The sequence below is a fragment of the Candidatus Paracaedimonas acanthamoebae genome (genome assembly GCA_017307065.1).
Lineage (GTDB): Bacteria > Pseudomonadota > Alphaproteobacteria > Caedimonadales > Caedimonadaceae > Paracaedimonas > Paracaedimonas acanthamoebae_A.
On record JAFKGL010000012.1, the window covers coordinates 1 to 115,343 of the forward strand.

104 protein-coding genes, 2 tRNA genes and 1 other RNA gene (1 of these 107 running past the window's edge) are annotated in these 115,343 nt (G+C 37.9%); 48 read left to right on the plus strand and 59 right to left on the minus strand.

Annotated features, from left to right (window positions below):
• The 5 genes from J0H12_01765 to J0H12_01785 form a co-directional block, all read left to right on the plus strand.
• Positions 1 to 1,041: phage major capsid protein (locus tag J0H12_01765; GenBank protein ID MBN9412640.1), on the plus strand; the 1,041-nt coding region annotated here is incomplete at its 5' end.
• Between the two features lie 110 nt (positions 1,042 to 1,151).
• Complete coding sequence (locus J0H12_01770) at positions 1,152 to 1,772, plus strand: phage head-tail connector protein (protein ID MBN9412641.1); 621 nt, start codon at positions 1,152 to 1,154, stop codon at positions 1,770 to 1,772.
• A gap of 23 nt (positions 1,773 to 1,795) precedes the next feature.
• A complete protein-coding gene (locus J0H12_01775; protein ID MBN9412642.1) occupies positions 1,796 to 2,167 on the plus strand; it encodes a hypothetical protein in 372 nt (123 codons plus the stop codon).
• Positions 2,164 to 2,538, plus strand: coding sequence for a hypothetical protein (locus J0H12_01780; protein MBN9412643.1), 375 nt, complete (start codon positions 2,164 to 2,166; stop codon positions 2,536 to 2,538). Before J0H12_01775 ends, J0H12_01780 begins: the two co-directional genes overlap by 4 nt.
• 183 nt (positions 2,539 to 2,721) lie before the next feature.
• Positions 2,722 to 3,414, plus strand: a complete 693-nt coding sequence (locus tag J0H12_01785; GenBank protein ID MBN9412644.1) for a class II aldolase/adducin family protein — start codon at positions 2,722 to 2,724, stop codon at positions 3,412 to 3,414.
• 76 nt (positions 3,415 to 3,490) lie between these two features.
• Here J0H12_01785 and J0H12_01790 read toward each other — a convergent pair whose 3' ends face one another.
• Complete coding sequence (locus tag J0H12_01790; protein MBN9412645.1) at positions 3,491 to 4,597, minus strand: PAS domain S-box protein; 1,107 nt, start codon at positions 4,595 to 4,597, stop codon at positions 3,491 to 3,493.
• A 225-nt stretch (positions 4,598 to 4,822) separates the two neighbouring features.
• The gene (locus J0H12_01795) at positions 4,823 to 5,143 is read right to left on the minus strand and encodes a BON domain-containing protein (protein MBN9412646.1); all 321 of its coding nucleotides are present in this window, start codon (positions 5,141 to 5,143) and stop codon (positions 4,823 to 4,825) included.
• A 176-nt stretch (positions 5,144 to 5,319) separates the two neighbouring features.
• Between J0H12_01795 and J0H12_01800 the strand changes: the two genes are divergently transcribed.
• A complete protein-coding gene (locus J0H12_01800; protein ID MBN9412647.1) occupies positions 5,320 to 5,817 on the plus strand; it encodes a hypothetical protein in 498 nt (165 codons plus the stop codon).
• 23 nt (positions 5,818 to 5,840) lie between these two features.
• Positions 5,841 to 6,269: a host attachment protein gene (locus tag J0H12_01805; GenBank protein MBN9412648.1), complete on the plus strand. Its 429-nt coding sequence runs from the start codon at positions 5,841 to 5,843 to the stop codon at positions 6,267 to 6,269.
• A gap of 136 nt (positions 6,270 to 6,405) precedes the next feature.
• Here the strand turns inward: J0H12_01805 and J0H12_01810 are convergent, their stop codons facing one another.
• Positions 6,406 to 6,678, minus strand: coding sequence for a hypothetical protein (locus tag J0H12_01810; GenBank protein MBN9412649.1), 273 nt, complete (start codon positions 6,676 to 6,678; stop codon positions 6,406 to 6,408).
• A 157-nt stretch (positions 6,679 to 6,835) separates the two neighbouring features.
• Between J0H12_01810 and J0H12_01815 the strand changes: the two genes are divergently transcribed.
• Positions 6,836 to 7,198: a hypothetical protein gene (locus J0H12_01815; GenBank protein MBN9412650.1), complete on the plus strand. Its 363-nt coding sequence runs from the start codon at positions 6,836 to 6,838 to the stop codon at positions 7,196 to 7,198.
• 70 nt (positions 7,199 to 7,268) lie between these two features.
• Here J0H12_01815 and J0H12_01820 read toward each other — a convergent pair whose 3' ends face one another.
• From J0H12_01820 to dusB, 6 genes are all read right to left on the minus strand, one after another.
• Positions 7,269 to 8,003: a response regulator gene (locus J0H12_01820; protein ID MBN9412651.1), complete on the minus strand. Its 735-nt coding sequence runs from the start codon at positions 8,001 to 8,003 to the stop codon at positions 7,269 to 7,271.
• Positions 8,004 to 8,185: 182 nt separating this feature from the next.
• Positions 8,186 to 9,562, minus strand: coding sequence for a Trk system potassium transporter TrkA (gene trkA, locus J0H12_01825; GenBank protein ID MBN9412652.1), 1,377 nt, complete (start codon positions 9,560 to 9,562; stop codon positions 8,186 to 8,188).
• A gap of 27 nt (positions 9,563 to 9,589) precedes the next feature.
• Positions 9,590 to 10,963, minus strand: coding sequence for a sigma-54-dependent Fis family transcriptional regulator (locus tag J0H12_01830; protein ID MBN9412653.1), 1,374 nt, complete (start codon positions 10,961 to 10,963; stop codon positions 9,590 to 9,592).
• A gap of 10 nt (positions 10,964 to 10,973) precedes the next feature.
• Positions 10,974 to 13,178, minus strand: a complete 2,205-nt coding sequence (locus J0H12_01835) for a PAS domain-containing sensor histidine kinase (GenBank protein ID MBN9412654.1) — start codon at positions 13,176 to 13,178, stop codon at positions 10,974 to 10,976.
• A 13-nt stretch (positions 13,179 to 13,191) separates the two neighbouring features.
• Positions 13,192 to 13,467 (minus strand): hypothetical protein, encoded by a 276-nt coding sequence (locus J0H12_01840; GenBank protein MBN9412655.1) that lies wholly within the window; start codon positions 13,465 to 13,467, stop codon positions 13,192 to 13,194.
• A gap of 21 nt (positions 13,468 to 13,488) precedes the next feature.
• Positions 13,489 to 14,472: a tRNA dihydrouridine synthase DusB gene (gene dusB / locus J0H12_01845; protein MBN9412656.1), complete on the minus strand. Its 984-nt coding sequence runs from the start codon at positions 14,470 to 14,472 to the stop codon at positions 13,489 to 13,491.
• 152 nt (positions 14,473 to 14,624) lie between these two features.
• Here dusB and J0H12_01850 point away from each other — a divergent pair, with 152 nt between their 5' ends.
• Together J0H12_01850 and J0H12_01855 are read left to right on the plus strand one after the other, a co-directional pair.
• A complete protein-coding gene (locus tag J0H12_01850) occupies positions 14,625 to 14,864 on the plus strand; it encodes a hypothetical protein (protein ID MBN9412657.1) in 240 nt (79 codons plus the stop codon).
• Between the two features lie 58 nt (positions 14,865 to 14,922).
• Positions 14,923 to 14,999: transfer RNA gene (locus J0H12_01855), tRNA-Arg, on the plus strand.
• Between the two features lie 105 nt (positions 15,000 to 15,104).
• On the opposite strand, the gene J0H12_01860 is transcribed toward J0H12_01855, so the two are convergent.
• The 3 genes from J0H12_01860 to J0H12_01870 form a co-directional block, all read right to left on the minus strand.
• The gene (locus J0H12_01860; protein MBN9412658.1) at positions 15,105 to 17,390 is read right to left on the minus strand and encodes a hypothetical protein; all 2,286 of its coding nucleotides are present in this window, start codon (positions 17,388 to 17,390) and stop codon (positions 15,105 to 15,107) included.
• Between the two features lie 5 nt (positions 17,391 to 17,395).
• On the minus strand, positions 17,396 to 19,699 hold the full coding sequence (locus tag J0H12_01865; protein MBN9412659.1) for a TIGR04141 family sporadically distributed protein: 2,304 nt from the start codon (positions 19,697 to 19,699) through the stop codon (positions 17,396 to 17,398).
• A 1,518-nt stretch (positions 19,700 to 21,217) separates the two neighbouring features.
• Entirely contained in the window at positions 21,218 to 21,328 is a 111-nt protein-coding gene (locus J0H12_01870) for a hypothetical protein (GenBank protein ID MBN9412660.1), read from the minus strand.
• 786 nt (positions 21,329 to 22,114) lie between these two features.
• Here J0H12_01870 and J0H12_01875 point away from each other — a divergent pair.
• Positions 22,115 to 23,380, plus strand: a complete 1,266-nt coding sequence (locus tag J0H12_01875; GenBank protein ID MBN9412661.1) for a Y-family DNA polymerase — start codon at positions 22,115 to 22,117, stop codon at positions 23,378 to 23,380.
• A 118-nt stretch (positions 23,381 to 23,498) separates the two neighbouring features.
• Here J0H12_01875 and J0H12_01880 read toward each other — a convergent pair whose 3' ends face one another.
• The 7 genes from J0H12_01880 to J0H12_01910 all read right to left on the minus strand — a co-directional run bounded on the left by J0H12_01880 (position 23,499) and on the right by J0H12_01910 (position 31,685).
• On the minus strand, positions 23,499 to 23,705 hold the full coding sequence (locus tag J0H12_01880; protein ID MBN9412662.1) for a hypothetical protein: 207 nt from the start codon (positions 23,703 to 23,705) through the stop codon (positions 23,499 to 23,501).
• A gap of 143 nt (positions 23,706 to 23,848) precedes the next feature.
• Positions 23,849 to 24,817 (minus strand): hypothetical protein, encoded by a 969-nt coding sequence (locus J0H12_01885; GenBank protein ID MBN9412663.1) that lies wholly within the window; start codon positions 24,815 to 24,817, stop codon positions 23,849 to 23,851.
• Positions 24,818 to 24,978: 161 nt separating this feature from the next.
• Positions 24,979 to 25,854 carry a LysR family transcriptional regulator gene (locus J0H12_01890; protein ID MBN9412664.1) on the minus strand — a complete coding sequence of 292 codons (876 nt, stop codon included), beginning with the start codon at positions 25,852 to 25,854 and terminating at the stop codon, positions 24,979 to 24,981.
• The gene (locus tag J0H12_01895; GenBank protein ID MBN9412665.1) at positions 25,847 to 26,764 is read right to left on the minus strand and encodes an EamA family transporter; all 918 of its coding nucleotides are present in this window, start codon (positions 26,762 to 26,764) and stop codon (positions 25,847 to 25,849) included. Before J0H12_01895 ends, J0H12_01890 begins: the two co-directional genes overlap by 8 nt.
• The gene (locus J0H12_01900; GenBank protein ID MBN9412666.1) at positions 26,761 to 27,951 is read right to left on the minus strand and encodes a thiolase family protein; all 1,191 of its coding nucleotides are present in this window, start codon (positions 27,949 to 27,951) and stop codon (positions 26,761 to 26,763) included. The genes J0H12_01895 and J0H12_01900 overlap by 4 nt, the downstream gene beginning before the upstream one ends.
• A 42-nt stretch (positions 27,952 to 27,993) precedes the next feature.
• Positions 27,994 to 29,382 carry a magnesium transporter gene (gene mgtE / locus J0H12_01905; protein ID MBN9412667.1) on the minus strand — a complete coding sequence of 463 codons (1,389 nt, stop codon included), beginning with the start codon at positions 29,380 to 29,382 and terminating at the stop codon, positions 27,994 to 27,996.
• Positions 29,383 to 29,384: 2 nt separating this feature from the next.
• Positions 29,385 to 31,685 carry an NADP-dependent malic enzyme gene (locus tag J0H12_01910; GenBank protein MBN9412668.1) on the minus strand — a complete coding sequence of 767 codons (2,301 nt, stop codon included), beginning with the start codon at positions 31,683 to 31,685 and terminating at the stop codon, positions 29,385 to 29,387.
• Positions 31,686 to 31,889: 204 nt separating this feature from the next.
• Here J0H12_01910 and J0H12_01915 point away from each other — a divergent pair, with 204 nt between their 5' ends.
• Positions 31,890 to 32,381 carry a hypothetical protein gene (locus J0H12_01915; GenBank protein MBN9412669.1) on the plus strand — a complete coding sequence of 164 codons (492 nt, stop codon included), beginning with the start codon at positions 31,890 to 31,892 and terminating at the stop codon, positions 32,379 to 32,381.
• A 13-nt stretch (positions 32,382 to 32,394) separates the two neighbouring features.
• On the opposite strand, the gene J0H12_01920 is transcribed toward J0H12_01915, so the two are convergent.
• Positions 32,395 to 33,126: a hypothetical protein gene (locus tag J0H12_01920; protein MBN9412670.1), complete on the minus strand. Its 732-nt coding sequence runs from the start codon at positions 33,124 to 33,126 to the stop codon at positions 32,395 to 32,397.
• Positions 33,127 to 33,519: 393 nt separating this feature from the next.
• Between J0H12_01920 and J0H12_01925 the strand changes: the two genes are divergently transcribed.
• Positions 33,520 to 34,020 carry a hypothetical protein gene (locus tag J0H12_01925; GenBank protein ID MBN9412671.1) on the plus strand — a complete coding sequence of 167 codons (501 nt, stop codon included), beginning with the start codon at positions 33,520 to 33,522 and terminating at the stop codon, positions 34,018 to 34,020.
• Here J0H12_01925 and J0H12_01930 read toward each other — a convergent pair.
• The 11 genes from J0H12_01930 to J0H12_01980 all read right to left on the minus strand — a co-directional run bounded on the left by J0H12_01930 (position 34,004) and on the right by J0H12_01980 (position 42,643).
• Positions 34,004 to 34,735, minus strand: coding sequence for a hypothetical protein (locus tag J0H12_01930; protein MBN9412672.1), 732 nt, complete (start codon positions 34,733 to 34,735; stop codon positions 34,004 to 34,006). The genes J0H12_01925 and J0H12_01930 overlap by 17 nt on opposite strands.
• Positions 34,736 to 34,909: 174 nt before the next feature.
• A complete protein-coding gene (locus J0H12_01935) occupies positions 34,910 to 35,194 on the minus strand; it encodes a hypothetical protein (protein MBN9412673.1) in 285 nt (94 codons plus the stop codon).
• A gap of 845 nt (positions 35,195 to 36,039) precedes the next feature.
• Positions 36,040 to 36,126: transfer RNA gene (locus tag J0H12_01940), tRNA-Leu, on the minus strand.
• Positions 36,127 to 36,278: 152 nt separating this feature from the next.
• Complete coding sequence (locus J0H12_01945) at positions 36,279 to 36,707, minus strand: rhodanese-like domain-containing protein (GenBank protein ID MBN9412674.1); 429 nt, start codon at positions 36,705 to 36,707, stop codon at positions 36,279 to 36,281.
• Between the two features lie 64 nt (positions 36,708 to 36,771).
• Complete coding sequence (hscA, locus tag J0H12_01950) at positions 36,772 to 38,541, minus strand: Fe-S protein assembly chaperone HscA (protein MBN9412675.1); 1,770 nt, start codon at positions 38,539 to 38,541, stop codon at positions 36,772 to 36,774.
• Between the two features lie 7 nt (positions 38,542 to 38,548).
• Positions 38,549 to 39,052 carry a Fe-S protein assembly co-chaperone HscB gene (hscB, locus tag J0H12_01955; GenBank protein MBN9412676.1) on the minus strand — a complete coding sequence of 168 codons (504 nt, stop codon included), beginning with the start codon at positions 39,050 to 39,052 and terminating at the stop codon, positions 38,549 to 38,551.
• Positions 39,045 to 39,395 (minus strand): iron-sulfur cluster assembly accessory protein, encoded by a 351-nt coding sequence (locus J0H12_01960; protein MBN9412677.1) that lies wholly within the window; start codon positions 39,393 to 39,395, stop codon positions 39,045 to 39,047. The genes hscB and J0H12_01960 overlap by 8 nt, the downstream gene beginning before the upstream one ends.
• Positions 39,388 to 39,786: a Fe-S cluster assembly scaffold IscU gene (gene iscU / locus J0H12_01965; GenBank protein MBN9412678.1), complete on the minus strand. Its 399-nt coding sequence runs from the start codon at positions 39,784 to 39,786 to the stop codon at positions 39,388 to 39,390. The genes J0H12_01960 and iscU overlap by 8 nt, the downstream gene beginning before the upstream one ends.
• A gap of 10 nt (positions 39,787 to 39,796) precedes the next feature.
• Positions 39,797 to 40,999, minus strand: a complete 1,203-nt coding sequence (locus J0H12_01970) for an IscS subfamily cysteine desulfurase (protein ID MBN9412679.1) — start codon at positions 40,997 to 40,999, stop codon at positions 39,797 to 39,799.
• A 16-nt stretch (positions 41,000 to 41,015) separates the two neighbouring features.
• Positions 41,016 to 42,197: a cysteine desulfurase gene (locus J0H12_01975; protein MBN9412680.1), complete on the minus strand. Its 1,182-nt coding sequence runs from the start codon at positions 42,195 to 42,197 to the stop codon at positions 41,016 to 41,018.
• Complete coding sequence (locus J0H12_01980; GenBank protein ID MBN9412681.1) at positions 42,194 to 42,643, minus strand: Rrf2 family transcriptional regulator; 450 nt, start codon at positions 42,641 to 42,643, stop codon at positions 42,194 to 42,196. Before J0H12_01980 ends, J0H12_01975 begins: the two co-directional genes overlap by 4 nt.
• A 334-nt stretch (positions 42,644 to 42,977) precedes the next feature.
• Between J0H12_01980 and J0H12_01985 the strand changes: the two genes are divergently transcribed.
• Both J0H12_01985 and J0H12_01990 read left to right on the plus strand, forming a co-directional pair.
• Complete coding sequence (locus tag J0H12_01985) at positions 42,978 to 44,030, plus strand: hypothetical protein (protein MBN9412682.1); 1,053 nt, start codon at positions 42,978 to 42,980, stop codon at positions 44,028 to 44,030.
• Positions 44,031 to 44,250: 220 nt separating this feature from the next.
• Entirely contained in the window at positions 44,251 to 44,907 is a 657-nt protein-coding gene (locus J0H12_01990) for an alpha/beta hydrolase (GenBank protein ID MBN9412683.1), read from the plus strand.
• A 56-nt stretch (positions 44,908 to 44,963) separates the two neighbouring features.
• Here J0H12_01990 and J0H12_01995 read toward each other — a convergent pair whose 3' ends face one another.
• The 4 genes from J0H12_01995 to J0H12_02010 form a co-directional block, all read right to left on the minus strand.
• Positions 44,964 to 46,517 (minus strand): Do family serine endopeptidase, encoded by a 1,554-nt coding sequence (locus J0H12_01995; GenBank protein ID MBN9412684.1) that lies wholly within the window; start codon positions 46,515 to 46,517, stop codon positions 44,964 to 44,966.
• Positions 46,518 to 46,527: 10 nt separating this feature from the next.
• Positions 46,528 to 47,403, minus strand: coding sequence for a protease modulator HflC (gene hflC, locus J0H12_02000; protein ID MBN9412685.1), 876 nt, complete (start codon positions 47,401 to 47,403; stop codon positions 46,528 to 46,530).
• The gene (gene hflK, locus J0H12_02005) at positions 47,403 to 48,509 is read right to left on the minus strand and encodes an FtsH protease activity modulator HflK (GenBank protein ID MBN9412686.1); all 1,107 of its coding nucleotides are present in this window, start codon (positions 48,507 to 48,509) and stop codon (positions 47,403 to 47,405) included. The genes hflC and hflK overlap by 1 nt, the downstream gene beginning before the upstream one ends.
• A gap of 143 nt (positions 48,510 to 48,652) precedes the next feature.
• Positions 48,653 to 49,120: a peroxiredoxin gene (locus J0H12_02010; GenBank protein ID MBN9412687.1), complete on the minus strand. Its 468-nt coding sequence runs from the start codon at positions 49,118 to 49,120 to the stop codon at positions 48,653 to 48,655.
• A 55-nt stretch (positions 49,121 to 49,175) separates the two neighbouring features.
• Between J0H12_02010 and J0H12_02015 the strand changes: the two genes are divergently transcribed.
• Together J0H12_02015 and J0H12_02020 are read left to right on the plus strand one after the other, a co-directional pair.
• Positions 49,176 to 52,322 (plus strand): AsmA-like C-terminal domain-containing protein, encoded by a 3,147-nt coding sequence (locus J0H12_02015; GenBank protein MBN9412688.1) that lies wholly within the window; start codon positions 49,176 to 49,178, stop codon positions 52,320 to 52,322.
• A 25-nt stretch (positions 52,323 to 52,347) separates the two neighbouring features.
• Complete coding sequence (locus J0H12_02020) at positions 52,348 to 53,019, plus strand: ribonuclease HII (protein MBN9412689.1); 672 nt, start codon at positions 52,348 to 52,350, stop codon at positions 53,017 to 53,019.
• Here J0H12_02020 and J0H12_02025 read toward each other — a convergent pair.
• From J0H12_02025 to ssrS, 4 genes are all read right to left on the minus strand, one after another.
• Positions 53,016 to 54,152, minus strand: coding sequence for a patatin-like phospholipase family protein (locus J0H12_02025; protein ID MBN9412690.1), 1,137 nt, complete (start codon positions 54,150 to 54,152; stop codon positions 53,016 to 53,018). The genes J0H12_02020 and J0H12_02025 overlap by 4 nt on opposite strands.
• Positions 54,153 to 54,245: 93 nt before the next feature.
• A complete protein-coding gene (locus J0H12_02030; protein MBN9412691.1) occupies positions 54,246 to 55,061 on the minus strand; it encodes a TIGR00282 family metallophosphoesterase in 816 nt (271 codons plus the stop codon).
• Positions 55,058 to 55,648, minus strand: coding sequence for a 5-formyltetrahydrofolate cyclo-ligase (locus J0H12_02035; protein ID MBN9412692.1), 591 nt, complete (start codon positions 55,646 to 55,648; stop codon positions 55,058 to 55,060). The genes J0H12_02030 and J0H12_02035 overlap by 4 nt, the downstream gene beginning before the upstream one ends.
• A 28-nt stretch (positions 55,649 to 55,676) precedes the next feature.
• Positions 55,677 to 55,837: non-coding RNA, 6S RNA (ssrS, locus tag J0H12_02040), on the minus strand.
• A 191-nt stretch (positions 55,838 to 56,028) separates the two neighbouring features.
• On the opposite strand from ssrS, the gene J0H12_02045 reads away from it, so the two are divergent.
• Both J0H12_02045 and J0H12_02050 read left to right on the plus strand, forming a co-directional pair.
• Positions 56,029 to 56,286 carry a hypothetical protein gene (locus J0H12_02045; GenBank protein ID MBN9412693.1) on the plus strand — a complete coding sequence of 86 codons (258 nt, stop codon included), beginning with the start codon at positions 56,029 to 56,031 and terminating at the stop codon, positions 56,284 to 56,286.
• A gap of 228 nt (positions 56,287 to 56,514) precedes the next feature.
• Positions 56,515 to 58,194, plus strand: a complete 1,680-nt coding sequence (locus J0H12_02050; protein ID MBN9412694.1) for a cation:proton antiporter — start codon at positions 56,515 to 56,517, stop codon at positions 58,192 to 58,194.
• A gap of 15 nt (positions 58,195 to 58,209) precedes the next feature.
• Here the strand turns inward: J0H12_02050 and J0H12_02055 are convergent, their stop codons facing one another.
• The 5 genes from J0H12_02055 to hemC are packed head-to-tail and all read right to left on the minus strand — an operon-like array spanning position 58,210 to position 63,752.
• Positions 58,210 to 59,478 carry an insulinase family protein gene (locus tag J0H12_02055; GenBank protein ID MBN9412695.1) on the minus strand — a complete coding sequence of 423 codons (1,269 nt, stop codon included), beginning with the start codon at positions 59,476 to 59,478 and terminating at the stop codon, positions 58,210 to 58,212.
• Between the two features lie 25 nt (positions 59,479 to 59,503).
• Complete coding sequence (locus J0H12_02060) at positions 59,504 to 60,196, minus strand: SURF1 family protein (protein MBN9412696.1); 693 nt, start codon at positions 60,194 to 60,196, stop codon at positions 59,504 to 59,506.
• The gene (locus tag J0H12_02065; GenBank protein MBN9412697.1) at positions 60,193 to 60,981 is read right to left on the minus strand and encodes a cytochrome c oxidase subunit 3; all 789 of its coding nucleotides are present in this window, start codon (positions 60,979 to 60,981) and stop codon (positions 60,193 to 60,195) included. Before J0H12_02065 ends, J0H12_02060 begins: the two co-directional genes overlap by 4 nt.
• On the minus strand, positions 60,978 to 62,804 hold the full coding sequence (locus tag J0H12_02070) for an ABC transporter substrate-binding protein (protein ID MBN9412698.1): 1,827 nt from the start codon (positions 62,802 to 62,804) through the stop codon (positions 60,978 to 60,980). Before J0H12_02070 ends, J0H12_02065 begins: the two co-directional genes overlap by 4 nt.
• A 48-nt stretch (positions 62,805 to 62,852) precedes the next feature.
• Positions 62,853 to 63,752 carry a hydroxymethylbilane synthase gene (gene hemC / locus J0H12_02075; protein ID MBN9412699.1) on the minus strand — a complete coding sequence of 300 codons (900 nt, stop codon included), beginning with the start codon at positions 63,750 to 63,752 and terminating at the stop codon, positions 62,853 to 62,855.
• 110 nt (positions 63,753 to 63,862) lie between these two features.
• Between hemC and tsaD the strand changes: the two genes are divergently transcribed.
• The 9 genes from tsaD (at position 63,863) to ychF (ending at position 72,944) form a co-directional block, all read left to right on the plus strand.
• Entirely contained in the window at positions 63,863 to 64,909 is a 1,047-nt protein-coding gene (tsaD, locus tag J0H12_02080; GenBank protein MBN9412700.1) for a tRNA (adenosine(37)-N6)-threonylcarbamoyltransferase complex transferase subunit TsaD, read from the plus strand.
• Positions 64,906 to 65,904, plus strand: coding sequence for an NAD(P)-dependent glycerol-3-phosphate dehydrogenase (locus tag J0H12_02085; GenBank protein ID MBN9412701.1), 999 nt, complete (start codon positions 64,906 to 64,908; stop codon positions 65,902 to 65,904). Before tsaD ends, J0H12_02085 begins: the two co-directional genes overlap by 4 nt.
• 8 nt (positions 65,905 to 65,912) lie before the next feature.
• Positions 65,913 to 66,323 carry an EVE domain-containing protein gene (locus J0H12_02090; protein ID MBN9412702.1) on the plus strand — a complete coding sequence of 137 codons (411 nt, stop codon included), beginning with the start codon at positions 65,913 to 65,915 and terminating at the stop codon, positions 66,321 to 66,323.
• Positions 66,324 to 66,650: 327 nt separating this feature from the next.
• Positions 66,651 to 67,604, plus strand: coding sequence for an O-antigen ligase family protein (locus J0H12_02095; GenBank protein MBN9412703.1), 954 nt, complete (start codon positions 66,651 to 66,653; stop codon positions 67,602 to 67,604).
• A complete protein-coding gene (locus J0H12_02100) occupies positions 67,597 to 68,559 on the plus strand; it encodes an NAD-dependent epimerase/dehydratase family protein (GenBank protein MBN9412704.1) in 963 nt (320 codons plus the stop codon). The genes J0H12_02095 and J0H12_02100 overlap by 8 nt, the downstream gene beginning before the upstream one ends.
• Before the next feature lie 117 nt (positions 68,560 to 68,676).
• The gene (locus J0H12_02105) at positions 68,677 to 70,548 is read left to right on the plus strand and encodes a polysaccharide biosynthesis protein (GenBank protein ID MBN9412705.1); all 1,872 of its coding nucleotides are present in this window, start codon (positions 68,677 to 68,679) and stop codon (positions 70,546 to 70,548) included.
• 99 nt (positions 70,549 to 70,647) lie between these two features.
• Complete coding sequence (locus tag J0H12_02110) at positions 70,648 to 71,244, plus strand: 50S ribosomal protein L25/general stress protein Ctc (GenBank protein MBN9412706.1); 597 nt, start codon at positions 70,648 to 70,650, stop codon at positions 71,242 to 71,244.
• A gap of 21 nt (positions 71,245 to 71,265) precedes the next feature.
• Complete coding sequence (locus J0H12_02115) at positions 71,266 to 71,826, plus strand: aminoacyl-tRNA hydrolase (protein MBN9412707.1); 561 nt, start codon at positions 71,266 to 71,268, stop codon at positions 71,824 to 71,826.
• Between the two features lie 17 nt (positions 71,827 to 71,843).
• Positions 71,844 to 72,944, plus strand: a complete 1,101-nt coding sequence (gene ychF / locus J0H12_02120; protein MBN9412708.1) for a redox-regulated ATPase YchF — start codon at positions 71,844 to 71,846, stop codon at positions 72,942 to 72,944.
• An 8-nt stretch (positions 72,945 to 72,952) separates the two neighbouring features.
• Here the strand turns inward: ychF and J0H12_02125 are convergent, their stop codons facing one another.
• The 4 genes from J0H12_02125 to J0H12_02140 all read right to left on the minus strand — a co-directional run bounded on the left by J0H12_02125 (position 72,953) and on the right by J0H12_02140 (position 79,291).
• Positions 72,953 to 73,870 (minus strand): complex I NDUFA9 subunit family protein, encoded by a 918-nt coding sequence (locus tag J0H12_02125; protein ID MBN9412709.1) that lies wholly within the window; start codon positions 73,868 to 73,870, stop codon positions 72,953 to 72,955.
• A 53-nt stretch (positions 73,871 to 73,923) separates the two neighbouring features.
• On the minus strand, positions 73,924 to 74,808 hold the full coding sequence (locus J0H12_02130; GenBank protein ID MBN9412710.1) for a methyltransferase domain-containing protein: 885 nt from the start codon (positions 74,806 to 74,808) through the stop codon (positions 73,924 to 73,926).
• A 151-nt stretch (positions 74,809 to 74,959) separates the two neighbouring features.
• The gene (locus tag J0H12_02135) at positions 74,960 to 78,070 is read right to left on the minus strand and encodes an efflux RND transporter permease subunit (GenBank protein ID MBN9412711.1); all 3,111 of its coding nucleotides are present in this window, start codon (positions 78,068 to 78,070) and stop codon (positions 74,960 to 74,962) included.
• Between the two features lie 36 nt (positions 78,071 to 78,106).
• Positions 78,107 to 79,291, minus strand: coding sequence for an efflux RND transporter periplasmic adaptor subunit (locus tag J0H12_02140; GenBank protein MBN9412712.1), 1,185 nt, complete (start codon positions 79,289 to 79,291; stop codon positions 78,107 to 78,109).
• A 154-nt stretch (positions 79,292 to 79,445) separates the two neighbouring features.
• Here J0H12_02140 and J0H12_02145 point away from each other — a divergent pair, with 154 nt between their 5' ends.
• Together J0H12_02145 and clpB are read left to right on the plus strand one after the other, a co-directional pair.
• Complete coding sequence (locus J0H12_02145) at positions 79,446 to 80,597, plus strand: glycosyltransferase family 4 protein (GenBank protein ID MBN9412713.1); 1,152 nt, start codon at positions 79,446 to 79,448, stop codon at positions 80,595 to 80,597.
• A 48-nt stretch (positions 80,598 to 80,645) separates the two neighbouring features.
• Positions 80,646 to 83,228, plus strand: coding sequence for an ATP-dependent chaperone ClpB (gene clpB / locus J0H12_02150; GenBank protein MBN9412714.1), 2,583 nt, complete (start codon positions 80,646 to 80,648; stop codon positions 83,226 to 83,228).
• Positions 83,229 to 83,270: 42 nt separating this feature from the next.
• Here the strand turns inward: clpB and J0H12_02155 are convergent, their stop codons facing one another.
• Complete coding sequence (locus tag J0H12_02155; protein ID MBN9412715.1) at positions 83,271 to 83,939, minus strand: glutathione S-transferase family protein; 669 nt, start codon at positions 83,937 to 83,939, stop codon at positions 83,271 to 83,273.
• Between the two features lie 68 nt (positions 83,940 to 84,007).
• Between J0H12_02155 and J0H12_02160 the strand changes: the two genes are divergently transcribed.
• A complete protein-coding gene (locus J0H12_02160) occupies positions 84,008 to 84,799 on the plus strand; it encodes an undecaprenyl-diphosphate phosphatase (protein ID MBN9412716.1) in 792 nt (263 codons plus the stop codon).
• Between the two features lie 26 nt (positions 84,800 to 84,825).
• On the opposite strand, the gene J0H12_02165 is transcribed toward J0H12_02160, so the two are convergent.
• The 3 genes from J0H12_02165 to J0H12_02175 form a co-directional block, all read right to left on the minus strand.
• Positions 84,826 to 85,023 (minus strand): hypothetical protein, encoded by a 198-nt coding sequence (locus J0H12_02165; protein MBN9412717.1) that lies wholly within the window; start codon positions 85,021 to 85,023, stop codon positions 84,826 to 84,828.
• A 4-nt stretch (positions 85,024 to 85,027) separates the two neighbouring features.
• Positions 85,028 to 86,323, minus strand: coding sequence for a citrate (Si)-synthase (gene gltA, locus J0H12_02170; GenBank protein ID MBN9412718.1), 1,296 nt, complete (start codon positions 86,321 to 86,323; stop codon positions 85,028 to 85,030).
• A gap of 68 nt (positions 86,324 to 86,391) precedes the next feature.
• Positions 86,392 to 87,795, minus strand: coding sequence for a glutamate--tRNA ligase (locus J0H12_02175; protein MBN9412719.1), 1,404 nt, complete (start codon positions 87,793 to 87,795; stop codon positions 86,392 to 86,394).
• 62 nt (positions 87,796 to 87,857) lie between these two features.
• Here J0H12_02175 and J0H12_02180 point away from each other — a divergent pair, with 62 nt between their 5' ends.
• Positions 87,858 to 89,984, plus strand: coding sequence for a ComEC/Rec2 family competence protein (locus tag J0H12_02180; GenBank protein MBN9412720.1), 2,127 nt, complete (start codon positions 87,858 to 87,860; stop codon positions 89,982 to 89,984).
• 2 nt (positions 89,985 to 89,986) lie between these two features.
• Here the strand turns inward: J0H12_02180 and rbfA are convergent, their stop codons facing one another.
• From rbfA to J0H12_02200, 4 genes are read right to left on the minus strand one after another with little or no spacing between them, the layout of a single operon-like run.
• Positions 89,987 to 90,385 (minus strand): 30S ribosome-binding factor RbfA, encoded by a 399-nt coding sequence (gene rbfA / locus J0H12_02185; protein ID MBN9412721.1) that lies wholly within the window; start codon positions 90,383 to 90,385, stop codon positions 89,987 to 89,989.
• 17 nt (positions 90,386 to 90,402) lie between these two features.
• Positions 90,403 to 92,901 (minus strand): translation initiation factor IF-2, encoded by a 2,499-nt coding sequence (infB, locus tag J0H12_02190; protein ID MBN9412722.1) that lies wholly within the window; start codon positions 92,899 to 92,901, stop codon positions 90,403 to 90,405.
• Between the two features lie 49 nt (positions 92,902 to 92,950).
• Positions 92,951 to 94,483: a transcription termination/antitermination protein NusA gene (nusA, locus tag J0H12_02195; protein MBN9412723.1), complete on the minus strand. Its 1,533-nt coding sequence runs from the start codon at positions 94,481 to 94,483 to the stop codon at positions 92,951 to 92,953.
• A 43-nt stretch (positions 94,484 to 94,526) separates the two neighbouring features.
• Positions 94,527 to 94,988 (minus strand): ribosome maturation factor RimP, encoded by a 462-nt coding sequence (locus J0H12_02200; GenBank protein ID MBN9412724.1) that lies wholly within the window; start codon positions 94,986 to 94,988, stop codon positions 94,527 to 94,529.
• 992 nt (positions 94,989 to 95,980) lie between these two features.
• Between J0H12_02200 and J0H12_02205 the strand changes: the two genes are divergently transcribed.
• The 3 genes from J0H12_02205 to uvrA all read left to right on the plus strand — a co-directional run bounded on the left by J0H12_02205 (position 95,981) and on the right by uvrA (position 101,527).
• Positions 95,981 to 96,643, plus strand: coding sequence for a glycine zipper 2TM domain-containing protein (locus tag J0H12_02205; protein ID MBN9412725.1), 663 nt, complete (start codon positions 95,981 to 95,983; stop codon positions 96,641 to 96,643).
• 115 nt (positions 96,644 to 96,758) lie between these two features.
• Complete coding sequence (typA, locus tag J0H12_02210; GenBank protein ID MBN9412726.1) at positions 96,759 to 98,585, plus strand: translational GTPase TypA; 1,827 nt, start codon at positions 96,759 to 96,761, stop codon at positions 98,583 to 98,585.
• Between the two features lie 119 nt (positions 98,586 to 98,704).
• Positions 98,705 to 101,527, plus strand: a complete 2,823-nt coding sequence (uvrA, locus tag J0H12_02215) for an excinuclease ABC subunit UvrA (GenBank protein ID MBN9412727.1) — start codon at positions 98,705 to 98,707, stop codon at positions 101,525 to 101,527.
• 132 nt (positions 101,528 to 101,659) lie between these two features.
• Here the strand turns inward: uvrA and J0H12_02220 are convergent, their stop codons facing one another.
• Together J0H12_02220 and fsa are read right to left on the minus strand one after the other, a co-directional pair.
• Complete coding sequence (locus tag J0H12_02220) at positions 101,660 to 101,830, minus strand: site-specific integrase (protein ID MBN9412728.1); 171 nt, start codon at positions 101,828 to 101,830, stop codon at positions 101,660 to 101,662.
• 6 nt (positions 101,831 to 101,836) lie between these two features.
• Positions 101,837 to 102,493 (minus strand): fructose-6-phosphate aldolase, encoded by a 657-nt coding sequence (gene fsa, locus J0H12_02225; protein MBN9412729.1) that lies wholly within the window; start codon positions 102,491 to 102,493, stop codon positions 101,837 to 101,839.
• 78 nt (positions 102,494 to 102,571) lie between these two features.
• Here fsa and priA point away from each other — a divergent pair, with 78 nt between their 5' ends.
• Positions 102,572 to 104,548 (plus strand): primosomal protein N', encoded by a 1,977-nt coding sequence (gene priA / locus J0H12_02230; protein MBN9412730.1) that lies wholly within the window; start codon positions 102,572 to 102,574, stop codon positions 104,546 to 104,548.
• 66 nt (positions 104,549 to 104,614) lie between these two features.
• Here the strand turns inward: priA and J0H12_02235 are convergent, their stop codons facing one another.
• Positions 104,615 to 104,815, minus strand: a complete 201-nt coding sequence (locus J0H12_02235) for a DUF378 domain-containing protein (GenBank protein MBN9412731.1) — start codon at positions 104,813 to 104,815, stop codon at positions 104,615 to 104,617.
• A 257-nt stretch (positions 104,816 to 105,072) separates the two neighbouring features.
• On the opposite strand from J0H12_02235, the gene ffh reads away from it, so the two are divergent.
• The 12 genes from ffh to mreD form a co-directional block, all read left to right on the plus strand.
• Positions 105,073 to 106,422 carry a signal recognition particle protein gene (ffh, locus tag J0H12_02240; protein ID MBN9412732.1) on the plus strand — a complete coding sequence of 450 codons (1,350 nt, stop codon included), beginning with the start codon at positions 105,073 to 105,075 and terminating at the stop codon, positions 106,420 to 106,422.
• A gap of 44 nt (positions 106,423 to 106,466) precedes the next feature.
• A complete protein-coding gene (gene rpsP, locus J0H12_02245; GenBank protein MBN9412733.1) occupies positions 106,467 to 106,916 on the plus strand; it encodes a 30S ribosomal protein S16 in 450 nt (149 codons plus the stop codon).
• A gap of 56 nt (positions 106,917 to 106,972) precedes the next feature.
• Entirely contained in the window at positions 106,973 to 107,512 is a 540-nt protein-coding gene (gene rimM / locus J0H12_02250; GenBank protein ID MBN9412734.1) for a 16S rRNA processing protein RimM, read from the plus strand.
• 6 nt (positions 107,513 to 107,518) lie between these two features.
• Positions 107,519 to 108,235 (plus strand): tRNA (guanosine(37)-N1)-methyltransferase TrmD, encoded by a 717-nt coding sequence (gene trmD, locus J0H12_02255; protein MBN9412735.1) that lies wholly within the window; start codon positions 107,519 to 107,521, stop codon positions 108,233 to 108,235.
• 3 nt (positions 108,236 to 108,238) lie between these two features.
• Positions 108,239 to 108,646 carry a 50S ribosomal protein L19 gene (rplS, locus tag J0H12_02260; GenBank protein MBN9412736.1) on the plus strand — a complete coding sequence of 136 codons (408 nt, stop codon included), beginning with the start codon at positions 108,239 to 108,241 and terminating at the stop codon, positions 108,644 to 108,646.
• Positions 108,647 to 108,831: 185 nt separating this feature from the next.
• On the plus strand, positions 108,832 to 109,758 hold the full coding sequence (pdhA, locus tag J0H12_02265; GenBank protein ID MBN9412737.1) for a pyruvate dehydrogenase (acetyl-transferring) E1 component subunit alpha: 927 nt from the start codon (positions 108,832 to 108,834) through the stop codon (positions 109,756 to 109,758).
• Between the two features lie 12 nt (positions 109,759 to 109,770).
• Positions 109,771 to 110,763, plus strand: a complete 993-nt coding sequence (locus J0H12_02270; protein ID MBN9412738.1) for a pyruvate dehydrogenase complex E1 component subunit beta — start codon at positions 109,771 to 109,773, stop codon at positions 110,761 to 110,763.
• Positions 110,764 to 110,794: 31 nt separating this feature from the next.
• Entirely contained in the window at positions 110,795 to 112,051 is a 1,257-nt protein-coding gene (locus J0H12_02275; GenBank protein ID MBN9412739.1) for a pyruvate dehydrogenase complex dihydrolipoamide acetyltransferase, read from the plus strand.
• The gene (gene miaA / locus J0H12_02280) at positions 112,052 to 112,951 is read left to right on the plus strand and encodes a tRNA (adenosine(37)-N6)-dimethylallyltransferase MiaA (protein MBN9412740.1); all 900 of its coding nucleotides are present in this window, start codon (positions 112,052 to 112,054) and stop codon (positions 112,949 to 112,951) included.
• Between the two features lie 182 nt (positions 112,952 to 113,133).
• Positions 113,134 to 114,177 (plus strand): rod shape-determining protein, encoded by a 1,044-nt coding sequence (locus tag J0H12_02285; GenBank protein ID MBN9412741.1) that lies wholly within the window; start codon positions 113,134 to 113,136, stop codon positions 114,175 to 114,177.
• 15 nt (positions 114,178 to 114,192) lie between these two features.
• A complete protein-coding gene (gene mreC / locus J0H12_02290) occupies positions 114,193 to 115,071 on the plus strand; it encodes a rod shape-determining protein MreC (protein ID MBN9412742.1) in 879 nt (292 codons plus the stop codon).
• Positions 115,068 to 115,343: the 5' portion of a rod shape-determining protein MreD gene (mreD, locus tag J0H12_02295; GenBank protein ID MBN9412743.1), read on the plus strand. It continues 219 nt past the right edge of the window; only the first 276 of its 495 coding nucleotides appear in the window; the start codon lies at positions 115,068 to 115,070; its stop codon lies off the right edge, out of view. Before mreC ends, mreD begins: the two co-directional genes overlap by 4 nt.

Genomic DNA, 115,343 nt, shown 5'->3' on the forward strand with positions numbered 1-115,343 from the left:
CATCATCTTGAGCTTGCGCATAAACGGCCGGCCTTTGAGAATAATGGAGGATTTTTACAGGCTGAAACGGCCCAAAAGAAAGCCCTCCTAAATTATGTCCGGCAAGGAGAAGCAAAACACCTGGAAAGCATGGAAATAAAAAATCTAACGACGGGAGTTGAAGCTGATGGAGGATATCTAATTCCCCAGGTGATCGCTGATCGTATTGGTCGAGATCTGGAAGATTTATCGCCGATACGAGCTATCTCATCCGTCATCACAATTTCGGCCAGTGCAATTGAACTCTTGTTGGATAAAGAAGGAGCTGAAGTTGGTTGGGTGACTGAGATCGCAGAACGTCCAGAAACAAAGACGCCTACTTTAATGAAGTTGCGGATTCCCGTACATGAGCTTTATGCCAAACCGCGTGCCACGCAAAAGTTGTTAGATGATGCGCGGGTTGATGTTGAGTCATGGCTCGCAGGGCGGATTGCCACGAAACTTTCTCAGGTCGAAAATCATGCCTTTATTCAGGGAGATGGGGATAATAAGCCCAAAGGATTCTTAACCTATGAAACGAAGGATCGTGCAACGTGGGAATGGGGTAAGCTTGAGCATATTAAAACAGGGAAAGATGGGGCTTTTTCAGATCAAAATGCAGCCGATATCTTGATCGAAACCATGAATGCCTTAAAGCCTGAATATCAAAAAGGGGCCGTATGGTTAATGTCTCGGTCTGCCCATGCCATGGTCCGCAAACTTAAAGATCAAAACCATCACTATCTCTGGCAGCCAGGATTAGCCGATGACGTGAGTCCGACTTTGCTGGGGTATCCTGTTGTCTTGGCGGAAGATATGCCGTCTTTGGTTGCAGGTACTCCCTCAAAATCTATCGTCTTTGGTAATTTTAGAGAAGGGTATCAAATTGTTGATCGAGCGGGGATGCGTATTCTAAGAGATCCATTTAGTTCAAAACCGTATGTGGAATTTTATACCACAAAACGCGTGGGAGGCGACGTGATTAATTTTGAAGCCCTCAAAGTAATTTTCTTTGCAGCTTAGAAAAGGAGGAGGGTGAGCTTCAAAAATGTTTTTTTCGGAGTCCCCTCACTCACGTAATAATTTTTTAATAGTCTTTTTGTTAAGATAAACTTCTAGGGGAAAGATAAAAAATGAGTTTAACGTTATTACACCATCCAGGAAAAGAACCTGTGACTTTGGCGGATGTAAAAGCTTTTTTAAGGATTGAGAGTTCTGAAGAAGATGAACTCTTAAAGCATCTCATCAAAACAGCGCGACTTGCTGTTGAAGCATTTACAGCCCGTTCACTTATTCATCAGACGTGGCGCTTTACGGTAAATGCGGGTTTTTGCATGACGAAAAGTGACAATGGTTTCCTAACCGGAAACCACCGTCACCATGATCAAGGCATTGAGCTTCCGCGGTCACCTTTTGTCGAACTTTTGAGCTGCCCGAAACTTATCGAGCCATATCGCCAATGTGAGTTAAAAGATTATCGTCTTGATACCGCAGGGCGCATTGCCAAACTTTATTTCGGAAAAACCTTAAGCCTTGAGGCCAGCCGGAACAGCATGATCCAAGTTGATTTTAAGGCAGGTTATGGTTTGCATCATAAGGATATTCCTGAATCCCTTCAGCATGGGATCTTAATGATGGTGGCGGAGCTTTTTGAAAAGCGTGTCTCCAGCAATGATAATCAAGCTGTTCCTCTTCCGTTGTGTAATGCGGCCATTCAATTGATTCAACCTTATCGTGTTCAGCGATTAGGGTAGACTGACGAAAAAGGAATCAAAAGATGAAAACAACCTTAAATAGTTTGCAAGAGCTTGTGCTTGTACAGCAAAATAGGCCTCTATCAGATCAAGAAGGAAGGGTGAGAGAAGAGTGGCAAGATATCGGTCGACTCTGGGTAAAACGAGAGATATTACCTCCTATAAGGCGCCATATGGGGCATGCCACGCGAGGGTATCGGCTCGGGGCAAAATATCTTGAGAATCCCATTTATATATTCTCTGCTCGTCGTCATATTCTTATTAAAGCCGGAATGCGTCTTAAAGGCGCGCGGACCTCTTACACTATTTTTGCAGATGGAGAAGATGATCTTCATGGAGGATGGCAACAGTTCTGTGGGATGGCTTTAAAAGATCATGAAGAGGAGAAGAAATGACAAAGATTTCGGTGTTTCCTTTGATCGAGAACCTCTTAAAAGAAGATATTTTGGTATATGGTTTTGTGCCCCCAGAGGCGAGAACTCCTTATGTTGTTTATGAGGAAATAAGTCAATCATGGTCTTTCCCTGATGTGACGCGAGGAACAATCACGTTTAATTTGAGAGCCGTCAGTACCTATAAAGGAGCTCAAGAAATCACTCAAATGACGGCGCTTTTGAAGCAAAAATTGGAAGGACAGGAAGTTTCCATGGAGCCTCATGGGAAAGGATTATTTCGGTTTGTTGGTCAAGAGAACGAGCTGAAAAAGGACGCGATCACGCGGGAATCTTTGCTGGAATTTCAGGTGTTGTGCGGGGATAAGCAATGAAGCGCAGGGTAAAAAGTAAGATAAAAAAAAGATAGAGAAAAATATTGCTTGAAAGAGGCGCTCAACCATGATTGGAAGTTTATAAAAAGGTAAAATGAAGTCTTGATGAGCCTCTTTTATCTCTAGCATTATTTATCACTTGTGATAATTACAAAGCAGGTGGAAAGAAAACAAAAGATCGAGATGATGAGCCTTTTACGAAAAGACTTGGCCTATGCCTATCGTATCCATGCTTATTTAGGCTTGGATGACCACACCTATACGCATTTATCCGTTCGTGCAGAAGACGGTCATTCCTATTACATCTATCCGTTTGGGCTTTGTTTTGAAGAGGTAACGCCTGAGTGCTTACTGCAAGTCTCTCTTGAGGGCGAGATTTTAGAAGGTTCTGAGTACCAATATAATGAGACAGGCTATGTGATTCATGGGGCTATTTATCGACGCCGGCCTGATATCAATGCAATTTTCCATATTCATACACCTGAGATTGTGGCGGTTTCAGCCCTCAAAAAAGGGTTGCAACCCTTGAGTCAATGGGCCCTTCATTTTTATGATCAAATCGCTTATCACACTTATAATTCTCTCACGCTTGATCAGGGACAAGGAGCAGATCTTGTTGATGATTTACAAGATAAATTTGTTATGCTGATGAGGAATCATGGCTCTTTAACGTGTGGCAAGACTCTTCACGAGGCCATGTTTTATACGCATCATCTTCAACAGGCTTGTAAGGCGCAGTGTTTAGCGTTGGCCATGAATCAAGAGCTTATGATTCCTGATGAATCGATCTGTGCAAAAACGGTGAAAGAGTTACTTTCGTTTGAAAAAGATTTGGGTGCGCGCGATTGGCAAGCTTGGGTGCGTCGACTTAAGTAAGTCATCTCTCAAGAGAGGATGCGAGGAAGAAAACTTTTCTCAACAGATATTTCTCTTTTCTTATCAACGAAAGGAGTTATTTTTTTGGCAAGGTGAACCAAAAGGTAGAGCCTTTATTGAGGCTAGATTGCACGCCTATTTCGCCCCCATGATCTTCTATGATTTTTTTACATGAAGCTAAACCAATCCCAGAACCCGGATATTGGGATTTTCGATGAAGTCGGACAAAGATATTAAAGATATTAGCATGGTATTTTTTATCAATACCTATTCCATTATCAGTAATGTTGATAAGCCAAGCGTCTTTTTTCTCTTCTGCCGTGATTGTGATTATCGGCGTTTCACTGCCGTTGAATTTTAAAGCATTACTGATAAGGTTATGCATGACTTGAGTGAGGAGAGTGACATCGGCATAAACTTTTGGTAAATCACTCCACTGAATAACAGCATTTTTTTCTTTAATTTTCTTAGCAAGGGTAATCTGGGTATTTTTGATTATTTTTTCAAAATTAAAGAAGGATTTATCCGGTTTATGAAGCCCCATTTGGGAATAATTTAAGATTCCTTGAACAAGAGCCCGCATGTAAGTGGCGCCATCATGAATGATATTAAGATAATCGTTAATATCTGCAAGGTCTTTATTTTGCAGTTTTTCTTCAACTAAATGAATGTAATTTGTAATGGTTCGAAGAGGTTCCGTCAAATCATGGGCGCACATGTGCGCAAATTGTTTTAATTCATTATTGGATTTTTTTAGCTGGGTTAGCATTTTTTCCATTTTCTTCTCAACAATCTTACGTTCTGTAATATGCTCAACAAACATAATAAGGCCTCCAATGTGGCCAGGAGATTTATACCATGGTAAGTTTTCCCATCTGAGATACTCAACACTACCATTTGAGCGTATAAAAACGTCTTCATCACATTTTATATGCTCTCCTTTTAAACATCGCTGGTGGACTTCTTTCCATCGTTCAGGAAGGTCGGGAACCACTTCATAGTGCAATTTTCCGATGATGTCGCTCTCGGGTAAATTCGTTTCCTCAAACCAGCGATCACTTGTAATGATATATTGTAATTTGTCATCAAGCATAGCAACAGCTGTTGGCATTGTTTTAATAAAGACTTTGAGAAGATCTTCATTTTCTTTTTGAATTACAAGATCTTTTAGGTGGTTTTTCAAAAAAAAATCCTTGAGTTTAAATTAATAAAAATTTTCATAAGGGTTAACTTTATTATAAAATAACTATAAGGCGGTATAATAAAAAATTTTTATTATTAAAAGTTTAAAAAAAGAAGAAATTTCTTTTGAAAGTTAAGCGGCCAATATTCCAAAAATTTAGTTTAAGGAAATAGCGGCTAAGTGAGTAAACGAGGGTTTGTAGGAATTCCTACAAACCCTCTGTTATTAGCGTTGTACTTTGATATTATTTATAATTTTCTTAATACCTTTGGTTTGGCGAGCAATTCTTTCTGCTGTGTTTGCTTGTTCCCGTGTTTTGACAAAACCACTTAATTGAACAGTATCCTTGAATGTATCAACATGGATTTCTGTGGCATTCAGGGATGGTTCCGCGATCAGTAATGACTTGATGTTTGCCGTTTTCCCAGAGTCATCAATATATTCTCCTGGCGTTTCCCGATCGTGAAAAACCGCACAGCCCGTTAAGAGGGTTCCAGTTAATACCGTTGTCAAAATAATAGTTGAAAATATCGTTTTATTTTTCATGAGTATATTCCTTTCTGCTGGTGTCTATCTACACAACAGTAATCCAAAAAAAATTATATAACCATGCGAATTATTGAGAAAATATCAACTATTATGATTCTCTACTTTTGCTCATACTACTTAGGGGAAGGTCTTGCCCTATGTCTAATTAAGGGTTTAACTCAGGAAGGTTTTATATGGTGGCGAAGCAAGCGGAAGATATAAAAAAAGGAATATCTCTGAATAAAAATGCGAATCAAGAGCAAATCATAGATCAATATAAGATCCTTAGTGATTCAATTAATACGAGTAATCAGCAGCGGGAATCAGCCAATAATTTTTGGGTTACCGTTAATTCGTTGGGGATTTCTTCAATTGTTTATATAAGAGATATCTTTAATCTCAATAATCAACAAAAACCTTTGATCATTTGGGTTCTTGTTTTGCTTGGTTTTGTTCTCTGTTGTTCATGGTTAAGTTATTTAGCAACAATCAAAAAAACCATTGAACAAAAACGCGCTTTGCTTTTAGTGATCGAGAATTATTTACCATTGCCTATATTTGGCACTTTACTTCATAAGGCTTACTTGGATGAAATCAAAAATTCGCTGACTCTTCGAGAAATGTTTGTGCCTATTTCTTTTTTAGCGGCTTATATACTTTTAGGATTGATCTTAATAATGTCCCATAATTAACTTTAAAAAAGGAAGAAATATAAATGGTTACATCGAACGTACTAGTATTAATTACAGATAGTAAAGTAGCTAAATTTTATTCTTCTAAAGGGAAGAAAGTCCAACATCTGTTGAAGGGCATAAAAGCAGAAAAATGGTGGAAAGTTTTACTCCAAAAAGGGCGCGATAATTTTTTTCGTAAAAGGGGAGTTTCAAGTCATTTTCTAGATCCTCATCATGAGGCAAAAGAAAATGAAAGAAGAAGCTTTTCGTTAGAAATTAGTCGGGTCCTTGAAAATATCCTTAAATTGTATCCTACGGAATGTATTATTGTATTTTCTGAACCCAAAATGCTTGGTGAACTTAGGAAAAATCTAGATCCTAAGTTCAAAGATTTTATTCATAAAGAGGTTAGTAAAGATCTTACACATTGTACGCTTCAAGAAATTTCAAATCATTTGAAAAATATCTGAGAATTTTTTTCTCGAGAGATATAAAAAGTTTAACTCATGCAAAAAGAAGAAGGCGTCAAAGTCCCGGAAAACCTTATAAATTCCAAAAGAGGAAACCCCTTTTCTTAAGAAGAGAAGGGGAATTTTTTTATATCCTCTATTTTTTAATATCTTTAATAGCAGCTGAGAATTTTTCTGTTAATTTTTGGAAAATATTTGATGCAAGAGGGCGAAATTTCCCCCATTCTTCTTCTTTTGAGATTCTTATTTTTTTGTAAATATCAAAAGCATCTTGAAGATAAGGATTAATGTCGTCTAATTTTTTATTAAAGAACTCATTGCCTGAAGCGTTTGTAATGTAAGAAATATTTTTATCAAAAGAGTAAAATTTTTTCTTCAGTTTTTTTATAAAATCTTGTTTGGAATTCATTTCTCTTCCCCTTGAGTTATAAATATTATTTCCAATAATCAGTTTTCATCAAAAGAGATAAATGTAAAAGTTTAAAAAATAAGTGATTTTCTTCTGTTTTTATTCTTATTTTTAATCCTATTTAACAAATGTACAAAATATAGGAGTAATATTTCCAATGGCTCAAGTTCAGAAGAAAGCAGTTAATTATAATAATGAGGAAATTACCAAACCTCAGATTGAGGTTAAAAAGACAGAAAAAGAAAGTTCAAGCAAAAGTAAATTCTTAAAATATTATGCAAAGTACATGTTATGTATGGGGATTGTGGGTCAATCTCTTTTTTATCTTCAAGCCATTAAGATTTTTCTTACAGGGAATGCTCAAGGGGTTTCTTTGAGTGGATTTACAATCGCTCTTTTTTCTTCCATAAGTTGGGTTATTTATGGTCACCTTCTTAAGGATAAAATCCTTATGAGCGTAAATATTATAGCTGTATTAGGGGCTATTTTAACCCTGGCTGCTATTCTATGGGCTACGTAAGAGAGGGGAAAAGAGAGGATAATAGTTTATCTTCGAAAAAGTTTTTTCCTCTATTTTTCTATTTTTTTGCTTAAACTTGCTCTGGAAAAACGACAGTTTCTACCCAATAATCAAGAGCCATTAATAGATTCTTTTTGAAAATTTCAAATTCAAAAGACTTAATAATGTAGCCACTTGCATAATTTTTATAGGCATTGACCATATCCATCTTGCTTAAGCTACTGGTTAGGACAAGGACGGGAATTCCTTGCAAATCACGATCTTGCTTTAACGCTCTGAGGATAGAAAGACCATTGACTTTAGGAAGGTTAAGGTCAAGAAGAATGATGTCTGGGCGTGAAAAAGAGGTCAGAGAAATCTTATGGCGTAAAAAATCAAGGACTTCATCTCCCTCATGTAAGCAGTAAATATCAAATTGATATTTTGCAGATTCAAGAACTTTCCGGACTAGAAATTCGTCGGCTGGATTATCTTCAATAAGAAGTAAATTAATATGTCCTTTTGTTTCAAGAGAAATAAGATCATCTGTTTTTATTTCTTTTTCCTGAAGAAGTTCCGGGTTAAATCCTTCAAAAAAACAGTTAGAAGTAGTTTTAAAGATCGTCGTAAGCTTGTAAAGCATACTTGCAGAAATTTTAGTAAGCCCCTGCTCATATTTATGAATTTGTTGATGCGAAACACCAACTTTTTCTGCTAAATCTGAAAGGGTCCAACCTACTTTTTCTCTAAAATCTCTTAATTTTTGTCCTACAAAAATGTCAACTGGGTTTATTTCTGTTTCGGTATTATGGGTTGATTTTCTCATGCTTAATCTATTTCGCTCCTCGTACCTTTTAAGATTATATTAATATACTTTATAAAAGATATAAAATTAAAATAGTCTAAAATAGTAAGTTTAAAATAAGCAAAAAAATAAACTCCCTAACAACAATAGGAGAAAAACGACTCTTCAAAAATCTAAGAAATTTTGAGGATTGATGTTATGAACTAGTAATAATCAATTCTTGCTGAGAACAATTTTTCAATTTTTGAGATTGCTTGGTTTGCAACCATAATAATAATGCGATCTTCTAACTGAATAATGGTCGATGGAAGAGGAATAATCACCTCACTATTACGAATAATAGCGGCAACAATAATTTCTTTATCGCTATTGAGATCTTGAACGGTTGAGCCGATGAGACTCGAAGTTTGCACGGCCTCCGCTTCAATGATTTCACCAAAATTTTCGCCTAAAGAATGAACAGATCTAATTCGACCTCTCCGGACATGCTGGAGAATTTTAGAAACGGTGATTTTACGGGGAGTGATGATTGCATCTACACCTAAAGAAGTTACAAGAGGAGCATGAGAGGTATTATTAATCAAAGCAAGAGCTCTTGTGGCCCCTAAGCGTTTTGCAAGAAGAGAGGCAAGTGTGTTGACCCGATCATCTTCAGTTAAAGCAACAACAGTTCCTGTGGTTGAAACGCTTGCTTCTTGGAGAATTTCACTCTCAAGAGCATCTCCGCAAAGTACAATCGTATTCTTCAAAACACTGGCGATAGATTCAGCTCTTGCAGGATCTTTTTCAATAATTTCTATCTGAACTTCCGGGTGTGATAACTCTATTTCTTGAGCTAAACTCAAGCCAATATTGCCTCCTCCTAGAATTAAAAGTCTATGGGCCGCTTGATATTCAAATCCAAAAGCATTCATTGCAAGGGAAATTTGTTCTTGAGAAACGGCGAAATAAACGGCGTCTCCTACTTGAAGAATATCTTGAGGTTGGGGCAAGAAGTTATGTTCTTCTCGGACAATTCCAATAACGGTGAGGTCTAAGTCTGGATAAAGGCTAGTGACATGACTAATAGGGGTGTTGATTACCGGCGTATCTTGGGTACATCTTACAGCAACAATATTAACGCGACCATTTGCTAAAGAAATGAGGTCAGAAGCACCAGAGATGCTTAAGCTTTGGCTGATAGATTTTGCGACTTCAACTTCAGGTGAAATAACGACATCAATACTGAGATGTTCTTTACAAAAAAGTCGAGACCATTTTGGATCTAGGTAAGCCTGACTACGAATACGACTGATTTTAGTTGGAATTTTAAAAAGAGCATGAGCAATCTCACAGGCAATCATATTGACTTCATCTGAATAGGTTACTGCAATGATCATGTCTGCTGAGGCTGCACCTGCACTTTCTAAAACTTCAGGATGAGAGGCAAATCCGCAAATGGCTTTCACATCTAAGCGATCATTAATTCTATTAATAAGTTCTGCTGAAGAGTCAATCACAGTAACATGATTATCGCGCTCAGAGAGATAGCGAGCTAAATTAAAACCAACTTGACCTGCACCACAAATAATGACTCGCATAAAACCTCTTTTGATAATTTTAGTTTATTAACGGTTGTTACGTTCAATCTGGAGAGTTTTTAATTTTCGATGTAAAGCAGAGCGTTCCATTCCTACAAAGTGAGCAGTTTGTGAAATATTTCCTGAGAAGCGAGCGACTTGCGCTAAAAGATAATCTTTCTCAAAATGTTCTCTTGCTTCACGTAGCGGAAGACTCATCAGTTTAGAACTTTCTTCATTTCGTAATAAAGAAGGGGTCTCGCCACAGATTTCTGCAGGAAGAAAGTCAGGGGTGATATAATGATCTTCTTTTTCCATGGCCATAATAAGGATCCATTCAATAACATTTTTAAGCTGCCTTATATTGCCGGGCCAATCATATGATTGCAAAATAAGAAGAGTTTCTTTGGTAAAAATGCGCAAAGGTAAGCCTTGAGAAGAAGCGATGCGTTGGGTGAACTCTTCGACTAATTGCGGAATATCATCACGTCTTTCTTTAAGGCACGGAACACGAAGAGGGACAACATTAAGGCGATAATATAAATCTTCGCGAAATTTTCCTTCCATAACTTCTAGTTTTATATCTTGAGAAGAAGAAGCTAAAACGCGGACATCGACTTGTACTTTTTTTGTTCCACCGACTCTTAAAAAGTTTTGCTCTTGTAAAGAACGAACGATCTTCCCTTGTGTTTCCAAGGGCATATCTGATACTTCGTCAAGAAACAATGTGCCTTGGTGAGCTTGTTCTAAAAGACCAATTTTGATTCCTTGTTCATTTTCTTGTCCAAAAAGCTCTTGTTCAAAACGTTCTGGATTTAAGGTTGCACAATTCAGGACAATAAAGGGCCCTTTTTCTCTTCGTGATTTATTATGGATAAGGCGAGCAACAACTTCTTTTCCAACGCCAGATGCACCGGAGATTAAGACGCGGCTACTTGTTGAGGCAACCCGTTCAATTTGTTGCCTTATCTGATTTGTTGAAGGAGAAGCGCCAATTAATTGAGTGAGAATAGATGTTTTAGATCTTAGTTCTTTATTTTCTCGTTTTAGTTTCGCAGCTTCAATGGCTCTTTCAATCACTAATAATAGACGATTTGCTTTAAATGGCTTTTCAATAAAATCATAGGCTCCATTTTTGATGGCAGTAACGGCAGTTTCAATTGTGCCATGGCCACTCATCATGATCACGGGGAGGTCTATATGATCCTTTCTGATGAGTTCCAAAAGTTTTATCCCATCAAAGCGGCTATCCCCCAACCAGATATCTAAAATGACTAAACTTGGGCGTCTCATGTGGATTTCTTCTAGAGCTTTTGTCCCATCTATTGCGTGGCGACATTGATATCCCTCATCTTCGAGGATTTCGGTCATAAGGCGTCCAATATCTGCCTCATCATCTACAATAAGTATGTCACGTGCCATAATCTAATTCCTAAGATATATTAAACGGGACAGAAGGCATCATAACAACCTTTTCTATAATTGTAGTTGGAAGAGTGATACGTACACAAGCCCCTCTTACGCTTCGATCCTCTAGATTAATCTCTCCTCCATGATCTTCAATAATTTTTTTTACAATTGCAAGGCCAAGTCCTGTTCCTTTTTCACGATAAGTTACATAAGGTTCTGTAAGAGAGGAACGATTTTCAGGGAAGCCTTTTCCATTATCTTCAATTAAAAGAGTCAATTTTTTATCATCAAGAATAATTTTTAATCCTATCCACCCTAAAGTAGTTTTTTCTTTTGTTTCATTCTGCCAATTTATAATTGAATCAATAGCATTTTGGATTAAATTTGTCAAAACCTGACCAATTTGAGACAAATCAGCATAGATATCTAAATGTTGATAAGTATTTGAAAAATCAAACTCAATTTCTGGATGGGCAGATTGCTGAAGAAAAATAGCTTGTTGGCATAATTCGATGAGATTTGTAAGGGTTATTTGAGGGGCTGGCATCCGTGCAAAATCGGAAAACTCCGTGACCATACGTCCGATATGATCAACTTGGCGGATAATTGTTTCAATGCATGTTTCAAAAGCTTGAGAGTCATTTTGAATGGCTGGAAGATATTTTCGACGTAAACGCTCAGCAGAAAGTTGGATAGGGGTAAGAGGATTTTTAATCTCATGAGCGATTCCACGGGCGACATCTGCCCATGCAGCTTTTCTTTGGGCAAAAACAAGAGCCGTAATATCATCAAATGTGACGATAATTCCTTGTAGAGACTCTTCTCCTTTTTCCTGAACAACTCTCACAAGCAGGACGCGCGTAAAACCTTCTCGTGTCAAATTAAGTTCAGTTTGATAAAAATTAATCTTATTCTCTTTTGCTTGCATGAGAATTTCACCCATCTCTGGAATTATTTTTGCAAGTTTTTGTCCCAGAATTTCGTGATCATTAAGACGCAGAAGCTCAAGCGCTGAACGATTAAGCAGGCGAATGATCCCTTTTGAAGAAAGTTCAATAACGCCAGCACTTACGCCCCTTAAGACATCTTCAATAAATTGACGTCTTTGATCAATTTGATGATTGGCTTCGATAAGTTCTTGTTGTTGAACTTGCAATTGGTGCGTCATATGATTGAAGGTTCGGCCAAGGATAGACAATTCATCTTCTTGGCGGCCGTCTTTAACTGTTACATTAAGATTGCCTGAAGCGACTTTTTCAGCAGCTTCAATGAGATCAATAATGGGGTACGCTAGTTGATTCGCAAAATTGAGCCCTACCCATATAGCAATTGCTAACAAAATCAGAGAAATTAAAATAAATGCGAGAAAAAATCTAATTTCTAATTGCTTCTGGATGTCATGAAGCTGGTTATATTCACTGGCAGCGTCTTTTGTATTTGCAATTCTTTTTAAAACAACAGGATCAACCAATCTTCCAACAAGAAGGTATGCATTATAATTAGGCAGCTTCATAAGTGCGCGGACACGGTCTCCACTTTGTGATGTATTAATAACAACAGATTTTTCTGCTCTTTCGAGATCGATTTCAGAAATAGGTTCAAATTCAAGAGAGAAACTTAACCGAGATCGTGCAAGAACTTCGGGGGAAGGGTTGAAAACTATGGCTTCATCCAAAGAGCGTACTTGTAGTTCTATATCAAGGGCTTGATTAAAGTGAATAGGGTCATTTAAAAGAAGTTGAAAATTATCTGATAAGGCATGTGCCATACCTTCACAATTTGCCCTAATAACTTTTTTATGTTCTTCTAGATAAGCTTCGGCAACAGCGGTAGATTCTTGAAGTGCTGTGCTGATTCTTTCGTTAAACCATGATCCAATTCCAGCATTAAAAAGGTAACCCGAGGTAATAGAAATCAATATAGTAGGGGCAACAGTTAGGGCCCCAAATATAAAAGCTAATCGGGTATGAAGTTTTGCGCCGGCACGTTTTTGTCGGCGATGCCCCCATAATTTAACAAGACGCCGTGCAATTATAATGACAAATAGCAATAAAATTGCCAAATCTATATTTAAAAGTAAAACAATGGCTTGAGAGTTTGTTCCCAACAACCCCGTATGACTGAATGTAAAATAAGTTGCTATCCCACAAGCGATCCCTGCAACTATTAAAAGCCATACCCTCCATTTTGTAAAGATATTGAAGGATAGAAGAGTAGATAGTTTCATAAAGGGGGCCGCCTTAGGTAAGATTATGTTCTTGTAATTTCTTACGTAAAGTATTGCGATTGATACCTAAAAGGTCAGCAGCCTTGCCTTTATTCCCTTTGGTATGTTCAAGAACGAGAGAAATCAGGGGGCGTTCGACCTCACGAATAACATGCTCATAGAGACTACACGTGGGCTTTATGTCACCGAGAGCGGAGAAATATTCTCTTAACTTTGCTTCGACAATGACAGATAAACCAACATTACTCATTTCTTGTTGAAGACAGGTTTTTGGATGGGGTGTTTTCATAAAAATCTATGCTGCCACTGGTTATAAAGGATTGTCAATAATAGTATCAAAAAAGCTATGAATAAAAGAAATTACCTCATGCGGTTCCTGTAGTTGATTAACTTTGACGCGGTATTCTGCTGAATTAGGAAGGCCTCGGCTATACCAAGCTAAATGTTTGCGCCCCATTTTTACGCCCAAGTCTGGGGTATGATATGCGAGAATTGCATTATAATGTTCTAAAACAATCTCTTTCATCTCAATAAGAGTAGGTCCTGCAAGTTTATGGCCAGTATTTAAGTAGTGGCTTACCTGATTTAAGAACCAAGGTCGGCCAAAAGAACCGCGTGCAATCATTACACCATCTGCTCCTGAAAGTCGTAAAAGCTCGGCGGCATCTTCTTCAGTATTAACATCACCATTACCAATTACAGGTATTTTTACAGCGTCTTTAACTTGATGAATAAAAGCCCAATCTGAATGACCATTGTAAAGTTGACATCTTGTCCTGCCATGAATTGTGACCATCTGAATGCCGCATTCTTCAGCAATCTTTGCAAGGCGAGGAGCATTTCGACTATTATCATCCCAGCCGGTTCTCATCTTTAAAGTTACAGGAACATTTACAGCTTTAACGGTTGCCTCAATAATTTTAGCAGCAAGGACTTCATCACGCATAAGAGATGAACCTGCATGACCATTAACGATTTTCTTTACCGGGCATCCCATATTGATATCAATGATATCAGCTCCGAGATCTACGTTAAGTCTTGCAGCTTCTGCCATCACAGTAGGTTCACAACCTGCTAATTGTACAGCCATAGGACGTTCTTCTGTAGTCTTTTGCACCATTTTAAGACTTTGGCGTGTTTCACGGATCATCGCTTGAGAAGCGATCATCTCAGACATGACAAGAGAGGCCCCGAATTTTTTCACAAGGTTACGAAAAGGAAGATCGGAAACCCCGGTAATAGGAGCGAGGATAACATTCCCTTGAAGTTTGATAGGACCAATTTGAAGATTCAATTTTTTAACCTTAGATTAAATCACATTCAAATTAATCTTCTTAATAATATTTATTATTTTCTGCAACAATCTTTGGTTAAAAGTTGATATTTTTAAGTTAAATGCACATTTAATTATGTGATGATATAATGAAAAAAAGAGGAATTAAATACATGGTGACGCTGAAGCAAGCTATTTTAGATCCGAAAGGTTCTTTTGAGACGCCTCAAGAAGTAATGAAAACTTCACATTTCTCTCTAGATGAAAAAATAGTTATTTTAAAACTTTGGGCTTATGATGCTGAACGGCTGGAAGTGGCACAAGAAGAAAATATGTCAGGGACGGACGAGGACATGCTTAAGAACGTTATTGATTGTCTGTTAATTCTAGAAAAACAAAAGACTATGTTATAGAAGATTCTCACGACAAAGGCTTGGAAGTTGGGTGAAAGTGTATTACAGTGCTACCCGCGCGCCCGTAGCTCAGCAGGATAGAGCACAGGATTCCTAATCCTGGGGCCGTGGGTTCGAATCCCGCCGGGCGCACCAATATCATTCCATTACTGAATGAGAAGTTTTTCTAACTGTAATAAAATAAGCTTTAGTCCAAGTTCAAATATTCTCTTTAAAAGTTATAGTGTATTTTCTGACATATCAAAAATCATTTTCTCCATCAGTTTCAGGATCACTATTTTCGGGATAATCTTCATCGTTTCCATAATCATATTCTTCTCCATATCTATCATCATCTTCTTCGTCATATTCATCATTCAAGCCTAAATTCGTATCAAAAAGAACTTGATCTGTTTCTCCTAGTTGCTCTCTAATCCAAGCGATGTCGTCTTCATCTAAATATTCCATCACAACAGGATCTATATCCGGAGCTTGATCTAAACCAATATCTGTAGGATCACCAATCATGCATTCTATATGAAGAGGGTCGTCTTGATAGAGTTTTATAAAATTCTCAATAGTTTCTCCCAATCCCAAAAATTCTTGTGCTTTTTCGGCAAGTTCTAGAAAATCTTCTCCGTTTTCTTCACAGAAATTGTTCAATAATAAAACATCTCTTAAATCAATAGTGGTTTGAAATCCGTCTAAATTTTCTTCACAATCGTTATATAAGGATAACGCTTCACTAAAAGGAACATTATACTCTTCCATTAACTCGAAAATTTCTTGATCATATAAAATATCTCTTAGAGCTTGAATGGGCGCTTCAATCAATTCATCTAAATCTAATACATCATCGGAAATTAATTTGGTGACAGATTCATCTGCGAATATTTGCATTTTTTCTTTTTCAATAGTACTTAGATCAATTCCTTTGTCTTCGAGTATTTGTATTATGGTTTCTTCATTTAGGGTTCGTTGGTTTTCTTCTATAAATTCATTAATTATTTGTTTAACATCTTCAAATGCTCGGCTTAAACTATTAAGTGTTTCTTGAGAAACATATTGTCTTAATTCTATGAAATTTTCGTGTGTTGGAGTTTTATAAAATTTATTGAGAATTCCTTTAAAATGACCAAAGTTTTTATCGGTCATTTTAAAAGCTCGATTGATATATAAATTAGTCAGCAAAACATATGAGTTAAAGTGAGATTGGCTAACATGTTTCAATCTTTCGATATCTCTTTCTGTCGGAGAAGCCCCTTTTTTGAATTCATCAGAAAATTCAATCTCTGTTTTATGAGATTTAGTTAAGCGAGCACGTTCAGGTACGGTAGTAACAAGAGGGTTATCATCTGCAAAAACGAAAAGAGTTCCAGTTCTTTTTTTTACAGATCTCAATAAAGCAACAGACTCACAGGCACCGTTTAATTTTGGATCTATGAAACTTTCGGGGAGCGTTTTATGTCCTGTGGGGACAAGGATACACAAATTAGGTTCTGGATAATAAACACCAAGAGGAAGGTGTCTAGCAACTGAGACTCTTATTTTTCTGTCAATCTCACTTGCAATATGAAAAGGATAATCTTCATCATATCCATTTCCTTGGAATATATAGCCCGTGGTCATTGCTGTAATTGCTTGAGGATTTTGTTTTATGATCCTCAAATAAGAACTGAAAATACTATTAAAATTAAGGGTATCGCTATCTAAAAGGCTTAAATAGATCCTCGAACTTGGTGATTTTCCTCTAAATTCTGTGATGAAATGTTTTGTTGATGCGTGATTCTTCACGTATTCTCTTAGACCTTGATAAGGCACAAGAGTCTTTTGCTCAGTCATTTTGCGAAATACTTTTGCTTTCTTTGGGGATTTTCTTTTGAGTTGTTTGTAAAATTTTCGCACCTGTTGGTACGGAACACAATTATCTTTTTTGTCAAACCATCGATAGTTCCAAAAAAATGCAAACCGAGAATAATAAGGTTCAAGAATAGGATCCGATAAATTTTTTGAGGCAGCCATTTCTTGAAATAATACGTTATTCAGGCGAGTGCTTAAAGAACGAGGCCTATTCAAACCAATAACGGTTCTTAGAGAACTTGAGAATTGTAGGTTATCATGACGATCAAATGCTTGAGTTTTTAATTTATGCAGGAAAGGAAAAACAACTCTACTTTTTTCTTTATCTAGAAGAATATTGGGTTCTTCACAATCCACTCTTTCGACAATGCCGAGTTCTTTTTCATCATATAATTCTTTTTTTCCTGGTTTAATCGTTCGGAACGGATATGTTGTGAGATCATTCTCATCAAAATCAAAACTCTCTGGCTCAAAAGTATGATCATCTTCTTCATCAGAAGAATCTTGATCAGGTAAGACAGATGGTGTCGGAACATAAGCAATGACATTGACGACAAATTTAGGTTTGGAATCGAAGACCTCTAAATTTTCAAGATCTTTACCTAATTCGTTGATGTCATCACTCGCATGGCAGAGAGAAATTGATAGATATAAAACGCTTGCTAATAAATGTTTTAAAGTTGTCATGGGATTTATTCCGTCGAAGTTTTTGATTGAGCAGGAAAATTTATTGTTGTCTGACTAGAATGAACAGGAATCATTTTTATAAGGACTCCTTTATATCCAAGCCCGTGCAGGTATTCAACATGCCTTTTAAGATTTATACGACTGAAAAAAGGAATAACCTTACGGATATCAGCTAAATTCTTCTTATCTGTGATGATCCCATATACAATGGTATAATTATTTGGATTAAATTTTCCTACTTCAAAAAAGTCATTAAATTTTCTTTGATATTCTTCACATTTTTTGGGAAACGTAACATCCATTGTTGGTGTAAATGCTTTTCCGAGGTTTTTCTTGCAACAATCTATTAATTTTTTTCTTATGCTTAAATCTCTCTTTTTCCCGGAGAGATCTGAATTCAAATCTTTACAAATTTCATTAAATCTATCTCTTAAAATTTCTAAAAATTTCTTTTCGAAATATTGTCTTAATATCTGATCTGGAGATAATTTCTTATTCATTTTTAAAGATTTCTCTTTTTCAATTCCCTTTGCAGCCGTAGGAATATGAAGGGTTGAATCAAAAGTGCTTTGGTATTGTTTTAACAGGAAGTTGTTTTTATCTTCTTGAGAAATATCTTCTGTAGATGATTTTAAGTAGTCTTCAAAATCGCTTTGAATTTTTTGAAAAAGTGGCTTGCATTCTTCTCTACATAATTCGAGTAATTCTGCCCTGACAAACTTATCTTTTGCTCGGATTCTGTAGGCTTTATCTCTTTTAAGAATTTCAGCTGAAATAGATCCTTGGGAAAATAAGTGACTAAGAGGAGCAGAATCTGTGCCGCATTTTACATGAATTAAATATCTTTGTGCAAGGAGATCGCACATCTCAACGTTACTGTGTCCGGCAGCCGATGCAGGTATGTCTCTTCTATCCATCAGTAATAGTTTACCATCTGAGGAAGAAGCGGCTCTTTCATTATAGTCAGCTTCTTCTTCATCTTTCTTACTAACGGGAAATTTTAAAAAAGTATTTTGTTGAGAAGCTGAATAAAGAGTCTGTAAGTACTCATCCACTTTTTGAGCATAATCTTGTTTAGGTTTATACCATTGCCCTTCATTAAGGACATACATTGCATTATTATATTCAGTTTCAAATGTTAAAGCCTCATAGGCACTCCAAGACTCATAACATTCTTGGTTATTATAGCATTTAATTCGCAGCGTTTTGAGACGGTCAATTGTCGTCTTTGGCTTGGAAATTTTATGTTTTAATTTTTGAAAGATAGTTTCGAGGTCTGAATATGCGGTGTGTGATTGACCCAGCGTATAATAACTTGGGCACGTATTTTCGTTTTCAGGGGGTGGATCTTCTGCCCATGGTCTTAATAGATTCCAGGTTGATACTTGATTTTCAGTTTTTAATGATTTTGCTAAGAGTTCATCAAGTTTCATTTGAAGGGAATAATCTTTAACAGGCACAATTTTATTAGCCCATGGATATTTTTCTTCATCAATAGGGCGAGAGTAAAGTGTCTCAAGCGTTGCACATAGGCCAGGTAAATCATCTATAGTTTGTGGAGGTTGTTCAATGCGCACATAAGCACCTTTCCCAGAGTACTTTTTGTCAGTAATACCTTTTAATTGATCTGTAGAACTCATCATGAATTTTCGCGATGGAACCGGAGACTTATAGCTCACACTTGATGAACGAGGATTGGAAGCAACAGTCTGACTCTCAATGCTTTTTATTTGATTATCATCACTTCCATTTAAGCTTACTTTCAATCCAAAATCGGGTTCGAGAAATTCTCTTTTTAATAAATATCGACCATCTCCAAACACGAATGCAAATTTCCTTCCATTATGTTTAATGATGATGATCGATGATTTTAATAAGCTAGCATTTCCTTCTATAGGATGAGGAGCTTCTTCTTCTTCAATACTCTTTACAATAAAATCAGACCATCCTGTAACGTGAACAACCTTAGATTCAACATAAACTTCTCCATCAATGTTGCTTTTAAGGTTGTAACGTTTAACTCTTTCTCCAAAATTAGGAACATCCCCTTTCAGTAAGGCAATACTCATTGTTTTTATTTGTAATATTTTAGGTTTTTTATTTGGAGAAAGTTCAAGATCAAGGACTTCATTTGGTTCTTCACGGGGGCGTTTTTTAGGATTTTCTGCCCTTTCAACTCTGATGATGTTTTCATCCCTTCTAACATTTTCATCGTCTACATCCATAGATGAACTCGCGAGGAATGAAAAGCAATGAAAACAGACTAATGCAAGTGCAAGCAGTCTTTGAAAAATTTTGTTGCTGTTCATGTTTTTAAGCTCACTTTTTTATCATTTAAATTGAATAGAAGGCTGCCAAAATTAACAGCCTCATATTTTTATCGTCTAGACGTCGTTGAATTTCTTTGATGGCCTTTTGTTGAAGAAAATTTTCCTCTATTTGGAGAAGTTAAGAAAGTTTGTTTAATTGGCTTGTTAGTTTTTCTTACTTCCTGCACTTGTCTACTATCGTAACTTGTTTGAGTATACTGAGGATAAGATGTTTGGGTTTTTCTACTTTTCTCATCTTCAATCTCTATCGTTGTAAAATAGTACTCAACTACCTCGGTAACACTTGCAAAAGTAGGTGTTCTTTCTTTTTTCATTCGTAAAGATTTGCAGAGGTGGGGCTCATGAGCTTTTGGAGATGCCAGGTAAAAACGATCTTGTTCATTAAGATCATTTTGTTCAAGTTGAATGTCGATCCCACGTTTTAGAAAATTACTATCTATATAAGAGCTCAAGGATTTAAAATCATCATACTGTGTGCTCAGAGAAAGCATCATATTTCCAATACTCGCAAATGTAGGATTAGAATAGGGAGTTTCTATAATTGAAAGTAGAAGAAGGCGTCTTAGTCCATTCCCTACATCGGTTAAAATCATATCATCTTCGAATTGTCCTCTTAACTGTTGAAGTTGAGCACGAAATGTATCTGCTAGGATATCGTAAATAGCCCCTGTAAAAAGCCGTGAAAGAGAATGTGATTCCCACGCTTCTAGGGTATTTTTAGAAGGATCTAGATCCTGAACGGTAAGTGTATTATCCGCATCTCTTAAGCTATTTCCTTGATGGAGAGCTATTCCAAATTCTTCTGCAATAAGAGGAAGGAAAGATTTGTTGTGGAGATTTCCTTTAGTTTGAATGAGAAGGTCATGGCGGAGATATGGTTGAGTCAAAATGGTAAAAATTGCGGTTAAATCACCAAATGATTCATTGAGAGCGGCAGTTTGTGGAGAGCTGTAATCAAAGTCACGCCTGAAAAAATGTAGAACAGCATGAGCAGTTTCATGAGCTACAATATCGAAAGAGCGAGATGTATATACGCGTCCTTTTGTTGGAGAATTGAAAGGGAAAAAATGCAATTCTCCGCCAGACTTTGATGTGGGAATAAAATAAGCATTATTCTCAGAACTATCATCATGAGGGAATATTGCAAGAGGAGTTCTGTTGAGCCAATTATTATATGAAAGCCTAAAACCGTTTGTAGTTACGCGTATGGTCTCTTCAAAAAAATTAAAATCACGATCGTACATTGTTACGACAGTATCGGCGACTGCAACGGCATGGACAAAATCAAATTCGTCAGATTGAGATATAGGATCATATAAAAAATCCCCATCTCCTGTTTGCATAACTTGCTTATTTCTTGGTGCAATATAGGCATTTGGACTTGTGGGGCCATCTTTCACAAGATGAGGAATCAAAATTACGGCAGTCTCTCCATTGAAAGAGATCTCATCTTGCTTATAGATCCTCATGCGTGAGCCTTGTCCGGGTTCTACATAGTCAGAAGCGTTTGATTCTCCTAATATAAAAGAAGAAATTATCAGAGTCGGAATTACTATTTTGAAGATTGTGTAACTTTTCCTCTTTAATTGATTGTAGTTGTTTTTTAATGTCATAAACTTCCCTCCTTAAACAATTAGAACTTCAGTAAATTAGAAGAGAAATAAGAATTCTATCCATGAGTAAAAACTACTTAAGTAGAAGATTTTGTCACTTATTCATGGAAAATTAGAAAAATATCATGTCGAGAATTTTTATAAAAAGCATATGGAACTACTTGTCAGATTTACAGAAATTATGAGATAAGAATGGCAATAATTAAATTAGTTATTTCATTATTTATGTCAAAAATTGAGATATTGTTTTAATTTCGCAAAATTAAATAAAAAACCAATAAAAACAATAACTTTTTCTCTTGTATTTGTGTTTTTTCCTGCTAAATTAGCCTTACCGAGTAGCTGGGGGCTACCATAGCCTTAAAGTTCCATTGGCAAGTTAGGGGAGGGACTTTAAAAAAATATAACAGGGAAGGCTAAAAGATTTCTAATCACCCCCCACAATTCTTCTACAACTCTACTATAATCTTCGTTGAAATTTAGTTTATGTTCTTAATGAAATACCTTTTTCTGTAGGGAATTTAAGTCAATATTTTTGCTCTCTGCTATTGTAAGATATAAAAAAACACTATTATCTTGAATTATTTAAATAAAATGAGTCCGTAAAAAAGAATCATATTCGTTCATTTTATTCTACTCATAGTTTTTCTCAAATTAGATTTTTTTGTAAAGAGTACATTTTTTATTGATTCTTGATCGTAAATCAATTAAGATGAAAATAAGTTGTAAATGTATTAATTTTTTAAATATGGCAGATTTCTTTTAAGAGAAAAAATCATTCATGACGTATGAAGATAAACCCAAAATTGGATTAGTTGACTGTAATAATTTTTTCGTATCGTGTGAGCGCGTATTTCGCCCAGATTTAAAAGAACGGCCGATTGTTGTTTTATCAAACAATGATGGATGTGCGATTTCTCGCTCAAATGAAGCAAAGAAATTAAATATCAAAATGGGGGAGCCTTACTTTAAATTCATTTCAATTGTGAAAAAACATAATGTCCAAGTTTTTTCGTCAAACTTTGAGCTTTATGTGGATATATCACGACGTGTAATGACAACCTTACAAACGATGGTTCCTTTGATCGAAAAATACTCTATTGATGAGGCATTTTTGGATCTTTCTAAGATTCCAGATGGGGAGATTGAAGCTTTTTGTTATGAACTTCAACAGCGCGTTCAGAAATGGACAGGAATCCCCATTTCTATCGGAGTTTCTCGGACAAAAACCTTAGCAAAAGTTGCTAATACTTATGCAAAAGAGGGGTGTGGGTTATTTAACCTTCTTGAAGAGAGAGAAATCGAGGGATTTTTAGCTTGCCTTCCTATAAGTGACGTGTGGGGAATAGGACGTAAATATGCAGCTTATCTGAGAAGTAAAAATATCGAAACAGCTCTCCAACTTAAAAGAGTTCCATTAAAATGGATACGTCAAAAAATGAATGTGATAGGGGAAAGGATAGTTTGGGAGCTTAACGGGCAGATTGCCTATCCTATAGAGAAGCAAGAATCTTCAAAAAAGACTATTTTAGTATCACGTACTTTTAAAGATCCTTTTTCTTCATTTGAAGATTTAGCTTCATTTGTTTCCGCATTAATTGAAAAAGCTGCAGAAAAATTAAGAAAAGAAAAAAGATTGGCAACATATGTCCATATTTTTATAAAGACTAATCGTTTCCATCGAGAATCTTATTATGCCAAGAGACATGTTGTAATGCTGGATGTGGCCTCGAATGATACATTAATATTGCATCGAGCTGCTCAAATAGGCTTGAGAAAGATCTTTTCTTTCGGGCCAAAATATAAAAGAATTGGTGTGTGTTTAAGCGGTTTAGTTGAGCCATCCTGTTTACAATACTCTTTATTTAATCTCTCTTCCCTACAGCAAGAAGGGCTTACGGCAACGATTGATCAGATTAATGAAAAATTTGGAAAAACAGTCATAATGTATGGAGATTTTCAGGTGAAAACGTTTAAATTAACTCAACGAGAGTATTTATCACCTTGTTACACGACGCGTTGGGAGCAGCTTGCAAAAGTATTCTAGGAAGATAGAAAAATCTGAATTTAATGAGGGGATGAAGATTAAAGATAAAAGTTTTTTGGGAATAACCTGATCACGTAGATTTCAGTTTTTCTAAAATAGAGATTTTATCCTTGAAAACTCAAATAGGAGAACCGTGAACTGCCGTTGAAAAAAGACGGGAAGAATTTTCCTTGCGTCGATTAACTACCCAAGAAGCCGCTGCAGAAAGGTGTTTTTGGGAATTTGCATTAACTTGAGTTAAGGGGGCAAGTGCTGGAGAATTCATGCGTGTAAGAGCTTGGGCAATTTCATTAGCAGTAAGAGTAACTTTATGATGATTGAACATATTTAAGTTCTCCAAATTAGATAATTTAATTTTTTCTTCTTATTACTTAAGGGATTACCATATCTTACGTTAACATGCAAAGTAAAAAATGAAAAATTCGCGACAAGAAACTTTTATCGCAAAAATTTGGATAATTTTGTTGGTTAGCTCGCTAATTTTAAACTAGAATTCAGAATATTTTGCCCTAAAGTGGTCATTTTTCCATGTTTTTGGACAGTTTCAAGTGAAGAAGTATATTTAACTTGATAGTATTCGATAAGAGTCGCACAACGTATCTGCTCGTTTTCTGGGAGTAATTTGCTTCTATAAAGAGCTCTTAGAGCATATAAAATTCGGGATCCTACGAAACTTGCATGATAAATACCAATAAGAGGACGTTTATCTTCTCTAAATGGAGCAGGATAGCGCTCTTCTGGTGAATTTAACACTAAAGGATCTTCTGCCGATAAAGAGTGTAAATATAGATGTCCAGTTTCATGGGCAAAAGCATCTACAACGTCTGCAAGAGATTCAAAGGGGGAAGATTCACTAATATAGATTAAACCAAGAAGATTGAAGCTAGAGCCGTATCTTGTTGTTCGTGAGGTATTAAAGGTTAATATTTCGCCTAGAAACACAGAAATTTCTTTATAAAGATCTTCACAACTTTGTGAAATCAGATTTAATCCTTGTTGAAAAAGAGATTTAATTCTTTGATGACCTTCCAGAGAGGAGGGGGTAAAAGTTAAGCCCCCAGGGATTTCAAAATTTGAAGCTTCTTGAAATAATTCACTAAAATAAGGAGGTAAAGTATTAACCCAAAGAAAATTAATGCCCTCAACTTGAAAATCGTTTTCAGAAATATGCTGAGCTATCTTTTTTATAGTAGGTATATCTTCATGTGTAAAAGCTTGTGAGAGGGCGGCATTTAAAGCATGCAAAAAACCCGATATTTTTTTCTCAGAATTAAGAGAATTTAAATTTCTCATAGAAAGTTGATAAACTTCGGCTGAAAGCACTTCTTCCGCGGCTTCTAAAAGGTGGATTAAACTAGAAATAAGCGCTTTATTTAAGCGTGTTCTTAGAAGTAAGGCGCGTTTCTCACAAGGTTGTGCTTCAAATAAATGAATCATAATAAAAACCCACTGTATAAGTTGGCATAAAGAAATAAGCTGAAGAAAATATTGATTTTTTCATGAACCTTCCTCATAAAAAATCATTACTTTATTTTTTCTGATGAAGATATTAGTAATGCTAAAATGGATCGTAGCACAGTAAGTTGGTTTTTCAACTCCTATAATTTTAAAAATTCATAGCATTCACGAATAAGGCGACTTTGGAAGTCAGCTGCCCGCGTTATAAATTGAACATCAAAAGTAGGGCCAACTTCATTAGGAAGAACTTCAACTAAACCAGCATCTTGAAGTAAAGGAGTTTCTTTTGGAATTGCAAGAATTCCAAGCCCTTGTCGGGCCGCTTCAAGTTGACAAACAGCCGAATTCACAGCAAGCCAACTTTCACGTAAAGTATGAAGAGGCATATTTTCTTGAAGATGCCAATCTACATTGCCTCGATAACCAGGAAGTTCTGGATAAAAACTGATTAATTTGTGATTTTTTAAATCATCAAATGTTTTAGGAATACCATATTTATCTAAATATTCTTGGCTTGCAAAAAGCTTACTATGATAGGTTAAGAGTTTTTGTTGGGTTAATCCTTCAGAATAATTAACCTTAGAGAGAATACCTATATCAGCTTTAGAATTTAAAAAGTCAACTTCTGAATTTGTTGTTGAAATTCTTATCTTTAAATTTTGTTTATACTCAAGGAATGGTTTTAGTTTTTGAATTAACCAAATACTCACGACACCATTCGTTGTAATAATAAAAAGATCATCTTTAGGTTTTTCTTCTTGAGCGTAGTGAGTGCATGCTCTTTCTAAGCTTGGGATTAAATTGTTGACGTCTTTAAAGAGGTTTTTACCGAGTTCAGTGAGTTCTAATCCAATTTTCTTGCGTCGAAGAAAAAGCTTTGTTTTAAAATAATGCTCTAAATCCATAATATGCTTCCAGACAGAAGTCGGATTCTTCTCTAGAGTTTGCGCCGCTCGTTTTACGGAGCCTTCTTTAGCTACATGATAAAAAATACGAAGTTTCTCAAAATCAATCATGAGGCATAACTCTAAGTTTAATTAAAAAAGCATCTATTTTAAAACGCTTTAAGAGAGGGTAACATCGGGTTACAAAGACCCCAGCCAAGATAATTACACCCGCTAAAAGTTGAGAGAATGTTAACATTTCTTGCATAAATATAGAAGAAAGAATGCATGTAAATATTGGTAAAAGAAGCATGAAGGGAGCTTGTTGAGCCGTCGTAATTCGATGTGCTAATTTTAACCATAAGTAACTTGCACAAATCGTTGATATAATGCCTACATATAAGGCGCATGCAATACCAATAGTGCTTAAATGAGAAAATTCAAGCAGGGTTTGTTGCGGACCTTCAGATATTGAAATAATTGCAAATAAACAAGGAACAGAAATGGTTGAAAGCCATGCATTATCAGCCATAGTAGCACCAATTTTCATTTTTTTGAGAAGTGTAAAACCAATTCCCCAACAAATAGATGAAAGTAAGATAGAGATTATACCGATCATGGTATTGTTGTGTAAAGTGTTGGAACTATCTTGAGTTAGTAAATAAATTCCATAAAAAGAAATAACCATCCCAATCACTTCAAAGAGATGAACTTTTTCTTGTAAAAAAAGATAACAAAAAAGAACACCAAAAAAGACATTTGTTTGTATCAAAAATGAAGAAATACCTGCACTAATTCCTACTTTAAATCCAAAACCAATGAAGAGGAAGTTTAAGATATTCCAGAAAAATCCAACAATTAAATAACGCCATAATTGATGAGGTGGTTTCCGATAAATTAAAAGAAGAGGAATGGCAGGTAAAAGTCGCAAAAAACCAAGAAAATAGTTTGAGATATGAGTTGCTGCAAATTTTTGGACAAGAAGACTTGTTGACCACAAAAATACAACAAAGATTGCAGTTATACTATCTCGTAAGGTCATTGCTCTTGTCTTTCAATGGCAATTGCTGTTGCTTCTCCACCCCCAATGCAAAGTGCTGCGATCCCCCGTTTTAGGTTATATCGTTCTAAGGCATGAAGAAGAGTAACAATAATACGTGTCCCACTTGCCCCAATTGGATGGCCTAACGCACAGGCTCCACCATGTATATTGACTTTATTAATATCTAATTTTAACTCTTGTATGACAGCCATAGGAACAAAGGCAAAAGCTTCATTAATCTCAAAAAGATCCACATCTTCTATTTTCCAATTAACCTTATTAAGCAATAATTTAATGGCATTAATAGGGGCTAATGTAAACAAATCGGGTTCATGAGAATAAGTAACGTGACCTCGAATAAGAGCGCGAGGAGAGAGGTTATGTTCTTTTGCCTTCAAGGTGGTCATTAAAACGACTGCAGCAGCGCCATCTGTAAGGGGGCTTGAATTTGCAGCTGTGATGGTGCCGCCTTCTTTAAAGGCAGGCTTAAGAAGAGGGATCTTATCAAACTTTACGCGTGTCGGCGGTTCATCTTCTGAGATGACCTTTACTTCCTTTCCTACATTGATGGAAAGGGGTGAAATTTCGGGTTGAAACCAACCTTCGTTAATGGCTTGTAACGCTCTTTTTGCTGAGAGGGCTGCGAATTCATCTTGTTGCTGACGTGTGAGTTGGCATTGTTCGACGGCAATCTCTCCGAGAACACCCATTGAACATCCTTTTTTATAAGCATCTTCAAGACCATCATACATCATGTGATCAAAAATTTTACCATGCCCTGCACGATAACCTTTACGCGCATTTAAAAGGAGATAAGGGGCATTACTCATACTCTCCATACCGCCGGCAATGATGGTCGCTTCTTCATCACTTTTAATTTGATCGTGAGCTAACATGATTGCTTTCATGCCAGATCCACAAACTTTGTTAATTGTGGTCGCTCCTACACTTGATGAAAGTTTGGCAGTAATTGCCGCTTGTCTTGCGGGAGCTTGTCCCAAGCCGGCAGGAAGAACACAGCCCATAATAACTTCTTTTATGGTGGGGTGAGGGGAAGGAATATCTTCAAGAACCGATCGAATCGCGTGGGCCCCCAGATCAACGGTAGTAACAGAACTTAAAGAGCCTTGAAAAGCACCCATGGGTGTTCTTTTTGCGGCAACAATACAAATTTCATTTTTAGACATATGCTTCCCCTTTTACTTTTTCTTATCATTAATTAAGCGTTATTAGAGCAAAATTAAAGTCGCAAGTCCAAGAAATATTGCATATCCAAAAACATCTGTTGTTGTGGTTAAGATGGGGCCGGCACTAACCGCGGGATCTAAGCCGAGTCGATGAATTACAATAGGAAGCATTGTGCCTGCAAAAGCAGCCCATAACATATTGCAAAAGAGCGCAACGGCTAAAATGACGCCTAACCATAGATCATTCACCCATAAGGCGGCAATTCCGCCGAGAAGACATGCAAAAAACGTTCCCGTGATCAAACTTACAAGAACTTCTCGCGAGACAGCTCGCCAAATTTCACTTTCGCGTAACTGGCGTGTGGCGATGGCTCTTACAACAATTGTAACAACCTGCATTCCAGAATTTCCTCCCATTGCGGCGTTAATCGTCATGAGAAAGGAAAGGGCGGTTATTTTTTGAATTGATACTTGAAATTGTGCAATCACAAATGAGGCAATAAGAGTATTAATGAGGGTAATGAGGAGCCATCGGATACGCCAATAAGCAGTATTGCTGACGGGTTCATTGACATTTGATTCATGAACTTTCGAAATGTGAAGGATATCTTCTTCTACTTCTTCGCCAATAACATCAACAACATCATCAAGGGTAATCATTCCAACAATGCGACCAGATTCATCAATAACGGGGGCAGAGACAAGGCCATAGTGTCGAAAAGCAAAACCAACTTCTTCTTGATCTTTTGTCACAAGAATAGGCTTCATGTCATGATGCATAATGTCTGAGACAATCGTGTCAGGTTGATGACGTAAAAGAAGGCTTAGAGAAATTTCGCCTAAGGGGTTCTGGCGTGGATCAATGATATAAATTGTATAAAAATTTTCAGGTAAATCATGAGAATTTTGAATAAATTGGAGTGTTTCACTTACCGTCCAAAAAGGCGGTACGCACACCAATTCACGTTGCATAAGTCGACCTGCACTATCTTTTGGATAGCTTAGAAATTTCTCAAGTATGGTGCGCTCTCTTGGAAGCATTGCTTGAAGGACGCGTTCCTGAAGTTCTGTTTTGAGAGAAGAAAGAACTTCAAGGGCATCATCACTCGCAAGTGATTTTAAAGCATCTGCAATGAGTTCAGGTCCGAGCATTTTAAGCACGTGAACTCTGGTGGGGATATCCAGATTTGCTAAAATCTCAGGATTAAGAGAATCTTTAATCGTGCTTACAAAATGTTCACGGAGGTCTGGTTGTAAAGATGCAATAAGATCTGCAACATCTGCCGCATGCAAGTCTTCAATGAGTTGATGAACTTTTATATCTTCTTTATTTTCAAGGGCAAGTGAAATGGCGGAGAGACGTTCTTCTGAAACACCAAAAAGATTTTCTGTGAGGGAATCTTCAGGAAGAGAAGAGGATTCTGTGACCATAACTACATTCCTATTTTCAAAAGAGTATTAGAAGAAGTTTTCATCTGCGCATCTACGACAGCGACAGCTGTCATATTGAGGAGGCCTCGAACCGTTATAGAAGGTGTGACGATATGGGCTGCTTTAGAGGCTCCTAACAAAATTGGTCCTATGTTTTGGCCATCCGCCATAATTTTAACAAGGTTAAAAGCAATATTTGCTGCATCCAAATTAGGCATCACAAGAAGATTTGCACTTCCTTGAAGTTGAGAGTGAGGAAATATTTTTTTACGTAAAATCTCTGAAAGAGCAGCATCAGCATGCATTTCTCCTTCCACTTCCAAGTCAGGGACGTGCTGCCGTAATTGCTCTAAAACGGTTCGCATTTTACAGGCAGAAGCAGAATTGCTGGTGCCGAAATTAGAGTGCGAGAGAAGGCCCACTTTTGGAATAATTCCAAATTCACGTACTTTTGCGGCGGCCAAGTTTGTGATTTCGACCAATTGATCAGCGGTGGGTTCTTCATTGACGTAAGCATCGGTGATAAAAATGACTCCTTTTTCAGTGACAACGGCATTTAAGGTTGCCCACACATTCATATCAGAAGCTTGTCCAATAATTGTTTGTATGTGATTTAGGTGATGGGGATGACGCCCATAGATACCACAAATCATCGCATCTGCATCATTTCTTTTGAGCATCATGGCAGCAATGACTGTCGAGTTCGTACGCACAATAAGTTTTGCAGAATCAGGCGTAATTCCTGAGCGTTCTAAAAGCGCATGATAGTCTTGCCAATAATCATTGTAACGAGGATCCTTTTCAGGATCTACGATATCAAAGTCTTTATCGGGAATGATCCGTAGCCCTAAGCGTTGAAGTCTTGTTTCAAGAACATTCTTACGTGCAATTAAAATGGGATATCCTAATCCTTCATCACATATAATTTGGGTTGCGCGTAAAACGCGTTCTTCTTCACCTTCGGCAAAAACAATTCGTTTTGGTGATTTTTTGGCTTGGGTAAAGAGAGGCTTCATGGTGAGGCCGGATCGATAAACATGTTCGTTTAGCTTTTGTTTATAAGCCTCGAGGCAATCTACGGGGCGCGTAGCAATGCCTGAATCCATGGCTGCTTTTGCCACAGCAGGCGCAATCTCAGTCATCAATCGGGGATCGAAAGGTTTTGGGATGATATAGTGAGGACCAAAGATTAACTCATCATCTCCATAAGCATGAGCGACGATATCAGATAACTCAGCTTTTGCGAGATTGGCAAGAGCATGGACGCAAGCTAACTTCATCTCTTCATTAATTTGGGTGGCTCCGACGTCTAAGGCACCTCGGAAAATAAAAGGAAAGCATAAGACATTGTTAACTTGATTCGGAAAATCCGAGCGTCCTGTTGCGACGATCGAATCAGGACGAATCATTTTTGCTGTCAGAGGATCAATTTCCGGAGTGGGATTTGCTAAAGCAAGAATAAGAGGAGAGGGAGCCATTTTAGCAATCATCTCAGGTTTCAAAACATTACCAGCTGAGAGGCCTAAAAAGATGTCAGCTCCCTCCATGACGTCGCTTAAATGGCGAGCCTCGGTTTTTTGAGCAAAACATTTTTTATGAGGGTCCATTCCTTTTTCACGACCTTCATAAACCACGCCTTCAAGATCTGTCACAAAGATATTTTCTTTAGGAAGACCGAGTTCTGTTAAAAGTTTTAAGCAGGCAAGCGCGGCAGCGCCGGCTCCTGAAGTGACAAGTTTTACGTGAGTGATTTTCTTATTTACAAGTTCAAGGGCATTTAAGACAGCCGCTGCCACAATAATGGCAGTGCCATGTTGATCATCGTGGAAAACGGGGATTTTGAGTCGTTTTTTGAGTTCTTCTTCAATTAAAAAACATTCAGGAGCTTTGATATCTTCAAGATTTAAAGCGCCAAAAGTGGGCTCAAGGCTTGCAATGATATCAATCAATTTGAGAGGGTCATCTTCTTTGATTTCAATATCAAAAACATCAATTCCGGCAAATTTTTTAAAGAGAACAGCTTTCCCTTCCATGACGGGTTTAGCGGCTAATGGGCCTATATTGCCAAGGCCAAGGACCGCACTCCCATTTGTAATAACGCCGACAAGATTCGCGCGTGCGGTGAGATGAGCAACTTCCTGTTCATCCCGCACAATTTCTTCGCAAGCTGCCGCCACACCGGGAGAGTATGCCAAAGAAAGGTCTCTTTGATTGGCAAGTGGTTTCGTCGCCGTCAATGAAAGCTTACCGGGTTTAGGAAAACGATGGTAATCAAGGGCACTTAAATAAAGGTCTTTTTTCATACGTGGTCAGTTCATTTTTATATTAATAAAACTATTATGCACACTAACATAATGATAACTGCAACACGATACCCCTTTTTTTTCAAAGAGAAAAAATGTAATTTTGGCCGTTCGAGGTGCTTACATTTTTCCAAAGATTGACAGATAAGAAAAAATACTTTAGGTTTTTACTTACAAAGCACGAACAAACAAAGGGTTGATAGGATGTTAATTTTCAAAAACTCTGCTCGTTTTATTTTTTCATTTATTCTTGCGATAGGATTTTCTGAGATGAGTCATGCTTCCTGTGTGGATGATTTAATTAATGAGATTAAAAGATCGCCTAATTTATCTACAGAGCAGATTATTTTACAAGCCATAGAAAAATTTCCACACGGCTCGCTTCTTGTAGCAAAAGAGTATTCAGAGGAGCAATTAAAGACGAATTGGGCTCATCTTCTTAATTTTCTAACTAGAATGGGACTAGAAAATTTTGACTATAAAGTTGAATTAGAATCCCAACAAACATCTAAAATAGATGAATTAGATAATCTCTCCTTTCACACAATGCCAAGCATCTTTCCATCTCAGCATGAGAACAGTGCCTATAAAGTTGCAATTGCCCAAGTTTTCCATCTTTCAGAAGATCGTTCTCTTTCTGAGGAGAAAATGGTTAGTATAAAATCCCTATTGAAGAAGTATGAAAATCTAAAGTAAATACTTAATTATTTCATTGAGCAGGAAAGGAAGTTTTTAATTCACCGCCTGACCAAGTAATGTCGCCAGCTTTTTTCTCAATATCGTCTACATTAATACAGACACGTGCGCTGTTAACATCTTTATTCGTTAAGTAATCATGCCCTATAGTATCTCTGCCAAAGATTTTTTGAGATTCCGAAGAGGAAAAATCTTTTATAATTGATAAGCTACAATCAAAATTATTAGCGCGAAATTCATACTTGGTTGGGTTATCTATAATTTCTTTTGTGATTTGTTCGAGTAATTGGTCTGCCGTCGAATTATCTTTAACATAATAATAGCTTTTATCTTGTTTAGCTTTAATTTTTTCAGACTCAATATGATTCGCTTTAATATGTCCTATAAACCCTTTAAAGTTTCTTTTTCCTTGTTCTATTTTATTGTAGACGGTTTTTTTATAAGTACGTTGTCCAATTGAGAAAGCTATTTTTTTTCCAATTTCCCCACCAGCTGTTAGAAGATCATGAATTTCATTTGGATTGATAGAGGTGTTTTTCAACTTTAAAAAAGCAATAGTTACGGTTGTTTTCTCAAATGTTGATTTTATATCAATTGCTTGAATTTTAGCCGTTTTAGGTTTTTTTTCAGCATTGGGATTTATGTCATCGTCATTTGCTTCTTGGATTTCAGTTCGTGCTCTTTTTTTCTTATTTTCTATTTTTGAAAATCTCTCATTTAGACTTCCCCAAGAATCTATGGGCATTAAGAGAGAGGTTGTAAAAATGGAAAAAAGAATGAACGTAAAAAATCGAAATTTTGGAGAAATCATAAATTTTTATTCCTTAAATATTTATTATTAGAATAATGATTTTTTCTTAATAAAATACTAATGTTTGGGAGGGTATATTTTAGAATAAGACTTATATTTAAATTTTTATTTATAATTAATTTTCATACTTGGTTAGGTTCATTTCTCATTAAAACTTTATATATACTACCATAATGATAAGGCTGACACGATACCCCTTTTTTTTCAGAAGAAAAAAATATCATTTAGGTGATGTGAGAGCTTTATAATCCTTCAAAGATTGACAGATAAGAAAAAATATTCTACATTTTTCATTTAAAGAGTGCGAATAAACAAAGGGTCGATAGGATGTTATCTCTCAAAAACTCTGCCCATTTTATTTTTTCATTTATAGTTGCTGTGGGATTTTCTGAAAAGTCTCTAGCTTCAGATTCATATATTGAACAATCACAAGGTCTTCAATCACACCCGAAAAGGACTTTGTCCTCTAAAGAGGATATTTTAAACCTTGGAGAAGAATTTCCTCACGATCCATTATTGGTCAATACATATTCTGAAGAAACGTTAATTAATAATTGGTGTTCTTTCCAAAATATTTTGAGACAACCGAACCACTTAAAAAATGAGTGTTTAGAAGAATTAGACTTCCAACAAAAAAGAAAAATTCGGAAATTAGAAAATCTGTATTCTTATACTCTTTCTTCTGCTCTTGCGACTGACTTGTACGAAAAAGCCGAATATGTTGTATTTGCTCAAGTTTGTGATTTTCATAGAGATTCTCCTAAAGAGATTGCTCAAAAATATGGTATTTCTGACTCTGTTTATGCGAGGTTTACGAGTGTTCTTTAGGATAAGCTGTATTTAAAGACGTCAATCCTGACCAAAAAGGTTTTCCAAATTCTTTCTTTACTTCATTAATTCCAAAACAAACAACGGCATGATTAACATAGGAATTATTGGAGTTATCATATCCTAAATTTTTATGACCAATTAAGCTCTGGACTTCGTCCACTGAGAATTTTCTAATAACCGAAAATTCACATTTTTTTCCATCTGAGCGATAGGAATAATCCCCCGGTGTTTCAATCGTTATTTTTACAATTTTATCGATATCTTCTTTTTTCTTCGTACGAAAGTAAGAGTCACCAGGATCGGCTTTTTTATGTTCAGAGTGATCATTTAAAATCTCTTCAATTTTAGCATTAAGCTTTCCAAGTGTTTCAGTTTTCGAATAGATACTTTTTGCGATAGAGAAAGCAATTCTTCTTCCAATTTCATCTTTTTTAGCTAAAAGTTCTTTAATTATTGATGTCTTAATATCTTCATTTTTTAAAATGTCTAAAACATCTTCTTTTTCGTTTTGGCTAAGTAACTCTCTGACAGCATCAGCGTTTAATTCTACTTTTATTCTCTTATTCTTACTCTCCGTTAACTCGCTTGTTGGCCCTCTCTTCTTAGGATTAGATTTACCGTCTGAACCCAAGGATATAGATGGTGTTAATAAGTTTAACATCAAAATAGAAATTAAGCTTAATTTAGTAAATTGAGACCATTTTAGTGCCATGAAATTATTTCCTTTAAAATAATAATTAGAATGCCAATATTTTCTTAAAAAAATATTAATGATGAGAAAGTATTTAATATGAATTTCTACAGTAAATAACTTATTAATCATTTAGTTCCAATTTTTCTTATTATGATTTTATATTCTTCTTTCATCCAATGTTTCCAATCGTTGTCATTCTCGGGGAGCGAGAATCTCAAGCGACCGATAGGACTCGCCAATCAGCAGTCGATCTGTGTCTCCTTCATCTCCGAAGGTGAGGTCCCACCACCGGTTAAAGGGGTGATGATCAGGCCTTTGATTGTGCTCTCTCAGAGAAGGAAAACAAATCTTCTTCTCTTTCCACTCTCTTTTCAACTCTTTCTGAAGAAGTTCTTTTTCTAAGGTTGAGGAATCTTCCCCTAGGTGGAATCCTCGATTATTCTTAACGTTTACTATGTGGTCATATATCATCATCATTTTATTATTACTCCCTGTTTTATATTGTTTATGGTTTGTTCTTCTCTTCGAAAAGAAGATGGGTCTTGGAGATAAGATACGGAATGAATGTTCCTTTCTGCATCACATCCTGTTTCTTCTCTTGGGTCCTAGACCCTTTTATTCTTCCTCAGATCGAGTGCACGCATTCACATCATCTGTTGAAAAGAATTCTTTGGTCGTTCTTGGGACATTTTCATGTTCTTTGAACGACTTTCTGGTGCTTGCTTACACCATTTGATTGCCTGAGATCCTCGGAATGCACACGAGGATGACGAGAGAAAGATTGCTATCCCCATCGCTCTGCTCCACCCCCTCACTTTCACCGTGCCTGTCACGCACACTGAGGGGTTTTCCCTCACTTTCATTTGGCAAAGAGAGAGTATTCGCTCAAAAAGAGCGTTGAGTTTTTGTTTCTTCTCCTAAGTAAGGCTTTAAATCCCTATTTTTAGTCTTATTCTTCTTCTTTAGGACTCTTGAGAGAGGGACTGAAAGGATTATAGGGTTTGACCTATAAGATGCGAAATACTCTCTTATCATCCTATTACCAGACTATCATAAAATGATACAAATATCAAGAAAATTCAGTGCAAATATCAAATAAATAAATAATATAAATCAAATAGTTATAAAATAATTCTTCCCTGCAAAAAGGCATCTTTATTAACGATTTGACATTTTTATGATAAAAGATAATTTCTTTGAATTTTGATTTGGGATTTAGATAAATCTTCGTCTCAATTTTATATCTGAAACACGTATAAGAGCATGGAATTCCCTGTTAAATTTTGAATTATTTTTTTAAAATTAAAAGGGAAAAAGAAATTTGGTGCGGTCGAGAAGACTCGAACTTCCACAGAGTTTCCTCCACAGCGACCTCAACGCTGCGCGTCTACCAATTCCGCCACGACCGCACAATCATGCTTGGTAACCTTGCCTAGATAGGGCGAAATCAAACGTTTTGCAAGTAAAAAATATTTTAAAAAGAGAATGATTCTTGAGAAGGGGAAATAATTTTTTTAAGGAGTCCAGCTTCTTAACTGGGCTCCTTATTTATAGTCGTTCGTTAAGCTTTTTCAATCGGCTTATTATGGGCTTTCCATTCACGAATTCCATTGTGGTAATCAATAATATTTTTATAGCCTTCTTTGAGCAAACGGCTTGCCATCATTTTACTGGCAGGGCATTTAACACCCGCGCAATAGACAACAATAAGGGTATTTTTTTCCGGAAGAAGATTGTCGATCTCTTCTTGAGTCGATTCAATATGAAGACGCGTTGCGCCAGAAATCAGAGTGCCATCAAAATATTTATCAGTTCTCGCATCAATTAAAACGAAGGGTGTTTTAGCCTTCATGAGGGCCTCAAGGCCTAACATATCAATTGTTCCACAAGAAATTTCTTCAGCTTGATTTGGTGCTTTTTTATGAGCTTGTAAAGTGAGAGGAGAGAAGAGAAAGATGCTTAATGCCAGAAATAGTTTAATTGAATTCATAAGAGATTCCTTTCTTAGTTATGGATTTTAACGTTAACACACGATTGTTAAGAGATAAAATTTTTTATAGTGTCGTGACATCCCTGCCTTTGAGGGCTTCATTTAAATGATAAGTCATCCTTTTGACAGCAAAGGGGTGCGTTGCGGCGGCTAATTTTTCCGTGGTTTGTTGAATTGTCGTACGATCTGCACTGTGAAGGTCTGCTTCAAGATTTCTTAGCAGAGAGAGGATCAAAATCTTTTCATTTTCTTCTAGCAATTCTTGGTCTTTTTCCAGAGCATCCAGCGTCACCTTTTGAATTCTTTCTGCTTCGACTTTGGCTTCAATTAAAAGGCGCGCCTCAAGATCTTGGTGGCCATGGGTGAGGCTGGTTGAAATCATTTCTAAAAGATCGCATTCACTTAAACCATAAGAAGGCTTAATTTCAATATATTGACTAATGCCTGTTGTTTTCTCTTTCGCCGTTACAGTTAGCAACCCATCCACATCCACGGTAAATTGGACTTGGATGCGCGCAATGCCGGCGGGGAGAGGAGGAATGCCATGAAGCTCAAACCGAGCTAGTGACCGACAATCTTGGACGAGTTCTCGTTCTCCTTGGACGATATGAAGAAGCATGGCTGTTTGGCCTTCTTCATGGGTCGTAAATTCTTGTATTTTGCTCACAGGAAGGGGAGAATTGCGCTCAATAATTTTCTCAACAACACCTCCAAGTGTTTCAAGTCCTAAGGATAAAGGGGTGACATCCAAGAGAAGATTGTTGCTTCCTTGGGTCAGCGCTCGCGCTTGCAACGCAGCTCCGTACGCCACGACTTCATCAGGATTGATATCATCAAGAGGCTTTTTGCCGAAGAAAGTTTCGACAGCCCTTTTGATAAGAGGCATCCGTGTCATGCCACCAACCAAGATGACTCCTTTTATGCTTTCTTTTTGAATATTTGCATCTTTAAGGGCTTTTTGGCAATGCTCAAGAGTGCGATCGATAAAGGGAAGAGTGAGGGTCTCAAGTTGCTGACGGGTCAAGGTGTAGGCTTGATTTTCGAGCGTAAGGGATGCTTCCTCTTCGTCGGTAAGTTTTTCTTTAAGAAGGCGGATGATAAACAAAGCTTGTTTAAGATCAAGAGAGAGCCCTTTCTCTTGGAAATGGTTCTGGTAGATGGCGTGATCGATATCATCCCCTCCCAGATTCATATCGCCTCTTGTCGCCAAAACTTGGAAGACTTCGCCTTGAAGCTTCAGGAGAGAAAGATCAAAAGTGCCCCCGCCAAAATCATAGACGGCATAAATGCCTTGAGCTTTCTTTTCAAGGCCATAGGCAAGAGCTGCAGCAGTGGGTTCATTCACAAGGCGAAGAACTTCAAGGCCTGCAAGTCGACCGGCATCACGCGTCGCTGTTCGCGCGGCTTCATCAAAATAAGCGGGAACTGTAATCACGGCTTTATGAATAGGATGTCCTAATTGTCTTTCAGCTTGTGTTTTTAAATAAGCTAAAATATGGGAAGAAATCTCGACAGGGGTTAAAGAAAGTTTGCGCAAAATATGGCGTTGACTGGCATGATGCATGAACCTTTTAATGGAGCGCACAACATTGTCAGGATCTTGAGAGAGCATGGAAAGAGCATTTTTACCGACGATGGGAGAGCCTGCCTCAGTATAATAAACAGCAGAAGGGATGAGGCGTTCTCCTTGAAGTGGAATAAGCTGAGGAACATTTTCTTCAGCGGCAAAAGCCAAGAGAGAATGTGTTGTGCCAAGATCAATCCCGACAGCAAAGCTTTCTTCTTGAGCATGAGGGAGAGGGGTTTGTCCAGGTTCAACAAGTTGAAGTAGCATTGTTATTTTACTTTAAGTTGAGGTGTAATCGGTGGAGGTATTTTAATTTCATGAAGCAAGTAAGAGCCATATCCTTATCTTGCTTATCAATTGAATTTTCTAAAGCTTGCCAACTATGGTGAATTTCATTTTCAAGAAAGCTTTCAAGCTGCTTTTTTTCTTCTTCCGTGATGGCACCTTCAATTTTTTCATTAAGTTCCATCATGAAAGTGAGTAAATGAGGATCTTGCTTGCTTCCTAAAGTTTCATCAGAAACAAGCCATCCGAGACATTTTAAAAGGTGATCTGCGCGTTTCAGCGGATCTTTTAGAATTTGATAAGCTTCATTAAAAGCGGCGGCATAATCGGTTATCGTATTTTCTGATGATATATTAGAGGTTCTTAAGCGATCAGGATGATAGTGATGTTGGGCCTTGAAATAGCGTTGCTCAAGATCTTCAAGATCAATGTTTAAGTTCAGAGGGAGATCAAATTTCTCAAAAGAATTTTTTGAAAAAAAGTCACTAGACATGGAAAGAGTCTCCACACCCACAGCGACCTTTTTCATTCGGGTTTTTAAAGATAAAACCTGATTGAACTTGATCTTGAACAAAATCCATCTCTGTTCCTAAGAGAAAGAGTAACGCCTTAGGATCAATGAGAACTTTGATGCCTTTAGCTTCGACAATTTCATCTAAAGAATTTTTCTCATCCGCATATTCTAAAGTATATGAAAGTCCATTACAGCCTTTTGTTCGGATCCCAATGCGGATGCCTAAAGAAGGTTTTCCACGCGCAGATAAAAGCGTTTTAACTCTTTCAACGGCGGCATCCGTTACTTGAAGGACAGGGGGCTTTTCATGCAGATTAGACATCGCCATCCTTGGATCTTTCTTGCTTATCTTGATAATCTTTAACAGCGGCCTTAATCGCATCTTCGGCAAGCATTGAACAATGGATTTTTACAGGTGGTAAAGCCAAATGCTGAGCGATGGTTGTATTTTTGATATCTAAGGCATCTTCAAGGGTTTTGCCTTTTACCCATTCAGTCACAAGAGAGCTAGAAGCAATCGCAGAGCCACATCCAAAAGTTTTGAATCGCGCATCTTCAATGATGCCATCTTTAACTTTAATTTGGAGTTTCATGACATCTCCGCAGGCAGGCGCGCCGACTAAGCCTGTTCCAACTTCAAGATCTGAACCTTCAAATGATCCCACATTGCGAGGATTTTCAAAATGATCAATAATTTTATTACTGTAAGCCATAATACTCTCCTTAATGCGCTGCCCAATTAATGGTTTTTAGATCAATGCCTCGTTGAGCCATCTCCCATAATGGGCTCATTTCACGAAGTTTTCGAACTGCGGAAATAATAATCTCACTAGCTTTATCAACTTCTTGAAGCGTTGTAAAACGTCCAAATCCTATTCTGAGGGAAGTATGCGCAAGCCCTTCATCAACGCCCAGAGCCCGAAGGACATAAGAAGGCTCAAGAGATTCTGATGTACACGCTGAACCCGATGACACGGCAAGGTTTTTAATCGCCATCATCAATCCTTCTCCTTCCACGTGAGCAAAGCTAAGATTGAGGTTTCCAGGAATCCTCTGAAGGCGGTCGCCATTCAAATAAACTTGGTCAAGAGAATGTTCTATTTTCTCCAAAAAATAGCGGTTGAGTTGTGTTAGATGAGTGTTTTCAGTCCCCATCTCTTCTTGTGCAATTCGGCAAGCTTCTCCAAGTCCTACGCATAAAGCAGGAGAAAGGGTGCCTGAGCGCATGCCTCTTTCTTGACCTCCGCCGTTCATTTGAGACGTGAGGCGGACCCGTGGTTTACGCCCTACATACAGAACACCAACTCCTTTGGGGCCATAAAGTTTATGACTAGAGAGACTTAAAAGATCGATATTCATCTCTTTGACATTCAAAGGAATTTTCCCCACAGCTTGAGCCGCATCCGTATGGAAATAAACATTTTTTTTGCGACAAATGGCGCCAATTTCCTGAAGAGGTTGAATAACCCCAATCTCATTATTTACAGCCATGATTGAGACTAAAGCTGTTTTCTCAGTGATGGCTTCTTCCAATTTTTTGAGATCAAGCAATCCATTTTCTTTAACAGGCAGATACGTGACGTCGAAGCCTTGTTGCTCAAGATGGCGACACGTATCTAGGACGCATTTGTGCTCTGTGACAGTGGTAATAATATGATTTTTTTCCGCTTGATTGAAATAAGCTACCCCTTTAAGGGCCAAATTATTAGATTCTGTTGCGCCTGAAGTGAAAATGATTTCTTTAGGGTTTGCTCCAAGAATCTCGGCGACTTGATGGCGAGCGATTTCAACAGCAGCTTCGGCATCCCATCCAAATTGGTGATTGCGAGAGTGAGGATTTCCAAAATATTCTGTAAAATAAGGAAGCATCTTCTCAACAACCCGAGGATCACAAGGCGTGGTTGCTTGATAATCAAGATAGATCATATCTGGATGAGATGTATTAAAGGTCTGCACTGACATAAGTTTCTTTCCTCACTATCATTGAATTATGCAAATTCTGGTTTTTTGTTAAAGGAGAGCTTTGAAATTTCATGGCCATGTCTTGCCAGATTTTACAAAACGCTTCAATTTCTTCTTTTGTTGTTTGAATACCAAGGCTCACGCGAATGGCAGAATTAAGATAATCTTCTGAGGCCTTCATTGCTTTTAAGACATGAGAAGCTTTAATTTTCCCCGACGAGCAAGCAGAGCCTGCACTAATGGCGATGCCTTCAAGATCATACATCATCACATACTTATCGCTGCGATTATTGGGTAAAGAGATGCACATTGTATTTGGAAGACGAGAGGTTTTCTGTCCAAAGATATAGGCTTCAGGCGTTAAATGTTGCAATGAAAGCTCTAGTTGATCTCTTAAGACTTGGCAGGGATGCCAGTCTTCTTGAGAGGCTTCAATAATCGCCGTTGCAAAGCCACAGATTCCAGCTGTATTTGGGGTTCCGGCTCGTTTTCCTCTTTCTTGACCGCCTCCCATTAACAAGGGCGTTAGAGGTAATTTTTCTTTTGCGATAAGAGCGCCCACACCGGCAGGTCCCCCGACTTTAAGGGACGAGAGCGTCATAAAATCGACGTCTAGATCTTTAAAATTGCAGGGAACACGACCGACAGCTTGCGCCGCATCTGTATGAACAAGTGCCTTATGGCGCTTTGCGATAGCTATAATCTCGTTTAAAGGTTGAATAACCCCCGTTTCATTATTTGCCAACATCACAGAAATAAGAGTTGGTTGTGTCTTGTTGCTTAAGAGAGTTTCAAGGTTCTCAAGACATATAATTCCTTGGCTGTTGACGGGGATTATTTCTAGATTTTCAATACTTTTAAGAACAGAGTCATGTTCAACTGCACTGACCAAAATATCATAGCCATTTTTATAATGGCTTTGAAGAACAAGATTATTGGCCTCAGTGCCACCGCTCGTAAAGATGATCTCAGCAGGTAGAGAATTAAGGCATGTCGCGATTTTGTGGCGAGCATTTTCTATGCGCATAGCAAGGGTATGACCGAACCGGTGAATAGAGGAAGGATTTCCTGTTAAGGAGAGAACTTCGAGCATTTCTTTTAGGGCAGAAGGACGCAGAGGCATGGCAGCATTATAATCAAGGTAAATGAGAGCTTTTTTCATAACACGGCCTCTTTTACTTTGCACCCATTCGGGAGAAGGCGGCGTTTGCATACATCTGCTAATGTAATGGAGCCTAAGTAATCTAAAATATGCTTTTCAAGACCTGCCCACAGATTATGAGTCAAACAACGTTCTGTCTGACCCTGACAGCTCTTCTCTGAAGAAATATCGCATTGAGTTGATTTAATCTTTTCTTCCGTTGCTAAAATAATATCACGAATATAAATGCCTTCGGCAGCCAGAGCGAGAAAATATCCGCCATTATTTCCACGAACACTTTCAACAAGTCCCTTTTGTCGCAATTTAATAAAGAGTTGTTCAAGATAAGATAAAGGAAGGGCTTGACGTTGAGCAATCTCAACGAGTGTCGTTGGCTTTTCTTGCGGTTGACTTGCAAGATCTGTCATTGCAATAACTGCATAACGTCCTTTAGTACCTAATTTCATCGTATCTTCTCATGATTGATACCCCTAATCTATTTATTCTGACTAAAATAGTCAAGTTTGTTTCAAGATAATAAATTTATTTATCAATCGGACAGGAAGAGGGGGCTCAATGAAAACCCAGTATGCCATAGTTAAGAGAAGTGATAAAAAGACAAAATTTAAAAAATTCCTTTATTTTCTTACTTAAATTATAATCTCTTCACGAACTCATAATACATCTATATTTTTGATATTTAGGAATTTTTTCATAGAGTCATTGTAATTACAAATAAGGTCCCTATATTTCTTTTAAGAAGAGATTCTTAATTGGTTTATTTAATAAAAAGGCATTGTTATGAAAAAGAGAAGCAAACTTAAAAACTTAATGACAGTGAGCACATCGGTACTTTTAATGATGTCTTCTCCGCTTTCTGCTATTGATCCTGAAGAGGTGAAAAATTTCGTGGGATACGATGTGAAAAATGTGCAAGTCGAACAAGTTTTACAAAAACTACAAATTCTATCAGATGACGATTGGAAACTATTCAAAACAGTTATCACATCACTTACTCAAGGAATGCGTCCCTACGATCGTTATTTCATGATCTTTAGACTTTTAGGAAGAGGAAAAATATCAAAAGAAATATTAGAACACCTCTTATTTATTCCAACTTTTTTCTCTCTTACTGAAGGATTAGAAGATTGTGCAAAAAAAGCAATGATGGCTGAAAAGCTTAGTAGAGTGCCAGTATACTTATTAGAAAATCTTTCATTTCTCTCTTTTTTAAAAGGAAAAGATGCCAATCAAATTCAAGAAGACATTGGTATACTTTCAGAATTGCCGAAAAAGCTAGCAGAAAACCCCACTTTTATTTTGACTATCTCCCCTAAAAATATAGATTGGTATTCTCTTCGAATGTTTTCCCGTTTATTCAAAGAAGTACCAGAAGATGTATTAAAGACCCCCTCATTCTTTCCAATTTTCACCGCTTTTTCTCAGGAAATATCAAGCCATTATCATCCAAACATCATTAGAGCCCTCAGTCAAATTCCAGTAGATGTTCTATCTCATGACGGTTTATATGCCCTGCTCATGCGTCCTGAAGTTATGTCTTCATCATATGACAACAAACTCGATATTCTTGACGAGTTAAAAAATATAAAAAATATCCCCAATTTTACAGATAGTATCGATAAAATGATGGTCGATTTATTCACTGGAAGCTTTAGTTTCGGAAGTTCTGCATCATATTCAAGCCTTGTCGATCAACAGCTGGATGATCTGGTAATCGATCCCTCAAATATTGCTTCATCTTCGCAAACACATTTTGTGAAGCTTAATGCTGACGAAGTACAAACCTCAACTCCAACACCTCTCGGCCTCACTAAACCGTTTGAAGAGGAATAATATTCACGCAAAAGAAGGGGAATCTCAAAATTCCCTTTCTAAACCGTCTTCATCTTCTCGCCATAAAACTGCCATAAATTATTTCCGAATCTTCATCACATTCAAAGGCTTTATCTTATAAATAATTATTTCTTTTTTTTCAAATACTTACAAAACAATCCTTGACTTTTAAAGTTGAGTTGGTGTACTCAAAGGCCATAATTTAAGAGAGAGGTCAAAAATGCCTGAAGTCATTATTAATGGAGCAGAAGGGCGAATCGAAGCCCGTTACCATCATGGGACTAATCCTTACGCGCCAATGGCCTTAATTCTTCATCCTCATCCTGAGCATGGGGGGACTATGAATAATAAAGTTACTTATGCTTTGTTTCGGTCCTTTGTGAATCGCGGATTTAACACACTTCGATTTAATTTTCGTGGTGTGGGAAAATCAGAAGGACGTTTTAGCCATGGTGAAGGTGAATTAAGCGATGCAGCTTCTGTTTTAGACTGGATGCAGACATACAACCCAAATGCGAAAGAATGTTGGGTTGCTGGTTTTTCATTTGGCGCATGGATTAGTATGCAACTTCTGATGAGACGCCCTGAATTAGATGGCTTTATTTCTGTAAGCCCTCCTGCAAATATGTATGACTTTAGCTTTTTAGCTCCGTGCCCTGTTTCGGGGCTTATTATTCATGGAGATCAAGATACAATAGTTCCTCGGGAATCTGTTCAAGAGTTGGTAAGAAAACTATCTCAACAAAAAAATATTGTTGTCGAAGAGAATATTATTCAAGGCGCAGATCACTTTTTCTCTGAGCACTTAGAGGGACTGGTTAGTTCTGTCGATGATTATTTAAATAAATCGGTTGGTTTAATTTCTCGAGCTGGATAAGAATTTTCAGTATTATATTTTTTGAAAGGCTGGGTTTCCCCAGCCTTTTTTATGCGCTATTCAGTTTTTGGAGCTTCTTTTTTATCTTTATTATTGAGAGCCAAAGTAATAAATCTTTGGACGCCTCCTCGGTTAATAAGGAGAAGGAGTTGTTTTTTACCTTGTTTTTGAGCATCATCAATAAGTTTTGAGAGTTGTTCAGAAGTCATAATGCGTTCACGTTTTCCTGCAATTGTTACTTCTGAGATGAGGTCTCCGGGGCGAAGTCCTTTTTCTGCAGCTTCACTTTCAGGATCTAGTCCAACGATGATAACACCTTTTTCAGATATCCCATATCGTTCGAATTCTGCAGGCTTCACTTCTTTGATTAGCATCCCAAGCACTTTAGGTCCTTTATTATTAAGAGAAGCGGCATTATCTTCTGTGGAATCACCAATAAGGCCTTCTTGTTGAGCTTCTTCAAACTCACCGACCACAGTTTCAAGCTTAATCTCTTTACCATCACGCCATAAAGTGAGAGGAACTTTTCCTCCAATTGTGGCTTCTCCTACCATTCGGGGTAACAAACGAGATTCTTTTACAGGTTTGCCATCAAATGAAAGAATAACATCACCACGTTTAACGCCTGCTTTTGTTGCAGGACTATTCGGAGCGATAGCGCCGACTAAAGCGCCTGTTGTTGTCTTTAGATTAAGCGAATCAGCTATTTCTGGGGTGACAATTTGGATTGTTACGCCTAACCATCCGCGTTTTGGATGGCCGAATTTCTTGATCTGTTCAATCGTGGTTTTAGCAAGAGAGGCTGGAATTCCAAATCCAATTCCAATGTTTCCGCCATTTGGTGAGAATATTGCTGTACTAATAGCAATAACTTTTCCACTGATGTTAAACATAGGGCCGCCAGAATTTCCCATATTAAGCGAAGCATCTGTTTGAATATAGCCATCGATATAATCAACAGCAGGGGCACCTTTAGCGCGGGCAGAGATGTTGCGGGCAATTGTTGAAATAATTCCAATTGTCACAGTACTGCTAAGGCCAAAAGGATTACCAACAGCAATGACCCATTCGCCAACTTTTGCTGTACTAGAGTCTCCCCATTCGACAGTTGAGAGTTTTTGATCGGTTGTAACTTTTAAAAGGGCTAAGTCAGTGCGCCGATCTTGTCCTACAACAGTTGCTTTTAATTCAGCGTCATTGTGTAAAATAACTGTGATTTCATCTGCATCAGCAATCACATGATTACAAGTGACAATAAAAGCTTCTTTTCCGTCCTGGGATACAATGAAACCAGATCCTAAAGAGGTCGTTTTGCGAGGCCTTGTAGGTTGTCCTTCTTCAAAAAAGTAACGAAAAAATTCATCAAGAGGTGTTCCTGGAGGAAAATTAGGCATTTCTTGGTAACGACGATTTGCACTTACTTCCGTCGTTGTTGAAATATTCACAACGGCAGGGAGGAGTGGTTCGACAATATTGGCAAAATTGTTAGGAACTTCTTTATAAGGGCTTAAAGGGACTGAATGGGCATGCGGGGTATTTCCAAATATGGCTAAGATAGCTGCAGCCACAATGGAATTTTTAAGTGTTGTTTTGTGATCATTAAACATCATTTTCTTCTCCTTAATTCCTACCTAACTTATTTTTGTGAAAATACCGAAAAAACTCACTTGAGGGGGATATAACAAGTGTCGTGTCTTCAGGCGTCATTACTTTTTGATAAGCATCCATCGATCTATAAAACTTGAAAAAATCGGTGTCTTGAGAAAAAGCATTTGCGTAAATACGGGCAGCTTCTGCCTCACCTTCGCCGCGTAAAATTTCAGATTTTTTTCGAGCTTGAGCAAGAATAAGAGTACGTTCACGATCTGCTTTTGCTCGTATTCCTTGGGCTTGTTCGTCACCTTCGGCTCTAAATTGTTTTGCTTCTTGACGCCGTTCACTTTCCATTCGATTGAAAATAGCTTCACTATTTTCTTTAGGTAAGTCGGCTCTAATAATTCTGACGTCTCGGACATCAATACCAAAATTTTTAGAAGAATCACGAACTTTACGGAAAATCTCTTCCATGATTTTTGCGCGGTTTGAAGATAACATCTCAGAAAGGGGAACTCGTCCAATGACTTCTTGCATAATATCAGGTACAATCTTCCCAAGACGATTTTGAACACCTTCTAATGTGCCAACTGTTTTATAGAATACCAAGACATCATTAATAATATAACGAACATACAGATCTACAACCATTCTCTTTTGGTCACCCGCATTTACTTCGATGACAGGAAGATTATAATCAAGCAAGCGTCTATCAAAAAAGATAACATCCTGAATAACTGGTATTTTAACTTTTAAACCTGGCGTATCGTGAACTTTTACAAGTTCACCAAATTGCAAAACAAGCGCCTTCTTTGTTTGATGAAGAGTAAAAAGAGAATTACTCACAGCAAGAAAAATTAAAATTACACCTAAGATAAAAGAAGTAAAGAAAGGTATTTTCATTATTGTGAGTCTCCTGCTGAAGTAGAAGGTTTATTTTTGATTTCAGGGAGAGGCAAATAAGGCAGCACTCCTTGTGCGTTTCCTGGTGTATCAATAATAACTTTATTAACATTTTTCATGAGTTGGCTCATAAGGTCAATATAAAGTCTCTCTCGAGTTACTTCTGGGGCTTTTTTGTATTCTTGAAGCAAGGCAAGAAAGCGCTGAGCTTGACCTTGGGCATCAGCGACGACCGATTGACGAAAAGCTTCTGCTCCTTGCTCAATTTGTTGGGCTTGCCCTCTAGCTTCTGGAATAATCGAATTTTGATAGGCACGTGCTTCATTGATCTTACTTTCGCGGTCTGCTCGTGCTCTTTGAACATCCCGGAAAGCATCAATCACTTTTTCGGGCGGATTTACACGTAAAAGGCGAACTTGCTGAACTTCAATTCCTATGCCGTAATCATCCAGCATTTTTTGAAGAAGTTTTTGGGCATCCACGACAATTTTATCTTTTCCTTTCGTTAAAGCCTCGACAATTGTTGTTTGGGCAATAACTTCACGAACAGCACTTTCTGCGGCTAGTTTAACCGTTTTATTAGGAGTAGGATCATTAAAGAGGTATTTTTTTACATCTTTAATAAACCAGAGAACTGAGAAATTGAGGGTCAGAATATTCTCATCCCCTGTCAGCATTTGATTGTCACTGTCTTCTCCTAGCATCGCGGTGTCAGATTTAACACGAATGCCACTATCAACTTGGTTGATTTCAGAAACTTTAGTAACAATCACAGTTTCAATTGGAGAAGGTAAATGATAACGAAGTCCAGGGGGAGTAATGATTGTCATTTCCCCAAAGCGAATTTCAACGCCTAGCTCACCTTCTGAAACTCGATAAAATCCTGTTACTAGCCATAGAAGAATAAATAATGAAAATAAGCCCATGATAATTTTGGGTTTATCTCCTCCATTGCCGAAAATAGATTTTTTAAAATTGAGCCAAGCTTTTTGAAAAGAATCTTCTAAATTAATGGCAGTACCTTGCTTGCGACCTTGCCACGGGTCATTTTGATCGTCCCACGGGTTACTACGATCTATGCCTTCATTATTGTTCTGCCAAAACATGAATATCTCCAGGTTTAATAAAATTTTATTTAATATATGCTACCTTGCTTGTGCATGCAATGGGGGAGAACAAGGAATTACGCGATTTTTATTCATCTTAAATAAAATTTAAATCTATTATTTATTAACGATTTTTTTATATCTCATCCAAGATTTTTAAGGGCCTGAAGAACTTCGGGGATATGGCCGGGAACTTTAACATTTCTCCATATTTTTCGAAGAATTCCATGCTGATCAATTAAAAAAGTAGATCGCTCTATTCCAATGTATTTTTTCCCGTACATACTTTTTTCTTGAAGAACATCATAAAGTCTACACAAATTTTCTTCAGAATCCGCGGCGAGCTCAAAAGGCAGATTATATTTTTCACGAAATTTTTTGTGAGAGATGATACTATCTTTTGAGACGCCAAGGACTGCGCCTTGATGTTGTTGAATTTCTGAATAAGCATCGCGAAATCCACACGATTCAAGCGTACATCCAGGTGTGTCATCTCGGGGATAAAAATATAAAATAAGATGGCGCCCTTTGAATGCATCCAGAGTAAGTGTTGGATTTAAGTCTGTTGCTGTGGTAAAACTAGGGGCAGGTTGGTCAAGCGATAAAAGCATTCGTATCCTCCTTGTAGCTTTTGTTCTCATAATAATAAAAGAATAATCATTTGAAATGGAAAAAAATATTATTAAAAAAATACTTTTATACTTTTTTGGGGCTATTACGGGCATTTTAGGTATAGGCTTTGTTGTAGGAGCAGTATTTTTAGCGCGTCTTCACCATACCCCTTTAATTTTGAAAGACCTCCATCCAAATATTATCAAGAGCTTTGAAGCTATTGTGCCAGATTATAAACTGTCATTTGACTACGCTATGGTTACGTGGGAAAGTATTAGACACCCCATCGCTATCCGAGCAGAAAATGTAAAAGTAAAAGGGATAGAAGAAAAACGTCTTAAAATCTCTTTTCCCGAATTACAAATTAGTTTTTCTATTCCTAGTTTATTAATGGGAAATTTTAGCATAAGAACTCTCAAAATTGTTAAGCCTGCCCTTCATTTCATTTATGAAAATATAACGCCTTCCCCTCAAATTTTATCTGAGGAGGTTGATCAATTTTTTTTGAATCTTGTCGATAATTTTTTAAAAGAAAATAAAAAATTAAAGAAATTAAAACATGTAAAAATAGATCAAGCAGATATAAAAATTGAAAATCTTCAGCGGCAGGTACTCTTCCATATCCCTAATTTAACGCTTACCTTAAAGCGTAAAGATAAGAAGCAAAAATTTAACATTACAGGTAACATACAAAAAAGCTCTTTTCAGTTAAGCGGCATCAGTGATCATAGGACAGGAGAAATATTGGCTGATATTAATATTCAGAACAATTCTCAAAAGATTTTACCTTCAATTCAACCAAAAGAATCACATAAAAAAACCTCTAAAGAGCAAGATCAAATTTTATTTTTGCAAGGTCTAGAAGTGCCTTTTTCTATGGTAAGTAAATTTCTCTATTCAGAAAAAGAAGGCCTTAAAGAGGCTTCTTTCATGTTAGAATTGAGTAAAGGAAAAATAGATCTCCCTTCATTTTTTATACAGCCTATAGAGGTACTCAAGGGAGGCGTAGAAGCATTTTATACAAATAATCATCTTCACGTGAAAAAAGTGGAACTGCAAACAGGAGGCACGCATATTAGAGCGACGACTGAAGGAACTTGGGACAAGTCTACGCAAGGAATTACTTTAAAGAGTAAGGTAGAAGTAGAAAATGTTCTTTTAAGTGATTTAGATAAATTGTGGCCTATAAATTTAGCAAAAACACCTCGGCAATGGGTCATAAAGAATATCCCTCAAGGGAAAGCTCCAAAAGCCACTTTAGAATTAGATTCAATTATTACTTTACAAGAGGGGAAAATTGCCTTTTTACCCAAAAATCTTGGAGGAATAATTAAAATTCAAGAGGCAACAGTTTCTTACCTTGAAGGTATGCCAAAAGTAACAAATGTTAATGGTGAAGCTCGCTATTCTTTTAAAAATTTCTTCATAAAATTAGATTCTGGGAAAATACATCAACTCAACCTGAAAAACGGCGATATTGATATCAGTGAATTAGACAAAGAAACTCAAAAGATTGATATACAACTCATGATACATGGTTCTCTGTCTCAACATCTTTCTTTGGTTGATCATAAGCCTTTAGAATATGCGAAAAAGCTCTCCTTAAAGCCATCTCAAGTCTTGGGAGAAGCTCAGACATCACTTCATTTAAAGTTTCCTCTACTTACAACAATTACTTTAAAAGAGATCGAAGTAGACGTCGATTCAAAACTGTTTGATACAAGGTTATCGAATATTATAGAGGCATTTCCTTGTGAACTATATAATGGAAAATTTGATTTAAAGATTAATAAAGAAAATATGATTTTTGATGGGCAAGGATATATTTTTGGCATTCCTTTTAATATTACATGGCAGAAGAATTTTAATCTTGCTTCTGATTTTGATACTAAATTTGATCTCACTGGTGTCATTGATGAAAAATTATTCAATCACCAAAAAATTAATTTTATTAGAGAAGTTGTAGGGAAGGCACCTTTAGAACTTCACTATGTGGAGAAAAAAAATTCTCAAGGCAATCTTCATGCAAAAGTTGATCTTACAAATCTTCATGCACGTATTTTAGGATGGTTAAAACCTGGAAAAGTGCGAGGAGGAGGGGAGATTTCTTTGGAGATGCATAACTTTTCGCCCCAAAAATTGTTTTTTAAGGCAAAAGTGGTAGACGGCATCCATATAGAAGGTGAAGGGAGTTTTGATAATTTAGGATTAAAAGAATTAACCTTCCCACAGTTTAAAGTAGGACTCACAAATATACATTTCAATATATTACGTTTGGATAATCAAGCTTATGCAATTAATCTTTTAGGAAAGTCATTGAATTTAGAGCCCTTATGGCAGACTTCTCTAAATTCTTCTGAAAAAACATTAAGTTCAGATTTTAACCTAAAAGCTAAAGTGGATGATGTTTTTTTTGGGAGTGACAGAGCAATCTACAATAGCGACCTTTCTTTGAATTTCAGCAAAGGTGTTTTAAGTGATCTTGATTTTAAAGCGGAACTTTCGAAGAAAAATCCCGACACGACAGTTGAGGTTCATTTATCTTCTAATGATCCTCATACAAGAAAAATTAAACTTAAAACAGCCTATGGCGGAAAATTCCTAAAAGCAGTGGGAATATATGAGAATATCTATGGTGGAAATCTTTCCATTCTTGCAACGCATGATGATCGTATGCCCCAAGATCCATGGCAAGGAAAGGTTATGTTAACAGATTTTTCATTAAAGAAGGCCCCTATTATGGGCAAGCTATTAACGCTCGCCTTTCCAACAGGAGTGGTTGATCTATTTTCTGAGAAAGGATTACCTTTTCACCATTTTCGCAGTAAGTTTAATGCAACGACAAGTAAAGTTGTTTTTACAAAAGGGCGTGCCAATGGAACATCGATAGGATTAACTTTTGCCGGTACAGTTGATTTACAAAAAAAGAAATTGCAACTTTATGGATCAGTAATTCCTGCCTATTATCTAAATACGATTTTATCAAAGGTTCCGCTTATAGGGGAATTAGTTAGTGGAGGTAAGCACGAAGGTTTATTTTCAGTCGCGTATACTATTTCCGGTGATAGTGAAAAACCTGAAATTACTGTAAACCCTGTATCTATCTTTACACCAGGTTTTGTTCGAAAAATCTTTGAGCCTGAGATTGACGAAAGTTTCGATGATAATGAGGAAGAAGAATACAAAGAGCTAAGAGAATAAAAACAATCTATTAAAAGGAATAGAATTGCCTAGTTTTTTTTATGAAAAACAATATTCTGGTATTGTTGTCGGGATTGATGAGGTAGGGTGCGGTCCGTGGGCAGGCCCTGTCGTCGCGGCGGCCGTTATCCTTGATCAACTCAATTTTCCTCTAGACCTGCTTGAAATTATTGAAGATTCAAAGAAACTTTCTTCCAAAAAAAGAAAGACAATTTGTGAAGCATTATTAAAATTAAGAGGAGAGAGTTGTTTTATTGCCTGGGCAGAAGCAAGTGTCCAAGAGATTGATGCCTTAAATATTAGACGTGCAGCAATGTTAGCAATGCAAAGAGCTATTGATGGTTTGGCCATAAAACCTGAAGTTGCGTTGGTGGATGGAAATGCAAAACCATCTTTAGAGTGTCATATCCAAACTCTCATAAAAGGAGATACATTAAGTTTCTCAATTGCAGCAGCTTCTATAGTGGCAAAAGTTATAAGAGATGAAAAAATGTCTAAGTTAGCAGAAGAATATCCCACTTATGGTTGGGAGAGGAATGCTGGCTATGGGACAGCAGAACATCAACGTGCTATAGAAAAGTATGGGATTACACCCCATCATCGTGTGTCGTTTGCACCCATAGCAAGGCATGTAAAAGAGTCGATTTCTTCAGATAAAGGAGAAGCCCTCATTGAGGGCTTCTATGAGTCAGCTTAAGAAGAACTTAAATGTTTTGTGCCAACAAATTTATGAATTGTTGAACCAATATGAGCTTCTCTTTCTTTGAGCCAAGGACTATGTTCAATAGCCGCTTTCATATGTTGATATCCATAAGTCGCTCTGTCTTTGATAGACATTTTAGAGAATTCACAATCACTGCTTGAGACTTCATATTTAGGTTTATCATAAGCAATATGTACAATATCAAACTTGGTATCATTTGAAAAATCTTGGATTTCTTTCATGATAGGATCTTTTTGCAGATCTGCAGGCAATGCATCCATAAGATGTTGTAGGTATCTTGAAAGGTTGTGTCTCTTGCTAAGATGCTCAATATGGTGAGCTGTTCTGCTTGCAAATTGTAATTCTTTTAGTTTAATGGTGACCTCATCCATATCTTGAGGTTCTTTTCCATTTGCCGCAAACAAATCAACCATGAAACAAAGAGTATCAACTTTAGGATCAGCGTCGAAAATACCCTCGAGAGGTGTATTGGATGCGCATCCACCGTCCCAATACAAGTCACCGTCTATGACCATGCCAGGGAAGCCTGGAGGCATTGAACCACTCGCCATAACATGTTCAGGGCCAATTTTCATTTTTGCGCTATCAAAAAAGATAAGCTGACCATCTTTTACGCGAGTAGCTCCTAAAATAAGGCGACCTAATTTCCCGGAATTGATGCCATCAAAATCAACAAACTGAAGTAAAGTTTCTTTCAATTTGCTGGTATCATAATAACTGGTGGAGGCCGCAGTTCCCTTTGGTTGCATTTGTGGGATAGGAAAACGAGGGGAGAAAAAATTAGGCTGTCCAAAAAGAAATCCTTGAAGAGAGGTAAGAGTATTATGAAACTTTTTTATCTCATCTGTTAAATTGGACATTGGTGGAATATCGGGCCATGAAATGGTATCCCAGAATTTTTCCAGTTTAGCAATCCGAGTTTGAGGCGTATTTCCTGCGATAAGGGCGGCAGTAAAAGCGCCAATAGAAATTCCTGCGATTGTATCAGGTGAGTAACCCGCTTCTTGCATGGCTCTAAGTGCGCCAATGTGATAGGCTCCTAAAGAACCTCCTCCTTGGCAGGCCATAGCGACACGACTATAGGATCCCTTATTTGTGGAAACCATTTAAATTCTCCTCTTATAAACAAAAATGCATTCAAGATAACAACTATCTAAGAACAGTATAATGAGAGGATATTAAAAAATTGTTAAAGGAACTTAGTAAGAAGAATTTAAAAGACCACCAATTTTTATGGCCATAATATTTATGGCAAGTCCTGTAGCATCATCAGTGGTGATAACTGCACCACACAAGGTCGGTTCTCCATTAGCAGGTTTCATATGGGGTGAAGGGATCGTTCCTAAAAAACGACTAATTGAAAGCTCTTTTTGCATCCCAAGCACAGAATCATAAGGACCACACATGCCTAAATCCGTTTGATAAGCCGTTCCTTTGGGTAAGATGCGTGCATCTGCCGTTGGAACATGTGTATGAGTTCCTACGACTGCTGAAACTTGACCATCTACATAATTAGCTAGGGCTATTTTTTCACTGTTGGCTTCTGCATGAATATCAATAATGATCGCATCAACATTATTTTGTTTTAAGCGATATTCTTTAAGAACAGAAGTTATTGTAAAAAAAGGATCAGCTACAACAGGGGGAGGCATGAAAAGTTTTCCCATAATATTGATGACAACTATGGTCTTATTTTTATGGAGTTTTATTTTTGTGATACCTGCCCCTGGTTTTTCAGGTTTATAGTTAATAGGTCTTAATAATCTCGAGTCTTTTGGGAAAAAGTTGTTAATACACTTTTGATCCCAAGCATGATTTCCTGTTGTGATAACATCGACACCAACATTGAAAAATTCGTGGGCAATTTCTTGAGTAATTCCAAAACCACCGGCAGCATTTTCTCCATTAACAATTACAGCATCTAATTGCAGTTCTGAACGTAGCTTAGGCACATACTCCATAATTGCTGAACGCCCTTTGCGTCCTACCACGTCCCCACAAGTTAGAATTTTCATATGACCTCACTAAAATTATAAATCTTTTTCTCTGTTACGACCCACTGTAAAGCTTCGTCATGTGGTTCAATTGGAAACTGATTTACATGTTGTATATCATAGGCTAATCCAATGGTTGTAATAGTTTTTATTTTTTTTAAAGCTGCTAGGGTTTGATCATAATACCCCCCACCATATCCAAGCCTATGACCTTGTTTGTTAAAATTAAGGAGAGGAATAAATAAAACGTCTGGCACAAAAGTGGGCTGATTTTCAAAAGGCTCAAGATTTTTATAAAGTCCTATTTTAAGAGGAGAATGGGGAGTCCAGCGTCGAAAAAGAAGAACGTTGTTTCCCTTATTTACTATCGGAAGGACAATTTCATGTTTTTGTTGTGATAGATTTTCAAGCAAAGGACGAGGGTCTACTTCGTCAGATTTTGGCCAATAGCCAGCAATAATATCTGAGGGCTTAAATTTAAAAAAATCCAAGACTCTCCAGCTAATGCATTGCTGGAGTTTTAAAAGCTCTGTTTCTGAAAAAGAATTATAAAATTTTTTTCTTTGTTCTTTTGCTCGGCTTCGCAGCAAAAGTTTTTCCGAATGCATAAATATTTGATTTCCTAAAATACGATGAAGGAAAGCCGTCATAACCGTCGATGGAAAACATCCTCGTGTGGCCCGCATTAGCAGGTGGGCGCCATATACCAAAGTCCACAGACTCTGGCAGGGACAGCTCCCTTAAGGATTAATATCGGCCCCAGGGAAGTTACATCTAACGAGAAACAACAGCATTTCCTTTTTCATTATGTAATCTTTTGGGATATATTTGCAAGCAGAACTATAAAAGATTTGTTCTTAGAGGTGTTGCATTAATGGCACTATTTCAAATGAGACGCAGGAAGATATGATTGATTTTGTTGACTTAAAAAGTTAATTTCCCTAGCTTAGTAAAGGTTAAAACAATTGAATCGTAGGGAATTTTAAGAATGAAAAATATTATAAGTGTATTTGCAGTAAGCGCTCTGACTCTTTTGGCAGCTTGTGAGCATAATCAAAATTGGAATCATGATTGCCATGCCAATTATTCTGTAAATGATCGTGAGCTTGCGCGTTGCAAAGAAAGAATGAAGGCTCATGAAAGCGTGCCTGCTGATTCAAATGCTGTTACTGTCGATGGAATGAATACTGAATCTCCAACTCTTGAGCGTTTAGGGAAAGCCCACGATAGAAATAAAGACGAATAGTTTTTAAAGAGTAGGCAATTGAAAAGGCGGGCTTTTTTAGCCCGCTTTTTTTATGAAATATTGTTGAAAAAATACCTAAATATTAAGAAATAGCTTAAATTTTAAAATGGAAAAAAATTTAATGAGAGTTTTCTTATGTATTTCTTACCAATAAAGCTTGCTTATGCAATTCTTCTCTCGCTATTATAGAAATCATGCACTAACAATCATTTAAAGAACAGGTTGGTTTTGGAACACGCTTTATATTTAAAAGAAACATTAATTCTCTTGATTTCTGCTGTCGCAGTTGTCTCTTTTTTCCAATGGTTGAAGGCAAGTAGTATTTTAGGTTATTTGCTTGCGGGCCTTATTATTGGTCCTAAAGCACTTGGTTTCATTAATACGCTTGAAGGAACAAGATTCCTTGGTGAAATGGGAGTTTTATTTCTCCTATTCACCATAGGACTTAAGATGCCTCTTCAGCGTTTACAAGTTCTAAGACGTTATGTTTTTGGCTTAGGTTTGTTGCAGGTAACTTGTACCTCGGCTCTTATAATTTTTGTTCTCTTGATGTTTGATGTCAAATTAGAGCCTGCAATCTTGATTGGTACCGTGTTAGCACTTTCTTCTACAGCCGTGGGAATTCAAATACTTTCAGAACGAGGAGAGATGACGCTTCGTTTTGGACGTGTATCTTTCGCAATACTTCTATTGCAAGATTTATTTGTTGTTGTGTTGCTGATGCTGATCAGCGCCTTCAAAGATGATTCTTCGAGCTTATTAAGTATTTTAGGTATTTCATTTCTTAAAACGACCGTTGTTTTATTTTTGATTATTCTTCTCGGACGAGTGCTATTGAAACCAGTTTATAGGGGCATCGCGCAACTTGAGAGCCAAGAACTCTTTGTAACGATGAGTTTATTGGTCATATTAATCATTAGTGCTGCTACAGCCGCAGCTGGATTGTCTTTAGAGCTCGGGGCTTTTCTCGCGGGTATTTTATTATCTGAAACTGAATACAGACATCAAGTCGAAGCAGATATTCAACCATTTTATGGTTTATTAATAGGCTTATTTTTTATGACGTTAGGGATGAGTGTTGACCCTTATCTTATTTTACAAAATATAAGTTTTATTTTCGCAGGTCTTCTGGGGTTGATTGCGATTAAAGGAAGCGTAATTTTAGGTTTATGTCGCGTTTTCAATATTCCTTTTTCCACGGGAATAAGAGTTGGTTTATTGCTTGCGGGAAGCGGAGAGTTTGCTTTTGTGGTTCTTTCTCCTGCGATTGAGGCAAAAATTATTTCTTTAGATCAAGGACAACTCTTATTTGCGATTGTAGCTATTTCAATGGGACTCACACCTCTTCTCGCAATGCTTGGTCGTTATATAGATGAACGTTGGGTTGAAAAAGAAACAGAGCAATCTATAGAGACTCAAGTAAGTGAATGTGAAGATGTCAGCAATCATGTGATTATATGTGGTTTTGGACGTGTTGGAAATATGATAGCTCGCCTTCTAAGAGAACAGATGGTTCCTTTTTTAATCGTTGATAATAATTTGTCTATAGTGTCTCAAGGGCGTTTAGATGGATATCCCATTTTTTATGGAGATGCCCGCCGTACGCAAGTTTTACGTGCCCTCGGGGCGACTCGCGCACGAGCTATTGTCATTTGTCTAAATTCTCGAAAAGGTGCTGTTCGAATAGCTTTAACCATAAGGCGGGAATTTCCAAATCTGCAGGTTCTTGTTCGCCTTAGAGATGATGAATATGAAAGCAAGTTAACTCAAGCCGGTATAGTGGTTGTGCGTCCTGAAACCTTTGAACCAAGTTTACAATTGGCAACAAAAGTTCTTGAAGCCACAGGTTATATGCATGAGGAAGCTCATCGAATAATAAATGGCTTTCGGAAAAATTATGAGTCTTAATTCTTATTTAAGTTTTTACCTTGGCAATGTGCCTAGGCGCCTCGTTAAGCTTTCGTAATTTTCTAAAACTTTTGTGGGGCCAATCGCGGAAAAAGTTATAGGTTGGCTGAAGATTGAAGAAGCAATTATCTTAGCTTTTTCTAACTCTACACGATCTATAAAATTCAAAATTTCAGTCGTTTCTAAAGGACGTCCATAAACAAGAGTTTGCTGTACAAGTTGCTCACACCGAGCGGCAGTACTTTCAAGAGCCATCATCATTGAAGCTTTGAGCTGTGCTTTTGCTCTATCAAGTTCTTTTTGAGTCATAGTAAGTGGAAATGCTAATAACTCTTCGCACACAATAGGTAATAAGTCTTTTGCTTCGTGAGGGTTTGCACTTGCATATATGCCAAAGATGCCATGATCACTAAACCCGTTAATAAATGACTGAATTTCATAAACCAATCCTCTTTTTTCGCGAACTTCTTGAAAAAGGCGCGAAGACATGCCTCCTCCTAAAATAGTCGCTAACAGGGATGTGGCATAATAATCTTCATGACCAATTCTGACGGACGGAAATCCAAGAACCAAATGAACTTGTTCTAAATCTCGAGTTACTCTGAGGTCACCGCCTTTATATTCACAAAGTACGGCATCTTTGGGTTTTGCATTTATTGCGTTTGTAAAATGGTGGGAAACCAGATCAACAAATCTCTCATGCTCTATTTTTCCTGCAGCAGCAATGACCATATTTGAAGATACGTATTGAGCTTCTATATGATTTTTGAGATCTTCAAGTTTGAATGATTTAATAATTTCGGGCCGCCCAATAATTGGATAACCAAGAGGTTGAGCAGGGAAAGCGGTTTCTTGAAAAAGATCAAAAATGATATCATCTGGTGTGTCATGAGCTTGAGAAATTTCTTGCAGGACAACAGTTTTTTCACGCTCAAATTCTTCGATATTAAATATTGAAAATTGTAAAATATCAGATAAAAGATCGATGGCTAGGGAAAGATCTTGTTTTAGGATGCGAGCATAATAACCTGTATGTTCGCGTGATGTATAAGCATTAAGATGCCCCCCAACGGCTTCTATTTTTTCGGCAATTTCACGTGCTGTATGACGTTTTGTTCCGCGAAAGTTCATATGTTCAAGCATATGAGAGATACCATTCATCTCGGATGTTTCATGACGTGACCCAACTTTAACCCACACACCCAGAGCGATTGTTTCAACTGTTTCAATTGTATCTGTTACTACTCTGAGACCATTCGGGAGTATTGTTGTTCTTATTGTCATGTAAATTCTGATCCGATGTATGTAGTTATTTTTTCTTTTTGGACAAGAAATATAAAATTCCTAATCCAAGCGCGAGACTATACCATGTGAATGCATATGCAAGATGAAAATTTCTTAATTTGAGATTGAGAGGAATACTGATAGGAAATACGTTTTGTTGATCATTGTCAGAAGAATACATATAAAAAGGTAATAACTCTTTAACACCAGTTTTTATTTTAATTTCAAGTGGATCTATGAAATAAAGTTCTCGAGAAGAAAAATCATTCTCGGGTGTGAAAAAATTTTTTTCAGAATTCAGTCGTATTAATCCTTTGATTTTTATAGGGCCTATCGGGCGATTAATAGATTTTTCGCAAAGGGGGACCCATCCTCGATCAACTAACAAGATCTTTTTTGATTTGAGCAAGAAAGGAGTGATGATGTGATAACCTGCTTTTCCTTGACGAGTCCTGCTAAGCAGTTTGAATTCTAATGTATGGAGGTAATAACCTTCTGCGGTAGCTGATGTAAATTCAAAAATTTTAATTCTATTTATTGAAAGGTCTTCAAATTTTTGGATTAAAATAGGAGGAGTCTGGGACTGTTTTTGAATTTTATGAATCAAATCTTTCTTCCAATGAAGGCGAGATACTTGCCAAGTCCCTAAGCTAATAAGAATTAAAATTCCAATAAAAATAAAGAGAGGGAAGGTTAATCTCTTATTGCATATCTTCAACTACTAGATCCTATCCAGTAAATACTCACAAACAAGAAAAGCCAGATAACATCCACGAAATGCCAATACCAAGCAGCGGCTTCAAATCCAAAATGGTCTGTGGCACTAAAGTGTCCTAAGCGTCCGCGGAACCAGCAAACGGTTAAAAAAATGACGCCTATAAGAACATGGAACCCATGAAAACCTGTTGCCATATAAAAGGTAGAGGGATAAATTCCTCCTTTGAAAGCAAAATCAGCATGCATATATTCGTAAGCTTGTACGCCAAGAAAGCAGATACCTAGAAGGATAGTGAGGGCTAATTTTTCAAGGCTATCCTTCATATTATTCTCAACCATTGCGTGATGCGCCCAAGTTACGGTTGTTCCTGAAAGTAAAAGGATTAAAGTATTTAGATAAGGAAGATCAAAGGGATCTATAGTTTTGAGGCCTTTAGGGGGCCAGACACTGCCAATCTCAGCTGTTGGCATTAAACTTGCATTAAAATAAGCCCAGAAGAAAGCAGCAAAGAACATAAATTCTGAGACAATGAAAAGAGCAATACCCCATTTAAATCCATGGCGGATGACTTCATTATGTTCTGTTTTTGCTTCTTTGATGACGTCTCGCCACCATCCAATTATTGTAAAGATCAAAAGGCCAATACCAGCTGTTAACACATATACACCATATTTACGTACAAAGAGTATTGTTCCCAGTACAAGAATAAAAGCAGAGAGAGCGCCCATAAAAGGCCAGGGGCTAGGCTCAACTAGATGATAAGGATGTTTTTTTGAAGTTGTCATTTCTTTTTTAATTCTTTGGACCACCAGTTCATTAATACAATTCCATCAAGGGGATTAAATTGAGGATGACCAAATTTATCCCAATATGCCAGAAAAATTTTATTACTATGATATAAGGGGATTAAATAATGACCCCATAAGAGAACCAAGTCTAAGGCTTTTGTTATTGTAGTAAGTTCGTCATGCGTTTTAGCATTAACAAGCATTCGGCATAGCTTATCAATGGTAGGATTTTTAATTCCAATATAATTACGGCTTCCTTTTTGATCGGCTGTTTTTGAGTTCCAATAAAGATTTTGTTCGTTTCCGGGAGAAAGTGTATGACCCCAAGTATGAATTGTCATGTCATAATCAAAGGTTCCCAAGCGATGCTCATATTGGGTAGAATCAACAGTGCGAATTGTTGCTTGGATTCCAAGCAGTTTTAAGTTTTTAATATAAGCTAATGCAATTTTTTCATCTTCATGTTTATAAAGAATAATCTCGAATTTAAAAGGCTGTCTGGTTTTTTTGTGAATAAGTTGGCAACCATGAATTTCCCACCCATTGGCTTGTAGTAGATCTCGAGCTTTTTTTAAGTTTTCTCTCAATTTAGCTTTAGTACCTGAAAGAGGTAAAGAGTAGGGTGTTGAAAAAAGCTCTGCGGGGAGGCTATTCTTAAATGGTTGCAATAATTTTAGAACGTTTCCCTGAGGGATACCGTCATTTGCAAGCATCGTATTATCAAAATAACTCATTGTTCTTGTGAAGCAATTATGGAATAGAGACTGGTTTAACCATTCAAAGTCAAAGGCATAGGTGAGGGCACGTCTAACGGATTCATTGTTAAATAAGTTTTTTCGAATATTAAAAATAAAAGCTTTGATTCCCACAGGTCTCTGATGGTTGAATTCAATTTTTACAATTTTTCCGTCTTTTACAGCGGGGAAATTATAATTTTTGATCCACTGAGTCGGCTCAGATTCGCCTCTTATATCGTATTCACCGACTTTAAAAGCTTCAAGAGCAATTTTTGAATCACGATAATAATCAAAACGAACTTCGGCGAAGTTATAAAATCCAACATTAACAGGTAAGTCTTTTCCCCAGTAATCAGGGCGTCGCTCGTAACTGATCATGTGGCCAAGCTTCACGTGTTTGATTTTATAAGGGCCGCTTCCAGGAATTTCTTCATGTGTAACTTTCTCAAAATCGCGCCCTTCGAAAAAATATTTGGGCAAAATAGGTAAAAGGCAAATAAGTAGAGGGGCTTCAGGATCAAATACGTTATCATCTTTATCAGGAAGGAAAGAAAATTTGATTGTATGGCTGTTGATTTTCTCAACTTTACTAACTTTTTTAAAAAATAGACGATAATTGGCAAGACCTTTTTCTTTAAGTGTTTCAAAACTAAAGATGACGTCATCTGCAGTGATAGATTGAGCATTCGGCCATTTAGCTTTGGGGTTTAAATAAAAAATAATCGATGAACGATCAGAGGCCAGATCAACAGATTCGGCAATTAATCCATACAGTGAGAAAGGCTCATCAGGAGACCTTTTCATCAAGGTGTCAAAGACTAGCCTTTCACTGAATATGCTGAGGCCTGCAGGTGGTGTACCTTTGATGACATAAGGGTTAAGACTATCGAAAATACCAGTAACACCTAGACGAAGCTTACCACCCTTTGGGGCTTCAGGATTGACAGTCGAAAAGTGCTTAAAATTAATAGAATATTTAAGAGTGCCATGCATTGCAATCCCGTGCTCTTTTCCCACGTTTTCTGAGCTGAAGAGAACATTCAGTAAGATGATACACACGGCACGATAATAAAAATGTGTCATTTGTTATTCTTTCATCACTTTTCTTATATTTAACATTTTTAAAGTATTTTACAGATATATCTCAAGCCATTTACGTAAAGTATTACCTAAAATTAGAACATCTTCTAAGATTTTGGATATAGGAGATATAATTTTTTTGCGCTGAAATTGTTTTCCTTCAGGATCGGATACAAAACCTGTAAAGCTTATTTCTTCTTCATTAATGTAGTGAGCAAGACCACCGATAGGGGCACGACAAGAGCCGTCGAGGGCACGTAAAAAAGTTCTTTCTATTTCAATGCAAAGTCCAGTTTTCTTATCGTGAATACGCGAAAGGATTTCGAGTATTTGTGTATCGTCTCGACGACATTGGACGCCTAAGGCACCTTGGGCGAGAGCTGGGGTAAATGCCTCAATGTTGAGAGGGATAATATTCTCCAGTTGGTTAAGTCTTGAGAGACCTGCGTAGGCTAAGATAGTTGCATCTGCAACACCTTCTTGAATTTTTTGTATTCTGGTTCCAACATTTCCTCGTAAAGGAACGATTTTAAGATCTGGTCTTAGATTCAGAACGAGCGCTTGACGCCTTAAAGAAGAGGTGCCAACTGTTGCGCCGGCAGGTAAATTTTCCAAGGTGAAGTTTTCTTTTGAAATCAACACATCGCAAGGATTTTCTCTGGGAAGAATACACGAAATAATCAGTTTTTCTGGAGGATGGGTTTCAACGTCTTTCATGGAATGGACTGCAATATCAATTTCTTTGCGAAGGAGAGCTTCCTCAATTTCTTTCGTAAAAAGCCCTTTGCCGCCATATTCTGAGAGAGGGGCATTCGTTAACAAGTCGCCACTCGTTTGATAGGCTTTAATTTCAATATCATCATAGCCTTGTTTGTGAAGAGCACTTCTAACAATATCTGCTTGTCTTAGGGCTAAAGGGCTTTTCCGAGTGCCAAGAATAATAGAACGCATTTTAGGGCTTGCCTTTTTCTTCAAATTCACGCCATTAAAGCATAGATTTAAGATGAAACAAGTTGCTTTTAAAGTGTAAAGTATAAATAAAATAGGGTGTGGTTTTTCTAATGATAGTTCTTGGAATTGAAACAAGTTGTGATGAGACTTCTGCGGCTATTGTGAGTTCAGAGAGAGAGATCCTCTCAAATGTTTTAATTTCTCAAATGGATGAACATAATATTTATGGTGGCGTTGTTCCTGAAGTTGGCGCAAGAGCTCACCTTGAGGTTTTAGAAACAATAATCTCTCAAGCTTTGCAACAAGCCAATCTTACTTTAGATTCTTTAGATGGAGTCGCTGTGACGGCTGGCCCTGGATTGATCGGTGGAGTTTTTGTAGGAATTACGATGGCTAAAGCAATAGCAGCGGCAAAAAAGTTGCCTTTTTTGGCTGTGAATCATCTTGCAGGGCATGCTTTGACCGTTAGACTTTCTGAGCCTTTGGATTTTCCTTACCTTTTACTTCTCGTCTCAGGAGGGCATAGCCAATTAGTCATCGTAAAGAGCGCATTGGAGTATCTTTTATTAGGGACAACTTTAGATGATGCAGTCGGAGAAGCTTTTGATAAAGTTGCAAAAATTTTAAAGTTATCTTATCCAGGAGGACCATCAATTGAACGTTTGGCGAGCCTTGGAAATTCCAAAAGATTTAAATTGCCGCGTCCTCTTTTGCAGCATAAAGATATTTCTTTAAAATGTTCATTCTCGTTTTCTGGCTTAAAGACAGCAGTACGACAAGAAGTAGCGCAATTGGCATCTTTTCAAGAGGATGATCAAAGAGATATGGCTGCTTCATTTCAAACAGCAGTTCTTGATATCCTTGTAAATCGTTCGCATAATGCTCTAGAATTTTGTTTAGATCAAAAGATTCCTTTAAATGCTTTCGTTGTGGGAGGAGGGGTTGGTGCAAACCAAGCATTGCGAAAAGCCTTACAAGAAACAAGCGAAGCTTTAGGAATAAAATTTATTGCGCCACCTCCAAATTTATGTACAGATAATGCTGCCATGATTGCTTGGGCTGGTATTGAAAAATTGCAATTAAATGCTGTTGATTCATTAGATTTCGCGCCAAGGCCTCGCTGGCCACTTGAATCTATAAAGGGAGAAAATCAATGACCACTGTTAGTGTACTGGGTGGCGGTGCTTGGGGTACTGCTCTTGCGCTGGTATCACATCGAGCTGATAATAAAACGTTACTGTGGACACGTGATCTAAAAAATGCAGAGGATTTAAACAAATATAAAGAAAATCAAAAGGCACTCCCCGGTATTGTACTTCCTGATGATTTAATAATGACTTCTTCGCTTAAAGAAGCATTAAATGCAGATATTATTTTATTGGCTGTTCCCGCTCAAACTATAAGAGGCCTTATTGAACAGATTAAGCCTTATATTTCTAAAAATGCTTATCTAGTTGTCTGTTCTAAAGGTATTGAAATTGGCACTGGATTGTTAATGAATGAATTAATCTATGAGCTTTTGCCTGAGACCTCTGTTTCTGTCCTTTCTGGTCCTACTTTTGCTCGGGATGTTGCCTCAGGTCAACCAACAGCGGCAACATTGTCTACAAAAGAGATAGAAACAAGTCGATGGTTGGCAAGTACTTTGAGTAGTTTGAATTTCAGAGTTTATCCTTCAAATGATATCATTGGCGTTGAAGTCTCTGGAGCATTGAAGAATGTTATCGCGATTGCTGTTGGAATTGCAACAGCGCGAGGCTATGGAGATAGTGCACGTGCTTCTCTTATTACGCGAGGATTGGCAGAAATTACACGTTTAGGGATGGCAAAAGGGGCACATCCTGAAACTTTTTTGGGTCCTTCTGGCGTTGGAGATATTGTATTAACTTGTACGTCAACACAATCTCGAAATATGTCTCTAGGTATTACAATTGGCCATAAAAACATTGTTAAAGAAGAGATGTTAAAAGGGTATTTATTGACGGAAGGGGTTTTCACAGCTAAAGCAGCTGTTGAATTAGCCTCTGTATTAGATGTAGATCTTCCAATTTGTAAAGGCATTAACAATATTTTGCATCATCAAAGTCCAATAGATTCTGAAATTGCAACGCTTCTGTCTCGCCCTCTTAAAACTGAAACACATTCATATTAGGATAGAAAATGGCAAAATGGTTATTAAAAACTGAACCTGGATCTTGGTCTTGGGAGCAACAGGTTCGACACAATGTAACTGCTTGGGATGGCGTTAGAAACTATCAAGCAGCTAATAATATGAAACGAATGCAACTGAATGATCTATGTTTTTTCTATCATTCAGTAAAAGAAAAAAGAATAGTTGGGATTGTAAGAGTCATAAAGACCTCTTATCCAGATCCTATAGATACAACAGGTCATTTTGTATGTGTAGATGTGCAATTAGAAAAAGAATTAAAAAAGCCAGTATCCTTATCTGATATCAAAAAAATGAGCCAATTTTCTCATCTTCCTCTTATTCGACAATCGCGTCTTTCTGTCATGGAGATTGATGATTCTTCTTGGGATCTCCTATGTCAAATGGGGGGACTTTCTTAAATGATGAGAAAGGTAGCTTTTTGGCAAAGGTTATTAAATCTTTTAGTTTTAGCAATCTTGCCTTTTAGTATCCTTTCACCTCGGAGTATCGTACCTCTTTTTTTTATTCTCTTTTTAAGTATGAGTGGATATTGGGTAGCTCAACAAAAACGCATTAATTTCAAAAATATTTTTAATTCCATTCGATCAAATCAAAGTTTTATTGTTCTCGGATGTTTTCTTTTATGGTCTTTATTAAGCGTTTTTTGGTCGATAGATCCTAAACAAACATTGTGTCTATGGATAAAGCTTCTATTTCTATTATCAGGCGGAATAGGAATATTTTTAATGGCACAAAAGCTAGAAAAAATTTCTAAAACCCATCTTTTGTTGAGCCTTATGCTTGGATTCATCATTACAAATATTTTGTTAATGATAGAAATTAAAACAGAAGGAAAATGGCTCTATCTTATCAAAGGAAAAGATTATAATTTAACCTATTATAACAAAGTTCTTTCCTTTGAAGTTATGCTTATCTGGCCAATTTTGGCTTATCTGAATCGTTTTTTAAAATCTTATCCTGATGATCAAGAAGTGAAATATTTAGCCCGGATATTTCAGTTGGTTTTAATATTCCAAACAGCTTTTGTTATGTTTTATTTAGAGTCTACAAGTGTAAAAATAGCTTTTGTCATTGGTGTTTTCATAGGTTTAAGTTCTTTTTTTAAAGAAAAAGTAGTGAAGTGGTTCTTGTTAAGCGTATGTGCGGTAGTTTTTATATTTGCCCCTTTATTTTATAAACACGTCTTAATATCTCGTACTATTACAAGTATAACTCATAAAGTTATTGAAAAACCAAGTTTTTATCATCGACTATACATTTGGAATTTTGTTTCAGATAAAATTCTTTTAAAACCTTGGACTGGATGGGGGTTAGATGCATCACGTCATAAATATTTTTCGGAAAAAAAGATAGATCGGAAAGATATAAAAAAACAGATACCTTTTGTGAATATCGCTACTCTGGAATTATTACCTCTACATCCCCATAATTTACCTTTACAATTATGGGTAGAATTAGGCTTTCCAGGAGCACTTTTAATCATTTGCTTAGTAAGTTTAATTATCTCTGCGATTCCTCGTGTTTTTAATGAAAAAATTAATAGATCTGCCGCTTATGCAGCATTTTCAAGTTCTTTGGTCATAAATATGGGAAGCTATGGAATGTGGCAAAGTTGGTGGATTGTAGGACTCTGGAGCACCATGGTTTTTATAAGATTTTTAGAAAATCAAGATGACTAAAGTTTTGATCACAGGAGCTTCAGGTTTTGTAGGGCAGGCTTTATGTTCCTTTTTGATGGAAAAAGGAGTTGAGATCAAAGCAGCTTCGCGCATAAAAAAAGATTTATATCCATATGAATTTTCGATTGTTGAGGATATCACTAAAGAAGCAGAATGGGGAAAAGCTCTTGATGATGTAGAGATAGTTATTCACCTAGCTGCCCAGGCACACGGGGTCAGACAAGGGAATTATTTAATCGCCCAACAAGAAGCTTCTAATCTTTTTAATGTTAATGTTGCAGGAACAAAGGCACTGATTCAAGCCTCATATGATAAAGGGGTAAGACATTTTATTTATGTAAGTTCTATAAAAGTAAATGGAGAGATAACATCTCTGGTTCCTTTTGTGGAAAAAGATATTCCCTGTCCTAAAGACGAGTATGGAGAGTCGAAGTTACAGGCAGAAGAATTGATAAAAGCTTATTGCCAAGATAAAAGAATGAGTTACACAATTTTGCGTCCACCTCTAGTGTATGGCCCAAGAGTAAAAGGTAATTTTTGGGATTTACTGAATATAAGTTTCTCAAAAATTCCATTGCCGTTTGCTGGTGTTAACAATAAACGCAGTTTGATTTATCTTGAAAATTTATTAGATATTATCTATTTATCTTTAATCCATCCAAAGGCAAAAAATGAGACCTTTTTACTATGTGATGGTCAAGATTTATCAATTCAAGAACTGATTGCTCAAGTACGTAAAACTATGAATTTATCTCCTTATCTATGGTATTGTCCTTTTTCCATTCTAGAATTTATTTGTAAAATTTTTAAAAGAGAAAAAGCATTTTTACGATTATCATCCTCTTTACAGGTAAATGATCAAAAACTAAGATCATATCTTAATTGGCAGCCACGATTCTCAGTGGAGCAAGGTATAGAAAAAACAGTTCAGTGGTTTCTTTCTGAGAAAAAATAGTTATTTGTAGGATTATCCATGAGATCAAGTTTAACAATAGTTCAGCTCTTAAAGAGAGTATTTAATATTTTCAACTTAGTTGAGCGAAACTATGTTGTGATTTCATATGATTTCCTAATGTCTCTCATCACTGTTCCTTTAGCATTATGGATTTTAGTTGGGGGAGATATTGTAAATTATCCTGTAAGTTTCATTATCAAACATATGCTTGTTTTTAGTTTGTTCTCGATCAGCATATTTTTATGGATGAAAACATATCGTGCAATGTGGCGTTATGTTTCTGTGTATGAAATTATGACTATTGTCGCTTCTGTTACTTGTACGGTTTTGCTTTATATTCCTATCATGATGATGATGGCACAAACAATTCTCATGCCGCACTCTGTTATGATTCTTATATGGGGTCTTAACATTAGTTTTTTAAGTGCAGGTCGTTTTATATATCGTATCTTACAAGACTATATTTCGCTTCAAGATGGAAAATTATCAACAGCTGATGATAAGTTGGCAAGATTACTTCTTGTTGGGATTTCAGATCAAACAGGCCATTTTATTCAAGAAATTAATCGATATGCGAGAAGGACTTATAAAATAGTTGGAATTATTGATAATGACCGCCATCACTTAGGAGGCCAAATTCATGGTGTCGAAGTTATTGGAATTGTTGATAATTTAAAGAAAATTGTTACTCGCCTTAATGCAATAGGAGAGCAGCCACATCACTTAGTTATTACAGATCCTGATTTTAAAGGTGAACCTCTAAGAAGAATTATGGAACTGAGTAAAAGTTTAAAGGTAGATGTTGCTCGGGCTCCAAAATTGGCCGATTTTAAAAAATCATCTTCACGGAATATTGAGATAGAACCGATTTCTATCGAGGATCTTTTACAGCGTCCAGAAGTTGTTCTGGATCATCAAAGTATGCATGATTTTGTACATGGTAAGAGAATAATGGTAACAGGAGCAGGAGGAACCATTGGAAATGAGCTTATTAGACAAATTGCAGACTTTGGTCCGGCACATCTCACTTTAGTTGATCATTCAGAGTATTCATTATATTCGCTTGATCTCACTTTATCAGAGAAATACGCCTCTTTATCGTGGTCAATTTGTTTAGGAGATGTTTCAGATGATAGGCGTATCTCAGATCTGTTTAAGATAGAAAAACCTGAAATAGTTTTTCATGCAGCAGCATTGAAGCATGTTCCTATTGCGGAGATGAATGCAAATGAGACAATTTTAACGAATGTGATTGGTACCCGAAATATTGCCGAAGCTTGTCGTACCTTTAAGATTAAGGCTATGGTATTTATTTCGACAGATAAGGCAGTGAACCCGACTGGTGTGATGGGAGCTACAAAGCGTCTTGCTGAAAGTTATTGTCAAGCTTTAGATGCTCTTAATGAAGGTACAAAATTTATTACCACTCGATTTGGCAATGTCTTAGGGTCTACAGGCTCTGTTGTACCTTTATTCCAACGTCAAATTAGCTATGGTGGACCTATCACTTTGACCGATCCAGATATTCGTCGTTATTTTATGTTAGTTCGTGAAGCCGTCGAATTAGTTTTGCAAGCTGCAGCTCTTGGATATAATAGCACAACATCAAATGGACAAATATTTATTCTTGAAATGGGGGGGGCTGTTAAGATTAAGGACCTCGCTTACCAGATGATTTTATTAGCTGGATTAACACCTGAAAAAGATATCAAAATTAACTATACTGGTTTAAGGCCAGGTGAAAAATTATATGAAGAACTTTTCTATGAAACTGAAAAATTAATGCCCACTTCTTGTCCTGGATTGATGCTAGCTTCTCCTCAAGTAGTTTCATATTCAGTTCTTCAAAATAAAATAAATGAGCTTGAGGAAAAAGCACGTGCTCGAGAAACTCAAAAGAGTTTAGATCTTTTAAAAAACTTAGTTCCCGAATATAAAAAAGCTACTCATAAAGAAGATAAGAAAAAAAATATACACGATAATTCTTAATTTTTATCAAAAGTATTAAAGTCTAAATTATTATTGATCAATCACCCAAATATCATGTATGTAGAAGGTTGTTAAACCAAAGCTGAACAGGAGTTTAAAATGACTGCGGTTGGAAATTTTCGAGTCGAAACACGTGATAATTCAGGTCGTGGAGCTTCAAGAGCCCTACGTAACCAAAATAAAATCCCTGGCATTCTCTATGGAGGTGACAAGGAAAATGTACTTTTAACGGTGGATCCAAGGGATGTTTTGAAAGGTTTGCATCAAGCAGGCTTTTATTCCACAATTTTTGAGTTAGATCTTAATAGTAAAACTGAAAAAGCTTTAGTGCGAGATGTCCAGTTTCACCCTGTAACCGATAATCCAATACATATTGATTTTTGGAGAGTAACCAAGGACTCTAAGATTCATCTTAGCATTCCTGTTGTTTTCATTAATGAGAATAAATGTCCTGGAATTAAGCATGGAGGAAACTTAAACGTGGTTCTTCATACGCTTGATGTAACTTGTTTGGCGGATAATATTCCTGAACAAATTACTGTTGATCTTGAAGGTTTAGAAATTGGTGCCAGCGTGCATACTGCTTCGATTGATCTTCCTAAAGGTGTTACAGTTACGCATCTTGAGCGTGATAGCACATTAGCAACAATTGTACCTCCAACAGTTCAAACTGAAGGCGCAGCAGGAAGTTCATAATCTTCATTAAGGAAGAATAAGATGCTTTTGGTGGGTTTAGGGAACCCTGGTCCTGAATATGCGTTAAATCGCCATAATATAGGATTTCGGGTGATTGATTCTATAGCCCACCATTCTTCTTTTAGTAGCTTTAAACGTCATGGGGCGGGCGTATTTTCAGAGAAATTAATCCAAGGAGAAAAGGTTTCTCTTTTAAAGCCAACCACTTATATGAATAGGTCTGGAATTGCTGTTTCAGAATTTGCCTCATTTTTCAAAATTCCTTTAGCAAATATCGTTGTTATTCATGACGAATTAGATCTAGAATTTGGTCGCCTAAAAGTGAAGCAAGGTGGGGGCCATGGAGGGCATAATGGCTTAAAAAGCCTTGATGCTCATATAGGAAAAGACTATTGGCGATTGCGAATAGGCATAGGGCATCCTGGTTGTCGAGAAGATGTTACCTCCCATGTTCTTGGGAATTTTTCGAAAAGTGAAGAAAATTCACTTGAAGGTATCCTGGAAGCTATTTTGAATAATTTATCTTTCTTGCTTAAAAAAGACATGGCAACATTTATGAATAAAATATCCTTAGAATTGTAATAAAATAGGAAAAAAAGATGGGATTTAATTGTGGTATCGTTGGGCTTCCTAATGTAGGGAAATCTACTCTTTTTAATGCATTAACCGTGACGGCAGCTGCAGAAGCTGCAAATTATCCATTTTGTACGATTGAGCCAAATGTGGGGCGTGTAGGAGTTCCAGATGCTAGGCTTGATAAACTGGCTCAAATTGCGAAATCTGCGAAATTGATTCCAACTCAACTAGAAATTGTTGATATTGCGGGGCTTGTCAGAGGAGCTAGCAGAGGAGAAGGCTTAGGGAATCAATTTTTAGGTCATATTCGTGAAGTAGATGCAATTATTCATGTCCTGCGCTGCTTTGAAGATACGGATATTACGCATGTGGAAGGTTCTGTTGATCCCATCAGAGATGCAGAAATTATCAATACTGAACTCATGCTTGCCGATCTAGATAATATAGAGCGTCGATTAACAACTTTACAAAAGAAAGCTAAAGTAGGAGATAAAGCTTCTCAAAGTCAGTTAGCTTTACTTGAAAAAATTAAACCTATTTTAGAAGCAGGAAATCCTGCACGTTATGTTCAGCTTGAGGAAGCTGAGAAGATTGTTTTTAAACAACTTCAACTTCTGACAGGAAAACCCGTTTTGTATGTTGCAAACGTGAGGGAAGATGAAGCGGCCTCGGGCAATAAATTTACGGCTCAAGTCGAGGAAATGGCTCGAAATGAAAAAGCTCATGCCGTTATAATTTCTGCTGCCATTGAAGCTGAAATTATTACTTTAACTCAAGAAGAAGAAAGGCAAAGTTTTCTAGAAAGTTTGGGACTCGAAGAGACAGGATTAGCTCGCGTGATACGACAAGGATATGCTCTTTTAAATCTCTTAACCTTTTTCACTGTTGGGCCTAAAGAAGCGCGGGCCTGGACTGTACGACAAGGCGCAAAAGCGCCTGAAGGTGCAGGCGTCATTCATAGCGATTTTGAAAGAGGTTTTATATGTGCAGAGACAATCTCTTATGAAGACTATGTAGTATTCGAAGGAGAACAAGGAGCTAAAAGTTCAGGTAAAATGCGTCAAGAAGGACGAGATTATCTTATTCAAGATGGTGATGTTTTCCATTTTCGATTCAATGTCTAAGTAAATTTTTATTTATAGTGAGATAGATACCGAGGTAAGATCGATTCAAGAGCATGAGGGACGAGACCAAGATCTTGGAAGGTAAGGTTTCTTTTTGTGAGAATATTATCTTTTTCTAAGAATTTTACTTGATCTCGTGTTAAAGGCGGTGTTGGCAAGAACTCACCAAAAAATCCAATAATTCTAGCTATAAAGTAAGGAAGAGGAAGTAAGAGTCGCTTAAGTTGAATAATTTTAAGCATGATTTCAAAAAGTTCTTTAAAAGAATATATCTTAGGGCCTCCCAACTCATATATTTGTTCTTCAGATTCTCGATATTTAGTCGCGACGATGACGGCTTCTATGACATCTCCAACATACGTGGGTTGAAGATGTGTTTTTCCACCTCCTATTAAGGGTAGGATAGGAGAAAAACGACTTATTTCTGAAAAACGGTTGAAAAAACGATCATGAGGTCCAAATACTAAACTAGGGCGAAAGATGGTAGCTTGAGGGTACGCTTTAAGGACAGCTTGTTCTCCTTGAATTTTACTTATAGCATATGCTGATTTTGACCTAGAATCAGCTCCTAAGGCAGACATATGTAGAAATCTTTTGGCGCCTGCTTTAGCGGTACTTTCAGCAATGGTTTCAGCGAGTTCAACGTGAACTCTTTTGAAAGTAGAGTTCTTTTTTTCATAGAAAATACCTATGAGATTGATCACAATTTCTGAATTTTCACAACAAGCCTCTATGTCTTGTTTAATATAAGGATTGATTTTGCAAAGAGTGATTTGGCCAACATGTCCCATTGTTTTTAGAAATAAAGCATTATTAGGACTGCGAACAGGGACACGAATTATTGCACCTTCTCGAGCAAATTTTTGAACAAGACTACGACCAATAAAACCTGTTCCCCCGAAAATGGTAATATATTTTCCTTGCATAAATCCCTCTTATTTTTAACACCATATCATAATGAATTTAAGGCAACAACTTTCTATGATTTGAAGATTTTGGTTAAAGAAATTTGTCCTGATCCTTTAAGGCAATTCTTGGGATGAGAAGAGTCCGGATTCCAACCGCAAAGATGAATTAATTCAAGGGTTGCTTTAAGTCGTTGATATTCATCCATATAACGCTGTTGATAGAATTGTTCTGCTAATTTAAATAAATTTTTCGGGGGTGTTTTTAGAGAGCGTTCAGCCATATAATTACTTTCTCCCAATTGTTTAACTTCTTTGAATAAATGTGAGAGAGAGGAATAGCTTAGCTTTAATAAATTCCGATCAATCACAGGGAGAGAAAAACCTGAAAGCTGCATGAGCTCAGATGCAGTTCTTATGTTAATCATAGGGATTATGCGAGGGCTTGCACCTCCTGTAAGCTCAATTTCAGCTTGTAAGAGGACCTCTCGGGCTTCTTGAAGGGTTTCACCTCCAATAAAGCTAGAGAGAAACAATCCATCAGGTGTGAGTATACGTCTATATTCTGCGAGGGCTTTTGGAATATTATTAAGATGATGGAAAGAAGCGCAGGATATGACGAGATCAAATGTTTGTGATGGAAATGGAAGATATTCTTCAGAACAAACAGTAAAGGGGAAATAAGTTAACAGAGGCGAAGAAGAAGGAATAAAACTTGCCGTCATTATGGACGTTCTATTAGGATACTGATGCTTTAAAAATTGTAAAAAATTGTCAGAAAATTCACCATAGATAAAGATGTTTTTAAAATCTCTTTTTGTAAATTGAAGCCGAGTGATAAGCTCTTTTTCAATCAATTCTATATAAAAGTTATCTTTTTGACGCATTTTTACAGCATTGAGTTTTAGCTGTTTGAGACGCTTCAAATCAAAAACAAGATTTAAATGAGGTTTCGTCATATTCTATTTATTTCTAATATAAGACATTAGAATTATCTTTCGAATGCGAAAGGTAATAGCACAACTTTTCTACTAAAATAGAGTTAAGCTTTGTCGAGAACAGATATTTTTTTATAGGTGAATTCGTTCTAAGGAAATTCACCTATAAAATTTATTGTCTATTTTTTTCGTTAAACTCTGACAAATCTGAAGCTACTTTCTTACGGCTTAAGAACGTATAAATTGCTGGGACTACAAATAATGTAAAGAGGGTTCCCAAAGTCATTCCTCCGACGATAACAAGTCCGATGGGACGGCGACTTTCGGCACCGGCACCACTGGCGAAAGCAAGCGGAACAGCCCCCAAAACCATGGCAAAAGTTGTCATAAGAATAGGACGTAAACGGAGTCGGGAAGCTTCAACAACGGCGTCAATACGACTTAAACCATCTGCTTTGAGTTTATTAGCAAAATCGACGATAAGAATACCGTGCTTAGTAATAAGCCCTATAAGCGTAATCAATCCGATTTGGCTATAAAGATTAATTGTTTGGCCGAAAAGTTTTAAGAGGAAAATTCCTCCAGCGAGAGATAAAGGCACGCTAAACAATATGATAAGAGGATCAATATAACTTTCATATTGGGCTGAAAGAACTAAAAAGATAAAAATAAGCGCCAAACCAAAAATCAAAAGAATATTTGAGCTTTCTTCAAGATATCGACGGCTTTCACCTGCAAAATCTATACGTGTGCCCTCGGGAAGAACTTTATATCCTTGTTCTTTTATAAGTTGCAACGTATTTCCAAGGCTAAAACCATCTCGCAATTTAGCACTGAAAGTAACAGATCTTAATCCTGAGAAGTGGGAAATAGCTGTTGGAGCTAATCGTTTAGAAATTTCCACGATTTCTGATAAAGGAACCATTGTTTCTTTTCGATCTTTTGAACCACGTAAGAAAACCATAGAAAGGTCATCAGCACTCCGACGATAATCTTCTTCAAGCCATACTTTAACGTTATAAAGCTTATTTTCTCGTTTAAATTTGCTTGGTGAACGACCACTGATAAGGGTATCAAGACTTTCTCCAACTGTTGAAACATCAATACCCAAAGAAGCTGCTTTATCGCGATCGACCGTAACGACAAGTTCTTGTCCTTCTGCTCCGTAGTCTGCGTAGATATCTTGAAGAGCTCCTAACCCATGGAGGGTTTTCATGAAACCATCTGCCATCTCTACCAGCTCTTTATATGTTTTGGTTGTTTCGATCACAACTTCCACCGGTGTATCTGTTAAGCCTCCAACAAGAGATTTACCGCCGACACTAGGAGACACACTCAAACCCGTGATATCATACATAGGATCACGCAAGCCTTCGACAATTTCTTGGCTACGGCGTTTCCGTTTTTCCCAAGGCAAGAGGACACCTAAAATAGTTGACTCTCCTGGAACATTGACAAGGGTCAATCTTTTTTCCATTTCAGGAATGCCTTTCATAATATTATCCACTTGAAGCATATACTTATTTGTGAAATCGATATTGGCACCATAAGGAGGAATCGCGCGGGCATTTACAATTCCCTGATCTTCTCTGGGAATAAGTTCAGACGGCATTTCTTTAAAGAGATAATATCCAAGACTTGCAATAACAAACCCTGTGGCCAAAATAGTCCATCGTTTTGTAAGAGCTCGTTTCAAAGCTGATTCATAAAGAGTATCAATATAAACAAGGACTTTTTCACTTTTGGTTTCAAATACATTCCAGTACTTATTAAATGCATTTGTTTCATTATTCACTTTTACGACATTATGAGATTTCAATAAACGACTGCACATCATAGGTGAAAGTGTTAGAGCCACGAAACCCGAAATTAAAACTGAGCCTGCCAATGTTAGCGCGAATTCAGTAAAAAGCCGGCCAGTTTGCCCAGTGGATAGAGCGATTGGTGCATAAACAGCAGCAAGCGTAATAGTCATTGCAACAACGGCAAAGCTAATTTCTCTTGCTCCTTTAAATGCTGCTGTTACAGGATGCATTCCTTCTTCGATATGTCGGTAAATATTCTCCAACACGATAATAGCATCATCGACAACTAAACCGATCGCCAGAACAAGGGCAAGAAGTGTAAGTGTGTTAATCGTAAAACCGAGCCAATACATTAATGCAAAGGCTCCAATCAGAGAAACAGGGATTGTTACAATAGGGATAATTATAGCTCTAAAAGAACGTAAAAATGCTAAAATCACAAGAATCACAAGGATAGTAGCTTCAAATAGAGTATGGTAAACTTCTTGAATCGAGCGCTCAATATAGACTGTCTTATCATTTGCAACTTCCATCTGCATGCCGCGCGGAAGGCCTTCTCTCAAGCGAGGAAGTTGTTTTTTTACAGCAAGAGCAATATCAAGTGGATTTGCAATCGATTGCTTGATCAAACCAATAGCAACAGCATTTTTATCATTGAATCTTACACGACTGCGCGTATCAATTGCGTCTAATTTTGCTTCTCCAATGTCTTCTAAGCGAACGAGATAACCATCTCGTTCAAAAATAATGAGATTATTAAAGTCTTTTTCAGTTGAAAGGGCTGCTTTTGTCGTGACTGTAATTTCTCGATCTTTTGTGATAATGCGGCCTGCAGGTTTTTCAATATTCTGTTTTTTAAGAGATTGAGCAACATCTTCAGCTGTGATTTGATATGAAGCCATTTTAACAGGATCAAGGTAGATATGCATTTCATATTCGCCACCGCCAAAGATTTCGACGCTTGATACACCATTAATTACTTCAAGTTGGCTTTCTAGGAAACGTCGTGCATAGTCCGCAATATCTTTCGTGTCATGGCGATCACTGTAAACAGCAAGATACATGAAAGGGAACGCATCTGCGTCAGCTTTTTTGATCCGAGGATCACTCACATCATTTGGCAGTTTATTACGAATACGGCTAATACGGTCACGAACATCATTTGCTGCTGCTTCAATAGAACGATTTAATTCGAAAACAAGAGTAATTCGGCTTTCTTCAACTTCGCTACTTGACGTCATCAAGTAAAGACCTTCAATGCCTGAGAGGGCGTCTTCTAAAGGTTTAGTCACTTGAGCTTCTATAATTTCTGGGCTGGCGCCTTCAAATTGGGTAATAATACTGATCTTAGGTTCATCAACGTTAGGATATTGACGCACTTGAAGGCGTGTCCAAGTTACAATTCCTAACAAAATGATAACCAGGCTCATGACAGTTGAGAGAACAGGGCGGCGGATACAAATATCTGTTAAGTTCATACCGAATTAACTTTCTTTAAGCGTCGAAAATAAGGTTTATTTCTTATTTTGAGGCTCTTTAGGGTTATTGTTAGTATTTTTTGATTCTTTAGAATCATCTTCTTTCTTTAAATCCGTTTCCATTCCTTCATAAACCACCGGAATACCATCACGGATTTTATTGAGTCCGACGGTTACAACGACATCGCCTTCTTGTAATCCCCTTACAATTTCAATGTTATCACCTTCTTGGATGCCGGTTGTAACAGGGAAACGATAAGCAACACCATTGAATACTTTATAAACGTATTCCTCATCTCCACTACTTTCTACGGCGCTTAAAGGAACAACAAGAGCATTATCTTTAGAACCAACGACAAGATCAACTCTCGCAAAGAGACCTGGTTTTAAGGTTCTTTTTTGATTGCTAAGATGTGCACGGACAGCAATGCTATGAGCATGAGGATCGACTTTTGCGTCGATGGCTTCAACTGTTCCGGAGAAAGGTTCATCTTCAAAACCATCAATTATAATTGCTAAAGTTTGTCCAACACTAATATATCGTAAGTATTCAGCTGGAACTCTAAAGTCTAATTTCATAGGGTCAACGTCAACAATTGTAAAAAGTTCAGTTTGCTCATTAACCGGAGCTCCGATACTAATATTATTAAGGCTTATAATACCTTCAAAAGGAGCTTGTATTTGAGAGTCTTCTACTCTTTTTGTCGCGATCTCGACTCTAGATTCTGCAGCTTTCAGATTAGCTAAAGCTTCATCATAAGATTTTGCGGGACCAAATTTCTTTTCAAGAAGTTTTGATGCTCTTTCATGGGCTGCTTTTGCAAGAATAAGCTTAGCTTCTTCTTCTTTAAGATTTGATTTAAACTGACGGTCATCAATCTGCATAATAACCTGATTTGCGACAACTTCGGAACCTCCCTGGACTTTAATTTCAGAGACAAGTCCACTTACTTGAGGTTTTACTGTCACAATCTGATTGGCCGCCAAAGTGCCGACAGTTGTGATATGTTTTGTTAGGGAAGCTTTTCTTACATATTCAATCTCAACAGTGACCCCTTTCATTTGTCGTCTGCTTTTTTGATCTGAGAGAACGAATTGTTTGATAATAAGTGAAAAAACTCCAAGGATAATAAGACCCAAAAGTGTCGCTAGTACCCGATGTTCTTTTAATAGGGTAAGAATTTGCTGTTTCCTAAAAAAATTCATTTGATGTTCTTTCATCTGTATTGCCAAAAAAGCTACTTTACCTCATTTGAGAGTTTAGTGTAACAAGTTTGTTTAATTAAATAATTTCATACTATTCTAAAGTTTTTATTAACAGACCATAAAATTTTTGCAACTATTAAGAATTGCAACAGAGAGATGTAAATTTATCATGCCAGATTTAAAAAACAAAACAATTTTACAAGTTTTACCAGCCTTAAATCAAGGAGGGGTCGAAAGAGGGACCCTTGATATTGCTGAAGGTATTTTAAAAGAAAACGGAAAAGCTTTAGTAATTTCTGCAGGCGGGAAGCTAGAATCATACTTAAAAAAAATTGGGGCGGAACATATAAAACTTCCTCTCAATTCGAAAAATCCCTTCACCATATTGTTAAATATTCACCGGCTCCAAAAAGTTATGAGAGAGAGAAATGTAACACTTGTACATGCACGATCAAGAGGGCCTGCGTGGAGTGCTTACTATGCGACTAAATTTTTAAAAATTCCTTTCGTGACAACTTTTCATGGGGTTTATAATTTTCGTAGTAGAGTGAAGAATTATTATAACTCTGTGATGGCTCGAGGCGAACGTGTAATTGCTGTTTCCCAATTTATTCGGGACCATATTGAAAAAAATTATAGAGCTTATGTTGATTCAAAGAATATCAAAGTTATTTATCGAGGCGTTGATCTCCATCATTTTGCTCTTCACAATGTGAATGAGAAAAATTGTGAAGAACTCAAAAAAGTATGGGGAATAGACTCAAAAACCCCTCTTATCTTAATGGTAGGGCGTTTAGCTCGTTGGAAAGGACAAGCCATTTTACTTGAAGCTCTCAAAGAAATGGATGACTTTAAAGGCGTGTGCGTTATTTTGGGAAGTTCTCAAGGTCATGAGAATTATTTAAAAGAGTTGCAAGCCTCTGTGAATAACACACCGATAGCCCATAGAGTAAAATTTATCGAACACTATAGTGATGTGCCTGCCGCTTATAGCATAGCAAGTGTGGTTGTTCATGCGTCAACAGCTCCTGAAGCGTTTGGGCGAGTTATAGCAGAAGCACAAGCTATGGGAAAATTTGTCATTGCAAGCAGTTTAGGGGCGCCTAAGGAAATTATTGAAGACGGTAAAACTGGCGTCTTGGTTTCTCCAGGTAATACTTCTGAACTTGCAAGAGAGTTAAGGGCTGCTATAAAATTTTCACAAGCGAAGCAAAAACAGATTTCTAAAGATGCACAAAAAAGAGTTCAGGAGTTGTTTTCTAAGCAAGTTATGATTGATGAGACCTTAAAAGTATATGCGGAACTTCTTCAAAAAAAATAAAAATTAGATATACTTTAGAGAAAGATTAACTAGAAGGGATGATGGAAAATGGATTTATCTAAATACACTGAAAAAGCAAGAGAAATCCTCCAAAATTCTCAAATGTTGGCTTTACGTGAGGGGCATCAGCGTTTTTTGCCTGAACATATTTTTGCGACTTTACTTGCTGACTTAAATAGTCCAATTCCACGATTATTAGAAATAATGTCAATTCCCTTAGCTCAATTACGAAATGATGTTGAGAAGTTACTGAAAAAGCAACCTAAGGTTGCAGGGCAGGGGGCTGGACAAATTTATTTAGCTCCAGAGACAGCGAAAGTATTTGAATATGCTGAAAAAAAATCCAAAGAAATGGGAGATGAATTTGTAACGATTGAGCGGTTATTTGAAGCCTTATATGCGGCAAGTAATGATGACACCCTTGAGATTTTAAAAAAATCTGGGATCACTCTTTCTAAACTAGAGAATGCTATAGTGACTCTACGTCAGGGACGGAAAGCAGATAGTGCTTCAGTTGAAGAATCTTATGAAGCTCTTAAAAAATATGCTCGAGAGATGACACAGCTTGCGCGAGAAGGGAAATTGGATCCTGTTATTGGAAGAGATGAAGAAATTCGACGGACAATACAGGTTCTTTCAAGACGGACAAAAAATAATCCTGTTCTAATAGGAGAGCCTGGAGTAGGTAAAACAGCGATTATTGAAGGCTTAGCGCATAGGATTGTTAAAGGAGATGTTCCAGAAAGCTTAAAAGACAAGCAACTGATGGCATTAGACTTAGGAGCTCTGATTGCGGGAGCAAAATTTCGAGGCGAATTTGAAGAAAGGCTTAAAGCTGTCCTTCAAGAAATTTCTAATGCCGCTGGTGAAATTATTCTCTTTATTGATGAGTTGCATACCCTTGTTGGGGCTGGAAAAGCAGAAGGGGCCATGGATGCTTCGAATATGTTGAAGCCTGCTCTCGCCCGAGGAGAATTACATTGTGTTGGCGCAACGACTCTGGATGAATATCGTAAGTATATTGAAAAGGATGCGGCTCTCGCACGTCGCTTTCAACCAGTCTTTGTTCCTGAGCCTACAGTCCAAGATACCATATCAATCCTTCGGGGATTAAAAGAGAAATATGAATTACATCATGGCATACGTATCACGGATAGTGCCATTGTTGCTGCCGCAACCTTTTCCAATCGATATATTAGTGATCGATTTTTACCGGATAAAGCGATTGATTTGGTTGATGAAGCTGCAAGCCGTCTTCGCATGGAAGTTGACTCTAAACCCGAAGAACTTGATGAACTTGATCGACGCATTATCCAACTTAAAATCGAGAGAGAAGCGCTTAAAAAAGAATCAGATGACGAATCTAAGAGACGGCTTGGAAGCCTAGAAACAGAGTTAAGAGAGTTAGAAGCAGAATCGCATAAGTTCACCGAAATTTGGCAGAGAGAGAAGAATAAGTTAAGCCAAGCTCAAAAACTTCAGGAACGTTTAGATCAATCGCGTTCTGAACTTGAAATTGCTCAACGCGAAGGAAACCTTGCTCGTGCGGGGGAGCTTGCTTATGGAGTCATTCCTGAATTAGAAAGAGATTTAGTCGCGGCTCAGTCAGCAAATGATTCCACTCTACTTCGTGAAGAAGTCACAGAAAATGATATTGCTGCAGTGGTTTCACGCTGGACAGGCATCCCTGTGGATAAAATGTTGGAAGGTGAGCGTGAGAAACTTCTTCAGATGGAAACTTTCTTACATCAACGAGTCGTCGGGCAACATGAACCTATTCTGGCGGTAAGTAATGCTGTGAGACGTGCTCGAGCAGGACTGCAAGATAAAAACCGTCCAATTGGTTCTTTTTTATTTTTAGGGCCAACAGGCGTTGGAAAAACAGAGCTCACAAAGGCATTAGCTGAATTTTTATTTGATGACGAATCGGCGATGGTGCGCATAGATATGTCAGAATTCATGGAAAAGCATTCTGTTGCTCGTTTGATTGGGGCTCCTCCTGGTTATGTTGGTTATGAAGAAGGAGGGAGCCTAACGGAGGCAGTTCGGCGGCGACCTTATCAAGTTATTTTATTTGATGAAGTTGAAAAAGCTCATCCGGATATTTTTAATGTTTTATTGCAAGTTTTAGACGACGGTCGTTTAACCGATGGGCAAGGGCGCACAGTCGATTTTTCAAATACTGTCATTATTATGACGTCAAATCTAGGGAGTGAAATTCTAACTCAACTTGAGCCAGGAGAACCTGTAGAAAAAGTACGTGAGAATGTGATGGACGTCGTACGACATGCTTTTAGACCTGAATTTCTTAATCGCATTGATGAGATCCTACTTTTTAGTCGTTTAGCACTCGAGGATATGAAAGGGGTGGTTGATATTCAATTACGACATCTCGAAAAGCTTCTTGAAGAACACAGAATCACCTTTCATATTGATGATACAGCGAAGCAATGGCTTGCTAGAAAAGGATATGATCCTATTTATGGCGCACGTCCTTTAAAGCGAGTGATTCAGAAATACCTCCAAAATGAAATGGCTTCCATGATTCTGGAGGGTAAAATAACGGATTCTGTTAAAGTTAAAGAACAAGATGGTTTGCTTATTATTACGCCAGATTCTGAGAAAGTATAATTTTTAATAAAATTCCTAATTTTATTAAAATCTCCTTAGAGTTTAAAAATCTAAATCGGCGTAATGAGAGGCAACACTAACGCCTGGCATTTTGTCTGTGAGGAGTGGACGAAAACTTGGACGGCACTTAAGTCGGCTATACCATTCTTTAGCATCAGGGAATTTATCCCATGGAACATGGCCAAGGAAGTCAACACAAGAAAGATGGGCTGCTGCTGCGAGGTCTGCAAGCGACAAGCCATCTCCTGCAAGCCAATTGCGGCGATCAACAAGCCATGAAATATAATCTAAATGAAATTCAATGGCAGCTTTACCAGCGCGTAACGCATTTGAATCGGGGCCCATTTGTTCGAAAAAGCGTTTTAATGTTTTTTCATAAACAATTGTCCGCGTAACTTCTTGATTGAATTTATCATCGAACCAAGCAATCAGACGGCGAGTTTCTGCCCTTTGAAATAGCTCTCTTCCTAGTAAGGATGGTTCCGGATAAGCTTCGTCAAGATATTCACATATAGAATTACTATCACATAATATCTTTTGATTAAGGTCAATAAGGACAGGAACTTTTCCTGCAGGATTAACTTCTAAAAATTCTTCTCGTTTTTTCCAAATGAGTTCTGGTTCTAAATTTACATCAAGTTTTTTTTCAGCAAGGGTCAAGCGAACTTTTCGAGAAAAAGGACACAAAGGCACATGAAAAAGTGTACGCATTAAAGTTGACTTCAAAGTTAAATTTTACTAACGGTAACCATATCCCGCAATCTAACACAGTGAGTCCGATGTCTCTATATCAAATTGTTATTCTTGCTCTTATTCAGGGAGCAACAGAGTTTCTTCCGATAAGTTCAACAGGACATCTTATTCTTGTTCCTTATATCTTTCAGTGGCTTCCTCAAGGCCTTGAACTTGATGTTGCAATGCATGTAGGAACACTTTTTGCTGTTGTCTTATATTTCTGGAAGGATATTTTAGCTCTCTTGCGTGGTTTTTTTCTCATATTAAAAGGAAAAAAGTCATTTGAAGGTAAAATGGCCCTCAATATTATACTCGCGACAATCCCCGCTATTATAGGCGGGCTTATTTTAAGCACAGTTGGGATGGATCTTTTAAGAACAGTGACGATTGTTGGGTGGATGAGTATTATTTATGGAATATTGTTATTTATTATTGATCGCAAGGTCTCATCGACACATTCTTTAGATAACATGTCATGGAAAAAAGCCTTCTTCATTGGATGCGCTCAAGCTCTTGCTCTTATTCCAGGGACAAGCCGTTCAGGAGCGTGTATGACGATGGCTCGATTATTAGGGTTCTCTCGCGTTGATTCGGCACGATTTGCGTTTTTATTGTCAATTCCGGCGATTTTAGGAGCTGCAACTTTGACAGGCTATAAATTACAAAAAGCTGGTGAGAGTTTACTGACGCAGGAAATTATTTTGGGGTCAATAATTGCAGCCATTTCAGGCCTTTTTGCCATACGCTTTATGATGGTGTGGTTGCAAAAAGCATCTTTTACACCCTTCGTAATTTATCGACTTATTTTGGGCGTTTTTCTATTAATGATGGCATAAAAGTGAGACAAAATCTTGCTGATATTCTATAAAAAGGCAAGAAATAAGATACTTCCTAAAATCAAGCTCCACCACATAACTTTTTTAATACGTGCACCCTGGGGTGATTTATTATCATTTGTTGGCAGAGAGAGGAGAGAAGATCCGTCTCGTAGAATAAATCCTTTTGAACTATGTTGTTCCATAACGTCTTGACCTGCAATACTATTATTTTGATTCACCATATTCTTATCTTTCTTTTAACGGAATAAAAGGCCTTTGCATAGGGCCTATATATCTTTGTCTTGGTCGACCTATTTTTTGAACGGGGTCACCAATCATTTCTCGCCACTGAGAAACCCAACCAACTGTACGTGCAACCGCAAAAAGCACCGTAAACATTGATAAAGGGATACCAACAGCTTGTAGAATAATTCCTGAATAAAAATCCACATTAGGAAAGAGTTTTTTCTCAATAAAATAGTCGTCCTGGAGAGCAATTTTTTCTAATTCCATGGCAAGATCAAAAAGAGGATCTTTTTTAACACCTAAAGCGTCTAAAACTTGATGACAGCTTTCTTTTAAAACAATGGCACGGGGATCAAAATTCTTATAAACGCGATGCCCAAATCCCATGAGGCGGAATGAATCATTTTTATCTTTTGCACGTTTTAGAAATTCCGGAATCTGATCTTTTGTTCCAATTTCTTTAAGCATATTTAAAACAGCTTCGTTTGCGCCCCCATGAGCGGGGCCCCAAAGAGAAGCAATTCCAGATGCAATACAGGCAAAAGGATTTGCAGCAGAAGACCCTGCAAGACGCACAGTTGATGTTGAAGCATTTTGTTCGTGATCGGCATGAAGAATAAAAATCTTATTAATAGCTTGAGCAACGGTTTTATTAACTTGATAGTCATAAGATGGTAAAGAAAACATCATATGGATGAAATTTTCAGCGTATTTAAGATTATTTCGAGGGTAAACAAAAGGTTGCCCTACTGAGTATTTATAAGCCATGGCGGCAATTGATGGCATCTTGGCAATAAGTCGATAAGACGCCAGTTCACGCTGTTCAGGATCTTTAAGATCAAGGCTATCATGATAAAATGAAGAAAGAGCTCCAACAACGCCGACCATAATTGCCATAGGATGAGCATCTCTTCTAAATCCTTGATAGAAGTTAATGAGTTGCTCATGAAGCATTGTGTGCGTGATGATATTTTGTTCAAAATCTATTTTTTGTGTTTGGTTCGGAACTTCGCCATAGAGAAGTAAATGAGCAACCTCTAAGAAGTCACAGTGGGTTGCTAAATCTTGAATGGTATATCCTCGATGAAGAAGAAGACCTTTCTCACCGTCGACAAAAGTAATACTAGATTCACAACTGGCCGTAGAGGTAAAACCTGGATCATAAGTTAAGTAACCAGTTTGTGCATAAAGATCACGAATATCAAGCACATCCGGTCCTAAGGTGCCGCTTAAAATAGGAATTTCAATTGATTGTTCAATGCCATTTTTAGAAAATGTAAGCTTTGCAACTTGCATTTGTGGAGAGAGGGAGCTTGTTTTATTTTGAGATGACATTTTTATTTTTTGTCCTCCTATAACCCAGATTACGATCCTAACACATCTTGAAGGCGACCTAAACACTCTTCCTGCCCTAAAACTTCCATAACTTCAAAAATGCTAGGAGAAATTGAGCGCCCTGTAATTGCGGCCCGCAAAGGTTGGGCGATTTGTCCTAACTTTATGCCGCGATTTTCAGAAAAAATACGGCATATTTCTTGAATGGAATCATGAGACCAATCTATAGCAGTCATTAATTTTGGTAAGAAATCTTGTAATAAATCTTTCGCCTCTTTCTCTAATAAGTGACGCGCTTTATCATCTAAAAAGATAGGGCGCTTATGGACATAGAAAAGGGCGCTATCAGCCAATTCTGTTATGGTTTGAGCTCGTTGTTTAAGTCCTGGCATAGCTGTCTCTAAAGTTGATTTTTCAACTTCATTTAAGTGTTTTCCGAGTTTTTCTTCAATAAAAGGAGAAATTAAATCACTAAGACGTCGGTCATTACTTTGGTTGAGATAATGAGCATTTACGCTTTTTAATTTTGCAATATCAAAACGAGCAGGAGATCTGCCAACATTTTGGATATCAAACCATCTTATAGCTTGCTCTTGTGAAATGATCTCTTCATTGCCATACCCCCAGCCTAAACGGAGTAAATAATTACACATCGCTTCAGGAAGAAAACCCATTTCTTGATAAGCTTCGACTCCAAGAGCTCCATGGCGTTTTGAGAGCTTTGCGCCATCATGACCGTGGATCATGGGAATATGAGCAAAAGTGGGCGTATTCCACCCCATTGCTTTATAGATTTGAATTTGTCTAAAGGTGTTTGTAAGGTGATCATCTCCTCGAATCACATGCGTAATTTTCATGTCATGATCATCAACAACCACAGCTAGCATATAGGTCGGTGTTCCATCGGCTCGCAATAAAACCATATCATCGAGTTGCTCATTTTGGACGCGAACTTGTCCTTGAACGACATCTAAAATGCCAGTTTCACCTTCATAAGGGACTCTTAAGCGAATGACAGGTTTAACACCAAGAGGGGCCTCCCGAATGTCACGATCTCTCCATCGACCATCATAGCGGGGTTGTCGTTTTTCTTGGCGCGCTTTTTCTCTCATATTTTCTAGCTCTTCAGGCGTACAGAAACAATAGTAGGCTTTGCCTTCAGCAACTAATTGATGCGCAACTTCGGCGTGACGTTGGGCCCTTGAGAATTGGAATATAATATCGTCATCCCACTTTAGGCCAAGCCATTTCATACTTTCGATAATGGCTTTAATGGCTTCATCTGTTGAGCGTTCACGATCCGTATCTTCGATACGGAGTAAGAATTTTCCATTTAAATGTTTGGCATAAAGCCAATTAAATAAAGCGGTCCTTGCACCGCCAATATGGAGATAACCGGTGGGAGAAGGAGCAAAACGAGTGACAACAGTCATATGATTCCTTTAAGATCATTAAGAGTCTATACAATATAATTTTATTATAACATATTTTTAAAATGGCTGCATCTTTTCTAGCAACAAAATCGCCTCAATTTTTAAGAGCAAAGCTTATAGCAGAACGTACCCAATGGGTTGTGTGGAGTCCTGTGGGGATCGGAACTGGAATATTGAGCTATTTCGGAATGCAGACGGAACCCTCAGGATGGATAGGGTTAATAGGGCTATTATGTTCATTCATTAGCTTGATTTCATTACGTATTTTTAAATCAGAACATTTCGGAGCGTATTGTCTTGTTTTAATGAGTTTTACACTATGTTTAGGGTTTTCAGCAGCTCAATTAAGAACCTATTCTGTAGGAACTTATCTTTTTCATTATCCTTCTCGTGTGCAGACCATTGAAGGAGAGATAAAAAAGATTGAGCAGATGCCAAAATCTCTGCGATTGACGCTTCAAAATGTTACGTTAGCGCCGATAAAACTAAAGCATCCTCTTGGGCGTGTGCGCATAAATTTCAAAGGAAAAAATCTTCAAGAAAGAAGAGATTTTATCCCAGGCCAAAAAGTGAAATTCAAAGGTGTTTTATTGCCTCCTAATGCTCCTGTTGCGCCAGGGGCTTATGATTTTCGTAAGAAAGCATTTTTTGAGAAAATATCCGCTGTTGGATATGGAATCACTTTCCCTGAAATAAATAAGGATTATGGTCCACAAGGGATTAAAGAGAAGCTTATAACAGAGTTGACAAGAATGAGACACTCCTTAACGAAATATCTTAAAATAACAATAGGGGGAGATTCAGGTGCGATTGCGGCTGCTTTGATTACAGGAGATCGTTCAGGGATCTCAGAAGAATTGCGTGAAGATTTTGCAAATTCAGGATTGGCTCATATTCTAGCCATTTCTGGGCTTCATTTATCAATTGTTGCGGGACTTGTCTTTTTAGTCTTTCGTAAAGGATTATCCTTTATTCCATGGCTTACTCTTCGATATCCTATAAAAAAATGGGCTGCGGCTTTTGCAATTATTCTGACTTTTTTTTACCTTGTCATCTGCGATTTCGCAATTCCTGCGCAGCGTTCTTTTATGATGACAGCAATTATTTTAGTGGCAGTGATAACCGACCGAACGGCAATAACTTTACGGAATGTAGCTCTTGCGGCAATCGTCATTCTTCTTGTTTTGCCTGAGTCCATTATCTCGCCAAGTTTTCAAATGTCATTTTCGGCAGTTATTGCCCTTGTGAGCGGTTATGAAATTCTAAAAAAGCCCTTAGAGCATTGGCGTACCACTTATCGACAATGGTGGCAAACGTTGCTCTTTTATTTATTTGGAATCACCTTTTCAACAATTCTCGCGACAATAGCGACAACGCCTTATATCGTTTATACTTTTAATCGTTTTACACTTCATGCCTTGCCTGCAAACATCATCTGTATTCCCTTACTTTCATTTATCATTATGCCATCTCTTGTCCTTTATTTGGTTATAAGTTCCTTTTCTTCAGCAAGTTATCTTGCTCTTTTTTTACAGAAGATTATTGGGTTTATGACTGAGATCGCGCATACAATTTCATCATGGCCGGGATCGACGCTTTTAGTCCCCTCGATCCCGTCGCATATTTTGCTGATATTTACATTAAGTTTTTTATGGATTTGTTTATGGAAAACGTCGTGGAGATGGTGGGGAGGGGGTGGGATGATCATTGCTTTTATTTTAACAAGTTTCTCCCCTAAACCGGATATTTTTATGGCAGGCGATAAAAACCTTATCTGTCTATTGGATGTAGAAGGAAAAGGTTGGGTTAATTCATTACAGGCAGGAAGATTTGCGCGAGAAAATTGGCTCAAAATGGTTGCCCTTCAAGATGTTCAGAAATTTTCAGAAGATCTTGAAGAGCAACCTGTAGGAATTCACATCACAAGAAAAAGCTATCTTATTTCTAAAAATGGAAAAACCGTTATGATCTTGAAAGATTCACAAGAGAAAGATTTTCAAGATATAAAAAGCGATCTCGAGATACGGCCTTCTGTTAAAGAAGTTACAGATTCTTCAACTCTTATCACAGGATATGAGTTAAAAATGAAAGGGGGACATCTCATTTGGATGACGAAGAGTGGCGTGAAAGTTCGTACTGTAAGCGATGATGTTGGAACTCGCCCCTGGAGCCTTAAAATTAAAGAATAGACTTATTTCTTCTTCAAATCTTGGGCAACATGTTCTGAATGAAGAAGGGTTGCGATTTTCGCCGCTTCTTCAAAAGAAGTATCTGCCCTGAATTGAAGCTGAGGGGTGTATTTTATTGTAAGGGTCCGCCCTAAAGCGTTTCGTAGAGGACGACTTTCTTCATTTAAAACCTTTACAATAGCTTCCATATTCTTGCCACCTAAGGTGGTTATAAACACTTTGGCATGCTTAAGGTCGGGACTAATGCGAACTTCTGTTACAATAACGCTTGCGCCCTCTAGAAGAGGGTGAGAATAATCACCGCGGCTTAAAATTTTTGAGAGGATATGGCGAATTTCTTCGCCAACCCGAAGTTGTCGTTGCGTGGGGCCTTGAGCAGAAGATTTACGTAAGTTTGTCATCAAGTAAGACTTTAATTTTAAGCAAGTACTCTTGCAATTGATTCAACTTCGAAACATTCGATGACATCGCCTTCGCGAATATCTTGATAGTTTTCAAAAGCCATACCACATTCAAAGCCTTGTTTAACTTCTTTAACTTCGTCTTTCAAGCGCTTCAATGTCTTGAGGCTACCTTCATGGATAACCACGTTATCCCGAAGCAATCTGACTTTAGCGCCTCGTTTAACGGTTCCTTCAGTGATATAACAACCTGCAATCTTTCCGGCTTTAGTAATATTGAAGACTTGGCGTATTTCAGCATTCCCCAAGAAGTTCTCTTTAAGCGTTGGTGAAAGTAGTCCTCCAAGAATCGCTTTCACATCATCAATCACATCATATATGATGGAATAATAACGTAGTTCGACACCATCTCTATGAGCAAGTTCGCGTGCTTGTTGGTTAGCCCGAACATTGAATCCGATGACAAATCCTCCAGAGGCTCTGGCTAAAGTCACATCACTTTCACTGATTCCTCCGACGCCAGAATATAAGACGCGGACTGAAACTTCACTCGTTGCAAGTTTATGGATACTTCCTAAAATAGCTTCAAGTGAGCCTTGAACATCCGATTTAATGACAACAGCAAGTTCTTTCATCGATCCTTGTGCTGCTGCATTTTGAATCAGTTGATCCATCGTTGTTTTTCTTAAAGCGGCTGCTTGGTGAGCTTTTAAGGCTTGAGAGCGTGTATCAACAATTTCACGTGCTTTCGCTTCGCTCTCAACAACAATAAATAAGTCTCCTGCGCCAGGAGCACCATTAAAGCCTATCACTTCGACAGGTTGAGAAGGTGAGGCTTGCTTTAGATTATTTCCACGATCGTCTACAAGAGCACGAACACGGCCCCATTCAGTTCCTGCCACAAAGATGTCACTAACTTTAAGCGTGCCGCGTTGAATAAGAACAGTTGCAACGGCACCTCGTCCTTTTTCAAGTTTTGCTTCAATGACCGCTCCTAAGGCATCGCGATGAGGATTCGCTTTTAAATTTAGAACCTCAGCTTGGAGAAGAATGGCCTCTTCCAGTTTATCAATATTAAGGCCTGTTTTTGCAGAGACTTCAATCGCAATAATATCGCCTCCCATTTCTTCAAGAACAATTTCATGTTGAAGAAGGGCTGTTCTGACGCGATTTGCATCGGCATCAGGTTTATCAATCTTGTTGATAGCGACAATAATGGGAACATTAGCAGCACGTGCGTGGTGAATGGCTTCAACAGTTTGCGCCATGATACCATCATCGGCGGCGACAACTAAAATAACAATATCTGTTACATTTGCTCCGCGAGCACGCATTTCAGTGAATGCAGCATGACCAGGAGTATCAATAAAGGTGATTTTCTTACCTGAAGGCATTGTTACTTGGTACGCCCCAATATGTTGAGTAATACCGCCAGCTTCATGAGCTGCAACATCGGTCTTGCGGATAGCATCTAACAGAGAAGTTTTTCCATGGTCAACATGCCCCATGACAGTAACAACAGGAGCCCTTATAACCATTGTTGAAGGGTCTTCTTCTTGTGCCATAAGAATATTGCCAATATCTTCCGTTGTCGTTCTCTTACATATATGACCAAATTCTGTGACGACGATTTCAGCTGTATCTGCATCAATCATTTGGTTAACGGTTGCAAGTACGCCCATACTGATAAGCTTTTTAACAACTTCAGCCGCGCGAATAGCCATACGATTCGCAAGTTCTTGGACAGAAATGGCTTCAGGAATATTGACTTCACGAACAATAAACTTTGTTTCAATAATTTCTTTGGGTTTCTTAAACTTTGGTCGACGTGAGCTACCATGGCGTCCTCGCCCAATTTCTTCATCTGCTTGGAGTGCTTCTTCAAAGCTAAGTCCGTGGAGTCTTTGCTTAAAATCGTGTCGCTTCGCTTCAGTATTTTCTGCTTTTTTTACAGCGGGTTTTGCCACACTTTTTTTAACATTCCGATGTTCGCCTTCTTCGTCTCCTTCATCAATTTCATAAGATTTTTTGGGGCGTACAGAGGCATTTACGTTTTGCTCAGAGGTTTCTACAGGAAGGGAAGGAGGTGTCGTGGAAGGGATTTCTTCGGAAGTTTCTTCCACTTTCTGAGGTTGTCGTCTTTCTTCTTCTTGCTTTTGTTGATTTTCAATTTCAACTAGACGAAGAGCTTCCATTTCTTCTCTTAATAGGCGTTCTTTGGAAAGCTTGGCTTCCAAATCTGGAGCTGATTTTAAAGCATTTTGGACAGCCTTAAGACGGGTTTCAAATTCTGAATTCGCTTTTTCGCCTGATTTAAGACTGTTTTCATAATGCTCTCCTTCAGAACCTCCAGCCTTTTCAACTGTACGTTTCTTACGGACTTCCACAGCAACAGATTTTGAACGGCCATGAGAAAAACTTTGACGTATTTGGCCGCTTTCAGGAGTTTTTTTCAAAGAAAGCTTACCCCCTAGGGTTAATGTTTTCTTTTCATTCGAATCTTTTTGTTCCGTCATTACTTTTATCTTTCCTTTAAACGATTCCAAATAGCCTTAAAATTTATCTTTATTGACTTTTTTGGGAGTTTGTATCCGTTTTTTCAAACCAATGTTCTCGCGCTGTCATAATAAGCTTATTCGCCTCGTCTAAATCGATGTCTGAGCAAAGTTCGACGAGTTCGTCTCCAGCAAGATCAGCAAGAGCATCAAGCGTTGTAATGCCTTTTTCAGCAAGCTCGACCACAATCTTAGGAGATAAACCTTCGAGATTTTGAAGTGTTTTTTCAACACCTAATTCTTGTGAACGTTGCTTAAATACTTTTTCTTGTTTTGTTAAGAAATTCTTTGCACGATTTTGAAGTTCTTGAGCTAAGTCTTCATCTAAACCTTCAATGCCTGAGAGTTCTCCTAAAGAAATGTAAGCAATTTCTTCAACATTATCAAAACCTTCTGTTATAAGAAGGTGAGCCAAAACATCATCCACATCAAGTGCTTCGACGAATAGCTTTAAGCGATTCTTAATTTCTTGAGAGCGGCGTTCAGATTCAACGGTTTCAGAAATAACATCAATACCAAGTCCAGTTAACTGGCTGGCGAGACGCACATTTTGGCCTCGGCGCCCAATGGCGAGACTGAGTTGATCATCTGGAACAACAACTTCCACACGATTGCTGGCTTCATCAAGCACAACCTTGCTTGCTTCTGCGGGGATCAGAGAATTAACAACAAAAACGACAGGATTTGAAGACCATGGAATAATATCAATTTTTTCCCCTTGGAGTTCATTGATCACTGTTGTGACGCGACTGCCGCGTAATCCAACGCAAGCTCCAACGGGATCAAGGCTTTTGTCCGCACTATAGACGGCAAGCTTAGCGCGAGAACCAGGATCGCGTGCAACAGCTTTTACTTCAATAACGCCTTCATAGATCTCAGGAACTTCTTGAGTGAAGAGTTTTGTCATAAAACCAGGATGGGACCGTGAGAGGAAAACTTGAGGGCCGCGTGGTTCTTGGCGAACATCCATAATATAGGCCCGAATTCGATCTCCAGGGCGGAAATTTTCCCGTGGGATTAATTGGTCTCTTGCTAAGAGGGCTTCACTTTGTCCTAATTCAACAATCACATTGCCAAATTCAACACGCTTGACTTGACCATTAATAATTTCACCTGCACGATTTTTATATTCTTCGTATTGGCGTTGTCTTTCAGCATCACGAACACGTTGAAAAATGACCTGTTTTGCAGTTTGAGCAGCAACACGACCAAAATCAATTGGTGGAAGATATGTCTTTATAAAGGATCCTAGTTCCAGGGTAGGGTCTAGTTTTTTTGCTTCTTTAAGGGAGATTTGAGTGACTTCATTCTCAATGTCTTCGACGACTTCGCGGCAAGCAAAAACAGTAATTTCACCACTTTTTCGATCAATTTCAGCCCGAATATCTCTTTCATGACCATATTTTGCGCGTGCTGCTTTTTGAATTGCCATTTCCATGGCTTCAAGGACTTCATCTTTTTGAATACCTTTTTCACGAGCAACAGCTTCTGCAACGCTTAAAAGTTCTGTTCGAATTATGCCGGTTGAAGTTATTGATGTCATCGTTATCGCCTTATTTTCCTAAACTTATTTCTATCGTTAAAAATTAAAATTGAGGGACCAATTTTGCTTTAAGAATATTGCTATAAGCAATTTCAACAATTGCTTCACTATCTTCTGATTTCAAGAAAACCATTTCTGCTTTGATTTCAGTTAAAGTTCCCTTGAAACGTTTACGCCCCTCATGAGGTACCACGGTTTCAAGTTTGATCTCTGAGCCTTGGAAGCGGATATAATCTTGTAAACTGACAAGAGGGCGATCAAGGCCAGGAGAGGTGACTTCAAGTTGGTAAGCGCTTGCAATTGGATCTTCAACATCCAAAAGAGCAGAAGTCTGCCGACTTGCTTTCACACAATCATCAATGGACAAAGCGCTTAAATCGCTTTTTTCAATCATCACTTGAAGTGTTGGACGAACTTGTCCTGAAAATTTCACTCGAACAATGTGATATCCTAAACTATTTAGGGTTGGTTCAATAATGTCTTTAATCTTATTTGTCAGTTCCATGTAGTCTTTATCCAAATAAAAAGGTGGGTTTTTTTGGACCCACCTTCATTATTTAATGTCGATATTTAAACGAAATATAGAGAATTTTTTAGGAAATGACAATAGTTTTTTCAAGATGCATATTTTGGCATTCTTTATCGTTATTCATTTTTATTTTGAAGATGCTTCCTCAATTTTTTCTATGATTCTTGATTGCGATATGGGAAGAAATTTTATTGATATTTAGGGGCATCACCTGGTTACCTGAGATCCTTAGCGCAAGGCTGAGGATGACAAGCAAGAAGTTTTTCTCTTTTTTCACTAGGCAAAAAAAGAGGTATTCACCCAAAAAGGGCGTCAAAAAAATTATTATCTTTATTAGATGGCTGCAGAAATTAAGCGAAAGGATCATGAAGATTGATCAAGTCTTCATGAGATAAAAAATTATTCCTGCCCATCTAATTATCAGAGTACCACAATTCGTTTCAAATATCAAGTTATTATTAAAGTTAAAAGTGTTTTTATTCAAAAACTTATGCTTGTAATTTGAAGAATTTAAGCCTCGAAAATAAAGTAAACTAATTTTACAAAGGATTGACAATAAGAGCAAACTAAGCATCGCTCATAGCGCAATCCTATGGAATCAATGTTGAGAGAATAAAAGAGCTGAAGAAAGATCTTATGAACCTCAAAAATTATTTTTCCTCTAATACGGATGAAAACTCAGAAACTATCGTGAATTTTCAAAAGGAATCTTAATCATCCTTCAATACTTTGGTGTGTAATTAAGGTATCATGTCTCTTTTCTCTAAATAAATGGCTTCTACATAATAACTTGATAGATGTTTCATTTTTTTCTTGTGCTAAAGCGGTATCTATGTTACGATATAAAGAATAGGAATTTGGTCGGTTCATTTATTTTTTAAGTAGAAAAAAATGAGAAAACCTGGCAAAAAGCTTATGTCTTATTATGAGGCAGGGCCTGGCAGGTTCCATAAACATATGAGGTTATTATGATTGATTTAAGTAAAAATTCATCTATGTTCCGTTCTACGGCTTATTTGATGGTGGTGTGCTCGACAGCTGCAATGCTTTCTGGATGCGCCCGCGAAATTTCATCGAATGTTTACTCTGAGAGGCACGTCGGAGAGGCCTCTAGAACTTTCCGAGGAATCGTTGTCAGTGTCCGTGAAGTTGAGGTAACAAATGCCGAAAAACTTCAAGAAAATGGAACAGGTATAGCCACAGGCGCTCTTGCTGGAGGGGTTGTAGGTCATCAGTTTGGAGCCGGTGGTGGAAATGTAGCGGCAACAGCTGCAGGCGCTATCTTAGGTGCTGTTGCGGGTGCTTATGCAGAAAAATCTCTCAGCTCTCAAAATGCTTTTGAATATATCGTTGAGCTTAGTAATGGCGAAATGAGGACAGTCGTGCAAGGGAAGGATACCCAGTATGCTCCAGGCCAACGAATTCTTTTAATCGTAGGTCAATCAGGGCGTTCACGTATTATTCCTGATAATACACCAGCTCCACAATATGCACCGGTTGCTCATTATCCTCAGCCCGCGCCGCATTACAATGCGGCCCCTCAACATCGTAATGTGGCTCCGCAGTCTCCTCAAGGCGGATATTCTAACGAGCCCGTAAGACCTAATCCAAATCTAATTCACGGATATTAGGACAAATTTAATTTTTCCTCCTGATTTTCTCAAGGAAGGTCAGGAGGAAAGATAAAACCTCTTTAAAATGAGTTTATAGAGGTTATGCTTAGCTTTTAACAATTTTAGGTAAACAATGATTCCACTTCGTAACCTTGCTATTATCGCCCACGTTGACCATGGGAAAACCACACTTGTTGACAGTTTGTTTCGTCAAAGTGGTATTTTTCGAGAGAACCAAAACGTAGCAGAACGGGCGATGGACTCAAATGATCTTGAGCGTGAGCGAGGGATTACAATTCTTGCAAAATGTACGTCGATTGTTTGGAATGATGTTCGCTTAAATATTGTGGATACCCCTGGTCACGCTGATTTTGGGGGTGAGGTGGAACGAATCCTCAGCATGGTCGATGGCGTTGTTCTTTTAGTCGATGCAGCCGAGGGCCCCATGCCACAGACAAAATTCGTGGTGATGAAAGCCTTAAAGCTTGGTTTACGTCCGATTGTTGTCGTCAATAAAGCTGATCGACCAGATGCCCGCGCTGATGAAGTTCTAAACGAAATATTTGACTTGTTTGTGACGTTAGATGCAAATGAGAAACAGCTTGATTTTCCGGTCATCTATGCGTCAGGACGTGATGGATGGGCAGCTCGTCATCTAACAGATCCTCGTGGTGATTTAACCCCCTTATTCGAAACAATTATTGACTTTATCCCTGCACCAAATGTTGATCATGAGGCGCCTTTTTCTATGTTGGTGACGACTCTAGAAGTAGATCCGTATTTGGGGCGTATTCTCACAGGACGTGTTCAGACAGGTGTTGCACGTCTTAATATGCCAGTTAAGGCGTTGAGGAACATTTCAGGAGAATCTATCGAAAATGGGCGTCTTTCAAAAATCCTTGCTTTCAGAGGATTGAAAAGAGAGCCTGTTGAAGAAGCTTTTGCAGGTGATATTATTGCTGTTGCCGGTCTTGAGCAAACAACAGTAGCGGATACCATTTGTGTTCCTGAAGTGATGAATCCTATTCCTGCATTGCCAATTGATCCTCCAACTTTAATGATGACATTTTCTATCAACGATTCTCCTCTCGCGGGACGTGAAGGGAAAAAAGTAACTTCACGTATGATTCGTGAACGTCTCTTAAGTGAAGCTGAGAGCAACGTCGCGATTCAGATAAAAGAAAGTGAAGATAAAGACTCTTTTGAAGTTGCAGGGCGAGGAGAGTTACAGTTAGGGATTCTTATTGAAACCATGCGCCGTGAAGGGTTTGAACTTTCAATTAGCCGACCTCGAGTCGTATACAAAGCAGATGAAACGACGGGCCAACGTCTTGAGCCGATTGAAGAAGTCCAAATTGATGTGGATGAAGAATTTTCAGGTGTTGTCGTTGAAAAGATGGGCTTCAGAAAAGCAGAGATGAAGGATATGCGTCCTTCAGGCGGAGGAAAGACAAGAATTACTTTCCACGCGCCGTCACGCGGCCTTATTGGGTATCAAAGTGAATTTATGACCGACACGCGTGGGACGGGTATTTTGAGTCGTCTTTTCCATTCGTATGCTCCTTATAAAGGGGCAATTGTTCAACACCGTAATGGCGTGCTTATTTCAGTTGGAGCTGGAAAAGCTGTGGCTTATGCGATCTTTAACCTTGAAGACCGCGGGATTTTCTTCATTAACCCTGGCGACGAAGTTTATGAAGGTATGGTCATTGGTGAGTATAATCGTCAACAGGATTTAGAAGTTAATCCGCTTAAAGCAAAGCAGCTCAGTAACGTTCGTGCAGCAGGTAAGGATGAGGCCATCCGGTTAACGCCGCCAAAAATTCTAACACTTGAACAAGCGCTTTCTTATATTGAGGATGATGAATTGGTTGAAGTAACGCCGAAATCAATCCGTTTGCGGAAGCGTTATTTAGATCCAAATGAGCGCAAAAGATTTAGTCGTAGTAAAGAAGAGTAGGGACTTTAATCTGACTTCCTGCGGCTTTTATTTGTTAGCTCAGTTTGACGATAATAAAGAAGTGTATGTAGTTAAAACTTGTACACTTCTGTTTTTTAACTAGCTTGAATGTGGGAAGAATGACTCTTAATACTCTTAGTATTCGCGGCGCTCGTGAACATAATTTAAAGAATGTGGATGTTGATATCCCGCGCAACAAGCTTGTGGTGATCACAGGCTTAAGTGGGTCAGGCAAATCCTCTCTTGCTTTTGATACAATTTATGCTGAAGGCCAAAGGCGTTACGTCGAAAGTCTCTCAGCTTATGCCCGTCAATTCTTAGAATTGATGCAAAAACCAGATGTTGATTCAATTGAAGGCTTGTCGCCGGCGATTTCAATTGAGCAAAAGACAACGTCGAAAAATCCTCGTTCTACAGTTGGTACAGTGACGGAAGTCTATGATTATCTGCGTCTTCTTTTCGCACGCATAGGAATTCCTTACTCGCCTGCAACAGGTCTGCCTATTGAAAGCCAAACAGTCTCACAGATGGTGGATCGGCTTATGGGGTGCCCCGAGGGAAGTCGTTGGCTTTTGTTGGCTCCCATCGTTCGAGGGCGAAAAGGGGAGTATAAAAAAGAAATTGCAGAGATGCAAAAACGAGGATTCCAAAGAATTAAAGTCGATGGAAAACTTTATGCGATTGAAGACGCTCCAGTCCTGGATAAAAAACTAAAGCACGATATTGAGATTGTTGTTGATCGTGTGGTTATTAAAGATGAAATTGCGACACGCCTTGCAGATAGTATTGAAACGGGCTTAAAGCTCGCGGAAGGGATTCTTTTTGCTGAAAATGCCGACACGGAAGAGCGGCTGACATTTTCAGAAAAATTTGCTTGCCCCGCATCAGGTTTTACGATTGAAGCTATTGAACCGCGTCTTTTTTCTTTTAATAGTCCATTTGGGGCTTGCCCGGATTGTGATGGGTTGGGAGCTCGGATTCAGTTTGATCCTCAGTTAGTTATTCCAGATCCCTTGAAAACACTTGAACAAGGAGCGATTGTTCCGTGGGCAAATTCTTTTTTTATGTATTACCTTCAAACGTTGGAATCTGTTGTAAAAGCATTTAACGAAGATATTCATACATCTTTTCAACAATTAAAAGAAGAAACGCGCGACGCCATCTTATATGGGACAAAAGGAAAAGAAATTACCATTTCAATGATGGATGGAACGAGATCTTTTCAGCAAAAGAAACCCTTTGAAGGTGTTATTCCTCACTTAGAGCGACGATATCGTGAAAGTGAAAGTAACTCGCGTCGTGAAGAGCTTGAGCGTTATCAAATGAGCAGTCCTTGTGAAGTTTGTCATAGTTATCGTCTTAAGCCAGAAGCTCTTTCGGTAAAAATAAACGAAAAACATATTGGCCAAGTGACCGAGCTTTCGGTGGCTGAAGCGGTGAGGTGGTTTGAGGGGTTGGCACCGAAGCTTACCCAAAAACAGCAAGAAATAGCCTCTCGAATTTTAAAAGAAATCAATGAGAGATTGGGATTTTTAAATAACGTTGGATTAGGTTATCTGACCTTATCACGTTCCTCGGGAACGCTATCAGGTGGAGAAAGTCAACGAATTCGGTTAGCGTCCCAAATTGGCTCTGGTTTAACGGGGGTTCTTTATGTTCTCGACGAGCCTTCGATTGGACTCCATCAGCGTGATAATGATCGTTTGCTAGAAACCTTAAGACGTCTTCGCGATTTGGAAAATACAGTCATCGTTGTTGAGCATGATGAAGATACTATTCGAGCCGCGGATTATCTTATTGATATGGGGCCTGGGGCGGGAATCCATGGGGGTGAAATTGTGTCTCAAGGAACGCCTGAGACAGTGATGACAGATCCTCAAAGCCTCACAGGAGCTTATCTTACAGGTAAAAGAACTATCGAAGTTCCAACAAAACGGCGTCAAGGGAATGGACAAGTTTTAAAAGTTAAAGGAGCGAAAGCCAATAATCTTAAAAACCTTACAGTGGATTTTCCTTTAGGGACTCTTACGTGTGTGACAGGTGTTTCAGGAGGTGGAAAATCATCTCTTGTGATTGAAACGCTTTACAAAGCAATTGCTCGTCAATTGCATGGGGCTCGAGATCTTCCTGGCGAGCATACAGCTATTGAAGGGCTTGAGGCGATCGATAAAATTATTGATATAGATCAATCCCCTATTGGACGAACACCACGATCAAACCCAGCAACGTATATTGGGGCTTTTACGTCTATTCGAGAGTGGTTTGCAGCTTTACCGGAAGCCAAGGCTAGAGGATATCAGCCTGGACGTTTTTCTTTTAACGTCAAAGGCGGTCGCTGTGAGGCTTGTGAAGGAGACGGAGTCTTAAAAATTGAAATGCACTTTCTGCCTGATGTGTATGTTGAGTGCGATCACTGTAAAGGGAAGCGTTATAATCGAGAGACCTTAGAAGTAAAATACCGTGACAAAACGATTGCTGATATTCTTGATATGAGCGTTGAAGAAGGTCTTGAATTCTTTCAAGCAACACCGTCTGTGCGGGATAAACTTGCAACTCTTCAAAAGGTAGGATTGGGATATATCCATATTGGGCAGCGTGCCACAACACTTTCAGGAGGAGAGGCGCAAAGGATAAAATTATCAAAAGAATTGTCTAAACGGGCGACAGGTCGTACGCTTTATATCTTGGATGAGCCTACGACGGGCCTTCATTTCGAAGATGTGAATAAGTTGTTAGAGGTTCTTCATTCTCTTGTGGATCAAGGAAATACAATTATTGTAATCGAACATAATCTTGAAGTGATTAAAACCGCAGATTGGGTAATTGATTTGGGACCAGAAGGGGGACATGAAGGCGGAAAGGTTGTTGGAAAAGGGACGCCTGAAGCGCTTGCAAAAATTCCAGAAAGTTATACAGGGAAATATCTTAAAAAATATCTTTAACTTATGTTTTTTTGGGAGCTTAGATGTTTTGATTTTTAAATGGGTAATGCCTGATAAGATAATTCATAAATGAACGGAACGTATAGAAGACAAAGACCTTGCGATTGGAATAGTTAAAATCTTTTTTACGGCTCAATGCGTCAGATAAGCCCCTAAATCTCTGCTATAATTTGAAACAGTGTGAAGAGAAACATCCTTTTCAACGGTGAGCCAGTTGAGCCACTCTTGTAAATAAGGTTGTAGGCTAATACTGATAATTTGGCTCGGGATAAAGGCAAAGGAGCGTGTTTCTCTTTCCACCATTTATCTCTAAAGGATCGTTTGTCCTGTTGCTTTCCAGTCTTTTAAAAAGGCTTCCAGACCTTGATCTGTTAACGGGTGATTGTAAAGTTGGCGAAACGTTTTACCTGGGAGTGTAACAACATCTGCGCCAATCTTAGCAACTTCAAGAACATGGTAAGGATGACGAACAGAGGCGGCAAGAATGGCCGTTTCGATCTCAGGATAATTATCATAGATAAGCCGGATATCTCGAATTAATTGCAATCCATCCATGCTGATATCATCAAGACGACCTAAAAAGGGGGAGATGAAGGTGGCGCCTGCCCGCGCTGCCAGAAGAGCTTGCGTTGCAGAGAAACATAAAGTAACATTCACCATGATTCCTTGAGATGATAAAGCCTTACAGGCCTTTAAGCCGTCAAAAGTAAGAGGGACTTTGATAGTGATTTGTTCGCTAATTTGCGTAAGAACAGAAGCTTCTTGCATCATTTCAGGGTAAGTCGTGGCGGTGACTTCGGCGCTGACAGGTCCTTCAACGATGGAGCAAATTTCGGCAATAACCTTTTTAATTTCCTGCCCTGATTTAGCAATTAAACTAGGATTTGTTGTGACACCAGAAATAAGACCAGAATCAGCGAGTTCGCGAATTTCCAGAATGTCAGCACTATCGAGGAAAAAATTCATAAAAGGTTCCTTTCGTTCTTTTGGCGAAAGTATAACGATAATAAAGGATAAGGGATAGAGAAATATCTTAAAAAATTAATGATGCAAAAAGTAGGTGTTCTTCTTCCAGTTCCTTTAAGTCAGGTTTATGATTATATCGTTCCTGAAGATATGTCTCTTATTGTTGGGGATATGGTATTGGTCCCCTTTGGGGCAAGGCGCCTTTATGGCGTTGTCTGGAGACTTTCTGAATTTTCAGAAACGTCAAAACCCCTAAAAGAAATCTGTGAGAAGTTTGACCTGCCGACCATTCCTTTAGCGAACTTGGAATTTATTGAATGGGTTGCAAATTATACATTAACACCTCTTGGGACCATGCTCAAATTAATGCTGAGTGCGCCTCAAGTTTTCAAAATCTTAAAACGGCAATCAAAGAAAATTGATAAAATTTTGAGCCCGCATCCTGATTTTTCTTCAGTTCATTTTTCACCGGCTCAAGAGCTAACATATCAAGACCTTAAAACACGGCTTGATCAAGGATATTCAGTTTCTGTTTTAGATGGAGTCACGGGTTCAGGAAAAACAGAGATCTATCTTGAATTAATTGCTGAGGTTTTGAGAAGACAGCAACAGGCTCTCGTCTTATTGCCTGAAATTTCTCTATCTCCTCAAATGATTGAAAGATTCGAAAAAAGATTTGGGACATCCCCTTCACTTTGGCATTCGTTGTTAACCCCAGCTCAGCGTCGAGAGACGTGGAAACAGATTATCAAAGGAGAGGCAAAGGTAATTATTGGAGCCCGCTCAGCGTTATTTCTTCCTTATTCAAACTTAGGTTTAATTGTTGTGGATGAGGAACATGAGCAAACGTATAAGCAAGATGAGGGGGCTATTTATCAAGGGCGAGATATGGCTGTCGTGCGAGCATCGCTGGATCATATTCCTGTTGTTTTAGCTTCTGCGACTCCATCTTTAGAGACGCACTATAATTGCCACCAAGGGCGTTATCATAAGGTTACGTTGGAAAGTCGATTTGGTGAGGCTTCTCTTCCTGAAATTAAAATTGTTGATTTGAAAGAATCAAAATCAAAAGAATGGATTTCAGCGCCGTTATTTGATGAAATCAATAAGATCACGTCTTCTGGAGAGCAGGCCCTTTTATTTTTGAATAGACGAGGATATGCGCCTCTCACGTTATGCAGTGCTTGTGGAACAAAAGTTGAATGTCCTTTTTGTACGGCATGGTTAGTTGATCATAGGGTACAAGGGAGGCTTGTTTGTCATTATTGTGGGCATGCAGTTGCCCAGTTAAAAGAATGTACAAGCTGTCATGCGAAAGATAGTTTTGTAGCTTGTGGGCCAGGTGTGGAGCGTCTAGCTGAAGAAGTTGCAGGACGATTTCCTCATCTTAATTACTGTATTATTTCCAGTGATATTATTTCAAACGTACAAGAATTAGACCTTGTCTTGTCAAGGATAAAAAATAATGAAGTCTCAATAATTATTGGCACTCAAATGATTGCTAAAGGTCATCATTTTCCTCATTTAACGCTTGTTGGCGTCATTGATGCAGATTTGGGGCTGCAAGGAGGGGATCTTCGAGGGAGCGAAAGGACCTATCAATTGCTTCAACAGGTAGGTGGGAGAGCTGGACGAGAGCATAAATCTGGAAAAGTCTGGCTTCAGACTTACTATCCTGACCATCCTGTTATGCAAGCCCTTGTTACTGGAGATCGAGAACAGTTCATCAGACAAGAACTTTTTATGAGAGAAAGCAATTTAATGCCGCCTTTCAGTCGTCTTGCTGCCTTAATTCTTACAGGAATGGATGAGGATCAAGTAAAGCAAGAAGCGCTTCGACTTCTGAGTGTTGTGCCTAAAGAGATGCATGTGGAGATTTTAGGGCCAGCACCAGCCCCCATTTATATGATTCGTGGACGTTATCGGTGGCGCATTCTTGTGAAGAGTCCCCGTAATTATAATTTACAGAAATTTCTGAAATTATGGCTTTATTCTGTCAAGTTACCATCTTCTATTCGTCTAAAAATTGATATCGATCCGTATAATTTTTTATAAATTATTAATCTGCAAAGTTAAAACAAAAACGGCGCTTAAAGCGCCGTTTATCATGAATGAGGTTGGTTATATGGATTTTTTAAAGGTTGTTAGTAAATAAAGTCCTGACAAAGCAATTAAGCTATAGATAAGCTTAACAAGGATAGGGAAGCTTCCAAAAAAACTTTCTACAATATTGAAATGAAAAAATCCGACAAGCCCCCAATTTATAGCTCCAATAATAACAAGTATTGTTGATATTGATGGTATTAATACTTTTGTATTCATGGCGCTTCTCCTTCTGTATTAAGAGTTTACCCGCACTTTAATTATATCATTTTTATTTGTTTTATGGATAGAAATAAATAAAATGATTAAATTATTTTATTTATGGTGAAAGAATAATTTTTTAGAAAAGATGGTTTTGATATACGTTTGATATACGGATATGCTTGACTTTTGTTAAAAGGATCTCTAGAAGAAAACATGATGTAAACGTCAGTTAGCGATATTCGCCCACTGACGCATTATTTGTTGGGTAAAGAATGTTTGATAATTTAAGCCAAAAACTTGGCGACATCTTTGATAAATTAAAAAAGAGAGGGGCTCTTAGTGAGGCTGATGTTGAAGCAGCTTTAAGAGAAATTCGTGTAGCCCTGCTTGAGGCAGATGTAGCTTTGCCTGTTGTTAAAGATTTCGTTAATCAGGTGAAAGAACGTGCTGTAGGGCAGGAAGTTATTAAAAGTATTACCCCCGGACAAATGGTTGTAAAGATTGTCCATGATCAGCTTGTTAGCGTTTTGGGAAGCGAAAATGTCGCTCTCAATCTTGCGACAAATCCGCCGGCCGTTATGATGGTTGTTGGCTTACAAGGATCCGGAAAAACAACCTCAACAGCCAAAATCGCCCGTTTTTTAAAAGTAAAAAAGAATAAAAAAATTCTTATGGCTTCTGTTGATATTTATCGTCCAGCAGCCCGAGAACAGTTAGAAATTTTAGGACGTCAAGTCGAGGTTGATACTTTAGAAATTATTGAGAAGGAAAAACCTTTAGAGATTGTTAAGCGTGCCTATAATAAAGCAAAGCTTGAGGGATATGATATTCTTTTACTCGACACGGCAGGACGTTTGCATGTCGATGAAGAGCTTATGGAAGAGTTAACAGCTTTAAAAAAAGCAGTTAATCCTATTGAGACTCTCTTAGTTGCTGATGCAATGACAGGACAAGATGCTGTTAATATTGCTCGAAATTTCCAAGAAAAGGTAGGGTTGACCGGTATTGTTCTGACAAGAATTGATGGAGATGGGCGTGGAGGTGCGGCTCTTTCAATTAAAGCAATTACGGGATGTCCAATTAAGTTATTAGGAATCGGCGAACATCTTGATCAAATAGAAGAATTTCATCCTGAGCGTATAGCAGGACGTATCCTTGATATGGGAGATGTCTTAAGTCTCGTTGAAAAAGCTGTCGAAACAATTGATCGAGAAGAAGCAGAGAAGCTTGCTCATAAAGCAAGTAAGGGTGAATTCGATCTCGATGATCTTGCGTCTCAATTGCGTCAAGTCTCAAAAATGGGTGGCATGGGGGGAGTGCTTTCAATGTTACCAGGTATGGGGAAGATGAAAGAGCGCATTCAAGATGCAGGGCTTAGTGATCAGCTTGTTAAAAGACAATTGGCAATAATAAGTTCTATGACGATAAAAGAGCGTCGTAATTATAAATTGTTAAATGGGTCTAGACGCAAGCGCATTGCTGGAGGATCTGGGACGGCAGTTGCTGATGTGAATCGTCTTTTAAAACAATTTCAAGATATGCGAGACATGATGAAAAGAATGTCGAAAGTCGGGGAAAAGGGCCTTAAAAGGCAAGGTTTAAGAGGATTGTTAGGTAAATAAAGAAGATTAATAGTTAATATCAATAGACATTAAGGAGTAAAAAGATGTCATTAAAAATTCGTTTAGCACGCGGTGGTTCAAAAAAGCGTCCTTTCTATCGAGTTGTTGTTGCAGATTCAAGAAGTCCACGTGATGGTCGTTTTATTGAGAAGGTGGGAACTTATAACCCAATTCTTGCTTCAGATCATCCACAACGTCTTGTATTGAATCAAGAGAGAGTTAAGCACTGGTTAGGTGTCGGTGCAGAACCAACAGATCGTTTGGTTCGCTTTTTTGGCCAGTTGGGGCTTGTAAAGGTATCAAAATTTAATAATCCACAAAAAGCTGCTCCGAAGAAGAAAGCACAGGAACGTATGCAAGAAGTTGCTGAAGCTGCACAGAAAGCGGCAGAAGCACAAAAAGCTGCTGAAGCAGCTGCAATTGCTGCAAAAAATGTTTCTGAAGCGCCAGCTGAACCTGCTGCAGAAACTTCAACAGAAGAAGCTAACGCTTAAAGTTATTAAAGAAGTCTCCTGGTTTAAAAGCCAGGAGCGTTTCTGGGATTTAAATCGTGAATCAATCTTCATCGCCTATTTTAATGGGAGTCGTTCACTCGGCTCATGGGATTAAGGGGCAAGTTAAAATAAAAGTGTTTGCGGCCTCGCCAACTTCTTTTTTGGAGTATGCGCATTTTATCGATAAAGAAGGTGAAAAAACATTTGTCCTTAAAGATGCTTATTTATTCAAAGAAGATATAATTGTTGCGACATTAAAAGGGATTCATGATCGAAACCAGGCGGAAAGATTAAAAGGAACCGAGTTTTATATTCCAAGAGAATTATTACCCTCAGTTGAAGAAGAAGAATATTATTATCAAGATCTAATTGGTTTAGAGGTTCACTCGCAAGCAGGTGATTCGCTGGGAATCGTTGCCTCAGTTTACAATTTTGGAAGCGGGGATTTGATTGAAATAAATCTTTCTCATTCTCGAGAAGTGGTTGTGTTACCGTTTACAAAAGAAGCTATACCTACAATTTCTATTTCAGAGAAATATCTTGTTATAAATGAAGAATTTTTAAAGCAATTTCAAACACGCAGAAAAGGCGAGTAAAATTTAATGACTTGCTTACTTTCTGCTAAGATTTTCACAATATTTCCTGAAATGTTTCCTGGCCCTTTAGCGGAATCCGTTGTAGGCAGAGCATTACAGAATAATCTCTGGTCTTTAGAGGCCATAAATCTTCGAGATTATACGGTTGATAAACATCGGTCTGTCGATGATGCTGCTTTTGGGGGAGGCCCTGGAATGGTGCTTCGTCCCGATATTATAGATGCGGCTTTAAAAGATCATTATAAGTCTCGACCAAATACCTTGATTTATCTTTCGCCTCGTGGCATACCATTGACACAAGAATATGTAAAAAAGCTTGCCAATCAATCTCACTTGGGATTATTGTGTGGACGCTTTGAAGGAATTGATCAGCGCGTCTTAGATGCGTGGCATATTGAAGAGGTAAGCTTAGGAGATTTTATTCTCTCAGGTGGTGAGATTGCTGCAATGGCTCTTTTAGATGCAATTGTGAGGCTTTTACCTGGAGTTCTTGGTGAAAAGGACTCTCTTAATGAAGAGAGTTTTACTGAGAACTTATTGGAGTACCCTCAATATACAAGACCTCGAAATTGGAATGATCATCTGGTGCCAGAAATATTATTAAGTGGGCACCATGAAAAAATTAAAGCTTGGCGGAAGGCTGAGTCGGAAAAGTTAACACGTGAGCGGCGTGTCGATTTATGGCAGCGCTATAAGGCGACTCAGCAAGAGAGAAAGGATTAAAGAATGAACACTTTACAAAAATTTGAGCAAGAACAACTTGATTTATTAGTCGCAAATAATCCTGTCCCCGAGTTTTCTGCAGGCGATACCTTAAAGATTCTCGTAAAAGTAGTCGAAGGTGAACGCGAAAGAACACAGGCTTACGAAGGTGTCTGTATTGCACGTAAGAGTGCGGGTATTAACTCCTCATTTACAGTGCGTAAGCTCTCTTTTGGTGAAGGTGTGGAACGTGTTTTCCCTCTTTATTCTCCAAATATTAAGATTGAAGTTGTTCGTCGTGGTCAAGTTCGTCGTGCAAAATTATATTATCTTCGTGGCCGTACAGGTAAAAGTGCTCGTATTAAAGAAAAGAGTTATTTTCCTGCTGCTAAGAAAAATTCTCAAGATAAAGAAACTAATTCAGCTAAGTAAATTGGTTAAAGAGAGCTTAAGTAAAAGCTAAAGCAATGCTTTAGCTTTTACTATTAAATCTAAAGAAACATGATGTGAAATAGGGAGCTTCAAACTTGGTAACAACAGTTTCCCAAAAAAATAATCCAGTAACGCTTAACAGACTTCCTGTGACGCAAGCGGAACTTTTAAAATATTATCGCGATATGCTTTTAATTCGGCGTTTTGAGGAACGCTCTGGTCAGTTGTATGGGATGGGCCTTATTGCTGGTTTTTGCCATCTATACATCGGTCAAGAAGCTGTCGTTGTTGGTATACAAGCTGTCCTTCAACCGCAAGACACTGTAATTACAGCTTATCGTGATCATGGCCACATGTTGGCATGTGATATGGATCCTAAGGGTGTTATGGCTGAGTTAACGGGACGCATAGGCGGTTATTCAAAAGGCAAAGGCGGCTCTATGCATATGTTTTCTAGAGAGAAAAATTTCTTTGGAGGACATGGAATTGTAGGAGCTCAAATACCTTTGGGAACAGGGCTCGCTTTTGCTCACAAATATCGCGGTGATGGTGGTATATGTACTATTTATATGGGCGATGGAGCTGTTAACCAAGGGCAAGTGTATGAAGCCTTTAATATGGCGGCTCTTTGGAAGCTTCCAGCTCTTTATATTATTGAAAATAATGGTTATAGCATGGGGACATCCATTGCACGTCACGCAGCTGGCCAGCATTTATATGAGCGTGGAATTGCTTATGGTATTCCGGGCGAAGAAGTTGATGGAATGGATGTGCTTGCGGTTAAGGCTGCTGCTGAACAAGCTGTAAAGTATGTGCGTGAAACCAATAGCCCAATGATTCTTGAAATAAAAACGTATCGTTATCGGGGGCATTCTATGTCAGATCCTGCTAAATACAGGACAAAAGAAGAAGTTGATAACATGCGCCAAAATTTTGATCCTATTGAACGAGCAAGAGCAACGTTAATTTCTGAATTTGGTGTCGCAGAAGAAGCTTTCTCACCTATTGAAAAAGAAATTAAAGAAATTATGCTTGAAGCTGTAGAATTCGCTCAAACAAGTCCTGAGCCAGAAGCCTCAGAACTTATGACTGATATCTTAATTAATTCATAAGAGAGAAGATAAATGACCCTTGAGACTTCAACAATTACAGTCCGTGAAGCTCTTCGTGATGCCATGGCAGAAGAGATGCGGAAAGATCCTCTTGTCTTTATAATGGGAGAAGAGGTCGCTGAATATCAAGGAGCCTATAAAGTAAGCCAAGGATTGCTTGAAGAATTCGGTGCAAAGCGTGTGATCGACACGCCTATTACTGAGCATGGATTTGCGGGATTGGGAGTAGGGGCTGCTTTTGCGGGGCTTAAGCCAATCGTTGAGTTTATGACCTTCAATTTTGGGATGCAAGCAATCGATCAAATTATAAATAGTGCTGCAAAAACTCTTTATATGTCAGGGGGCCAGATGGGATGCCCTATTGTTTTCCGAGGGCCTAACGGGGCCGCAAAAAGAGTGGGAGCCCAACATTCTCAATGTTATGCAAGTTGGTACGCCCATTGCCCTGGATTAAAGGTAATTGCGCCTTATGATGCAAGAGATGCAAAAGGACTGTTAAAAGCGGCAATTCGTGATCCTAATCCTGTGATTTTTTTAGAAAATGAAATGTTATATGGACAAGCTTTTCCAGCTCTTACTGAAGAAGATGAAGTTATTCCGATTGGAAAAGCCCGCGTTGTACGTTCTGGTAAAGATGTAACAATCACTACTTTTTCTTTAATGGTTGGTGTTGCGCTACAAGCCGCGGAACAATTAGCAACTCAAGGTATTGATGTTGAAGTTATTGATCTTCGTACAATTCGTCCTCTTGATGAGCAAACAATATTAGATTCAGTGATGAAAACAAATCGTTTAGTCACTCTCGAAGAAGGATGGGGATTTGCGGGGATTGGTTCTGAGATTTCTTCTCTTGTGATGGAGAAAGCTTTTGATTATCTGGATGCGCCTGTAAAAAGAGTTGTTGGTGCGGATGTTCCTATGCCTTACGCAGAAAGTTTAGTAAAGCTTACAATCCCACAAGTCGAATGGGTGATTGATGCTATTAAACAAGTGTGTTATCGATAAAAATCTTTGCAAGTAAGGGGACTTCACTTCTATGCCAATTAAAATTTTAATGCCTGCACTTTCACCGACTATGGCAGAAGGTAATTTAGTTCGTTGGCTTAAGTCCGAAGGAGATCAATTAAAATCTGGCGATGTTCTCGCTGAAATTGAAACTGACAAAGCAACAATGGAAGTTGAAGCTGTTGATGAAGGCACGTTAGCTAAAATCATGGTGCCGGCAGGAACAGAAAATGTAAAAGTCAACGAAGTTATTGCCATTTTATTGGAAGAAGGCGAAGATAGTTCTTCTCTTGAGTCTGCTCTTGATACAAAATCTTCTCCAAATCAAGAGATTCCTGTACAAAAAAAATTAGAAGAAATTAAAGAAGTCATTGAAGTAAAAACTCTTCCTGCTGAAAATTCTCAAGAACGCGTTTTTGCATCTCCTTTAGCGCGTCGTGTTGCTTCAAATAATCAAATTGATCTTGCAAATTTACAAGGCTCAGGGCCGCGCGGAAGAATTATAAAAGCAGATGTTGAAACTGCTATGACTCAAACGCCTCAATTATCTTCAGTAGGAGCGGTGGCAACTTTATATAAAGCGGCAGATGAACTTTATCCTGCTTATGAAGAAGTTAAAGTTTCTAATATGCGTAAAGTTATTGCGCAGAGACTGACAGAATCTAAACAGAATGTTCCTCATTTCTACCTGACAGTTGAGTGTGAAATTGATGGCTTGTTGAACTTCCGTAAGCAAATTAATAAATCGCTTCCTGAATCGGATAGAATTTCTGTAAACGATCTGATTATTAAAGCCATTAGCGTTGCCTTAAAAAAAGTGCCTGATGCCAATGCATCATGGATTGAGAGCGGTCATGTACGTCGTTATCAACATGCTGATGTTTCTGTCGCGGTTGCTGTTGAAGGAGGTCTTGTAACCCCTATCGTTCGAGGCGCGGAATTAAAATCAATTCTTGAGATTTCTCGAGAAATGAAAGAATTAATTAGTAAAGCACGTTCAGGAAAACTTAAACCTCAAGAATTTCAAGGGGGGACATTTAGTCTCTCAAATTTGGGGATGTATGGTATTAAAAGTTTCTCAGCCGTGATTAATCCTCCTCAAGGTTGTATTTTAGCCGTCGGTGCAGGAGAAGAGTTACCTGTTGTTCGGGATGGTAAGATCGAGATTGCAACTGTCATGGCTTGTACCCTTTCAGTTGATCATCGGGTTGTAGATGGTGCTGTTGGCGCTGAATTTTTGAAAGTATTTAAGAATTTAATTACAAATCCTGTTTTGATGCTTATTTAAGTGAATCTGAAGAACATAACTCATTTATCTAAAACAATTATTGTAATTACAGGTCCCACGGCCTCAGGAAAATCTTCGTTTGCAACTGAATTTGCAGAAAAACATAATGGCGTTATTATAAACTCTGATAGTGTGCAAGTTTATAAAGATCTTGAAATTTTAAGCTCACGTCCTTCTTCAGAAGAGCTCTTAAAAGTACCTCATAAGCTTTATGGTTTTCTGGATGCCCATGCTTCTTGTTCAGCTGGATTTTGGCGTTCTCTGGTATTAAAAGAGATTCAGGAATGTTATCAAGCAGGAAAACTTCCTATTATTGTAGGAGGTACGGGGCTTTATTTAAAGATTTTAATTGAAGGGCTTTCTCCTATCCCGCAAGTTGATAAAAATATTAGAGAGTTAGCACAAGAAAGAGCCAAAAATGAAGGCATTCAAGCTCTTTATGAGGAGTTAGTAGAGCTTGATCCTGTTATTGTTACACGTTTAAAATCTACAGACTCCCAACGAATTGTAAGGGCTTGGGAAGTCGTAAAAGCAACAGGAATTCCTCTTTCTGAATGGCAACGGAAATCTTGGATTTCTTCAAATCAACAAGAGAAAATTTTTACAAATATACTCTTATTACCACCACGTGAAGAAGTAAATTTACGTGCAGATGCGCGCTTGGATCAAATGCTCGAAAAAGATGTTTTAAAAGAAGTAGAAGGTATTCTTAAGCAAGATATAAATCCTACATCGACCATTTATAAGGCAATTGGTGTGCGAGATTTTGCAGCTTATTTGCAAGGTAAACTTAGTTTAGAAGAGGCACTTACCAAAGCAAAAATATCAACTCGTCAATATATTAAAAGGCAATATACTTGGTTCAGAACTCAATTTAGAGCCGATATCACTTTACAATAAGAATTTACATTTTCAAAATAAGCTCTGGTTTCTTATGCCTTCATCCTACAATTTTCTTTTCTAGAAGAATAAATAATGCTAAAAGGACCAAAGATTTTGTAAAGAAGATGAGGAATATTTTTACTTTGCAAAGACAATTCTTAAAATAATTTCTTAATCCTGTTTAAATGAAGAGGAATTAAATGTTTCGAAAACTGCTTGGGATGATGTCTTCTGATATGGCGATCGACCTTGGAACAGCCAATACTTTAGTTTATGTTAGAGGGCGAGGGATCGTTCTAAACGAGCCTTCGGTTGTTGCTCGTGCTGTGATCAAGGGTAAAAGCCAAGTTTTGGCTGTTGGGAACGATGCTAAACAGATGGTTGGGAAAACGCCAGGTAATATTCAGGCAATTCGTCCTTTAAGAGAAGGTGTCATTGCAGACTTTGAAGTGGCTGAAGAAATGATTAAGCATTTTATTCATAAAGTTCATAATCGCCGGAGTTTTGTGAGTCCTCAGATCATCGTCTGTGTCCCTTCAGGGGCCACTGCCGTCGAGAAACGTGCTATTCAAGAATCTGCAGAAAGTGCGGGCGCAGGTAAGGTATATCTCATCGAAGAACCAATGGCAGCCGCTATTGGGGCGGGGCTTCCTGTCACAGAACCTACAGGATCAATGGTTGTTGATATCGGTGGAGGAACAACAGAGGTTGCTGTCATATCCTTAGGTGGAATTGTATATGCTCGCTCTGTTCGAATTGGCGGCGATAGTATGGATGAAGCTATTATTGCTTACATCCGACGAACTCATAATCTTCTTGTTGGTGAAGCAACAGCTGAGCGTATTAAGAAAGAAATAGGGTCTGCTTTACAACCGCACGGAAAATCAGGCGGGCGTAAACTTCATATTAAAGGACGGGACCTTTTGAAAGGTATTCCAAAAGAAATTGAAATTGATGAACGTCAAGTTGCAGAAAGTTTGACTGAACCTATTGCCGGAATTATTACGGCAGTGAAAGATGCTTTGGAAAATACGGCACCAGAATTGTCGGCTGATATCGTCGAAAAAGGAATTGTTTTGACAGGAGGAGGGGCTCTTCTTTCAAATCTTGATCAAGTTATTCGAGATGCCACAGGGTTACCTGTTTCTATTGCTGACGATCCTCTTTCATGCGTTGTTTTAGGTACAGGACAAGCTCTTGAACACATTGGCAGTATGAAGGGCGTTTTAATTAATATGTACTAATTGAGGGAGCTCTCTTTGCTTTCGACATTTTCCAATGTATCTCGTCGATCTCAAGCAAAAGTACGACTTTTTTTTGGTAAAGTCAGATTAATTGTCTTTTTGCTCGCGGCTCTTGTTATTTTTTCTTTTAGCCTTAATAGTGAGAATTTTTCAAAAATCCGAGAGATGATCTTTGAGCATACAAGTGTCATAACGAAGTTCATTATATCACCTATCCATAGTATAGTAGAAACTAAAAACTGGATTAATTCGTACTTAAGAGTTCATGATAAAAATGAGAAGTTAGAAGTCGAGCTTAAGCAAATGGAAGAGTGGGCTTTGAAAGCTCATGCTTTAGCTTTAGAAAACCAGCAACTTCGTCAATTATTAAAGATATCTCCTGATCCTCATATAAATTATATTACGGCACCAGTATTAGGGATAGTCCAAGCACCTTATACAAAAACTATTGTTTTGGGGGCTGGTTCTAGGAAAGGGATTAAATTGCGTCAACCTGTGGTTATAGGGCAGCATATAGTTGGGCGTATTGTCGAAGTATCAGAGAAAAATTCTAGGGTTTTGTTAATGCATGATGTGAATTCTCATGTTCCTGTTATTTTAGAAAAATCAAAAGTACAAGGTATTGCTTCAGGTAATGGTGATTCTCACCTAATAATTAAATTTTTTGAAATGGAAGCAAAAGCAGAGATTGGTGAATTAATTTTTACGTCAGGAGTAGGGGGCATTTATCCAAAAGGATATGTTATAGGTCAGGTTGCTTATCAAAAAGGAGAGGTCGTAGGGGTAAAGAGTTTAATTCACTTAAATGAATTAGAATATGTTCATGTTTTTGTTGATATGGAACCACCGCTAGAAAATATCAGACCTTCTCGTGATGTTAAAGGGACTTTATGAAGCCTTTAGTAGCTTTTCTTTTTATGGCACAACCTTCAATTTATTTACTTATCTCAAGTATCATTTCTTTATTGATTCCGAGTAGCATACTTCATGTAAGTCCAGATTTTTCTTTTCCTTTTATTTTCTTTTGGACTATTTTTAAGCCTGAATTTTTGCCGCTTTCTTGCCTCTTGGTTGTGGGGATTGTAAGTGATAGCATTCAGGGATTACCACTTGGCTTTCATAGTATTCTTTTTTTAGGCTCTTCACTAATACTTTTGTCTCAGAGG

Coding starts and splice junctions, on each gene's coding strand:
- J0H12_01770 (MBN9412641.1), top strand. CDS start 1,152: ATGAGTTTAACGTTATTACACCATCCAGGAAAAGAACCTGTGACTTTG.
- J0H12_01775 (MBN9412642.1), top strand. CDS start 1,796: ATGAAAACAACCTTAAATAGTTTGCAAGAGCTTGTGCTTGTACAGCAA.
- J0H12_01780 (MBN9412643.1), top strand. CDS start 2,164: ATGACAAAGATTTCGGTGTTTCCTTTGATCGAGAACCTCTTAAAAGAA.
- J0H12_01785 (MBN9412644.1), top strand. CDS start 2,722: ATGATGAGCCTTTTACGAAAAGACTTGGCCTATGCCTATCGTATCCAT.
- J0H12_01795 (MBN9412646.1), bottom strand. CDS start 5,143: ATGAAAAATAAAACGATATTTTCAACTATTATTTTGACAACGGTATTA.
- J0H12_01800 (MBN9412647.1), top strand. CDS start 5,320: ATGGTGGCGAAGCAAGCGGAAGATATAAAAAAAGGAATATCTCTGAAT.
- J0H12_01805 (MBN9412648.1), top strand. CDS start 5,841: ATGGTTACATCGAACGTACTAGTATTAATTACAGATAGTAAAGTAGCT.
- J0H12_01810 (MBN9412649.1), bottom strand. CDS start 6,678: ATGAATTCCAAACAAGATTTTATAAAAAAACTGAAGAAAAAATTTTAC.
- J0H12_01815 (MBN9412650.1), top strand. CDS start 6,836: ATGGCTCAAGTTCAGAAGAAAGCAGTTAATTATAATAATGAGGAAATT.
- J0H12_01820 (MBN9412651.1), bottom strand. CDS start 8,003: ATGAGAAAATCAACCCATAATACCGAAACAGAAATAAACCCAGTTGAC.
- trkA (MBN9412652.1), bottom strand. CDS start 9,562: ATGCGAGTCATTATTTGTGGTGCAGGTCAAGTTGGTTTTAATTTAGCT.
- J0H12_01830 (MBN9412653.1), bottom strand. CDS start 10,963: ATGGCACGTGACATACTTATTGTAGATGATGAGGCAGATATTGGACGC.
- J0H12_01835 (MBN9412654.1), bottom strand. CDS start 13,178: ATGAAACTATCTACTCTTCTATCCTTCAATATCTTTACAAAATGGAGG.
- J0H12_01840 (MBN9412655.1), bottom strand. CDS start 13,467: ATGAAAACACCCCATCCAAAAACCTGTCTTCAACAAGAAATGAGTAAT.
- J0H12_01850 (MBN9412657.1), top strand. CDS start 14,625: ATGGTGACGCTGAAGCAAGCTATTTTAGATCCGAAAGGTTCTTTTGAG.
- J0H12_01860 (MBN9412658.1), bottom strand. CDS start 17,390: ATGACAACTTTAAAACATTTATTAGCAAGCGTTTTATATCTATCAATT.
- J0H12_01865 (MBN9412659.1), bottom strand. CDS start 19,699: ATGAACAGCAACAAAATTTTTCAAAGACTGCTTGCACTTGCATTAGTC.
- J0H12_01875 (MBN9412661.1), top strand. CDS start 22,115: ATGACGTATGAAGATAAACCCAAAATTGGATTAGTTGACTGTAATAAT.
- J0H12_01880 (MBN9412662.1), bottom strand. CDS start 23,705: ATGTTCAATCATCATAAAGTTACTCTTACTGCTAATGAAATTGCCCAA.
- J0H12_01885 (MBN9412663.1), bottom strand. CDS start 24,817: ATGATTCATTTATTTGAAGCACAACCTTGTGAGAAACGCGCCTTACTT.
- J0H12_01890 (MBN9412664.1), bottom strand. CDS start 25,854: ATGATTGATTTTGAGAAACTTCGTATTTTTTATCATGTAGCTAAAGAA.
- J0H12_01895 (MBN9412665.1), bottom strand. CDS start 26,764: ATGACCTTACGAGATAGTATAACTGCAATCTTTGTTGTATTTTTGTGG.
- J0H12_01900 (MBN9412666.1), bottom strand. CDS start 27,951: ATGTCTAAAAATGAAATTTGTATTGTTGCCGCAAAAAGAACACCCATG.
- mgtE (MBN9412667.1), bottom strand. CDS start 29,382: ATGGTCACAGAATCCTCTTCTCTTCCTGAAGATTCCCTCACAGAAAAT.
- J0H12_01910 (MBN9412668.1), bottom strand. CDS start 31,685: ATGAAAAAAGACCTTTATTTAAGTGCCCTTGATTACCATCGTTTTCCT.
- J0H12_01915 (MBN9412669.1), top strand. CDS start 31,890: ATGTTAATTTTCAAAAACTCTGCTCGTTTTATTTTTTCATTTATTCTT.
- J0H12_01920 (MBN9412670.1), bottom strand. CDS start 33,126: ATGCCCATAGATTCTTGGGGAAGTCTAAATGAGAGATTTTCAAAAATA.
- J0H12_01925 (MBN9412671.1), top strand. CDS start 33,520: ATGTTATCTCTCAAAAACTCTGCCCATTTTATTTTTTCATTTATAGTT.
- J0H12_01930 (MBN9412672.1), bottom strand. CDS start 34,735: ATGGCACTAAAATGGTCTCAATTTACTAAATTAAGCTTAATTTCTATT.
- J0H12_01935 (MBN9412673.1), bottom strand. CDS start 35,194: ATGATGATGATATATGACCACATAGTAAACGTTAAGAATAATCGAGGA.
- J0H12_01945 (MBN9412674.1), bottom strand. CDS start 36,707: ATGAATTCAATTAAACTATTTCTGGCATTAAGCATCTTTCTCTTCTCT.
- hscA (MBN9412675.1), bottom strand. CDS start 38,541: ATGCTACTTCAACTTGTTGAACCTGGACAAACCCCTCTCCCTCATGCT.
- hscB (MBN9412676.1), bottom strand. CDS start 39,052: ATGTCTAGTGACTTTTTTTCAAAAAATTCTTTTGAGAAATTTGATCTC.
- J0H12_01960 (MBN9412677.1), bottom strand. CDS start 39,395: ATGTCTAATCTGCATGAAAAGCCCCCTGTCCTTCAAGTAACGGATGCC.
- iscU (MBN9412678.1), bottom strand. CDS start 39,786: ATGGCTTACAGTAATAAAATTATTGATCATTTTGAAAATCCTCGCAAT.
- J0H12_01970 (MBN9412679.1), bottom strand. CDS start 40,999: ATGATCTATCTTGATTATCAAGCAACCACGCCTTGTGATCCTCGGGTT.
- J0H12_01975 (MBN9412680.1), bottom strand. CDS start 42,197: ATGAAAAAAGCTCTCATTTACCTTGATTATAATGCTGCCATGCCTCTG.
- J0H12_01980 (MBN9412681.1), bottom strand. CDS start 42,643: ATGAAATTAGGTACTAAAGGACGTTATGCAGTTATTGCAATGACAGAT.
- J0H12_01985 (MBN9412682.1), top strand. CDS start 42,978: ATGAAAAAGAGAAGCAAACTTAAAAACTTAATGACAGTGAGCACATCG.
- J0H12_01990 (MBN9412683.1), top strand. CDS start 44,251: ATGCCTGAAGTCATTATTAATGGAGCAGAAGGGCGAATCGAAGCCCGT.
- J0H12_01995 (MBN9412684.1), bottom strand. CDS start 46,517: ATGATGTTTAATGATCACAAAACAACACTTAAAAATTCCATTGTGGCT.
- hflC (MBN9412685.1), bottom strand. CDS start 47,403: ATGAAAATACCTTTCTTTACTTCTTTTATCTTAGGTGTAATTTTAATT.
- hflK (MBN9412686.1), bottom strand. CDS start 48,509: ATGTTTTGGCAGAACAATAATGAAGGCATAGATCGTAGTAACCCGTGG.
- J0H12_02010 (MBN9412687.1), bottom strand. CDS start 49,120: ATGCTTTTATCGCTTGACCAACCTGCCCCTAGTTTTACCACAGCAACA.
- J0H12_02015 (MBN9412688.1), top strand. CDS start 49,176: ATGGAAAAAAATATTATTAAAAAAATACTTTTATACTTTTTTGGGGCT.
- J0H12_02025 (MBN9412690.1), bottom strand. CDS start 54,152: ATGGTTTCCACAAATAAGGGATCCTATAGTCGTGTCGCTATGGCCTGC.
- J0H12_02030 (MBN9412691.1), bottom strand. CDS start 55,061: ATGAAAATTCTAACTTGTGGGGACGTGGTAGGACGCAAAGGGCGTTCA.
- J0H12_02035 (MBN9412692.1), bottom strand. CDS start 55,648: ATGCATTCGGAAAAACTTTTGCTGCGAAGCCGAGCAAAAGAACAAAGA.
- J0H12_02045 (MBN9412693.1), top strand. CDS start 56,029: ATGAAAAATATTATAAGTGTATTTGCAGTAAGCGCTCTGACTCTTTTG.
- J0H12_02055 (MBN9412695.1), bottom strand. CDS start 59,478: ATGACAATAAGAACAACAATACTCCCGAATGGTCTCAGAGTAGTAACA.
- J0H12_02065 (MBN9412697.1), bottom strand. CDS start 60,981: ATGACAACTTCAAAAAAACATCCTTATCATCTAGTTGAGCCTAGCCCC.
- J0H12_02070 (MBN9412698.1), bottom strand. CDS start 62,804: ATGACACATTTTTATTATCGTGCCGTGTGTATCATCTTACTGAATGTT.
- hemC (MBN9412699.1), bottom strand. CDS start 63,752: ATGCGTTCTATTATTCTTGGCACTCGGAAAAGCCCTTTAGCCCTAAGA.
- tsaD (MBN9412700.1), top strand. CDS start 63,863: ATGATAGTTCTTGGAATTGAAACAAGTTGTGATGAGACTTCTGCGGCT.
- J0H12_02085 (MBN9412701.1), top strand. CDS start 64,906: ATGACCACTGTTAGTGTACTGGGTGGCGGTGCTTGGGGTACTGCTCTT.
- J0H12_02090 (MBN9412702.1), top strand. CDS start 65,913: ATGGCAAAATGGTTATTAAAAACTGAACCTGGATCTTGGTCTTGGGAG.
- J0H12_02095 (MBN9412703.1), top strand. CDS start 66,651: ATGGCACAAAAGCTAGAAAAAATTTCTAAAACCCATCTTTTGTTGAGC.
- J0H12_02100 (MBN9412704.1), top strand. CDS start 67,597: ATGACTAAAGTTTTGATCACAGGAGCTTCAGGTTTTGTAGGGCAGGCT.
- J0H12_02105 (MBN9412705.1), top strand. CDS start 68,677: ATGTCTCTCATCACTGTTCCTTTAGCATTATGGATTTTAGTTGGGGGA.
- J0H12_02110 (MBN9412706.1), top strand. CDS start 70,648: ATGACTGCGGTTGGAAATTTTCGAGTCGAAACACGTGATAATTCAGGT.
- J0H12_02115 (MBN9412707.1), top strand. CDS start 71,266: ATGCTTTTGGTGGGTTTAGGGAACCCTGGTCCTGAATATGCGTTAAAT.
- ychF (MBN9412708.1), top strand. CDS start 71,844: ATGGGATTTAATTGTGGTATCGTTGGGCTTCCTAATGTAGGGAAATCT.
- J0H12_02125 (MBN9412709.1), bottom strand. CDS start 73,870: ATGCAAGGAAAATATATTACCATTTTCGGGGGAACAGGTTTTATTGGT.
- J0H12_02130 (MBN9412710.1), bottom strand. CDS start 74,808: ATGACGAAACCTCATTTAAATCTTGTTTTTGATTTGAAGCGTCTCAAA.
- J0H12_02135 (MBN9412711.1), bottom strand. CDS start 78,070: ATGAACTTAACAGATATTTGTATCCGCCGCCCTGTTCTCTCAACTGTC.
- J0H12_02140 (MBN9412712.1), bottom strand. CDS start 79,291: ATGAAAGAACATCAAATGAATTTTTTTAGGAAACAGCAAATTCTTACC.
- J0H12_02145 (MBN9412713.1), top strand. CDS start 79,446: ATGCCAGATTTAAAAAACAAAACAATTTTACAAGTTTTACCAGCCTTA.
- clpB (MBN9412714.1), top strand. CDS start 80,646: ATGGATTTATCTAAATACACTGAAAAAGCAAGAGAAATCCTCCAAAAT.
- J0H12_02155 (MBN9412715.1), bottom strand. CDS start 83,939: ATGCGTACACTTTTTCATGTGCCTTTGTGTCCTTTTTCTCGAAAAGTT.
- J0H12_02160 (MBN9412716.1), top strand. CDS start 84,008: ATGTCTCTATATCAAATTGTTATTCTTGCTCTTATTCAGGGAGCAACA.
- J0H12_02165 (MBN9412717.1), bottom strand. CDS start 85,023: ATGGTGAATCAAAATAATAGTATTGCAGGTCAAGACGTTATGGAACAA.
- gltA (MBN9412718.1), bottom strand. CDS start 86,323: ATGCAAGTTGCAAAGCTTACATTTTCTAAAAATGGCATTGAACAATCA.
- J0H12_02175 (MBN9412719.1), bottom strand. CDS start 87,795: ATGACTGTTGTCACTCGTTTTGCTCCTTCTCCCACCGGTTATCTCCAT.
- J0H12_02180 (MBN9412720.1), top strand. CDS start 87,858: ATGGCTGCATCTTTTCTAGCAACAAAATCGCCTCAATTTTTAAGAGCA.
- rbfA (MBN9412721.1), bottom strand. CDS start 90,385: ATGACAAACTTACGTAAATCTTCTGCTCAAGGCCCCACGCAACGACAA.
- infB (MBN9412722.1), bottom strand. CDS start 92,901: ATGACGGAACAAAAAGATTCGAATGAAAAGAAAACATTAACCCTAGGG.
- nusA (MBN9412723.1), bottom strand. CDS start 94,483: ATGACATCAATAACTTCAACCGGCATAATTCGAACAGAACTTTTAAGC.
- J0H12_02200 (MBN9412724.1), bottom strand. CDS start 94,988: ATGGAACTGACAAATAAGATTAAAGACATTATTGAACCAACCCTAAAT.
- J0H12_02205 (MBN9412725.1), top strand. CDS start 95,981: ATGATTGATTTAAGTAAAAATTCATCTATGTTCCGTTCTACGGCTTAT.
- typA (MBN9412726.1), top strand. CDS start 96,759: ATGATTCCACTTCGTAACCTTGCTATTATCGCCCACGTTGACCATGGG.
- uvrA (MBN9412727.1), top strand. CDS start 98,705: ATGACTCTTAATACTCTTAGTATTCGCGGCGCTCGTGAACATAATTTA.
- J0H12_02220 (MBN9412728.1), bottom strand. CDS start 101,830: ATGGTGGAAAGAGAAACACGCTCCTTTGCCTTTATCCCGAGCCAAATT.
- fsa (MBN9412729.1), bottom strand. CDS start 102,493: ATGAATTTTTTCCTCGATAGTGCTGACATTCTGGAAATTCGCGAACTC.
- priA (MBN9412730.1), top strand. CDS start 102,572: ATGATGCAAAAAGTAGGTGTTCTTCTTCCAGTTCCTTTAAGTCAGGTT.
- J0H12_02235 (MBN9412731.1), bottom strand. CDS start 104,815: ATGAATACAAAAGTATTAATACCATCAATATCAACAATACTTGTTATT.
- ffh (MBN9412732.1), top strand. CDS start 105,073: ATGTTTGATAATTTAAGCCAAAAACTTGGCGACATCTTTGATAAATTA.
- rpsP (MBN9412733.1), top strand. CDS start 106,467: ATGTCATTAAAAATTCGTTTAGCACGCGGTGGTTCAAAAAAGCGTCCT.
- trmD (MBN9412735.1), top strand. CDS start 107,519: ATGACTTGCTTACTTTCTGCTAAGATTTTCACAATATTTCCTGAAATG.
- rplS (MBN9412736.1), top strand. CDS start 108,239: ATGAACACTTTACAAAAATTTGAGCAAGAACAACTTGATTTATTAGTC.
- pdhA (MBN9412737.1), top strand. CDS start 108,832: ATGCTTTTAATTCGGCGTTTTGAGGAACGCTCTGGTCAGTTGTATGGG.
- J0H12_02270 (MBN9412738.1), top strand. CDS start 109,771: ATGACCCTTGAGACTTCAACAATTACAGTCCGTGAAGCTCTTCGTGAT.
- J0H12_02275 (MBN9412739.1), top strand. CDS start 110,795: ATGCCAATTAAAATTTTAATGCCTGCACTTTCACCGACTATGGCAGAA.
- J0H12_02285 (MBN9412741.1), top strand. CDS start 113,134: ATGTTTCGAAAACTGCTTGGGATGATGTCTTCTGATATGGCGATCGAC.